A 115343-nucleotide genomic window follows, 5' to 3' on the forward strand; every position below is an offset into this window, starting at 1 on the left:
AATCTTCCAGGTTTCCTTCCCTTGTAGAGAAGAACATCTTTCAAATGGACTGATAAGAGAAGTTGAGCTCTATATGCATGTTAGTAAGTTTGCAGATGTTAAGGATGTAAATGTAACAATTGGTGGTGGTTGTAGATTCCATGGAATCGTTTCAATCAACAAGAAGCAAGAAGGCGATGGAAAAGGTGTTATCTTAGGAGCACTTGGAAGTAATAAGGATATGAAGCATGTAATTGTTGTAGACGACGATATTGACATATTTGACGGTGATGATATAGAAGGAGCTCTTGCCACTAGAGTTCAAGCCTCCAGCGATATAGTAATAGTGAATGGTGCCCATGGATCAGGATTAGATCCTTCCCATAACACCAGAGGGATTACAGATAAGATAGGCATCGATGCTACTAAGCCGCTAGGAGAAGCAGGAATAAAGTTTAACAAAGCTATAATTCCTGGTTATGAAAAGATTGATATAGAAAAGTATTTCCCCAATCTAAAAGGGGGTATGTAGATGAGGCAAGCAATTGGATTTTTTGAGATTAGGAGCAAGGTAGCAGCAATACAGGCTGCAGATACTATGCTTAAAACTGCTGATGTAAGGATAAAGGATTTCAACCTAGTGGGTTCCGGAGTAATTTCGGTTATTGTTGAAGGTGATGTAGCAGCAGTAAAAGCTGCAATTGAGAATGCAAAGGCTACTGCTGGCAATATGGCTGAAGTAATATCAGTAAATGTAATACCTAGACCAAATGAAGAGCTTGACAAATTATTTGGCGATTAATGGGGTGTTAGAATGACAAATCAGTTAACCAGAACAATTATGCAAAATATAGTAGAGAAATGTACCTCTAGCAAAGGTAATGGTCCCGGAGGCAATAAGATGCATATTGGAAATAAAGAAGAGAATATGATAAGGAATATCATACACAAAGGAACTAGTCAGAATAGAAAACCGGAAGCCAATAGAAGAATTGAAGTTAGTAGAAACGCTGAGAGTAAAACTTCAACGAAGCATGTTACGCTAGATGAGCTTATTAGTAAAAGTGTAGGCGACAATAAAGTAGAAGATAATTCAGTAACTGAGAAAATCAAGGAGCCGTATAGAAAGGGAATTAATAAAGTCAGTTTAGAAGATATAGTTCCAAAGGTTTCTTTAACTTCCATTGGGAAGAAAAGATAGAGATTTGGAGGTGTAAGCCTTTATGGGTGCAGCACTTGGACTTATAGAAACAGTAGGACTATCTGCAGCGGCTGCCGCATTGGATGCAGCTACAGATACTGCTGATGTACAACTTGTTGGTTGTGAAAAGGTTATTGGTGCAGGTAAATCTGTAAGTGTAACAATACATTTAGTTGGTCAAGTAGCAGCTGTACAGGCGGCAGTCGAGTACGGAGTTATTGCCGCTGAAAAAGTGGGAACGGTTTTAGCATCAAGAGTACTACCAAGACCCCACGAAGATGTGAATAGACTAATTGAGATGTTTAAGGAAAACAATAAAAAAGATAGCAAGAAAAAGAGTGAGCCTAAAAAGAAACAGACAGTATCCGGAAAGAAGCAAAGTGCAGCTACAAAAAAAGATGAAATTAAGCAAGAAAAAGTAGCAGAATCAGCTACAAACGAATCTTCAGAAGAATAGTAACAATGAGCTTTAAGATTCAATAAACTTCAAACAAAAAAAATGAGGAGGTCATTTATATGAGTCAAGCATTAGGATTAGTTGAAACTAAAGGATTAGTAGGAGCAATAGAGGCAGCAGATGCTATGGTTAAGGCAGCAAACGTTACAATAGTAAGCTACGAGAAGATAGGTTTTGGACTTGTAACAGTTATGGTAAGAGGAGATGTAGGAGCAGTTAAGGCAGCTACAGATGCAGGAGCAGAAGCTGCAAGATCAGTAGGAGAACTTCATTCTGTACATGTAATCCCACGCCCGCACTCTGAAGTTGAAAGAGTTATATTAAATAAAGAATAAGGATGTTTAAACGTCTAACGTTTAACTCGTAAAAGGGAGATATTTTCATGTCTAATAAAGATTTAATAATGCAGGTTCTTGGAGATATCACCACAAGAATAAATAATCAAAGCATTGAGCTTAAGAAATATTCTAATGTAGAAAAGGAAAACATTTTAGTACTGTTTACAGGGAGCAATTTAGAAACTGACAAAGCCCTTGATAATCTAAAAAAACTTGTAGAGAAGGGTTATCTACTGACAGTATGTTTTTCAAAAAGTGCTGAAGAAGTCCTTGATATTGATAGAATAACAAATTTACTAAGACCACATAAACTCTATTTTGAAGGTGATAAGGAGAAGTGCTTAGGAATAGTACAATCCTCAGATATAGCTTTAGTCCCTGCCTTAACCCAGAATACTCTGGCTAAGGTGGCTGTAGGAATACAGGACAGCTTTATATCTACACTATTATGGCAGCTATTGTGGGCTGATAAAAAGGTGTTTATCAATGAAAATTCAGGAGCGGGCAGAAATCATATACCATGTGGAAACAAGAAGATGCTCAGCTTAATGAATAGTCATATACAGACACTAAAAGACTTTGGAGCAAAAATAATTAAAGAACATGACTATAGGGCATGTATTAGTAAAGAAGTAGGTATATCTAGAGATAGAAAAAATGAATTTGCTAAGAAAGAAAAAGTAGATTCAAAGAAGGTTGTAACTGAAAGAGATATCTTGGACTTAGTAGGAAAAGCAGAAGAATTTGTTGTAAGTAGAGGAACCATTATAACTCCTCTAGCCAAAGATGTAGCGAGGGAAAATAAGATAAAAGTAGTATTTCGCTAACTTATTACTTTGTGGTTGATGGTTAACAGGTAGCTATTGATATGTTAACACCGAATATATTACCTTAGCTGTGATAAAAGTGGAGGTTAAGTAATTTGAAACTTTTCTCACAGCTTATCACCTGTTATCTTTGACCTGAATAAAGGAGTGTTCCTATGCACACTGGGATGGTAATTGGAACGGTTGTAGCTACAAGAAAAGATGAAAAGCTGGTTGGGTGTAAGTTATTATTCACGCAGCCCCTTAATATAAAAAAAGAACCTATTGGTGAGCCAATAATTACTGTAGATACAGTTGGAGCTGGTATCGGTGAATATGTAATATACACCAAGGGAACTGCAGCTAGATATGCAGCTAGAAAGCTTGATTCACCTATTGATGCAGCGATTATTGGAATCATAGATAACGTTGATATATATTTAGATGTATTTGATAAGAAATAGAAGGGTGGTGATGGGAGTGAAGCCAGATATTATAAAAAAAGCAATGGAATATAGAGAGCTAATAGATGTACTAATGTCTGATATGAAGCATGCAGATATAGTTTTACATGGTGGGAATGTGATCAATGTAATAACTAGAGAAGTATATAGAGCCGATCTAGCAATTAAGGGTAAGCACATATTAGTTGTTGGAGACTCTGAAAAGCTTATAGGTAATGAAACTCTAGTTATAGATGTAAATGGAAAATATATATCACCAGGTTTCATAGACTCTCACATGCATTTTGAAAGTAGCATGTTAACTGTTTCTGAATTTTCAAGATTGTCTATACCTTCAGGAACTACAACACTAGTGGCTGATCCCCATGAGATAGGAAATGCTTTAGGTTCTGTAGGAATGTTAGCAATGGCTGATGAAGCTAGTGTAACACCAAATCATGTTCACTTAGTAGTGCCGGCGTTAACTCCTGATTGTCCGCAGCTTGAAACTGCAGGAGTAGATATTACTTCTAAGGATATGGAGGAACTTTTAAACTATAAAAATATAATTGGAATCGGAGAGCTTCAAGGCTTTAGTAATGCCAAGCACGTATATAGAAATACTCCTGAAATAATAACTGACTTAGTTGCATCAACTGCCTATGCAAGAAGTATAGGAAAAGTTGTTGATGGAAATGCACCGGAGTTATTTGGAAGTGAGCTTGCAGCTCATATTATCTCAACCGGTGGAAGATGTTCTTGTCATGAAACTACCACTAAGGAAGAATGCGTTGAAAAGCTTAGACAAGGCGTATATGTTTTCATGAGAGAAGGTTCTACTCAGAGAAATATGGCGGAGTGTATTAGAGCCATAACTGAAGAAGGTTTAGATTCAAGAAGAGCAATACTTGCAACTGATGATATGGTTGCAGAGGATCTAGAAAAATTAGGACATATGAATGAAATCGTGAAAAGAACCATAGCCGAGGGAGTAGATCCAGTAGAGGCAATACAAATGGTTACTATAAATCCAGCAACATACTTTGGGCTTGAAGATAGAGGAGTTTTAGCTCCAGGTAAACTTGCTGATATAGCAATAATAAGTGATTTGAAGAATATGACTGTTGACGCAGTATTCATAGAAGGTAATTTAGTCGCAGCTAGGGGACAAATGGTTGTAGATATACCTAAATATGTATACCCTGATACAGTTAAAAACTCAGTTAAAAGAGGACCAATCTCAAAGAGCGATCTTGAGATAAAGGCTTCAGGAAGTACGGCTACTGTTAGATGTATAGAGCTTATACCTGATCAAAACCTATCTGGAAGTCTTGAATTTGACTTAAGAGTACAAAATGGTGTAGTTTTACCGGATACATCAGGAGATGTTCTTGAAATCGCATGTATTGAAAGATATGGAAGAAACGGTAACATAGGAAAGGCTTTCGTAAAGGGCTTCGGACTGACTAGCGGTGCTTTTGCAGAAAGTGTTGCCCATGATACCCATAACATAATGGTAGTTGGTACGAATTTAGAAGACATGACCCTCGCAGTAAATAGAGTTATAGAAATGGGTGGCGGATTAGCTATCGCAGATAGAGGTAGAATATTAGATGAACTCAGATTACCTGTAGGTGGACTAATAACCGATGAACTAACAGGTAGTGAAGTAAGTAGAAAGATAAATGAATTAGAAAACACAGCTAAGAACCAATTAGGATGCAAGGTTCATGCTCCATTCATGCACTTATCATTCCTTGCTCTGTCAACTAGTCCTAAGTGGAAGATCACTGACAGAGGTCTAATAGATGTAGATAATTTTGAGATTTTAGATCCAGTAAAGTAAGAAAGCAGATCAATTAAATATATAGAGTTCCTGGGAAAACTCAATTTATACATATACTCAGCGTTTCTGAGAGTCTTGGATGTGTATAAATTGATAGTTGCACTGGAATCTCTATAGATAGACACCACTTATAAATTTACATTTTGATTTCTTGAATAGCCAAAGGTTTAGGGGTATTCAAGGAAACAAAATGTGGAGGAATAATTGCGATATCTATAGTTAGTACCCGACTAAAAAGTAATGACCTATATGAGTATATTTGGTAGGAGCTACCTACTGCAATTTGTCTAAAAGGAGGGAGAAATTGTGTACTTATGCGGTAGGTCTTAAAAATAAAGGAGGGGAAACAATTGACGAGTCTTACAAAGAATGATGGATTTTTTGAAAAAAGGTTTAAGCTTTCCGAGAATGGTACTGATGTCAAAACAGAAGTAACCGCAGGTATAACCACTTTTATGACTATGGCTTATATTCTCATAGTTAATCCAATTATCTTATCCTCAACTGGAATGGATTCAGGAGCAGTATTTACTGCAACGGCTTTGTCAGCAGTACTTGCAACATTGATAATGGCATTCTATGCTAATCTGCCATTTGCACTGGCTCCAGGTATGGGGTTAAATGCCTTCTTTGCATATACCGTTGTTTTAGGTATGGGTTATTCTTGGCAATTCGCATTAACAGCAGTATTTTTAGAGGGGATTATCTTTATTATTCTTACCTTCTTTAATATTCGTGAAGCAATAATAAATTGTATACCATTAAATTTAAAAAGAGCTGTTTCAGTTGGTATCGGGTTGTTTATTGCACTAATAGGATTAGTAAATTCAGGCATTATAACAACAGGTAAATTCCATATAGGAGATGGAAAACTTGACGGTCTTATAGTAAAACTAGGTAACGTAACTTCAGGAGCACCATTATTAGCCATAATAGGTATAGTACTTACAGGTGTATTACTTGCTAAAGGCGTTAAAGGAGCTTTACTAATAGGTATACTAGTAAGTACTGTTATCGGTATCCCTATGGGAGTTACAAACGTTGAAGGCTTTAAGCTTATGAGTGCGCCTCCATCGCTTAGTCCTATTCTATTCCAACTTGATTTCTCAAATATTTTTTCAGTGGATATGTTAATTGTATTATTTACATTCTTGTTTGTAGACATGTTTGACACCATAGGAACATTAGTTGGTGTAGCAACTAAGGCAGATATGTTAGACGAAAAAGGAAATTTACCTAAAGCTAAGCAAGCTCTTTTCGCAGATGCTGTTGGAACAACGGCGGGAGCTCTTTTAGGAACAAGTACAGTTACAACATACGTTGAAAGTGCTTCAGGTGTTGCAGAAGGTGGAAGAACAGGTTTAACTGCTTTATCAAGTGCTGGTATGTTTGCTCTAGCATTACTATTCTCTCCAGTATTTATCATGATACCAGGTGCTGCAACTGCACCGGCTTTGGTTCTTGTAGGTCTTTTCATGATGAGTCCTATAAAAGAAATAGATCTTAATGATTTTACTGAGGCGATTCCATCTTTCTTAGCAATAATAATGATGCCACTTGCATATAGTATTGCTGAAGGTATTGTATTTGGTATGATAAGCTACGTATTACTAAAGACTTTAACAGGAAAGGCTAGAGATGTATCACCTCTAATGTATATAATCTCCATAATCTTCGTATTTAAATTCTTCATTTAAAACCATTATCCCCTATCTTTTATGATAAGTGATAGGGGATTTCTCTCAATTAACAGTCAAGAGTTGACAGCTAAGGAATAACTGTCATTAAACCTACTGGAAAACGACATGATTTTGAAGGGGTAACCATAGGATAAGAAACCTTGTTCTTAGCTGTGAACTCTTTACTGCTAATTAACAGCAAAGGATAGACCTGATAATTTAAAGGAGGATTTATATGTCAACACTGAAAATTACAAAGGGAACAATAGTAACAATGAACAAAGAAAGACAAATCTTTAAGGGCGATATCTTTATAAAAGATGATAAGATAGAGGAAATTGCTCCATCTATTGAGAGAAGTGCAGAAGTAGAGATAGATGCAGAGGGTAAGGTTATAATTCCAGGATTGATACAAACCCATGTCCACTTAACTCAAACCCTATTTAAAGGTAAGGCCGATGACTTAGAATTACTCGACTGGTTAAGAAAGAGAATCTGGCCACTTGAAGGTGGTCATACTGCAGAAACAAACTATGCTTCTGCAAAGCTTGGAATAGCAGAGCTTATAAAGAGTGGTACTACTTCAATTATAGATATGGAGACTGTAAATCATACGGAGTCTGCTTTAAATGCCATTGAAGAAAGTGGATTTAGAGCTATAGTAGGTAAATGTATGATGGATTATGGTGCAGAAGTTCCGAAATCACTTATGGAAGATACAAATGAATCTATTAAGGAAAGTGTTAGACTTCTTAAAAAATGGCATAAGACAGCAAATGGAAGAATCCACTATGCTTTCGCACCGAGATTTGTTGTTTCATGTACAGAGGAGCTTCTTACAAGAGTTAGAGATCTATCAAAGGAATATGGTGTTATGGTTCATACCCATGCATCGGAGAATAGAGGAGAGATAGAGCTAGTTGAAAAGGATAGGGGTATGAGGAACATTAAGTATCTTCATAAGCTTGGTATGACAGGTGAAGACCTTATATTAGCCCATTGTATATGGTTAGATGATGAGGAAATGAAAATATTAGCAGATACAGGAACTAAAATATCCCACTGTCCAAATTCTAACTTGAAATTAGCTTCTGGTATTGCAAAGATTCCAGAACTGCTTGAATTAGGAGCAAACGTATCCATTGCACTTGATGGAGCACCTTGCAATAACAACATGGATATATTTAGAGAAATGAGAAGTGCGGCACTAATTCAAAAGGCAAGACTCCTTAGCCCTACTGTAATGCCGGCAGAGAAGGTGTTTGAGCTAGCTACGATAAATGGAGCAAAAGCAATGGGTATGGAGAACGAGCTTGGAAGCTTAGAAGCTGGAAAAAAAGCGGATATTGCAATAGTTGATCTTAACGATATAAGCAATGCGCCACATGAAGGCTCCAATATCATATCTCAATTAGTATATTCTGCTTCTGGTCATAATGTTGAAACTACAATTATAGATGGAAAAATTGTTATGAAGGATAGGGTGCTTCTAACCTTAAATGAAAAATCAATCATGAGTGATGCCAATAGACTTATTAAGCAGCAAATGGAGAAATTCACTATTTAAGTGTAGTTCTATAAATTTAACTTTCAAGGAAGGTTTAAAAGTTTTGAACCCTATAGAGATTCAAGGAAAACTATTAATTTATACACATACACAGCCACAAAGACCCCTAAGTATTTGTATATGTGTAAATTGAGTTTTCCTGTATGAACTCTATACCATAGAACATAGAAAAGGGGGAAGTTATTCTATGGGAATCGAAAAGGTTCACAAGGTATTCGATGTAAACAATGCTCTACAATTACTGGAAAAGCATCGTGACAAAGCAGAAGTTTTAGCAGGTGGCACCGACTTATTAGTTCATATTCGAGAAGATAAAAATAAGGGAAACATAATAATTGATATTTCAGATATTAGAGAAATGAAGAAAATAGAGATTCTTGAGAATGAAATAATACTGGGAGCGCTAACTACATTTTCAGAAATAGTCCAGAATGAATATATTAAAGAGAAAATGCCTGGATTATGGAAGGCTGCAAAGTCAGTTGGATCACCACAAATAAGAAACATGGGCACTATTGGAGGGAATATATGCAATGCTTCTCCTGCAGCAGATGGTGTGCCCCCGCTATTGGCTTTAGATGCAATACTAAGCATTAAATGCAATCAAGAGGCAAGGACTCTAAAGCTCAGTGAGTTTTATCAAGGTAGAGGTAAAACTGCATTAAGAGCCAATGAAATGTTAGTTAGTGTTAGAATTCCTATCTTAAAGGATAAGAAAATCAATATAGGTTTTGAAAAGCTTGGGCCAAGAAATGCACTGGCTATATCAAAAATTAGTTCTTCGGTTTATATGGAAATTGAAGGTAAGTTAATAAAGGATATTAGGATTGCCTCGGGAGCATTGGGCGGTTATCCCCTTAGAGAACGTAGTGTTGAGGAATTTATGAAGGGGAAAGAACTATGTGACAAGATTATTGAAGAAGCGGCGATGAAGTACTCAGAGACTTTGTCTCAGAGGCTTGCGGGTAGAAGTTCCTTGGAATATAAGAGGGAAGCTGTAAAGGGAGTGTTTAAGAAGGCTGTTTATAATGCAGTTAATGGCTAGGGATTAAACCCTAATAGGCGGAGCTTTGATATTTCCTTTTCGTTCATGTGCATAGAGTTCTTAGTATAACTTAATTTATACATATACAAATACTCAATGCCTCTGGGAGTTTTGGATGGGTATAAATTAATAGTTTTACTTGAATCTCTATATTGAGCCCGTTTTGTATATGATTTTAAAGGATAAAACAAGGCTCATTGAAATCACGGGGATGAAATATCAAAACTCCTTGGGCTATACCATTATGGATGTGTGAGTATGAAGTTTAAATTATATTAGAATGGTATGTGATCCTTCCTAAAACTTAGACTTCACACTCGCATGTCTATATAATCAAAGATTATCATTTGTTATGTAAAGTAAAAGAATAAAGGAGATGTGAATTCCATGATTAATATTGAGGTCAATATTAATGGTAAAGATTATAAGCTTGAAGTTGAAGAGGACTTGAGGCTTATAGATTTATTAAGGGAAAAAATGAACTTATTAGGTACGAAGGAAGGCTGCGGCGAAGGGGAGTGTGGAGCCTGTACAGTAATCTTGAACGGTAAAACGGTTACATCATGTCTACTTTTAGCGACTCAAGCCCATGGTAAGAACATTGTAACCATAGAGGGACTGGGTGATGAAAATAATTTACATCCTATACAAAAGGCTTTCTTAGATAATGGTGCAGTGCAGTGCGGATATTGTACACCGGGAATGGTCCTATCGGCAAAGGCGTTGCTTGATAGAAATATTAATCCAACAAGAGAAGAAATAAGAGAGGCTATTTCAGGCAATCTATGTAGATGTACGGGATATGAAAAAATTATTGATTCCATTGAAAAGGCTTCGGAACTATTACGAGAACAAGGAAGTGAAGCCAATGAGTGATTATAAAAGTGTAGGAAAGAATCTAATTAGGGTAGATGGTAAACAGAAAATACTAGGCAAGGCAAAGTATCCTGGAGATCTGTATATGGAAGGTATGCTTTATGGAGTGACTGTAAGGTCAACGGAGCCCCATGCAAACTTTTCTATGGATATAAGTAACGCAGAGAGATTACCTGGTGTGGTGAAGATATTGACCCATGAGGATATCACTGGAGAAAATCATCATGGTGTGTACTTTAAAGATCATGAGGTTTTCTGTAAAAATAAAGTAAGAAGAATTGGAGATCCATTAGCCTTTGTAGTTGCCGAAAGCGAAAAGGCGGCATTAGAGGCTAGTAAATATATAGAAGTAAAGTATGATAAGCTTCCTGCAGTTTTTGATCCGAGGGAAGCAATGAAGGATGATGCTCCTAAAGTCCATGGAGATAGCAATATAGTTTATCATTATAAATGTAGAAAAGGTAATATAGATGAGGGATTTGAAGCATGTGATGTTGTAGTAGAAAATGAATATAAGACTTCAATGGTAGATCATGCATTTTTGCAGCTAGAAAGCGGTTTAGCCTACTTAGAAGAGAACGAAACTGTAGTTATATGTGCAGCTACTCAGTATCCTCACTTTGACCAGATAGAAGTAGCCGATGCTTTAGGATGTGCTAAAGAAAAGGTAAGAATAGTAAATCCTGCTGTTGGTGGAGCCTTTGGTGGACGTGAGGATATAACAATGCAGATACATATTGCATTAGGAGCGTTACTTACAAAAAGACCCGTTAAGGTATGTTATTCCAGAGAAGAATCCTTTTATGCCCATTCAAAGAGACATCCCTTTTATATGAAATTTAAGACAGGAGCCAATAAAGAAGGAAAGTTGATAGCCTTCGAGGCAGAAATAGTGGGGGACACAGGAGCCTATGCATCGTGGGCTGTAAATGTTCTAAGAAAAGCTGGAGTACATGCCACTGGCCCCTATGAAATTCCTAATGTTAAGATTGATAGTTATGCAGTTTATACGAATAACCCATTCTGTGGAGCTATGAGAGGCTTTGGAGCAACACAAACTCCGGTAGCCAATGAACAGCAAATGGACATTTTGGCAGAAAAGCTGGGAATGAGTCCTATAGAAATTAGACTAAAAAATTGCTTTGGAAAGGGAAGCATAACTGCAACTGGTCAGGTACTTACAGAGAGTGCCCCTCTTAAGGAATGCATAGAAGCAGTATCCAAAAGAATGTTTTCTGAAGAAAGTGAGATGATATAATATGAAGAGAAGGGGTAAAGGTATTGCTGCCTCCTTTTATGGTACTGGATATGGAAATGGATTTCCAGATGTCTCTGTGGCTACTGCAAGACTAGAGGACGATGGTAAAGTTTCTATTTCTGTTGGAGCTTCAGAGGTCGGACAGGGTGCTAAAACTATTCTATGTCAGATAGGAGCTGAAGTTTTAGGAATTAGTATTGATGATATTAAGATAGTACATGAGGATAGTAACGAAACACCTGATTCAGGGACAGCAGCGGCCAGTAGACAGACTTATAATACTGGAAATGCAGTAAAACTAGCTGTGGAGGCATTTAAGAAAAGATTATTTGAAGCAGCAAAGGAATATTTAAAATTAAATACTTCTATAGGATTAGAGGCTAAGGATAAAGAGGTTTATCTTAAAATGTTTCCACAAAAGAGAATAAGCTTTGAAAAAATTGCTCAAAATTTTAAAGATAAAGGTGAGAAATTAACAGTAACCGAGAGTTTTATTGCTCAGACCACTGAAATGGACGCAGAGACTGGACAGGGTGCTCCATATTGGCCCTATACCTTCAATTGTTATGGGGTTGAGGTAGAGGTAGACACTGAAACGGGAAAGGTCGATATCATTAGGGCTGTTTGTGCCCAAGATGTTGGAAGAGCAATAAATCCTTCCATGGTTGAGGGGCAGATAGATGGAGGATTTGCCATGGGAGCTGGATATGCGCTATTTGAAGATATCGTACTAAATGATGGAAGGATAAAAAATAACAAGTTTTCAAAATATATCATCCCAACAAGTCTTGATATACCAGAGATAGAAAAAATTATTATTGAGGACCCTGAATCAACGGGACCTTTTGGAGCAAAGGGAATTGGTGAGCCAGTTATGATACCTGTAGCTCCTGCTATATTAAATGCAATATATAATGCAGTTGGTGTGAGGATAACTGAACTACCGGCATTACCGGAGAAAATATTAAATGGGATTAAACAAGGCGACTAATAGAGTCGCCTTGGAGAGTTGGATTTTAAATACAGAGTACGTAAAGTGGTCTGTATTTTATTATAATACATAGGAAATTATAAACCTCTAAAAATTGTGGACAAATATAATTTCCGTTATGTATTTCAAGAAAGTTAACCTTGAGAATCTTTATTAAAGACTTTTTTATAATACATTAAAGATGCTATGCAATACTTGTAACTAGTAAATGAGAGGGAGTGATGCTTTGACCATCGACATGAAAAAAAGAATCGACATAGCAGCCGGGAGAGTGGATGCTGATTTAGTACTAAAAAATGCAAAGATTGTCGACGTGTTTTCTGAGGAAATAATAGAGGGAGACGTAGCAATAAGTGATGGAAGAATAGCGGGTATAGGAGAATATAATGGAAAAGAAGAAATTGATCTAAATGGTAAATATGTAGCACCGGGACTTATAGATGGTCACGTACATATCGAGTCATCAATGGTAACTCCAGGACAGTTTGCCAAGGCCATAGTACCACATGGAACTACAACTATAATAGCTGATCCCCATGAAATAGCTAATGTATGTGGTTTAGATGGTATTGAATATATCCTAGAGGGGAGTAAAGGTATTCCACTTGACGTATTTGTAATGCTTCCATCCTGTGTGCCTGCAACGGCATTTGAAAATTCAGGAGCAAAGCTCTGTGCTGATGAGCTTGAAAAAATGATTAATAGTGATAGAGTCTTAGGGCTAGGAGAATTGATGGATTACCCAGCTGTAATTGGAGGCAATAAAGAGGTACTTGATAAAATAAAGATAGCAGGAGATAAGATAAAGGATGGTCATGGACCGGATATTGCAGGAAAGGAATTAAATGCATATGTTAGTGCGGGTATAAGGACAGAACATGAATGTACTACTGTGGAAGAGATGCAGGATAGAATTAGATTAGGAATGTATATACTGATCAGAGAAGGTTCTGCTGCAAGAAACCTAGAGGAATTAATAAAGGGCATAACCAGAGCTAATCTTAGGAGAACTTTGTTCTGTACTGACGACAGGCACCCAGAGGATATATTAAATGACGGACATATTGATAATAATATAAGACTGGCAATAAAGAACGGAATCGACCCTATATCTGCAATTAAAATCGCATCGTTGAACGCAGCTGAGTGCTATAGACTATATGATAGAGGGGCTATTGTACCTGGATATTTGGCAGATTTAATAGTTATAGATGACATAGAAAGCTTTAATGTTGAAAAGGTATTTAAAGAGGGTAAGCTGGTTGCAAAGAACAGTAAAGCTCTATTTGAGGTTAAAGCTAAAAAGAACTCAAAGGTCATGGATACCGTAAGATTAAGTGAAGTAAATAAGGATATGCTTAAGATCAAGCTAGAAAGTGACATTGTAAATGTTATGAGATTGTCAGCCCACAGCCTTGTTACTAAGAAGGTTATTAGAAAGGTAGACACAGAAGAGGGTTACTTTAAGTATAATGACATGCTTGATATCCTAAAGCTCGTTGTAATTGAGAGACATAATAAAACTGGAAACATTGGTCTAGGGCTTGTTGAAAACTTCAATCTAAAGGGTGGTGCCATAGCATCGACAGTTGCCCATGACTCCCATAACCTTATCGTTGCTGGAGATAACGATGAAGATATTCTTTTAGCTATCAAAGAAATCGGAGAAATAGGCGGTGGAATTACTATATGCTCTAAGGGTAAGGTTTTAAAATCATTACCTCTACCTATAGCTGGTTTGATTTCTGATAAGTCTTTAGATGAAGTAAGTACGGAGCTTAAGGAAATGTTAAAAATAGCCTATGATATGGGTGTAAATAAGGATATAGATCCATTTATGACCCTAGCTTTCCTTGCACTTCCTGTAATACCAGAGCTTAAGCTTACAGATGTAGGCTTGTTCGATGTTACGAAATTTGACTTTATAGATTTAAGTGTAAAGAGTTAATAAAATATAAAGCCCATGATTAAAAATCATGGGCTTTATATTTTAATGATAACTACGGGTTCATTTACGTGAGGTGAAACTTCTTAAAGAAAAGTTATTATATTTACAAATTACGACATACTTTTGTTGTCGTTATTTATATAATATAACTACTTATAAATATAGGCACAAATTATTCGGTATAGTCTATAATTTTGAAAGGAGAGGTAAATATGAGCTTTTTTGATAAGCTAAAAAAAGGAGCCTCTGAAGCAGGCGAAAAGGCAAAAGTTATAATTGAAATTAATAGGGTCAAAATGCAAATATCTCAGGCTCAAAAGGAGCTACAAGACGAATTTAAAAAAATAGGAGAAACTACCTTTGAACTATATAAAAAAGGTAACTTTGATGGATTATCAGAGTTGATTGAGGGAAACTGTAATAATTGTTTAAAAAAGCTAGAAGAAATTGAGGCGTTGGAATTAGAAGCCAAGGAAATTACTGATGGAAAGAAATGTCCTGATTGTAATAAAGTCGTTGATTATGATACTAGATTTTGCTCCTTCTGTGGTTACAAATTTGAAACACAAGATGAAAAAGAAGAATCACTGAAGGATACTTTGATATGTAGGAATTGTAATGAAAGTTTGGATGAAGATTGTAAATTCTGTGCTAATTGTGGAGACGCAGTTAATTAAAAGGGTGAATTTTATGCAAAGATACATTTTAGTAGCAGTTTTATTTACAATGTTGTTATCAACGGGGTGTAGTGAAAATAACAAAGAGAGTCGGGAAATAACTTTAAGCAACTTAGAAAAGACTATTGCTGAGAAGCACGGACTGGAAGAAAAGTTAAATAACACAAATTTGAAAATTCAAGAATTAGAAAAACAGATCAGCAATTTAAAAGAAAAGTTGGAAGAGCAAGATGAACAAAAAATAGAGAAAGATGATTCAACTAGTTATAATGTATTAAGGATAATAGACGTTAATGAAAAGGAATTAAGATATGTTCTAGAAAAGACAAGTATTCCATCACAAACTGTATCTATTGTAGGTTCTAATATTGAAGATTTAGTTGAAGAATATGAAGAAATACGGATTAAAGGACAAGGTAGTGGTGAGTATTTTAGAACCGAGGTTATTGGTAGTATATATGATTTTCAATTAATAAAGCTTGAGTGGAATGATGAGGCTAATAAATTTTTAGAAGTTAAAGTTATGCATGAACTAGATGAAGTAAGAAATCAAACAATCTATATTGAAACATTTTTACCTTGCGGAATGCCTAGTGAAAAAATTAAGTGGAAAGATTCAAAGGGAGACAGACACGAGGTTATACTGGCAAATGATGGCTATGGATTTGACGGTTCAATAATTTGGTCAAAATAAATTGTAGCTCATTAATATTATACTTTGATAACAGGGCATTGTAGGAGAATGCTATAATAATATATTGTTTTCCTTAAAGATAAAGAGAATAACTAATAGATAGACCCGAGATACAAACAAAGAGTGTACCTGGGGTCTGTTTATATATTACATTTTAATCAGTAATATTAATGTACACTTTTTCAGAAGTTCTACCAAGATCATTAATACTTACCTTTAGTCCAGCCCTCTTCTCTAAGGTATTATATATACGACTTACACCCTTCCACCAATTCTTATCCTCGGCATACTTTCTGTTGATCCATTTAAAAGGATCCTCATTTTCAGGTCTGCCCTTTAAAAGATTTATAACTGTTCTACATGCTATTTTTGAGGAATCTTCGATATCGGTATTATAGTCTTTCCAGCTCCTAAAAACGTTATAGGGATTATTGGCAATTTCTTTAGCCATTTCATGGTTACGTGGTACGAAGGATTGCTCATGGCCTGCTATTGTAAATAACAGAATAGGATTTATGTTAAACTCTCTGGCAGAATCGATTATTGTCGTAAAATACGGTTCGCTGGACAAAAGTGAATTTCTTTCAACTAAATAATTTTTCAAGCCCTCTTGGTTTATCTTTTTATACTGTAAATCCAGCGGTAGATGACTTGTAATAGCTAGAATTTCTTCATCTATAATAGCATTATCTTTTTTTCCAAACTCCAATGAATTTTCATCATATTCTACGCTGCTAACAACCTCTATAAGGCCGTCATCTCCTTTATTTTTAATAATATGTGTAAAGGGAACGATTAAAAGACATATTAAGAGGGAATATATAAGTATATATTTTCTATATTTTTCATTTACTAGATTTGTATGTATAGTGTGTATAATTTTATAGATTTTATTTTTAATTTCAATGATATATTGTTTAAGCGTTTGGGGTTCGATGGCTTCCTCTTCTGATGGGGCTTCAAATTCAACTTCAGCTTCGATTTCTAAGGGTTCTTCTGAATCTAGGGCTTGTTCACTATCAGAGTATTCATTATCATCTACGGGCTCAGTGATATCTTTAGGAGTTTCTTGGGTAATAGGTTCATATGTATCTTCCGCTTCGTTGCTTTCTTCTAATACTTTACTTAGGGAGATTTCGTCCACTATATCACTGGAATCAATATCTATTTCTTCAATGATATTTTTTATGGTATTTAGAGCTATTTCTTCATTGGCCTGCTTGCTTGCCCATTTAGTGACTTGATAAATAAATTCAAGTGATGTATCTTCAGATGAAGCGCAGGCTTTGAATACATCATATTGATAGATGGACCTTTTATTGTTTAAGATAGTGTTTTTTATTAGATAGGTTTTTATATCACTTTTATAGTCCTTAGTAAAGCCCCTTAGATTTTCGTTTAGGATATCGTGGATTGATCTAGCTAGAATGTTTGCTTTAGAGGAATTATCTAAATGAGGATGTTCCTCATTGATATTGTTCTTAATTAAGAGTATATCTTCCATTGACAATATTTTATTTTTTTTGAGTTTGTCCAAAAAATTATCCATAGTAATCCACCCCTAAAGGTTATTAATTCTATATTTTTATTTATAAACCCTTTAAATAATATATTATTTTGATTGTTAGTAAAATATGACTAGATTTTAAAAGGAGTGTTATATATATGAAAATTCATGAAATACAAAACGGAGTAATGTTAGAAGATGTAAAGGATTTTGAACTTCCCCATATATTTGAATGTGGACAGTGTTTTAGATGGAATAAACAAGAGGACGGGAGTTATACGGGGGTAGCATTAGGAAGAGTTATCAATCTTAAAAAGGAAGATAACAATGTTTATATTGATAATACAACCCGTGATGAATTTATGAATATATGGCATAACTATTTTGATTTAGCTAGGAATTATGGAGAAATAAAAGAACGTTTAGGAAAGCTAGATGAGACCATGAAGACCTCGGTGGAGTTTGGGTATGGTATTCGAATTCTTAAGCAGGATGAATGGGAAACACTAGTGTCCTTTATAGTCTCAGCAAATAATAGGATACCTATGATAAAGAGGGCTATAGAAGCTCTGAGTGAAAATTATGGAGAATTTATTGGCGAATATAAAGGGAAGAAATATTTTAGTTTTCCAAAACCAGAGGTACTAAATAATTTAAATATAGAAGATATCCAGTTCAGCGGAATAGGTTTTAGAGCTAAATATATATTAAGTGCAGCCAAGCTTGTAGCTACAAAGGAGATAGATATTTATAACTTAAAAGGTGTGGATACAGATGAAGCAAGGGAGCAGCTCATACTTTTTCCTGGAATAGGACCAAAGGTTTCCGATTGTATTATGTTCTTTTCCATGGATAAGGACGATGCCTTTCCTATAGATGTATGGGTAAAGAGAGTTATGGAGTATTTCTATGTTCCAGAGGGTACAAGCCTTAAAAAAATTCAAAGCTTTGCCCAGGAGAAGTTTGGAAGTATAGCGGGCTTTGCACAGCAGTACTTGTTCTATTATGCAAGAGAACTGAAAATAGGAAGAAAAAAGTGATTTACATAGTTCATCAATATTTTTATGATATGTTCCTGTTAGAACTATAATGGGAACATTGTATTTTTTTGTAGATGTGTGAATAAAAATTTTGACTAACTCAAGTTTTTGAATCACACATCTATACTTAAGAAAATTTATCCTTATAACCCTTATTATAGAAATTAAACTCTACATATTATATAATTAAGATTAATAGTATAGGGTTTACATAGGAAAACTGAGTTTATAAATGTACAAATACTCATAGCTTTTGGGAGTTTTGGAGATTTATAAATTAAAGTCTTTACTTAAATCCCTATAAAAAGAAAGGGAGTGGCAACTTGAAATACGAAATCAAAGGTGAAACCTTACCCGTAGTTATAATGAAACTAGACAGGGGCGAAAGTGTGTTTACAGAATCAGGCGGTATGGGATGGATGTCTGAGGAGGTTGAAATGAGTACCAACATGGAAGGCGGTTTATTTGGTGGTATAGCAAGAAAGCTTGCGGGAGAATCCCTATTCATGACTACATACAAATCTAAAAAAGATAATGCAACTATTGCTTTCCCTTCTTCACTTCCGGGGAAAATTCTTCCTATGGAGCTTAGAGCAGGCCAATCGGTGATATGTCAGAAAAAGACGTTTTTATGTGCTGAGAGAGATGTGAAACTTGAGATGCATTTTAGAAAGAAAATTGGAGCAGGAATTTTCGGTGGTGAAGGATTTATACTCCAGAGAATAACTGGGCCTGGATTAGCATTTATGGAGATTGATGGAGAAGTCGTTGAATACAATCTAGCGCCAGGAGAAGTTATGAAAGTGGATACGGGTCACGTTGCCATGTTTGAACCAACTGTGGAGTTTGATATTGAAATGGTAAAGGGCTTTAAAAATATGTTTTTTGGCGGAGAAGGACTTTTCTTGGCGAAACTAAGGGGACCAGGGAAGATATGGCTTCAAACTATGCCTATTATGAATCTAGCTAGAGAAATAATACCCTTTATACCAACAAGCAGTAGTTAAAGAATATAAATTAGTAGTTTAGGTGTAACAATTATTTTTGAAGTATTCAGGGGCTGAACTCAAAAGATGCTTTTATGAGACGGTCCCTGTTTTCGTAAAAGAGGTTCAAAGATAAAAAAAAATCATCGTAAATTAGATAATAATAGTGATTAAACAAGCAGTAAAACTGTTTTTTAGGGGAAAAATTGTTATAAAAAATGTGAATTTTAAGTAAAATATGAATAGTTAAAGCTAAAATATTAATAAAATAGAATAATAATGAGAAAAATGAAGAAAATAGAAGTGGTGTTGCAAAATAAACTACTAATCAATAAAAATAGCAAAATATCAAATGAAATTGCCTAAAATCGGAGTTGCCTTATAATTACTAATATTGTAAATTAGTATTGTGATTAGCACTCGATAAAGGTGAGTGCTAATAATTTGGCTAGTAAATAAATTTAAATAAAAGAAAGAAACGAGGAGGTTTTACAATGAATATCAAACCACTAGGTGACAGAGTTGTTATCAAGAAGGTAGAAGCTGAAGAAAAAACTAAAAGCGGAATCGTTTTACCAAGCCAAGCTAAGGAACAACCACAAATGGCTGAAATAGTTGCAGTAGGACCAGGTGGAATGGTTGATGGTAAAGAAGTTAAGATGGAAGTTAAAGTAGGAGATAAGGTTATATTCTCAAAATATGCTGGTACAGAAATTAAGTATGATGGTCAAGAATACACAATTTTAAGACAAAATGATCTATTAGCGGTAGTAGAATAATTAAAAATCTTTGAAGGAGGTTTACATAATGGCAAAGGAAATTAAATTCTGTGAAGACGCTCGTCGTAAATTAGAAGAAGGTGTTAATAAGTTAGCTAACACTGTTAAGGTTACATTAGGACCTAAGGGTAGAAACGTTATATTAGATAAGAAGTTTGGTTCACCAACTATTACTAACGATGGTGTTACTATTGCTCGTGAAATCGAATTAAAAGACGTATATGAGAACATGGGAGCTCAATTAGTTAAGGAAGTTGCTACTAAGACTAATGATGTTGCTGGTGACGGTACTACTACAGCTACATTATTAGCTCAAGCTATAATTAGAGAAGGATTAAAAAACGTAGCTGCTGGTGCTAACCCAATGATCCTTAAAAAAGGTATTGAAGAGGCTGTTGTAGCATCAGTTGAAGAAATCAAGAAAAACTCAAAGCAAATAGAAGGAAAAGAGGCTATAGCTAACGTTGCTTCTGTTTCAGCTGCTGATGAGAAGATAGGTTCTCTTATAGCTGAAGCTATGGAAAAAGTAGGAAAAGACGGAGTTATAACTGTTGAAGAGTCAAGAACTATGGGAACTACTTTAGAGGTAGTTGAAGGTATGCAGTTTGATAGAGGATACGTATCTCCTTACATGGTAACTGATACTGAAAAGATGGAAGCAGTACTAGAAAGCCCATACATCTTAATTACAGATAAGAAGATAACTAATATTCAAGAGATTCTTCCAATCCTTGAGCAAATAGTTCAACAAGGAAAGAAATTATTAATAATCGCTGAAGATATTGAAGGCGAAGCTCTTGCTACTCTTGTTGTTAATAAGCTTAGAGGAACATTCGAGTGTGTTGCTGTTAAAGCTCCTGGATTCGGTGATAGAAGAAAGGCAATGCTTCAAGATATAGCTATAGTAACTGGTGGTCAAGTGATATCTGAAGAATTAGGATTAGACCTTAAGACAGTTGAATTAAATATGTTAGGAACAGCTAAGTCTGTTAAGATAGATAAAGAAAACACTACTGTTATCGATGGTGCTGGAGCAACTTCAGCTATTGAAGATAGAATTAGACAAATAAGAAGTCAAATCGAAGAAACTTCTTCTGATTTCGATAGAGAAAAGTTACAAGAGAGACTTGCTAAGCTTTCAGGTGGAGTTGCAGTTATCGAAGTAGGTGCTGCTACTGAAACTGAAATGAAGGAAAGAAAGTTAAGAATAGAAGATGCATTAAATGCAACTAGAGCGGCTGTTGAAGAAGGTATAGTTGCTGGTGGTGGTACTGTACTTATTAATGCTATTCCAGCTGTTGAAGCTGTAATAGAAGCTTTAGAAGGAGATGCCAAGACTGGTGCATTAATAATCAGAAGAGCTCTAGAAGAGCCAGTGAGACAAATAGCTATCAATGCAGGTCTTGAAGGTTCTGTAGTAGTTGAGAAGGTTAGAAACAGTGAGCCAGGTGTTGGTTTCGATGCACTTAACGAAAAATATGTTGCAATGCTTGAAGCTGGTATAGTTGACCCAACTAAGGTAACTCGTTCAGCTCTTCAAAACGCAGCATCAATCTCAGCATTATTCTTAACAACTGAAGCAGCAGTAGCTGATCTTCCAGAAGAAAAGAATGATATGCCTCCAATGGGCATGGGCGGCGGAATGCCTCCAATGATGTAGTAAGTAGCTGATAGCTTTTAACTACTAGCTTATAGGAAAAGATAAAGAAGGAGTGGGGAAATATAATCCCACTCCTTTTTAGCGTCTTAAGGCGCTTCTGTTTTAAAAAGACCTAGTAAAATGACTTAAGTTAAAGCTAGAAGCTAGCGACTAGTAGGCAGTGGCAAAATCACTAATACACACTGAATTTCTCTGGGGTATACTCCTTTATAGCATCAACAACAACATCCTTAACCTCATCATCCACTTCTTTGATGATTAATGTCATTTCTCCGTCAAAGCCCTTTGTATAGTACTTACTTATGAGATTAGTTATTAGTAAGCCAATTATACTACCTACTGCAGCTCCATAGAATATTATTGCCAATATACCTAACAAAGCAATGGTTGATAGGCCTAAAAGGCTTACATTAAATAGTATGGCGGAAACTGAAGATATAGCTCCGATAATTGCGCCGAATATTATTCCTTTAAAAGTGTCATCTAATCCTAAGCTAGATACCTCTCTAGAACGTTTAATTAGAACACTTGATATATACCTTTCATCTTCTCTAATAACATCATTTTCATTGATTACTAGGATATGCCCTTTAACCTTGGGATTCTTTCTGAGCTTTTTTACAAGCTTTTTAAGGCTTATAACGTTGTCAAAAGTTGCTATGATATTAAACATAATATCACCTCCCTATATAATTATTATATACTGAAAGAAGCAGAAATAAACAAATAATTTCAGAATATTCAGAATAAAAATAACTTTATTTTAAATTCCTTTGAATTTGTATATAATGATTGTAATAGTAATGCTTATGTAAGGAGGAAACTCTTGTGTTTACGGATCTGGAATATATAAATCAATTTACTGACATGATGTCAGAAGGATTTATATTTATTGATAACCATGGAATAATTCAAATATATAATAAGAAGGCCAAGGAAGTTTTTGGTGTCGTTAATGATGAGGGAAGGGGTCACGAATCGGGGCAAATAATAGAGGGAGACATAGTTATAATAGCTGATAATAATCTAGGGAGAGATGATGGAGGACTTAAACCAGAGAATTTAAGGGTAATTGGTATAGACAATGAAGATATTGAGATTGGGGATTCAATAGTAGCTGTAGGTGTATATAAGGATGAAAAGACTGATCCAATATTCAAATATACGAAGAATTATAGTGATGAAATACTTAGACTGAACACTACTTTTCTAGATGTTCATATAGAAGTACAAGTAGATTTTGCCGGAAAAACCATGAATATATCTGTAGATGAGGAAGAATTTGAAACTGAATACATTAATGCCCTTGGTTATATAGTTGTACTTGACGGTAAGAATGGAAATGTAAAGTTCTATCAAAGTAAGGGGTATACCATAAGAAGGGAAAGTATTTATGATTTACTTATGGGCAGAGAATACATGGCTAAGGGGCAAGATCATGAAGTTGATGTCATCGGAAGGGATATTTTTGATATTCATGGATATGTTTCTGCCATAGAGGATTTCTATGAAGCTGCTAAAGGAAAGAATATACGTTTTAGAGATAAATTTATAGAGATAAATGGCAGACCAACTCTATGCTCTCTTGAGCCTGTGAATCGAAGAAATAGAAGAGTAGGTGCACTTTTAAAGGTTAAGGATATATCAGAGCTTAAAAATCTTATAGAAGAAAGAAATGAAGCATATCTTAGATTAGAAGAGATTGAGAAGAAATTTAAGCAAAGAGAGGAAAAGATTGATTTTTTTAAAAGGGTAATAGGAGAAAGTGATGAGATAAAGGAGATTAAAACCCTTCTTTATAAGGCGTCAAAACTAAACTCTACAATTCTTCTATTAGGGGAAAGTGGAACTGGAAAGGGTTTAATGGCAAAGGAAATCCATGATTCGAGCAAGAATAGGAATAAGCCCTTTATCCAAGTGAATTGTGGTTCTATTCCTGAGTCTCTTATGGAAAGTGAGTTTTTTGGCTATGAAGCAGGGGCCTTCACAGGAGCTAGGAAAAATGGGAAAGTTGGATTCTTTGAAATGGCAAATGGCGGGACAATATTTTTGGATGAGATATCTGAAATCCCTCTTTCTATGCAGGTAAAGCTTCTACAAGCACTACAAAGCAAGACTTTCTTTAGAGTTGGAGGAGAACAGGAGATCAACGTGGAGCTTAGAATAATAGCCGCTACAAATAGAAATCTAGAGGAAGAGGTTCTAAATGGGAGATTTAGAGAGGACCTATTTTATAGAATAAATGTATTTCCTATTTGGGTTCCTCCACTGCGGGAAAGAAAGGGAGATATTCACAGCATCGTGTATTCCAAATTACCTGGGATTTGCAAAATAGCCGGATGTGAAGAAAAGCATTTATCAGGAGAGGCTTTAAAAAAGCTAAAGAAATACGACTGGCCGGGAAACATTAGAGAGCTTGAAAATATATTGGAAAGAGCAGTTATTTTATGTGAAGGTAATACTATACTTTCGAAGGATTTAAAAATTGAAGTCAAAACCAATGAAGTAGTGGATAAACAAGATGTTAAGCCTTTAAAAAAGGTAGTGATAGACGCTGAAAAGGATGCGATTATGAATGCATTAAAGATTTATAGTGGTGACAAAAAAAAGGTCATGGATATACTAGATATAGGAAAAACGAGCTTTTATGATAAAGTAAAAAAATATGGTATAGACGTTAATAAAATATAAATAATCCCTAATTGTTCATGAAAAGTTTGAAAGGGTGCAAGTAATTTTGAATTCTAAGGCTTTCATCAAGTTCGAAGGCATACCCAAACGGTACGTCGAGAATTTGATGAAGGTCTTAGAATCAAAAGGACGCAGCAGAGTTTTGAATTTTTCATGAATAATTCGGGATAATATTATGGGAGGACTCTAGAAACTTGTTTTAGAGTCCTCTTTAAATGATTAGACATCTATTAACCGTATATTATACTCCCTGAGTAAGCTGCGTTTTAAGTTGATGCCTATCCTGTGGTGTTGCAGGTTGAGATGTAGGATAATATCCTTTTTGGGTTGCTATCTGAGCCAATTGATCTTGGAACTGTTCAGATTCTGCTCTTAGCTGTGTTAAAGCATTTCTAAGACTTTGATTGCTACACTCCCCAATAGATGTTGTATAATCAGACATACTAGCCTTTGTCATAGATAAAACGTCACATACCATATGCTTTTCTTGCATAGCCATAGTACATACCTCCAAATTTATAATTTATTTGTTAACTGCTCAACAGTAGTTTGGGCTGATGTTGCAGCTTGAGTGAACATTTGCTTGATTTGGCTATCTTGACACCTTGAAGCATAATCATTCAACTTTGCAACCATTGTCTTATGGTTTTCTATAATATGCCTTAAATTCTGCAATTCCTGCTGACTAAGATTGGTTAAATCTACTTGAGTTAATTGAGCCAATGAAAACTCTCCTTTCAAAAGAAATAGTATTTGGGTTTTACCCAAGTTTATTGTGTGATTTTTATAGACTCCATATGTGATGTATAAATTGGATGGTAGTCAATTTATGGAACAAAGTCATGTATAAAGAGTCTCGAGATTGACTTTGACTATATGGAGATTCAAGTAGAACTATCAATTTATATATATTATAGAAATTATAAAAAACCTATGTTATTTGATATATCATAGGTTTTCATAAGACATAGGAAACTATAGACTTATTAAAATACTTCTTTGATTGATCTTAAGTAGATATTATAATCTTTTTCAGAGAATAATATGAACCTTACTTCTTCAAAGCTAAATTCATCTAAAATATTTTTAACGGTTTGGAGTGCGATAATTGATGCTTCTTTAATTGGATAATTATAGACTCCCGTGCTTATTGAAGGGAAGGCAATGGTTTTAATCTTATTTTTATATGCTAGCTCTAGGCTATTTTTATAGGCATTTGCTAAGAGCCCTGGCTCATTATTGTTACCGCCTTGCCATATAGGACCTACCGTATGGATTACATAGTTTGATGGAAGATTGCCGGCTGTAGTAATAACAGATTCTCCAGTAGGACAGCCTCCTTGCTTGCTTCTTATAACCTTGCATTCCTCAAGTATCTTAGGACCTCCAGCCCTATGTATAGCTCCATCAACTCCACCACCACCAAGTAATGTAGAGTTAGCTGCATTGACGATGGCTTCCGTGGCCTCTAAAGTAATGTCACCTTGAACCAATTTTATTTTTGTTTCTTTGTGAGTAAGCTCCATGTATCATATACCTCCATTTCAATATATGCTGATAGTTATATGATACTATACTAAACCCGTATTATTCATTAAAAATTCAAAACTCTGCTACGTCTTTTTGATCCTAAGATTTCCATCAAATTCTCGACGTACCGTTTTTGGTATGCCTTCGAATTTGATGAAAGCCTTAGAATTCAAAATTACTTGCACCCTTTTAAACTTTTAATGAATAATACGGGTTTAGAGATATTCAAAAAATAATCTTTATATTTCATACTCTAGATGTGTGACGTGAAAATTCTATAAACAAAAGTAGACTAAACTTATCATCACACATCTCGATTTAGTAATAATTAAGACAACTCATTAAATAATTTAGAGAATTTTCTTTTAGCACTCTCTACATCACTTGGAGGCGCTTCCTTTATTGGATTCCAACCTCGCTGACTCATGGCATCCAACAATTCAAATTGACAACTCTGAACATTATTAAGACATGCATTTAATGAATCTCTAAACCCCGTGGAAGTTGATTCGCTAATACCTGTATTATAATAAGAAGTAACTTGTTTTTCACACATTAACAGGTCTTTTATCAATTCCTTTTCGCTGAATTCGGAACTATATGACATTTTAGAGCGCCTCCTTAGTATAAGGTAATATAAATTATTCGAGTAATCTAGGATATTTTTGAATCAATTTCAAAAAATATGAAATACTATTGATGTGAATTTAAAAACTTAAGTAAATTAGTGTAATTATTTTTATGTTTCCTTGCAGAGTTTTGACAGAGGTTTTTAAGCTGAGCATCATTAAAGTATGAGGCATATAGATTATATTTCTTATTCATCATAGCCTCATAAGATAGTTGAACCTCTAATATTCTAAGACTTGATTCATCTAAAATAGGATTAGCTTCCATATTAATCCTCCTTTGCGATATGAACTTATATATATTATTTGAAATAAAGAGTTTTATATGGCATGTAAATTATGAAGGAGGTAAACATTATTAACAAGATTGGATATTATGAACAAAGTCTTTTATAAAGATTCTCAAAGTAAACTTTGTTGAAATACATAACGAAAATTATAAAGTTATCCATAAATTCAAAAGGTTTATAATTTCCTATGTATTATAAAAAAGTAGAAACACTAAGGAGGTGTAACATGGAATTTTTGAATAATTTTTTTAATATCTTTAGAGGAAAAAAAGATAAAAGAAATAATACAGCAAGTAATAATGACTTAAGCAATATGCAGGATACCCATGTATCCTTTGGAGAAGATCCTGGTTCATTGGAGAATCAAGAAAATGAAAAGAATGATTAATAGTTCTAAATAAACTCCTATAAAAAATATAGGAGTTTATTTAATATTCCAACTATTATTTACTGTATTGACAATCGCACATAAATTTGATACCTTATATAGAAATAATAAACAGATTAAAAACAAAATATTAAACGTGTAAACACACGAAGGACACTCATATAAATCCAGTAATATGGTCTGGAAGTCTCTACCGGTCAACCGTAAATTGTCCGACTATGGGTGAAATTATTGCTTACGAATTTTTGTTTAAGTATATTTACTATGTATTTAAATGGTCTGCATAATAATTTCACTCTCATGAGGTTATTATTGCAGGCTTTTTTTGTTTTAAATTTGGGGAATTAGCAAATAATATGAAAAAAAGTGGAGGGTGAGAATTATGGAGGGAAAATTAATTAAAGAAGGCTTAACCTTTGACGATGTACTACTTATACCACAGAAATCAGAAGTGCTTCCTAAAGAAGTTAGCGTTAAAACAAGACTTACTAAGAAGATAAAGTTAAATACACCAATTATGAGTGCGGGAATGGACACAGTTACTACATCAAGACTGGCAATAGCAATTGCTAGAGAAGGTGGAATAGGAATAATCCACAAAAATATGTCTATTGAAAGTCAAGCGATGGAAGTAGACAAGGTAAAAAGAAGTGAGCATGGAGTAATAGTTGATCCATTTCACTTATCTCCAGACCATGTAATATCCGATGCATTAGAATTAATGGAGAGATACCATATATCAGGTGTTCCTATAACAAATGAAAACGGAAAATTAGTAGGGATATTAACTAATAGAGATATAAGATTCCAAAATGATTTTACAAAGAGAATCGATGAAATAATGACTAAAGAAAATTTAGTAACGGCTAAAGAAGGTACTACATTAGATGAAGCTGAAAAGATATTAAGAACCTGGAAGATTGAAAAGCTTCCTATAGTTGATGACGAAGGAATGTTAAAGGGACTTATAACTATTAAGGATATAGAGAAATCTATAAAATATCCAAATAGAGCAACCGATGAAAGAAATAGACTTTTAGTAGGTGCAGCTATAGGTATAACTGGTGACATGATGGAAAGGGTTGTGGCATTAGAAAAAGCAGGAGTAGATGTTATAGTACTAGATACTGCTCACGGTCATTCACAGGGTGTTTTAAATGCTGTAGCAAAGGTTAAAGCAGAGTACCCAGAGCTTCAAGTTGTAGCTGGAAACGTAGCAACAGCACAGGCAACTGAGGATTTGATTAAGGCTGGAGCCGATGCAGTTAAAGTAGGTATTGGACCAGGATCCATCTGTACAACTAGAGTTGTAGCGGGAATAGGAGTTCCTCAAGTAACTGCTATTTATGATTGTGCTGAGGCGGCCAAAAAATATGATATTCCGATAATTGGCGATGGAGGTATAAAGTATTCTGGAGATATACCTAAGGCAATAGCAGCAGGGGCAGATGTAGTAATGATCGGTTCATTATTTGCAGGAACAGAAGAGAGTCCTGGCGAAACAGTTATATACAAAGGGAGAAGCTTTAAGGTGTATAGAGGAATGGGTTCACTTGGAGCTATGGCTGCTGGAAGTAAGGATAGATACTTCCAAGAAGATGCTAAGAAGTTTGTGCCAGAGGGTGTTGAAGGAAGAGTTCCTTACAAGGGACCACTTAGAGAAACTATATATCAATTAGTAGGTGGGCTTAAAGCAGGTATGGGATACTGCGGAACTTCTACAATACAAGATCTAAAGGATAATGGAAGATTTATTAAAATAACTGGTGCAGGATTGAAAGAAAGTCATCCACATGATATTCATATTACTAAAGAATCACCAAATTATAGTGTAAGGGATTAATAAGACTTACGAGTAAAGCTAAAGGGTCGAGGTTAAGGCTAGAAGATATGATTTTTCTAAGGCCTTATCTCGACCATAAATCATATTCAAAAGAAGAAGGGGAGGAGTTTACCATGGAAACTAAAGAGTTGATATTAATTGTCGATTTTGGTGGACAGTATAACCAATTGATTGCTAGAAGAGTTAGAGAAGCAGACGTATATTGTGAAATAGTACCCTACAAAAAAGCCTTAGAGAGAATTAAGGAAAAAAATCCTATAGGAATAATATTTACTGGCGGACCAGCAAGCGTATATGCTGAAAATGCTCCAACAATTGAGAAAGAAGTATTTGAGCTTGGTATACCTGTACTTGGAATATGCTATGGTGGGCAGCTTATGGCGAAGCTATTTGATGGTAAAGTAAATAAAGCACCTGCTAGAGAGTACGGAAAGGTTGAGCTAAACTTAGCTGAGAATAAGAAGATATTTAAAGACATTAAAAACAATTCTATATGCTGGATGAGCCATACTGATTTTATAGAGGTAGCTCCAGAAGGTTTCAAAATAACTGCGACAACAGATAGCTGCCCAGTAGCTGCCATGGAAAATGATGAAAAGAAATTATATGCAGTTCAATTCCATCCTGAAGTTGAACATACTCCGTTCGGAAGACAATTTATCAAGAATTTCTTATATGAAATTTGTGGATGTACAGGAAGCTGGACTATGCATAACTTCGCCCAAAAAACCATAAATGAAATCAAGGAACAAGTTGGAGATAAGAAGGTTTTATGTGCACTATCTGGAGGGGTAGATTCCTCTGTAGCCGCTGTAATGGTACACAAAGCTATAGGTGATAACCTAACATGTATATTTGTAGATCATGGCCTTTTAAGAAAAAATGAAGGTGATGAGGTAGAGGCAGTATTCGGTGAAAAGTTCAATATGAACCTTATTAGAGTAAATGCTGGAGAAAGATTCCTAGGTAGATTAAAGGGCGTAACTGATCCAGAGACAAAAAGAAAGATAATTGGAGAAGAATTTATAAGAGTATTTGAAGAAGAATCTAATAAATTAGGAGATATAGATTATCTGTTACAGGGTACAATATATCCAGATGTTATAGAAAGTGGAACTGAAGAAGCTGCTGTAATCAAGAGTCATCATAATGTTGGAGGACTTCCGGAGGACATGAAATTTGAATTAATAGAGCCTCTAAGACAGCTATTTAAGGATGAAGTAAGAAGGGCTGGAGAAGAACTAGGAATGCCAAAGGAAGTGGTATGGAGACAACCATTCCCAGGACCAGGTCTTGCAATTAGAGTACTTGGAGAAATCACAGAAGATAAACTTGAAATCGTAAGAGAATCAGATGCTATTTTAAGAGAAGAAATTAAAAATGCTGGTTTAGAACGTGAAATATGGCAGTATTTCACAGCATTGCCAAATATGAAATCCGTTGGAGTAATGGGTGATGAGAGAACGTATTCTCATACAGTAGGAATTAGAGCAGTTACATCTACCGATGGAATGACTTCTGACTGGGCTAGAATACCATACGATGTCCTTGAGAAGATATCAAATAGAATAGTAAATGAAGTAGATAACGTAAATAGAATAGTTTATGATGTAACGAGTAAACCTCCTTCAACTATTGAGTGGGAGTAGAGTTTAAGTATTGAGAAAATAGTAATAAAGAGGATTTAGTGATATAAGTAAGTGGTTATGATATTTGCCTTATCCCTAGGCTATCACAACCACTTATTTTTTCTAATTATTAATTAAGGAATTTCATTTTTTATCTAAGATATTTAGAGGCATTTTCTTCATTATACCATCCATAATGAATCACATCGCTTTTAGTATATATAGCTACTATATAATTATTATAATTATTGTTGCTAAAGGTAGAGGTATCAGTAGTTCTTAATATTTCTTCAATTATTTGCTTATCTTTAATCTCAACTCTCTCAGAGTTGCCTATTATTAAATCCTGTTCAATATCGTCGCTGCTGTAGGAGTCGCTGTAATCCTTGTTAGCTTTTTGGATTACTATATATTCAATTTCTTCAGGCAGTATCCTAATATCCTTTAAATAGCCTTTTTGTATAAACCATTTTTCTAGATTGGAATATGCTCTTTTAAAGGCAACATGGACATCTTGTTGCATATTATCTGCCAAGTAAAGACTAAACCCATAATCATAGGCATCGCTATTTGTATCAAATTCAATAGTGGCCCATTCATTTCTGTCTATCATACTTTCGTAGGGTTCTTCAAGTACTTCTTTCCTCAATACTTCAAAAAGCTCCTTTATTTCATCTTTATCAGAAATAATCTTTCTTTTTTCAGATCGACGACCGCTTATATTAACAGTATTAACCTTCTCTAAATCAAGATCTAATAGTAGTTTATTAGATATTTCCTTATATTCCTTGGATTCATATAACTGTTTAGTGGGTGCATTATTAGCCAATAATGACTTTGGGACCCTATAACGTCTTGAAACCTTTTTGCCGTTATCATATAGATACCCTATAGTTATATAGGTTATTTCTGAATAGTTCCTCTGATTTTGAGCCTTAAATTCAGCCTTAATTATATCCTTTTTATTGTCAATTATCATTCTATGTATAGCTATAACCGACTCTATACTTTCCCTTTCAACAATGCCTTTACCAGAGCGTTGTAAGTTATCAAAATATATCTTCTTGATTTGATCCTGATCAGGAATTCTTCTTTCATATCCAAGTAAATCAACCTTTATACCAATTATAACGATTCCTATCACAATCAGATATACTATATATCCCTTTAATGATCTAAATACTCGTAGTGACTTTTTTATAGTCATTTGAGAAACAAAATAGCCTAAAAAGGAACCTATAAATCCTCCTATCCAAAGCCACAGAGTGTTCTGTTTTAATGAATAGAAATAGCCACCGGCTAGAAGCATTGTACAAAATGTTACTCCATATGTAAAAATAGGCTTTAAAATATCAAATACAATCGTATCCTGGCTTTTTTCTAAATCCCTTCTTTTATACAGCCATAAACTAACGCCATAGAGTAAAATGCAGAGACATATATACCACACAACATAATTTAAATCCTGACTAATATTATTCCTTAATACAGGAATTGGAATTATTTTAGTCGTAAATGAATCACTAGCTATTGACCTAAAACCAAATACAAAGTTGCCCAGAGCTTCGTCAACTACTTCTATGATAAAGAATGGAACAAAGGGCAAGATAGATGACAAAGCTCCCTGTATGATAGTCACTCCGCTAATAGTTGCTGCAAAAACAGATATTAAAAAGAAAACTATACTTATTATTTCAATCTTCAAAAACCAGTATATTGCTTGCTTTGCCGAATAAAGACTTGCGATTTCTTCTATATTTACATTATTCCCAAACAACACTCTAAGGTCTATATTTAAAGTTATGTTTGAAAGCACCACTGCAAAAACAATTGAATTAAGGACTATAGGAATACTTAGTAGGATGATTCCTGAGATAACATGACTGTTTAAAAGTTCACTTCTTCTAAATGGATATCCATGGATTACAGCCACAGAGTTTTTATTGTGAAGATATCTAAATAATAGTACTCCAAGAAGTATTCCTGCTGCACCGGCAATAAGGCCATGGGCTTCAAGTCCACTAATGGCATCTACTACTGATCTTAACTGATGTTTGCTTTTAACATTGCTAAAGCTATATGCATATAGGGGACCACTTACAAATAATGCTATAAAATATAATATACTTAGTCCAAAGAACCGTTTTAAATCTTCCAGTATAATTGCTTTATTACAGAACTGATTCAATTTCATATCCCGCACCTCCAAGCTCATATATAAATATTTCCTCAAGGGTAAGGGGAAGAACATCTAAGAGAATAGGTGTAGGATTATGATTATAGAATGTATTTACTACTCTATCCTTATCACCCCTTACAATCAAGTTATAGACACTTCCCATCTTTTCTTCGTATAATATATCAATCTTATTCCTTATGTCATCTGGAAATGCGTCTTTAAAAGCTATCTGAATCTTATTAACATCTGACTTTAAGTGGTCTAAATCCTTTTCTATTATCATTCTACCTCTATGTAAAATCCCAACATGATCACATACATTTTCAAGCTCCTTTAAATTATGAGAGGAAATTAATACAGTAGCTTCTCTTTCTGCCACATCTTCTATTATCAAATTCCAAACCTTTTTCCTCATGTAGGGATCAATGCCATCTATGGGTTCATCAAGCACTATCACCTTAGGCATACTAGCCAAAGCAAGGCAAAAAGCAACCTGTTTTTGCATTCCCTTAGAGAGTCTCCCTATTCTTCTTTTTTCATCTATTTTGAAAAGCTTTAGAATATCTATGTATCTCTTATCATCCCAATTTGGATATATTTTTTTATAGAAATTTGCCATTTTCTGTACTGTATATTGAGGAAAATAATAGAGTTCATCGGAAATATAGGCTATTTTCTGTTTGCAGTCATTATTTTCGTAGATACCTTCACTATCTATTATTATTTCTCCACTATCCTGTTTATAAATTCCCATAATATGCTTTATCAAAGTAGTCTTTCCAGCTCCATTTTCTCCTACAAGTCCATAGATAGAGCCTTTTTTAACATGCATATTTACATTATCAAGTGCTTTAACATCATTAAAGGTCTTACTTAAAGCCTCAACCCTAATCATCCTCATTTCCCTCCTTCGTATTTTCATAAATTCTTTCTATAAGGCTTATTAATTCATTCTTCTCGATACCTATAAACATAAGCTCAGATACACTTTTTTCAATCTGCTTTTTTAAATATTCCACCTTAGCATCATCCACCTTTTTTATACCAGAGGATACAAAATTTCCTCTGCCCTTTACTGAATAGATATATCCTTGTCTCTCAAGTTCTCTATAGGCCTTCTGTATTGTATTTGGATTTATAGTTAACTTTTTTGCAAGTTCTCTTACCGAGGGAATTTTTTCATCTTGCCTTAGAATATCTCTTATGATCAGCTGTTTAAACTTATCAATAATCTGTTCGTAAATAGGCCTCCTATCCTTAAGATCAATTTCAAACATAATATACCTCCTATACTCGATAAGTGTACTAATACAAGTAGTACACTTGATACAAAAAATACTAACACTGTTTTAGGAATTTGTCAACAGTAATTCCATATATATCCATAGAAATTATGTGGATAGAGAGAAGCTTTAAAATCCAGTCTTTCCGATTATAGAAGGGAGATAAATGTGTGTTAAAATAATGAATAATATCTCGAAAAATTTCTTGTGTAGAAGAATTAGAATATCAAAGATTATTCGGATAAAGGGAGGAAAAGATAAAATGTTTAAAAAAATGTTTACTGATTTTTCTAAAATTTTAAAAAATAATATCAAAAAAACCCTTTTTAAAACAAAGTATAATACATCCCCACACTATAATGTTATTTAAAAGGAGGTTGATTTAATATGATTAAGGAAAAGAAACCCAGTTTTATAGGAGCATTGTCAGTTATACTGTTTCTATGTATAGCCATGGTTGTTCAAATCTTTGTGTTGAAGCAAGATTGGATAACTCACATAACTTTAATGCTTGCGGCAGTATTTGCTGCTGTTGTTGCGATTATTTCAGGATTTACATACGATGAAGTTCAAGAGGGAATTTTATATGGCTGTAAGATTGCGATGTTACCAATGCTTATTTTGATGATGGTTGGGGTTCTCATAGGTTCATTAATATCTGCAGGGACTATACCAACACTGATTTACTATGGACTTCAGATTCTTTCACCTTCCATATTCCTTGTAACCGTATGTCTTATCTGTACAGTTGCTTCCTTATCTACTGGAAGTTCGTGGACAACTGGAGCAACATTTGGTGTTGCCTTCATGGGGATTGGATATGGACTTGGAATTCCAGCTCCAATGGTGGCAGGAGCTATAATTTCAGGAGCAATATTTGGTGATAAAATGTCGCCATTATCGGATTCAACAAATCTAGCCGCAGGAGTTGCAGAAGCAGATCTTTTTGATCATATTAGGAGCATGATTTATACAACAGGACCAGCAATAATAATTTCTTTTATTTTATATGGAATAATCGGTGCTAAATTTAGTGGGGGTTCTATAGATACACAGCAGATTGATATGATTTTAAAGGGACTAAAGGATAATTATTATATTAGTCCTATAACCCTCATACCAGTAATAGCAGTAATTATATTAGCCATTAAAAGAGTAAATGGCCTAGCTGTAATGATTATAGCATCCTTAATAGGAGGACTATTTGCCATAGTATTCCAAGGCTACAGTGTTGGAGAAGTAGCTAACTTTATGAATTATGGATTTACATCGGAAACAGGAATTGAAATGGTAGATAAGCTTTTAAGTCGCGGTGGACTTCAAAGTATGATGTGGACTATTTCACTAGGCTTTATTGCACTGAGCTTTGGAGGGATTCTTGAGAAGACAAGAATGTTAGAAGTAATACTCGAGAAGATATCTAATATAGTTAGCAACGTTAAAGGACTTATTATTACCCATGTTCTTACAAGTATAGCAGTAAACCTATTTTCAGCAACTCAATATATAGCAATAATTATTCCATCTAGAATGCTTACTCCTATGTACAAAAAGTTAAAAATATTACCGCAGGTAAATTCGAGAACCTCAGAAGATGCCGCAACAGTTACATCGCCATTAGTTCCCTGGGGATTATGTGGTGTATATTTCACCGGTGTTTTAGGGGTAAATACTGTAGATTATCTTCCGTATGTATTTTTAGCATATCTAGCTCCTTTGATTGCAATATTATATGCTGTATTTGGAATATTCATTTTTAAAGAAGGAGACATAAAAAGTGCAAGAACCTATAACGACGAAGCGGAAGACGCATTATAAACATACTAGAATTAGAACTAATTTGGTGGTGAGATAATGGATAGATTTATGGTATATAAAAATGGATATATAATTACATGTGATGATATGGATAGTACTGCAGAGGCTATGATAATTGAAAATGGTAGAGTCGAAGCTGTTGGAACGAATAATGAAATAATGGAGATTGCAGACTCAAAGCATACTATATATGACTTAGAGGGAAAAACAGTTATACCAGGCTTTATAGATAGTCATGTCCACATGACACAGACAGGGCTCAATAAGCTAGGAGTAAAGCTAGATACAGCAAAAAATATCCAGGATATATTGCTTTCAATTAAAAGGGCAAATGATACTCGGTTATTCGAAGAATTGATTTTTGGGATAGGGTACGACGATGCGAAGATGACGGAAAAAAGACCTCCTACCATAGATGAACTAGATGATGTGGTTTCAGATAAATATGTATGGTTAGCAAGGATAGATTGTCATTCATGTACTGTAAATAGCAAGATGTTCAGATATCTTGATTTACCGAAAGGTATAATTGGTATTGATACGGATACAAATGGTAGACCAACTGGGGTACTGAGAGCAAAGGCAAACTCTATAGCAAGAAAAAAGGTCCTTGAGTTGATTGATGATAAGACAAGAGAAAAGGCTCTAAAGATTGCAGCTGAGGAGGCTCTCAGAAATGGGGTTACAACTCTAGGAGCTCTTGAGGGTGGACCGCTTTTTAACGATAGAGATTTTGAATTTGCATATAAATATAAGGATCAGCTTCCAGTTGACATTGAACTCTACTATCAAACCACCGATGTAGATAAGGTTCTAGAAAAGGGTTTAACAAGAATGGGTGGATGTATAATCCTAGATGGGTCCTTTGGCTCAAGAACAGCAGCTTTAATGGAATCCTATGAGGATGACCCTTCAACAAATGGAGTTTTATACTACACTCAGGAGGAAGTGGATGAAATAGTATTAAAGGCACATAAAAATAATATACAGCTTGCCTTCCATGCCTTAGGGGAGAGATCTATAGAACAGATCTTAAATGCCTATGAAAAGGCACTAAATCTTTATCCAAGAAAAGATCACCGCCATAGAATAGAACACTTTGAGCTACCTACAGACGAGCAAATCGAAAGGGCAGCAAAGCTTGGAGTGGTAATATCTCTACAGCCAGCCTTTGAACATTTCTGGGGTGGACCAGATGGAATGTATGCTGAAAGGTTAGGTGTAGAAAGGGCAGAGAGAACTCAACCTTATAGAGCTGTAATTGAAGCAGGCAGCCTTATAATTGGAGGCTCAGATAGTGATGTTACGCCAATTAGCCCCATAATTGGAATACATGGTGCTGTAAATCGTTCAAGAGACGATGTGAGAATCGGAGTTAAAGACTCTCTAAAGATGTTTACTATTAATGGTGCAAAGGCAGTATTTAAGGAGACAGAAAAGGGAAGTATTGAAAAGGGAAAGATTGCAGATTTTGTTGTATTATCGGAAAATATTTATGAGGTGAGACCAGAAGAAATCAAAGATATAGAGGTTGAGAAAACTATTAAGAACGGTAAAATAGCGTATTCTAAATAGATATGTAGATATAGACACAAAGTATATATAAATATAATTTCCTTCATACTTAGAAAAAAGTATGGAGGAAATTTTTTTCAAAGGTAGAAAATATATTTAAGAAGAATTAATATTAAATATATTACGGTAATATAGTGGGGGATATATTATGAAAGTTGACTTACTTATGTTTAATGGATCAATTATAACAATAGATGAGAAAAATACAAGGGCTGATTGGGTTGCTGTAAATAATGGCAAAATTGTTGATATTGGAAAAAAGGATGGGTTTAAGAAATATCTAGAAGATGCTGATGAAGCCGTTGATTTAATGGGCAAATGTGTATTGCCTGGATTTTATGATAGCCATGTTCACTTGGTCCAGACGGGATTAAATGAGCTTTGTTTGGATTTGAAGGATGTAACATCCCTAGATCAGTTATTTGAGAGACTTAGTGATGAGGCTAAGAAGACCCCAGAGGGGGAATTGATTAGAGCGTGGGGCCTCGATGAATTGAAACTAAAGGAAAGAAGGATGCCAACAAGACATGAACTGGATGCTTGTGTTCCAAACAACCCACTATGGATAAATAGAATAGAATTTCATGTGAGTATCTTAAACTCTATGGCACTAAATATGTTGAATTTTCCCTTCAATTTAGAAGGAATAATCAAAGATAAGGAAGGCCTTCCCACGGGAATGCTTATGAATAAGGCAAACTTTTTGGTTAGGAGTAGACTGAGGGGGATTATATCTGATAGCACAAGGGAGAAAGGGGTACATAAGGCTCTAGATATTGCCATTGAAAAGGGAATAACTTCTTTAAATGCTATGGAAGGAGGATTCCTATTTAATGACAAAGGGGCCGAATTTGTATATAAAAACAAAGTTAACTTTCCCATCGATATAACCTTGTTCTACCAAATAGTTGATGTAGAGAAAGTAATAGAAAAGGGGTTAAAGAGGATTGGCGGATGTATTTTCTTAGATGGTTCCTTTGGTTCACGGACTGCTGCTTTAGACGCTCCTTATATAGATAAGAATGATACATGCGGCGAATTATATTTTAGCCAGGAGGAGCTTAACGATTTTGTACTAAAGGCCCATAAAAACAATCTTCAAGTAGCTGTTCACGCCATAGGAGCTAGAGCCATTGAACAGATTCTGACGGCATATGAATATGCTCAAAAAATATATCCAAGGAAGAATCATAGACACAGAATAGAACATTTTGAACTACCAAGGAAAGATCACCTTGAAAGGGCGGCGAAATTAAATCTCATTATATCAATGCAACCTGCTTACGAGCACTATTGGGGTGGAGAGGGTAAAATGTATGACATGAGATTAGGCCCTGACCGAAGGAAACTAACAAATCCATTTAACAAAATACTCGATAAGGGATTAGTAATAGCAGGAGGCTCCGATAGCGATGTTACTGGTATGGATCCTATATTGGGAATACATACAGCAGTAAATCATCCTAACGAGGAGTATGCTATTGATGTTTTTGATGCTGTAAAAATGTTTACGATCAATGGAGCTAAAGCCGTTTTTCAAGAAGAGGAAAAGGGGAGTATTGAAATCAGGAAATTTGGAGACTTTGTTGTTGTCGACAAAAACCCTTTAGATATTGAAAAGGAAATAATTAAGGATATAAAGGTTATGATGACTATTAAAGAAGGAAATATCTTATTTGAAAGAGAGAGGCTGTAACAGTATTTAAAGGGGCTTCACCCTTGATGTAGAGGTGTGTGATATATTGTCAAAGCTAGAGATATATACACTAGGTAACTTAAAAGTGTTTTTAGATGATGAACTAATAAATGAAAAATTGAGCCATAAAGGTATTGCCTTGCTCACTTACATATCCCTAAATAGAGGTAAGACCTTTAGCCGGGATAAATTAGCATACCTTTTTTGGAATTCAAGTAATTCTGAAGCAGCTAGATATAATTTAAGATATACCTTATGGTCATTAAGAAAAGCTTTAGATGACAATGAGAACGAAGAAAAGTTTATTACTTCATATAAGCAAAATTGTCAAATAAATCCCAAAAGCGATATTTATGTAGATGCTGTAAAAGTAGATGATTTAATAGGTGATAATAATGGTGGAAATACACAAGTTGATACACAGAATCTTGAAGAAGTAAAAAAGCTTTATAGGGGAGATTTTTTAGAAGGGTTCTATGTTAAGGATAGCATAGAGTTTAATGATTGGGTATTTTATGAACGAGAAAGATTTCAAAGAAGCTATTTTCAAAGCTTAAGTAGGTTGGCATCAATATATAAATTAGAAGAAAAGCACTATAAATGTATTGAAACACTTGAAGAAATGCTAAAAATAAATCCATTACATGAGGAGATTTATGGAGAACTAATCAAGATACATTTAAAGCTAGGACATAGGAAATTAGCTTTAAATCAATATGAAAGATGTTGCAGAGTTTTAAGGGAAGAGTTGAATACAAGTCCAAGTGATAAAACTAAGGAAATTTATAAAGAAATAGCAAACATCAGTAACTTATCAAATTCAATGATTAATACCGAAAATGATAGTGTACATTTAAACAGAATTTCTAATAGGATCAAAATCTATAACGGAGAAACTAATCATAAATTGAATGAAGAGATTTCACCCATAGACAGTATGTATATAGAAGCAGATTGTTATCCAATAGAAGGGGTCGAGTATTATTGGATTTCTAATATGATTGAAAAAATAATTGAAGCCTATGACCGAAGTGTTTTACAAAAAATACCTAGATATTACTGGAAAGATATATTTCGTATCCAATCTAGTGTATTAGAGATCACAGGCGAAATTGAAGTTAAAGACGCATTAACAAGTGTAGCTGAAAAAAATAGAATTTTTTCAGCTACAGCATACCTATTGAATGAACTAGCTAAAGAGGATAAAATAACTATGCGTATTAATAATTTTCAATGGATTGACGGATCATCCTTTGAATTCATAAAATACTTTTTATTTAAATATGAGAAAAGCAAAGTTAGATTTACCTTAATATCAAATAAAAGCTCAGATAGGATTGAAGAGCTTAAGAGACTCTAAATTATTAATTGACTGTTTTCAGTTGGCCAGAACCTTAAGCAGCTCTTGACTTGGAATAGTATGGTCTATATTAATACGTTTTAATTTCAGTATGCTGTTTCTGTCCCTCGTAATTTGATTTATTCCATTATCTACTGTAATAGTAACCTTGTAGCCAAGGTCTGTAAGCAATTTCTCAGATAGCGGATTATAGCAACCATATGGATAAGAAAAAGCGATTACTTGATTACCTATATTTGACTCAATAAGTTCTTTTTGTTTTATACAATCTACTGTGAAGTATTTAATATACTCATTTGTATCTTCTCCTTTTTTAGGGAGAATTCCCTTCCTAAAGGGATATTTTTTTTGGCTAGGATTATGCATATCAAAGCTGTGGCTCTGTATATCTATATAGCCAGAGTCATACATTTCCCTTGCCTGTTTCCAAGTAAAATGGGGAAAAATCTTTTTATCCTTACCTTCATATCCTGGATGGCCTACTGATTTACCTATAACTGAGATAGTTGCTTTCATATTGAGATCCTTTAAAATAGGATATGCATATTTATAATTACTCAAATAACCATCGTCAAAGGTAATAACTATGGGCTTATCCGGTAATGTTTGCAAACCTTCATTATAATTAACCAAATCTTTAAAAAAAATAGTGTTAAATCCAGCTTGTTTCAAGCTAAGCATATCCTCTTTGAACTTTTGTGGTGAAACTATTGCAGCATTAGAATTATCGGCCTTAGGATCAATATGATGATAGGTGATAATAGGTACTTTTCTAGGTGAAATTTTTTCATTAATAGCATCTACAACATGGGAATAATCTGGATATATCGTTTTTAAATACTCATCTACATTTTCCTTTGTTGTATAGTGTCCAAAGCCCTTGGGGATATCTATACTATCATTATCAAATACCCGTCCTAACATCATTTTTCCAACATGGGTGCGATAATGCATGATATCATAGAAGTTTCTTGCATCATAACTCACATAAGTATATCCAGTAAAATCCCAAAAGTCAGTGACATCAGCTAACTTTTTCCAATAGTCCATGATATCTTCTATCTTATATTTTTCCATTTCTTTATAATAAGTGGCACCGGTTATAAATAAAAAGGATACATCTCTGTCGTCACAATATTTCTTCATTCTTTTAAGAGCCGCTACATTTTCATCAATGGCAGTTCCTGAAACCTTAGGTAAATCTACATTGAAGTTAGGATATTTAGCTAAGAAGTCCTCTAGACTGCCTATGACTTCAGCGTCACTCCTAGCCTTATCATATGCTCCATCCTCTGCCTTAATTTGAGAATATTGAAATGGATCTATCTTTCTTCTAAAAAGGCCTTCAATTTTTTTGAAGCTATACTTTAGATTAAGTGTTAAGAATCTAAGATAAAATTTGGATAGTGAATCACCAGTAACCTTTGCGCTCAACTCAGAATTTATTGCTGCATCCGGTTGATTATAGTGGCCAATCTCATGCATGCTCATATGTATAACTATATTTTTAACCTCATAATTATCAATGAGATAGTACATGGTTTTTTCATAATCGTAAAAGTCTCCTCCATACATAAGCATGCTATAAAAGTTTGCATCTTTATAGTACTTATTTAAAAGGGTTGGGGATATTGGACTGGATTTCGAACCGCCAATCACATAGGAATTATAGTTTTCATGATATTGATCTAAATAAGCTATTTTAGCAATCCTTGGATTGTTGGCCATATTATATGAGTGCCATTTTAAAAACCTATCACCAAAAACACCAAAGGGATCAATTATGTAGTTAAAACCAGATATTACGATCCCACATATTAATAATGTAATCACAAGAGTTATAAACCATTTAGAATTTTTCATAACACACCTACCAAATTAAAATTGAAAGTAAAGAAAATTAGCTACACTTGACATCTGGAAAAAAGAAATAATTAAAAGCATTCCTGCAGCAACTGCATACTTATATCTTGGCGAGAAATTATCGGTAATTTCTTCTGTATTTTTTCCCAAAAAGGCAATACACATTCCAAGTGCTAGGACCGAGAGCGTATATGAATTAAATACGATAAATTTTCTAGAAGCTAAAAAGATTTCTGTTAAGCCCATGCCGCTAAACTCACTAAAGTTGAACATTGACCTATACACATATAGGGCATCCCTTATAGAATGTGCAACAAATATTATTCTTGCAGCTACGACACCGGCAAATGTAAGTAACCATGCTAAAGGAAAGGGTAAGCCCCACTTTCTTCTAGCCATAAAATGTGCTGCACAAACAAAAATTCCATTTACAATACCCCATAATACAAAACGCCAACCTGCTCCATGCCAAAATCCTGAGACGAAAAAAGTAATCATGACTGCTAAGTAGAACCTAATGCTGCTATCACCTTTTTTATATACACTTCTAAAGACATATGCCGAAAGAAACTTAGATAGTGACATATGCCAGCGTCTCCAATAATCTCTAAAGTTTCTTGCTTTGTATGGGGAGTTAAAGTTTTGTGGAAGCTTGATATTGAAGAATAATGCTAAGCCTATTGCCATGTCTGCATATCCTGATAAATCAAAGTAATATGAGATAGTATATGCCAATACAGAAGTCCATCTCCTAAATATCCCACCAGCATAGACATTCTTAAAAAACTCCTGGGCATAGTTAGTTAGTGGATCAGCTAACAATAATTTCTTTGAACATCCGATTGAAAAGATCAATATGCCTAACATTATGTTTCTTTCATTTAGACGAAACTGTTTTCCAGATTCAAATTGAGGAACTATATCTTTATGATGAACAATAGGCCCAACTATCAATTGTGGAAAAAATGTTATGAAAAGCAAGTAATTTATAACAGTATATTCTTTAGTTTCTCCCCTATAACAATCAACTAAATAGGCTATTAATTGAAATGTAAAAAAAGAAATACCTATAGGAAGTATAATATTCCTTAGTGGGACAGCCTGTTTTGTAATTAAGTTATAGTTAGAAATAAAAAAATCTGTGTATTTGAAGTAACCAAGTAAAAGAATATTTTCTGCCAATCCTATTGCCAATAGAACCTTTCTGTTTCTTATTGCATACTCACCATCCTGCTGTATAATCATAGATCCAACAATATAATTAAAGAAGACGGTGAATATAAAAAATGGTAAAAAAGACATGCTTCCTTGTGCATAAAAATAGAACGATGATAAGACAAGCCATAGTTCTGATACTAAATATAGTTTGAACTTATTTAATGCAACGAACCCCGTTATTACGATAAGAAAAAAAACTATAAATTTGTAAGATGCAAATATCATGTAAAATAACCTCCGCAATTTCAATGATTTCTACCATCTCATGACTCACTTAATATAATTACTATGCCATAGACAAATACAATATGAAAAAATATTGTCAAGTATTGTTAAACCTGTATTATTCGACGTATCTAGACAAGCCTTTAATTAAAAATTAGGTAAGAAGTTTACAAAAAAAATATGTAGTATACAAGCAGTTTATGTAATAAGTAATCATACAAAGGATAAATCTGGTATATATTGGTTATAGTCATTTGTATTGTAATCCTCTGTAGAAGTCTAACAAAAGACATTAGTAAAGTTTATGAGAGCGTATTTATTAGAGAGTTAGATTTTTTTAGTAAGAGGGGAGAGGGATTATGAGGATGAAGGAGTTGTTTATTATTAGTAGTATAATATTGTTAGCTGTTACCATAATTTATATAGGAATTTATGTTATCCAAGAAAAATCAAAAATTCCTATACTCTTATATCACCACATTTTAAAGGATGAAGAAAATATAAACTTTAGAGGAAATGGAGCTGTAATATCCCTTGAGCAATTTGAAGAACAAATGAAGTTTCTATATAACAATGGATATCAGTCAATAAATTTAAATGAATTATATGATTACATATATTTGAAAAAAGAACTACCCGATAAGAGTTTTATGATTACGTTTGATGATGGATATTTGAGTAATTATGTTTATGCCTATCCTATATTGAAAAAATATGGGTTTAATGCAACGATATTTCTAATAACAAGCAATGTACCTGAGAATGAGGGGGTATTTAATCCTAATGCATTAAATATATTAGACTGGCAGACTATAAACGAGATGAAGGATGTCTTTGAATTTTGCAGTCATACACATGACATGCATAAAAAAGTTGAAAATACTCCTGTGCTGTTAAGTGAAAAAAGGGATAGTATATTAAAGGATCTGAAAGTAAGCCTAGAATATCCCGTTGAAAATATAGGTTTTTCATATCCCTTTGGAGCACATGATGAAAAAGTAATGGATACTTTTAAAGAACTAGATGTAAAGTTAGCTTTTACTATAGAAGAAGGATATGTTACACAATGGACCAATCCATATACAATTAATCGTTTTATTATTGATCCCCAAACTTCTTATGATAGGTTTCAAGAGATTATGATAGCTAAATAAATTAAGAGAGTATAGTACCATAGCTAATAATGACAGTTTTATAGATTTTGCAAAGAAAATGGCAGTATATTGTTTGGATAGGAAATGTATTGGGCTAATCGCTGATAGCTGATAGCTAACTGCACAACTTTTTAAGCTAAGTTTTGGAGCTATATATTTATATGGCTTAATAACGATTACTATAATTATAGGGGCTGTCTCATGAAGTTATCTCATGAGTTCAGCCCCAGGGTGTTTCAGAATGGATGAAGTTCGAGGTTTTTAAATTTCAACGGCTTGGCTAGTACTTGTGTACGTGCCAAGTCGGTGGAATTTGAAATAACGAAGAAATTCGCCATTCTGAGACACCCTAACTATAAGTTCTCAACAACTAGTCTGCCCATTTCCCTTGTGCCAACCAACTTAGTACCATCACTGTAAATATCCCCAGTACGATACCCATCATTAAGAACCTTTTCCACAGCCTTCTCTATAGCATCTGCTTCTTTTTCTAAATCAAAGGAGTATCTAAGCATCATTGCAGTAGATAAAATCGTAGCAAGGGGATTTGACTTATCCTGACCAGCAATATCAGGAGCAGAACCGTGAATAGGCTCATATAAACCAAACTTGCCTTCCCCAAGGCTTGCCGATGGAAGCATTCCAATAGAACCCGTAAGCATACTTGCCTCGTCGGATAAAATATCACCAAACATATTAGTAGTTACCACAACATCAAACTGCTTTGGATCACGAATAAGCTGCATAGCTGCATTATCAACAAGCATATGATTTAAAGTAACATCGGGATACTCCCCAGCGATACCATTAACAGTCTCCCTCCAAAGCCTTGAACTCTCAAGAACATTCATCTTATCGATATTAGTAACTAGTTTTCCTCTTTTTCTAGCAATCTCAAAGGCCTTTCTAGTTATCCTATCAACCTCACCTACACTATAAAGCTCAGTATCATAGGCAGCCTCGCCCATATCACTCTCTGTTCGGCCTCTTTCACCAAAGTAAATACCACCAGTCAGCTCACGAACCACACAAATATCAAAGCCACCCTCAATAAGCGCAGGCTTTAGAGGACAAGCCTCCTTTAGAGGATCATAAAGAACAGCAGGACGAATATTGGCATAAAGACCAAGCTCCTTCCTAATCTGCAGAAGACCCTTCTCGGGTCTTAAATGACCAGGAAGATCATCCCACTTAGGACCACCAACAGCGCCTAGTAAAACAGCATCGCTGCCCTTACAAATCTCAACGGTTTCCGTAGGAAGAGGAGTACCCTTTACATCATAGGCACAGCCACCTGCCAAAACCTCAGTAAAAATAAAACTATGACCATAAACCTCACCAATTTTCTCAAGAACAAGAAGGGCCTGATCGATTATCTCAGGACCGATCCCATCACCACGAATAACAGCTATCTTATACTTCATTATCATATCCTCCCACCGAAATAAATACTATGAATCCCTTTCAGAAATATAATTAATCAGTCCATCCTTACTAATAATCTCCTGCATAAACTCAGGAAGGGGCTCAGCCCTGTAGGTCTTATCCTTAGTCAAATTAAAAATCTCTCCAGTACTGAAATTAACCTCAACCTCATCACCGGATTCAATATCATAGGCAGCTTCCTCGCACTCAAGAATAGGAAGCCCAATATTAAAAGAATTTCTATAAAAAATCCTAGCAAAAGTAGCAGCAATAACACATGACACCCCAGAAGCCTTAATAGCAATAGGAGCATGCTCCCTAGAAGAACCGCACCCAAAATTCTTATGGGCAACAATAATATCATCCTTTTTTACCTTAGACGCAAAGCTATCATCAATATCCTCCATACAATACTTTGCCAGCTCCTTAGGATCAGAAGTATTCAAATACCTTGCAGGAATAATAACATCAGTATCTACATTATCACCATACTTAAAAACCATACCCTTTTTCTTCATGTCAATAACCTCCTACACTATTTCCTCTGGATTAGTAATCTCACCTGTCAAAGCAGATGCTGCCGCAACCTCTGGACTTGCCAAATATACCTCCGACTCAGGGTGTCCCATCCTACCAACGAAATTACGATTAGTAGTAGCAACAGCCCTTTCGCCTTCGGCGAGGATTCCCATATGGCCTCCAAGACATGGACCACAAGTAGGAGTACTCACAACGGCGCCAGCCTTAACAAAAATTTCAATCAACCCTTCCTTAAGAGCCTGTAGATATATCTTCTGCGTAGCAGGGAATACAATAGTCCTAATACCCTTAGCAACCTTCTTACCATCTAAAATCTTAGCAGCCACCCTAAGATCGCTGATTCTACCATTAGTACAGGAGCCAATAACAACCTGATCTATTTTCACACCCTTAGCCTCATCAATAGTGCGGGTATTATCAGGTAGGTGAGGGAAGGAAACAGTAGGTCTAATAGAAGACAAATCAATCTCATAAACCTCATCGTACACAGCATCCTCATCGGGAGCATAAACAGTATATTCCTTAGTTGAATGTTCCCTTACATAATCTAAAGTAACATCATCAACTAAGAATATCCCATTCTTCGCACCGGCCTCAATAGCCATATTAGCAATAGTAAACCTATCATCAATAGATAAATTCTTAAGGCCCTCTCCAACAAACTCCATAGACTTATAAAGAGCACCATCAACGCCTATCATACCGATGATATGCAGAATAACATCCTTACCGCTTACCCACTTGCTTAGCTTACCAGACAAAACAAACTTTAAAGCACTAGGAACCTTAAACCAGCACTGACCCGTAGCCATACCAGCAGCCATATCAGTACTACCGATTCCAGTAGAAAAAGCACCAAGAGCACCGTAGGTGCAGGTATGGGAATCAGCACCGATAACCACATCACCGGGAACAACTAAACCCTTCTCAGGAATAAGAGCATGCTCAATACCCATTTCTCCGATTTCAAAATAGTTCTTAATCTCCTTATCATAGGCAAACTCCCTAATGCACTTACACTGCTGAGCCGACTTAATATCCTTACTAGGAGTAAAGTGATCGGGAACAATAGCAATCTTGTTCTTATCAAAAACCTCACTTCTATTCATCTTATTAAACTCATTAACAGCTACAGGAGTAGTAATATCATTACCTAAAACCAAATCAAGATTTGCCTGAATAAACTGCCCAGCATTTACTTTTTCAAGTCCTGCGTGGGCCGCTAGTATTTTCTGTGTCATAGTCATACCCATTTTGATGACCTCCTTTATTATTTTTGTCCTCCAATAATACACCATAAATGATACTTTACAAATAAATCAACAGATTTGAATCCCGCTTGCTTTAGCCATCCTAGTTGATCTATAAAACTGTCGTGTAAATCATCCCCTTTTTGCTTTGGAACGTTGATATTTTCAATGTTTCTCTTTCTCCAATTATCAAAATGACTGTTCCAATTCTCATAATGCTTTATCTGATCAGCAGGGACATTCTTTCTACTTTGACTTATATAATTAGACCAAAATAGCATGCTATTTTTATAGCCTTCAAAGTACAATGTCTTCATTTCATCAATGTTAAAGAACCATCCATTTGGCCTAAGGAATGAATAGACTCTTTTATATAAATCAGATTTTTCCTTAGATTCTAGATGGTGTATAGCCGACATAGATACAACCAAGTGTACATTATCATTTATTTTATTTTCCCAATCGTCTTCAAAGGAAGATAAAATAAAATCAACTCTATTGCCATATTTATTTAATCTATTTTTAGCAACTTCTAAAAACTGTGTGGAATAATCAACCCAATAACATTTAGAGTGTGGGTACTGTTGTAGTATTTTTTCTAAAAGGATACCGCTACCGGCTCCAAGGTCGACTACATTTATAGGCTCATCTTTGCTAAAATTGATAATGTTAAATAATTCATACTGTAAAAAATCATACTTAGGAACCATCTTTTGAGCCATCTTATCAAATGTATTGGCCATAGAAAAAAATCTATTTTTTCCTACTTCAGTCATCGTCAATCCCACCTCCATCTGTGGTTTTACAGAATATTCCTTTATCTTGTTGATATTATACTATCTTACGTAGTATAATTGAAATATATATTAATTATAGATATCATAACTAGGAGTTATATTATGAATATAGACATGGAATTATATAGAACCTTTTATACTGTTGCAAAACATAAAAACATATCAAAAGCTGCAGATGCACTATTTATAAGTCAACCAGCCATAAGTAAATCCATAAAAAAACTAGAGGAATTGATAGGGTGCAAATTGTTCATAAGGAATTCAAGGGGAGTTGTACTATCAAAGGAAGGTGAGATTCTCTACAAATATGTTGAAAATGCAATGGGTGAAATAACAAAGGGTCAAAATATTATCGATAAGATAATACATAAAGATAGGGGTCTAATAAGGATTGGGGTAAGTAATACACTATGTAAATATTTTGTTATTCCATTTCTAAAGTTTTTCCACGAAAAGTATCCAAATATTAAAATAGTAATTATAAATAAAACCACCAATGACACTTTAAAGATGTTAAATAGCGGTAAGATTGACTTCGGAATAGTTAGCTTTCCATTTATGCATAAGGAATATAATTTTATAGAATTAATGAAAATACATGATATATTTGTAGCTAAAAAGGATTATTATAAGGAATTGAGCAAGTCAGTATCAATAAATACATTATCAAATTATCCAATCATGTTGTTGGATACTGATAATATAACTAGGCAATATATTGACAAATACTTCTCATTAAATGGAGTAGCGATAGAAGCGGAAATAGAGATTGGAAATATGGAATTTCTAATAGAATTTGCTAAAATTGGTCTTGGAATATCTGCGGTTATAAAGGAATTTGTTATGAAGGAACTGGAGGAGGGGGAACTAGAAGAAATATCTGTGATGCCAGAACCAGCCAGTAGATCAATTGGAATAGTTACCCATAGAAATATCCCTGTATCCATTGCGTCTCAAACTTTTATTAATCATCTTGTAGATCAATACAAAAGAGAGGGTGTCTCATAATGGCGAATTTCTGCGTTATTTGAAATGTTCACCGACTTGGCACGTATGTTAGTACTAGCCAAACCGTTGAAATTTCAAAACCTTAACCCCGGATTATTTATAGAAAATTTAAAAGGGTGCAAGTAGTTTTAATTCTAAGACTTTCATCAAGTTCGAAGGCATACCTACGCTGTATGTCGAGAATTTGATGGATGTCTTAAAATTAAAAGGACGTAGCAGAGTTTTAAATTTTCTATGAATAACCCGGGGTTGACTTCACTCATTCTGAAACACACTAGGGCTGTACTCATAATAAAGTTTTACGAGACAGCCCTTTTTTGGGTTATAACTTTAGCTTTCTCAAATCATCCTTCATTCTTTCGATATCAGTAATCCAATCCTCGATATCTTGCTCATGTTCTAACTCTTCATTTAGTATCGTTACTGCTATTTGGTGTGTTACATGGTCGACGCCATTGGTAAAGTCAGCAATTTCTTTATATCTTTGGATAGCACATCTTTCGCCATTAAGATTCTGATTTAGAATTGCTTCTACATAAGGATCATCAGGAACCTCATATTGACATCGAGCAAATTTTGTCCACTCAGAAGGATCTAAGATTGGTGTACCGCCAAGTTGTATAATTCGGCCTATAACCATTACTGCGTGGTTTAACTCCTGATCAGCATGTAAAAGTAATTCAGGTTCAATTTCACTTCTCATTGGACCCTCCATAACCCTTGCGCCGACCCAGTATTGATAATATGCCAACCATTCTTCTGCCAATGCTGCGTTTAGCATTCCAATTAGCTTTTTAACATCAAGATTAAGAATTTCTACGCCTCTCTTACCCAAAAGATATCACCTCGCTCTTATTATTTGGTAATTTTTACTATTGATACCCGTTTTTTAATAGCCACAAACAGATATAGAAAATGTATTTAAACCGGATTTACTATTGATTTATATGAGACAATCTAATACTTTATTCTAAATGTAAGGTTAATTTAGAAGCTAATTTAAAATATGTTGACTTAGCCCAAGGGGCAGGGTTTATTATTAATAGGGGGGGTTATATATGAAAACTAATGATGTATGTAAAAAACTGAATACTACACCAAAGGCATTAAGAATATATGAAGATTACAATATCGTAGTTCCTAAAAGAGATCGCAACAATTATAGAGAATATAGTAATGACGATTTGTTAAAGCTAAGGGAGGTTCTACTCCTGAAGGAGCTTGGTTTTACGTTAAAGGAGATAAAAAGTTTAATGGATAAGAATGTCTATGCAGATAATCATTTTGCCCGAAGTCTTTATTTACAATTAAAGGCTATAGAGGGAAAGATAAACGAACTAGACAATATAAAAAATACTCTAAGGGACAGTATAGACAAAATGTTGGAGTCCGATGATAAATTGGATTATGATCATTTTCTAAATAATATTGCCGTTATTCAAAAGGAAAACAAGATTAATCGGAGCCACTGGATAGACAGATGGGGATTTAACAATAAGGCCGTAAAATTTGATGAGCTAGTAAGGGATAGATCCAGGGATGAGTTAGGACTATTTGAGAAGTATGATGAAATATTTGATGACGTTAGAAGACGGATTATGGAGCATGGAGCTAAGTCGCTGCTTGATATAGGATGTGGAACAGGAAATTTATGTGGTGAACTAAGCAGTAAACTAGATACAATTGGGATCGATCAAAGTATTGAAATGCTTCTACAGGCTAAAAGGAAGTACAAGTCGATGAAATTAAAACTAGGGAATTTTCTAGATTCGCCATTCTCTAGGGAAAGATTCGATATTGTTGTTACTACCTATGCCTTCCATGCTTTAGATGAGAGTGAAAAGAAGAGAGCAATGAGTAATATGTTGGAGTATTTAAAGGATAACGGCAGAATTATTATGGTAGATTTTATGTTTTCTAATGATAATGAAAGAGAAAAATGTAAAAGTAAACTTTGTGATCAGGGAAAAGAAGACCTATGGAAGGTTATAGACAATAGATATTATACGAATGTAGAACAACTGAAGGAATACGTCAGTTCATTAGGTTGTAAAATCCATTGTGAGCATATTGTGAACTTTACATGGATAGTAGAGATTGAGAAAGAAGGGTATAATCAGTAGGAGGTGCTATGGGTGAAGGGGGAAATTAGATTAGCAAATATTGATGACAAAGATGAAGTTGTTGAGTTACTGAATAAAGTAGCATTACATCTAGAGCGTAAAGGTATTAAACAATGGTCATATCCATGGGATTCAGAGGAAATAGCTGAAGAGATATCAAAGGGATTTATCTACATATTAATAGTAAATAGCTTCATAGTAGGAACATTTTCCATAAAAGATACTAATTATGTCAATGTCCCATTGATCGAAGCAGAAAACAATTATCTATATCGAGTGGCAGTTTTGCCAGAATATTTTAGACGAAATTTGGGCATCAAAATGGTAAACTATGCTATGGAATTATCAAGAGAAAAGAGCAAATACCTATACTTAGACTGTTGGGCTGGAAATAATAAGTTGAGAGAATTTTATGCTAGTGCAGGACTTGAGCTTGTAGGAGATGTACCGGAAGAAGACTATATGGTTAGTGTATTTAAATATTTATTTTTTTGAGATGAAGAAGACTTTATGTTATTACATAGGGTCTTTTTATTGTTTTAATGATTAATATAAATGCGTAGTAATTAATATATTTAATTAAACTTGTATTATTTATGAAAAATTCAAAGCTACTTGTACCATTTCAGACTTTTTATGAATAATACGGTTTAAGACAAAGTATAGAAACTGAAGGGAGATCTTTATGCCTAGAAAAAGTAAAATAGGCCCAGGCTTAATAACGGCGGCGGTAGTTGTTGGGCCGGGGAGTATTACGGTATGTACTAAATTAGGAGCAACTATGGGATATTCTATTCTTTGGACCATTGTTATTTCAAGTATTATGATGATAATATTTACTAGAATCGGTACGATGATAGGGATTATGTCAAGGGAATCCTTTTTATCCACTATATCTAGGAAATATGGATTTGTAGTTTCGCTAGTCATAGGGGGAAGTGTATTTTTCATTACGACTGGGTTTCAGATCGGTAATAATATTGGGGTAGGGCTAGCACTTGAGACCATATTTGGCGGTACTACTTGGCTTTGGGCATTACTGTTCACAGTGATTTCTCTTGTGTTTTTATGGTCTTCCAATAGTTTTTACAGCCTACTAGAAAAGCTCATGACGGCATTGGTACTTATAATGGTCATATCATTTTTCGGAAATCTACTTATAATCAGGCCCAGCATGGGAGAGATATTAAAGGGATTAATACCTAGTAAACCCCAATCCTTTGGATTAGTAATAGCAGTTTCAGCTACTACATTCAGTGTAGCAGCTGCTTCCTTTCAAACGTATCTTGTAAGGTCAAAGGGATGGACGAAAAAGGATATATCAAAGGGGTTAAAGGACTCTGCAATAGGGATTATTATCTTAAGTATTATTTGTATGGTTATTATAATAACCTCAGCTGCAGTCTTGAAACCAGTAGGAATCACTGTAAATAGTGCAGTCGAAATGGCTATGCAGCTAGAACCCTTACTTGGGTCCTTTGCAAAGTGGATGTTTTTATTTGGATTATGGGCGGGGTCTTTTTCTTCTTTTATTGTTAATGCTATGATAGGAGGAACCTTTTTAGCCGATGGACTTAGCCTCGGAAGTTCTTTAGATAGCTTATGGGCAAAGATATTTGCATCAATAATAATGATACTAGGAACAGCAGCGACGATGCTACTTGGAGAAAATCCAATACAACTACTTGTTATAACCCAAGCAACCACAATATTTGGAGTACCGCTAATTGCATTATTTATGATGATACTTGCTAATGATTATGAAGTTATGGGGGAATATAAAAGTGGTTTTATTACTAATATAATAGGAAGCTTGGCAGTGCTCTGGCTTTTATATCTTTCATTCCGACAATTTCTAGCTATTTTAGCTTAGTCTTGTTACTTTTTATAACATATAAAAGGCTATAAACCTATAATACTTAAATAGTATGATATCCAGATTATATGTAAAACATAGGGTATAATCTGAATTCCTAATAAAATTAAAAGAATAGTTCGAAACCTTTTTGGACTTTCAAATTTACTTTCGACACATTTCAATAGAAATAAAAAGAAGAAGAGTTGAATTGTTCTAAAAAGTAAACCCTTTACAAGTGGTAAATCCATAAATTTTACCATAAGGGGATTGGCTTCAGAGATCACATTTAAAACATTGACTCCCCAGAATGTAAAAACATAATCGCCAATAGCAAGAAGATAAATAAGAAACAGTATTAAATTTGTTGAAATCTTAAGTTTTGAATCTGTAGATTTTGTTATCATCAAAGGCTCCTTAAAAAATAACTTTAGTATTAACTCAAGATTATTTATGAAAATTCAGAATGAATTGCACCCTTTCAAACTTTTGAGGAATAATCCAGGTTAAATCAAATTATTTACTATTTAATTTATTTTATTCAAGAGATGCCTAACTATAACAATAATCTAAACCCTTAATTTACCTTGAATTAAAAATTACTTGTATCAAAAAATAAGAATATATATATTCAAGTAAAACTATCAATTTATATAAATCAAATATATTTGGGTTTATATAGTAAAAAAAGAGGTGAATTATCTTGGCAAAGATACCAGTTGATCCTAATGCAAGGGAAGCATTAAAAAGAATGAAGTTAGAAATAGCCAATGAGCTGGGAATGAAGAGTAATAATTTAGAGGATAAAGGAAACCTCACATCTAGATCCAATGGAAACTATGGAGGAAATCTTGGTGGAACAATGACAAGAAGGCTAATTGAAATGGCTGAACAAGAATTGATAAATAAAAATAAATAAAATATTGCAAAGTGGTGATTATCTATGGAAGAGAATATAAAGGCGCCAGACTTTAAAGACCTTTTAGAACGGACTGGTCAAAACAAACTTGGAAAAGAAATTGGTTTAAATAATAATGAGATAGGGGAAAAGGTGACAGGTAAAGGGGACTTAGCAACGCGAATTGCTGGAGGATATTTAGGTGGACAGATGACAAAGAATATTATAGAGAACAGAAAAAAAATGTAAAGGGGTGTCTCAGAATGGCGAATTTCTGCGTTATTTAAAATTCAGTCGACTTGGCACGTACGTTAGTACTAGCCAAACCGCCTGAATTTTAAAACCTTGAACTTCACTCATTCTGAAACACCCTAGGGCTGAACTCATAAGATAGTTTTATGAGACAGCTTCTAGTTAGAAGTGAAAATTTATAAGATGCTATTAAGTCTTAGACAAAACAAAAGACGACTCAATTAAAATGAGTCGTCTTAATTAGTTTGAAATTATTCTTCTATTAATTTTTCAAGCTCAGTAATAAGTTCATCAAATTTCTTTAATGCCTTTTCAACAGGCTCAGGAGTTGACATGTCTGCTCCTGCTGCCTTTAAAAGGTTAACTGGCTTATCAGAACCACCAGCTGCAAGGAAATTCAGATATGCATCTCTAGCTTCTACGCCATCATTTACAACCTTATCAGATAATGTTATACCAGCTGATAACCCTGAAGCATAGGTGTATACATAGAAGTTCCAGTAGAAGTGAGGTATTCTTGCCCACCATACCTTAACTAGCTCATCAACTTCAAAGTCTTCACCATAGTACTTTTGCATTAAATTACCCCAAGTTTCGTTTAAGTAGGAGGCAGTTAAGGTTTTTCCAGATTCAGCTGCTTCATGTATAGTTTTTTCAAACTCTGCATACATTAGCTGTGTATAGATTGATCCTCTTATCTGCTCAAGGTATGAACCAATTAGATATATCTTCTCTTCTTTAGTTTTTGCATTTTTAATAAGATAATCATACATTATAGCCTCATTAGTAGTAGATGCTACCTCGGCTGTGAATGTTTCGTAATCTGCTTTTCTATATGGTTGCTTTTTATTTGAATAGTAACTGTTTATTGCATGACCTAACTCATGAGCTAATGTAGAAACCTCTGATAATGTACCATTATAATTTAACAATATATAAGGATGTGTATCATATGTTCCCCAACAATATCCACCTGCATATTTATTTTGAGTTTCAAATACATCTATCCAACGATTATCAAATGCTACCTTTAAATCGTCAATGTATTTTTCTCCTAAAGGACTTAGAGCTTCTAAAACCATTTTTTTAGCATCTTCATAAGGAATCTCTGAATCTACTGATTCAAGCATCGGTACATACATATCATAATAATGAACCTTGTCTTCTATACCTAAAAGTTTCTTTCTTAAGGATACATATCTATGTAGTGGTTCTAAATTATCATTTGCAGCTTTTATGAAGCTATCATACACCTTAGGATCAATATCACTAGAGAGTAAAGCAGCTTCAAGAGCTGAATTATACTTTCTCGCTTTAGCATTAAATATATTTGTCTTAACTTCTCCATAGAGAGTGGCAGCTAATGTTTCTATATTGGCGCTATAACTGCTAAATTCTCCTTCGAAGGCCTTTCTTCTCATATCACGATCTGGATTACCAAGCATTACACTATATGTTGCAGGAGATAAGGTTATTTCATTACCTTCTGAATCTGTAATCTTACCAATTTTTCTATCCCTATATTTATAGGCCTTATAAATACTTTCAGGAGTACCAGCAAGATTTCCAGCAAGAGCCATCAAGCGTTCTCCCTCTTCAGAAAGAGCATGTTCCTTCTGATCCCTTATAGCCATAAGGAATAAATTGTAGTCTTCTAAATCGCTATTTTCAATGTATTTGTTAAGTTCACCTTCAGGAAGTGATGATAACTCAGGCTCAATAAATGATGTTGCATTTTGTATTTCTGTGCCAAGAGTTTCTGCTCTATCCACCATTTGTGTATATTTTTCTATAGAAGTATCTGAATCATTGTTCAGACCGGCATACACAAATAGTTTATCATGTAAACGCTGTATTTTATCTACAAGCTTTAGACATTCAAGAAGGTTAGATGCAGAATCTTTAAGTTTTCCCTTATGTTCTGCTATAGTAGGTATCATTTCTTCTATCTTTTTAAAATCTTCTTCCCAGGCTTCATCGGTCTTGTAAATATCATCTAGTTTCCATTTGTACTTTTCCTCAATCTTATCTCTTGTAGGGACAGTGCTGCCTTCGGCATATACCCCTAAGCTAGAAAAAAGCATAGTAAATAATACAAGAAATACTAGTGCTTTTCTCCTAAATGAGTTTTTTAGCATAAAAAATCCTCCCCTTACATATAAAATTTTTTGAATATATAAAATATTTATTAATTTATCCTATAGTTTATACTTTAAGAATATTAAAGTCAAGAAATTTTGGTAAATTAAAAATATTTTGTATATTAACCAAAAAATTGTATATTGAGCAATAAATAGACTAATTCGAATGAAATTTTCATAGGGATAATTAATATTCGGGAATATATGGTAATATGATTCAAATATTATGTTAAAAATTCGGAAAAACTATTGACTACTAAAAGCTACTTTGTTATGATTTAGATGTCGAAAAAACAAATAAATATCCCCTCATATAATTCTCGAGATATGGTCGAGGAGTCTCTACCAGACAACCGTAAATTGTCTGACTATGAGTGAAATTTATCTAGGTGTTTTTAGGCACCTAGAGGCGAGATTGATATAGACGCAGAATTTTCACTACATAGTGATAAATTGTGCGTTATTTTTATCTCTAATTAATTTCATAATATTTCCTTTAAAGTTGCTTATGCAAAAATTAGGTTTGAAAAAACTTTTTTTAAGCAATATTAAATATAGAAGTACATAAATATTTACCTTCTATATTAAGTTAAGGGAGATATCGATGTAAAAAGACGAGGAGGATAAACATGACAGAAGGATTTTTTAAGCTATCTAAAAACAACACAAATGTAAAAACTGAAATTATTGCAGGTATTACCACTTTTATGACTATGGCTTATATTTTAATAGTCAATCCACTTACCTTAGCTGAGGCGGGAATGGATTTTGGTGCAGTATTTACAGCAACTGCATTATCAGCAGTAGTTGCAACCTTGGTTATGGCATTAGTAGCAAATTTACCATTTGCACTGGCACCGGGGATGGGGCTTAACGCTTTCTTTGCCTATACAGTAGTATTAAGTATGGGAGCTTCTTGGGAATTTGCTTTGACTGCAGTATTTTTAGAAGGAATTATATTTATTATTCTTACGTTCTTGAATGTTAGAGAAGCTATAATTAATGCTATACCATTAAATCTTAAAAAAGCGGTTTCCGTTGGTATAGGATTGTTCATTGCATTTATTGGACTTTATAACGCTGGGATTGTAGTGTTAGGACAGGGGATTCCATTAACATTAGGAAAGGTTACTGGAGGTACAGCTCTACTTGCGATTATAGGACTATTACTTACAGGCTTTTTGTTAGCTAAGAAAGTAAAAGGAGCATTATTATTCGGAATACTAGCTACCACAATTATTGGTATTCCTATGGGAATTACACAATTACCTGAAGGGTTGAAATTTGTAAGTGCGCCTCCATCACTATCACCAATATTTTTTAAGTTTGATTTTTCTGAAGTTTTCTCTATGAAGATGGTAATCGTATTATTCTCATTCCTATTCGTAGATATGTTTGACACCGTTGGAACATTAATAGGTGTTGCGACAAAGGCAGACATGCTAGATGAGAATGGAAGGGTACCTAGAGTAAAACAAGCTTTATTCGCCGATGCAGTTGGAACAACTGTTGGTGCTATGCTTGGAACTAGTACTGTAACTACCTATGTAGAAAGTGCTTCTGGAGTAGCTGAAGGCGGTAGAACAGGACTTACAGCTTTATCTACAGCAGGGATGTTTGCTATATCATTATTCCTATCGCCATTATTTATAATGATACCATCGGCTGCAACGGCACCAGCTCTTATATTAGTTGGTCTTTTCATGATGTCGCCGATACAAAGTATAGATTTTGCCGATTTTACAGAGGCTATACCAGCCTTTTTGACAATAGTTATGATGCCTCTTTCATACAGTATCGCAGAAGGTATTGTATTCGGAATGATAAGCTATGTTGTACTTAAGAGTGTAACTGGTAAATTTAAGGATGTTTCACCACTTATGTACGTTTTAGCACTGGCATTTGTAGCGAAATTCTTTATACATTAGCAATATCAATTTAATAACGTAAATACAACCCATGAGATTTTTTCTCTTGTTCGATGGTTCTGTTTCCTCCCTTAAAAACAGATTTATTCATAGAACTAGAGATTCTCATGGGCATTTGTATATACTACTCAGAAGCCATATTTCTTGGCTTCTATTTTTTTATGCTATAAATGTATCATTATAAACCCTATGACACGAAAGTAGGCTCTGAGGTTTCCTTTTGAGCGATTTTTATCAATCTGTTTCTTCCTTTAAATTTATAAAGAAAAACAGGTTGATAGCATGAGTCAAAAGGATTCTCAGATCCTACTTGAGGAAGTATAGCTCCGCAAGAGCAGATATAGAACTTAAATAATTTGAAAGATATAAGGAAAAAATAAATGGAAATCAAAAAATCCTATATTTGAAGAAAGGAGTTTTTAAAGATGAGTAAAAAAGATAAGACAGTAGATGTTCTTAATAATTTACTTCAAGGAGAGAATATGGCAGTCGATGCCTTTAATATTTTCATTAATAAGGCTCAAGACGAAAATATGAAGAATACATTTCAGGAAGTTCAAAATCAACATAGAGAAAACATGTCAATTCTATCAAATCATATTCAGGATTTAGGTTACAAACCAAATGAAAAATTGGGATTAAAGGGCGCTATGGCGGATTTTATGATTAACTTAGATTTAACAGGAAAAGATGATTCTTATACTTTAAGTAAGGCCATAGAGGGTGAAGATAAGGGTATAAACATGGCAGAAGATATATCAGAGGGAAATATAGATAATGAAAGCAGAAGATTGGTAAATCAAATTTTAGAAGAAGATAGAAGTATGCTAGCGAAACTAAGAAGAATTAGGGGTGTATCAGAATGATGAATTTCTGCGTTATTTGAAATTTCACCGACTTGGCACGTACATCAGTACTAGCCAAACCGGTGAAATTTCAAAACCTTGAACTTCATTCATTCTGAAACACCCCGGGGCTGATTTAATCAGATTTCTTTATGTGACAGCCCCTTTTCAAACATCTGTACAAATTTCTTACCGGCAGGAGCAAGGGGCAGTCGATTGTTAGTAACGACACCTATACTTCTGCTCTTTATTTTTTCCTTTATATTAAGTTTGAAAATAGTTCCATTACTTAAATCATCCTTTATAGCATCTTCTATTACAAAGGAAACTCCAAGACCGATTTTCGTCATTTCCACAAGCAAATCTATACTATCTAACTCGAATTCTGGCGAAATACTTATGTCATTATTTTTAATCAGTTCGTCAAAATAGGTACGAGTTGTCGAATTTTTTTCTAGACTTAATATTGGATAATTTTCAAGTTCTTTAAGTTTAACGACTCTATTTTGCAAATTTCTAAACTTTGCTCCCGCGATAAAGACATCCTGTATATTTTTGACGGATTTTATATTTAAATTGTTATAGCCTGATTTATCACTCAGGTTAACTACTGCAATATCGATATTACCACTCTTTAGTAAATCTATACATATGGGTGAAGGTCTATTGGTTATGTGAATTTTTATATTAGGATACTCTTCGTGGAATTTTTTAAAGTAAGGTAGGAGAAAATATTTACAGATTGTATCGCTAGCACCAATATGTATCTCTCCCTGCATTAGATTATCTATTTCAAACAAAGCTCGTTCTCCAGATTTTATAAAGTTAAAGGCCTGCTCAATATGCTTATAGAGGGTTTCCCCTTCAGATGTAAGCTTCATATTTTTTGCATGTCGAAAAAAGAGCTTAGTATTTAGGTTTTTTTCTAGTAGTTTTATCGATTGACTCACCGCAGATTGAGAAACATATAGATTTTCTGCTGCTTTGGAAAAGTTGAGATGCTTTGCAGCAAAATAGAAGACTTTATATAGTTCAAAGTTAATATCCATGCATTAGCACTCCTTATATTAAGCATTAGTATTATTAATTTTAATTATATATTTTACTATGTTAGAATTTAATTGTAAAGGGAGAACTAGCATTGAATTAAATACCTTATTAGGAGGTCTATATATATGAAAAATGTTGTCAGACGACTTTTGGTAGAAAAGAAGAAGGGTTTTGATGTTGAGGCACAGCACCTATGTAAAAATATTAGAGAAAACTTAGGGATAAACAGTCTTGAAGGTATAAGAGTTATCAATCGATATGATGTAGCTGGAATCTCAGATGAAGAGTTTCAAAGATCAAAGAGAACGATCTTTTCAGAGCCAAATGTCGACAAAGTATATGACGAAGAGATAGAAATAAGCGAAAATGAAAGAGTTTTGGCAATAGAGTTTTTACCGGGACAATATGATCAAAGAGCTGATTCGGCAGCAGAGTGTGTTCAGATACTTACTCAAAAAGAGAAACCCCTTGTGAATGTTGCGAAATTAATGATTTTAAAGGGGAAAATAGATGATGAAGACTTTGAAAGAATTAAAAGATATTGTATAAATCCAGTGGATTCAAGGGAAGCACTTCTTGAAAAGCCTGAGAGTCTTGAGATGAAAAGTGAAGTTCCTAAAGATGTTAAGATTTTAGATGGTTTCATAGACAGAGATAGAGATGAAATCGCAAGCTTTAGAGAAGATTTTGGATTTGCAATGAATATAGATGATTTAGTTTGTTGTAGAGACTACTTTAGGGATACGGAAAAGAGAAATCCAACAATTACTGAACTTAAAGCAATTGACACATATTGGTCGGATCACTGTAGACATACAACCTTCTTGACGGAAATAGAAGAAGCTGAGATCGAAAAGGGACTATATGGAGATGTTATTGAAGAGGCTTTCAACGAGTATTTAAAATCTAGAGAATATGTTTATGGTGATAAGGATAGAGATATTTGTCTGATGGACATAGCAGTTATGGGAATGAAGGAGCTTAGAAAAAGAGGAGAACTTGAAGACCTTGAAATTTCTGATGAAGTAAATGCATGCAGTATTGAAGTAGATGTAGATGTGGATGGAGAAAATGAAAAATGGCTTGTAATGTTTAAAAATGAGACCCATAACCATCCTACTGAAATAGAGCCCTTCGGTGGGGCAGCTACTTGTCTTGGTGGAGCAATAAGGGATCCATTATCGGGTAGAGCATATGTTTATCAAGCAATGAGAGTTACAGGAAGTGGAGATCCTAGAGCGAAGATAGAAGATACACTGCCGGGGAAACTCCCACAAAGAAAAATAACTACAGAGGCTGCCCATGGATACAGCTCATACGGAAATCAAATTGGACTAGCTACTGGACAGGTTGCTGAGGTTTATGATGAAGGATTTTTAGCCAAAAGGATGGAAATCGGAGCAGTTATTGCGGCTGCACCAAAGGAAAATGTAAAGAGAGAAAAGCCCGTAGAAGGGGATTTAATATTACTAGTCGGAGGAAGAACCGGTAGAGATGGATGTGGTGGTGCCACAGGGTCCTCTAAGGAGCATACTGAAGAATCTATCTTTACATGTGGTGCAGAGGTGCAAAAGGGTAATCCTCCAACTGAAAGAAAGATTCAGAGGCTTTTTAGAAATGGAGAGCTTGCAAAATTAATCAAGAAATGTAATGACTTTGGAGCGGGAGGAGTATCGGTAGCTATTGGAGAGCTTGCCGATAGCTTAGAGATAGACCTAGACAAGGTTCCAAAGAAATATGAAGGACTAGATGGAACTGAGCTTGCTATATCAGAATCCCAGGAACGTATGGCAGTAGTTATAGACAAAAAAGATTTAAATAGATTCAAAGAGCTTTCTGCAGAGGAAAACCTTGAATCCACACTAGTGGCTACGGTAACTGATAACGGTAGGCTTACAATGAAGTGGAGAGGTGAAAATATATTTGATATAAGTAGAGACTTTTTAAATACAAATGGAGTTAAACAGAAAACTAATGCAAAGGTAGTTCAGCCATTAAAGGAAGATAACTATTTTAATAAAACGGCCGATATGTACAAAGAAAAAGAACTTAAGGATGCATGGATAGAAAATCTTATGGATTTAAATGTATCAGGTCAAAAAGGATTAGTGGAAAGATTTGATAGCACTATTGGTGCTGGAAGTGTTTTAATGCCCTTCGGAGGTAAATATTCATTAACTCCTACTGAGGGTATGGTAGCTAAAGTACCTGTAGGAAATAGAGAAACTAATACATGCACAATTATGACATATGGATATAATCCAAGGCTTGCCAAATGGAGTCCATTCCATGGAGCTATGTATGCGGTAATAGAATCTATATCAAAGGTTGCTGCCCTTGGAGGAGATTATAGAAATATCAGATTGACCCTTCAAGAATACTTTGAAAAGCTAGGAGATAATAAGGAAAGATGGGGAAAACCATTTAGTGCATTATTAGGAGCCTTCTATGTACAGAAGAAGCTTAAGATCCCTGCAATTGGTGGTAAAGACAGTATGTCAGGAACCTTTAAGGACTTAAAAGTTCCTCCTACATTAGTATCCTTTGCTGTAGATACAGCCGATGCTAGAAAAATTATATCTCCCGAATTTAAGAAGGTAAACAGTCATATAGTTTGTGTTCCTCTTAGAAAGGACTCAAGGGATGTACCAGATTTCGATGAACTTGATAAAAACTATTCAAAGATACATGAGCTTATTCAAAATGACAAGATCCTAGCAGCGTCGGCTGTAAGGATAGGTGGATTAGCTGCAGCTATTTCAAAAATGTCCTTTGGGAATAAAATTGGTGTTAATTTCCCTGAAGAGATTAAGGCAGAGCAGTTGTTTGGTGCGGATTATGGAACAATGATTCTAGAAATAGATGAAAAAGAAGATTTAGAGTACTTACTTGATGGCATAGAGTATAGTGTTCTAGGAAGAACTCAAAATAAAGAATCGATTGATATAGGAGAAACAAGTATAGCGTTAGAAGAAGCTATAAAGGCTTGGATGCAGCCACTTAAAGAAATCTTCCCAGTTAAAGAAGATATAGCTGGAACTCCTGAAAAGATACTATACAAAGAGGGGAATAAGATTAAAGCCTCTATAAAAATAGCAAAGCCAAGAGTATTTATACCTGTATTCCCAGGAACGAATTGTGAGTATGATACAGCAAGGGCCTTTGAAAAGGCAGGGGGAATTGTAGATACCTTTGTGCTTAAGAATCTTACTCCTTCCGACATTGAGGAGTCCATTGCGGAAATGGCAAGGAAGATAGGAAATTCTCAAATTATAGCCCTTCCAGGAGGTTTTAGTGCCGGAGATGAACCAGATGGTTCTGGTAAGTTCATTGCAACAGCATTTAGAAACCCACTTGTTAAAGAAGCGGTTATGAATCTTATTAGAAATAGAGATGGATTAGTATTAGGTATATGTAATGGCTTCCAGGCCCTTATAAAACTTGGTTTACTTCCATACGGAGAAATAAGGGATATAGATGAAAGCTGTCCTACTCTAACATACAATAAGATTGGTCGACATGCATCATGTATGCCAATGACTAAGGTTGTATCAAATCTTTCTCCTTGGTTTAATAATGTAAAGGTTGGAGATGTTCATAGAATAGCAATGTCCCATGGAGAAGGAAGATTCGTAGCAAATGAAGATGTAATGAAGAAACTTGTGGATAATGGTCAAGTGGCAACCCAGTATGTAGATTATGATGGAAATCCAAGCTATGATGGTGAATTTAACCCTAATGGTTCATTTAACGCAGTTGAAGGAATAACGAGTCCAGATGGAAGAATATTTGGAAAAATGGGACACTCAGAAAGAATGGGTAGAGATATATGCAAGAACATACCTGGTCATAAAGATCAAAAGCTATTTGAAGCAGGTATAAGATACTTTGAATAGAAATGAGCTGAAAACGGCTATAGATAAGATAATGTATGAACAAAGATATAATTGATAACGATAAAGTTCGATAAAATACGAACTATAAAATAAAAATAATTAAAAAATATACGCATTTGGCATTGACGAAGAAATTTCTCTTTGTTAAGATTTAATTGAGGAGTGATAAATTTGAGAAAATTTATTGATTTAAAGATTGGAATTATTGGTGGCGGTCAGTTAGGTAAAATGATAGTACAAGAGGCTAAAAAGATGGGACTTCATGTTACCATATTGGATCCTACACCTAATTCGCCAGCTAGTCAAATGGCTGATGAGCAAATTATTGCTGACCTCAATAATGAAGAGAAAATTAAAGAATTAGTTAATAAATGTGATATAACAACTTTTGAGATTGAACATATAAATACCGAGGTTCTCAAAAGCCTTGAAGAGAATGGAGACAATATTTTCCCAACCTCAAGGGTCTTAGAAATTATTAAGGATAAGTCAAAGCAAAAAGAATTTCTTAATAAGTTTAATATTCCCACTAGTAACTGGAAAATGATTAATGAAGATGAGCCTGTGGATGAAAATTTTGGTTTTCCCGTTGTTCAGAAGGCATGTAGAGGAGGATATGACGGCAGAGGTGTTTATGTTATAAAAAACAAAGAAGACATAGAAAATAGATTGAAAACAGAGTCATTTCTTGAAGAATACATCGATTTTGACAAAGAACTAGCAGTAATGGTTGCAAGAAATAGACAAGGTGAGATCAAATGTTATCCATTGGTTGAGATGACATTTGATGAGGAAGAAAATATCTGTGACATGATCATAGCCCCTGCAAGGGTAGATGAAAGTATTTGCAAGAAAGCATCAGAAATTGCCGTAGAGTGTGTAAAATCTCTGGATGGTATAGGGGTTTTTGGAATTGAGATGTTTCTTACAAAAGATAACAGGATTTTAGTTAACGAAATTGCTCCAAGGGTTCATAATTCAGGACATTATTCAATTGAAGGGTGTGTAACATCTCAATTTGAGCAGCATATAAGATGCATAATGGGCTTACCCCTTGGTTCAACAGAGTTGCTAGTTCCTACAGTAGTAATGAATGTTTTAGGAGAAAAAGGTCATTATGGAACACCTGATTATGTAGGAATCAATGAATCCTTAGAAATTCCAGGAGTTAACATTCATATTTATGGAAAGAAAGAAGTAAGACCATATAGAAAAATGGGTCATGTTACCATTGTTGATAAAGACGTCGAAAAAGCCATGGAAAAGGCTTATAGAGTAAAGAAAACCTTAAAGGCTATATCTAAGGAGGTTGACTATGAAGAATAAAAAACCATTAATTGGAATTATTATGGGTAGTGATTCAGACTTGTCTGTTATGAGTGAAGCAGCCAAGATATTAGACGACTTTGACATAGGCTATGAATTGACTGTAGTTTCAGCTCATAGAACTCCTAAAAAGCTGTTTGAATACGGAAACACTGCTAGAGACAGGGGATTGGATGTAATCATAGCTGGAGCAGGAGGGGCTGCCCATCTTCCTGGGATGATTGCTTCTATTACAGAGCTACCAGTTATAGGTGTCCCGATAAAAACATCAACACTAAATGGAATTGATTCTCTTCTATCAATTGTCCAGATGCCCGGTGGGGTGCCGGTTGCTACTGTAGCAATAAACGGAGCTAAGAATGCTGGAATCCTAGCAGCGCAAATATTAGGAGTAAAGAGCCCGGAAGCTAGAGATAAAGTAAAAAAATACAAAGAAAATTTGGAAAAAGAAGTAGAATCTAAAGCAGATAAATTAGAAAAGATTGGCTACAAGGAGTACTTAAGCAAAATGACAAAGTAGTTCAGGAAAGTTTATATTCTGATATTTACCTAGGAGGATAAAATTATGAAAAAAGAAATGTTATATGAAGGTAAGGCTAAGAAGGTTTTTAAAACCGATGATAGTAAAAGGTATATAATAGAGTATAAAGATGATGCAACGGCATTTAATGGAGTTAAAAAAGGAACCATTCTTGGTAAAGGTGTAGTTAATAATAAGATGTCTGCTTTACTTTTTAAGCTTTTAGAAGAAAAGGGAGTACCTACTCATTTCGTAGAACTTTTAAGTGACAGGGAAATGATGGTGAAAGATGTAAAAATACTTCCACTAGAAGTTATCATGAGAAACGTTGCAGCTGGTTCTCTAGCTAAAAGATTAGGACTTGAAGAAGGGACAACAATGAAGTGTCCAGTACTAGAATTTTGCTATAAAAACGATGATTTAGGTGATCCGATGATTAATGAATATCATATTAAAGCTATAGAGCTTGCAACCGATGAGCAGCTTGACGAAATCAAGAAATATGCTTTTAAAATCAATGAGATTCTAGTGGAATTCTTTAGAGAGAGAAACATTAAGCTTATAGATTTCAAAATAGAGTTCGGTATCCATAATGGACAAGTAATACTTGCAGATGAGATATCTCCAGATACTTGTAGATTATGGGATGTGGAAACTAATAAAAAGTTAGATAAGGATAGATTTAGAAGAGATTTAGGAGATGTAGAACAGGCCTATGAAGAGGTGTTAGGAAGACTAGAGTAGTTGGAGATAGGAGAAAGAAAAAAGCATGAAGAAGACTGATAAAATCGTCTCTACAACTTTTTTCTATCTCCTATGTCCTTTTTCATATCAATAGACGGAGGGATAAAACAATATGTACTGTAATAATTTTGATTTCGACAAGCTTAACGAAGAATGCGGAGTATTTGGAATATATTCAAGGGAAAATAAGGACCTAGCTAGAATGATATATTTTGGACTAGTTACTCTACAACATAGGGGCCAGGAAAGTGCTGGAATAGCTGCATATAATGATGGGAAAATCCATTATTATAAGGAAATGGGGCTAGTTAGAGAGGTATTTAACGATACTGTGCTTAGCAGACTAAAGGGAAATGTAGCAATTGGACATGTTAGATATTCTACTACGGGAGAAAGCTATGTAACCAATGCACAACCACTAGTTGTTCAATACAAGGGTGGATCAATAGCCCTTGCACACAACGGCAACCTTGTTAATGCCGATAAGATTAGGGATGAACTTGAGGATAATGGTTCTATATTTCAGACATCAATAGATAGTGAAGTGATAGCTAATCTAATAGCAAAAAACTATAATCTTGGCTTTAAAGAAGCAATAGTTCGTTCAGCCCAAGAAATAAAGGGATCCTTTGCCCTTAACATAATTTGCGAAGGTAGACTGATTGGTGTTAGAGATCCCCATGGACTTAGACCACTTTGTATTGGGAAGCTTGATGACGGATATGTTCTATCATCGGAAAGCTGTGCACTCAGTGTTGTAGGTGCCGAGTTTGTAAGGGATGTAAAACCAGGAGAGATAGTTATCATAGACGATGAGGGAATAGAATCGATAATGTATGACGAAGGAAAGGAAAAAGCACTATGTTCCTTTGAGTTTGTATATTTTGCGAGACCAGATAGTGTTTTAGATGGACAAAGTGTATATAAAAGTAGAATAGAAGCAGGGAAGATACTGGCTAGGGAGAATCCAGTTGATGCAGATATAGTAATGGCAGTACCGGATTCCGGCACTGTTGCAGCGATAGGTTATGCTGAGGAATCAGGAATTCCATATAGACAAGGACTTTTGAAAAATAAGTATTTAGGTAGAACCTTCATTCAACCGGATCAAAAAATGAGGGAGTTAATGGTTAAGCTAAAGCTCAGCGTACTCAAAGAGAATGTAGAGGGTAAAAGACTTGTTTTAATTGATGATTCTATCGTTAGAGGAACTACAAGCAGCAGAATAGTAGAGATGCTTAGAAGAGCAGGAGCTAAAGAGGTACATCTAAGGGTAAGTTCACCACCGGTTACCCACTCATGCTACTTCGGTATAGATACACCAACTAGAAAACAACTTATAGGAGCTATTCATTCGATAGAAGAAATTAGAGAAGTCATTGGAGTTGATAGTTTAGGCTATCTAAGTGTAGAAGGACTTGTTAAATCTATCGATATGAAGGATGAAAAGCTTTGTACAGCATGCTTCTGTGGAAATTATCCTATGGAAGTTCCAAGTTCAGGAAATAAGTATCTATTTGAGAAGAAATAAATTATTCGAGGTGACTATTCCATGAGTGAAAAATTAACCTATAGTGATTCAGGTGTAAACATAGAAGAAGGCGCTAAAGCCGTAGACTTAATGAAGGGTTATGTTAAAAAGACATTTACTAAAAATGTTCTATGTGATTTAGGTGGTTTCGGAGGTCTTTTCCAGCTCGATGCTAAGGAATATGAAGCACCGGTTTTAGTTTCAGGAACCGATGGAGTTGGAACTAAGCTTAAGCTTGCCTTTATGATGGATAAGCATGATACAGTAGGAATTGACCTAGTTGCAATGTGTGTTAATGATATACTATGCCAAGGAGCTAAGCCACTATTCTTTTTAGACTATGTTGCAACAGGGAAATTAAAGGCTGAAAAAGTTGCAGACATAGTGAAGGGCGTTTCCGAGGGATGTATGCAGGCAGGTTGTGCACTAATCGGTGGAGAAACTGCTGAAATGCCTGGATTTTATGATGCCGGTGAGTACGATATGGCTGGATTTAGCGTAGGAATTGTAGACAAAAACAAGATAATAGACGGAAGTAAGATTGAAGATGGCAATGTAATTATAGGAGTTGCTTCAAGTGGCATTCATTCCAACGGATATTCATTGGTGAGAAAGCTTTTCTTTGACAAGCTAGGATACGGTGTAGATAAATACTTTGCCGAATTAGGTCAGACACTAGGGGCGGCGCTTTTAAGCCCTACTAAAATATATGTCGATACTGTTATGAAGGTCCTTAAGGAATATGAAGTTAAAGGTATGTGCCATATAACAGGTGGAGGATTCCATGAAAATATTCCTAGAGTTATACCGGAAAACTTAGGAGTAGAGATCGACCGTGAAAGTTGGTATGTCTTACCTATATTTGAATTGATACAGAAATATGGAAATGTAGATATAGATGAAATGTTCAAGACCTTTAATATGGGTATAGGATACGTATTTGTTGTATCTAAAGAAGATGCAGACGGAGTAGTGAAACTTATAGAGGATACAGGGGAAAAAGCCTATAAAATAGGTAGAGTTGTTAAAGGCGAGCATGGGGTGAAGCTATGCAAATAAAAAAGATTGCTGTCTTAGTATCGGGCAGGGGAAGTAATCTTCAGACAATAATAGATAATATTGAAAGTGGAAGTATTAAGGGAAAAATAGAGGTTGTTATATCCAGTAAAAAGGATGCCTATGCCTTGGAGAGAGCTAAAAAACATAATATAGATGGAGTTTATATCGGAAAAAGTAATTTTCCTGATATAGACGAAAGAAATGATAAAATCATTCAGATATTAAATGAAAAAGAAATAAACCTTATAATCCTTGCTGGATATATGAATATATTAAACGAGAAAATAGTTCAGCTCTATAGGAATAAAATTATAAATATCCATCCATCTCTTATTCCTAGCTTTTGCGGAAGAGGCTTCTATGGACAGCGGGTTCATAAAGCAGTTATAGATTATGGAGTGAAGTTGACTGGGGCAACGGTGCATTTTGTGGACGAGGGAGCGGACACAGGACCAGTTATACTTCAAAAAGTTGTGGAAGTGGATTTTGATGATACGGTTGAAACCTTAGCAAAGAAGGTATTAAAGATAGAGCACGAGCTATTACCCCTTGGGGTGAAATTTTTCTGTGAAGATAGATTGAAGGTATATGGGAGACGGGTTAAAATAGAGGATAAGTAATAATTAAAAAGGAGGTATTTCAATGATAAAAAGAGCGCTAATTAGTGTTTCGGATAAAACTGGAATTGTAGAATTTGCTAAGAAGCTAAAGGAACTAGGAGTTGAAATTATTTCTACAGGGGGAACAGCGAGAAAGCTTACGGAAAATGATATCGAAGTGACTAAGGTATCAGACATTACGGGATTTCCAGAGTGCTTAGATGGTAGAGTAAAGACTCTTCATCCAGTTATTCATGGAGGAATACTTGCAGTAAGAGATAGTGAGGACCATATGTCTCAACTAAAGGAACTGAACATTGAACCTATAGATTTATTAGTTATTAATTTATATCCATTTAAACAAACTATAGCTAAGGAGAACGTAGAATTTGATGAAGCTATAGAAAATATTGACATTGGTGGGCCAACGATGTTAAGATCTGCGGCTAAAAATTTCAAATATGTTACTGTAGTGACTGACCCATTAGACTATACCAAGGTAATAAGTGAACTATGTGAAAATAGTGAAGTATCCTATGAAACTAAATATGAACTGGCATTAAAGGTGTTTGAACATACATCACATTATGATACATTAATTTCGGGATATCTGAGAAGTCAATTAGAAGGTAAGGAGCTGCCAGAATTGCTTACTCTTACCTACGAGAAAGTAGGGGATTTAAGATACGGTGAAAATCCTCATCAAAAGGCAGCCTTCTACAGAGAAGTGGAAAAAAATGAGGGAACCTTGGTAAATGCCGATCAATTACATGGTAAGGAATTATCATTCAATAATATAAACGATACAAATGGTGCTTTAGAGCTTCTAAAGGAATATGAGGAGCCTACTGTTGTAGCTGTAAAACATGCAAATGCCTGTGGAGTTGGTAGCGGATATGACATTTATGATGCTTATATGAAGGCCTATGAATGTGATCCTAAGTCAATATTTGGAGGCATAGTAGCTGCAAATAGAAGTATAGATTATCGCGCTGCTGAGGAAATAAATAAAATATTTGTAGAGATAGTTATAGCGCCGGATTTCGATGAAGACGCCCTTGAGATTCTAAAATCAAAGAAAAACATTAGACTATTAAAATTAGAAAACATAGGTAAAAAACAACGAGAAAATGCTATGGATATTAAGAAGGTAAATGGCGGACTTCTTCTTCAAAATATAGATTCTAAGATGTATAAGGATGAGCCTCAGGTTGTAACTGAAAGAATACCTACAGAAAAGGAAATGGAGGATTTGGTGTTTGCTTGGAAGGTATGTAAGCATATCAAATCCAATGGTATTGCACTGGCTAAGGACAAACAAACTGTAGGAATCGGACCGGGACAGGTTAATAGAATATGGGCAGTTGAAAATTCTATAAAGCAAGCCCTTGTAGAGGTTAAAGGAAGCGTTATGGCATCCGATGCATTTTTCCCATTTGCCGACTGCGTTGAAGCAGCGGCTAAGGCAGGGATAACAGCAATAATCCAGCCAGGAGGCTCTATGAGAGATCAAGAGTCAATAGATGCTGCAAATAAATTTGGCATAGCAATGGTATTTACGGGAATGAGACATTTTAAACACTAGGAGCAAATAAAATTTGCTCCTCAGATTGTTGACAAAGTCAACAAAATGACAGGCTGTTGAGAAAGCCGAAGTTCGAGACGTGATGAAAGCAAGAGACCGCAGCGTATACAGACATACGTAAGGGTTCTTGCTTGAAGTAACAACGAAGAAATTCGGGTTTGTCAACAGCCTGAGGTGCAAATAAAATTTGCTCCTAGCACGATTCTTTTGGAGGTGAAAATAACTATGAAGGTCCTTGTTGTTGGTAGTGGTGGACGTGAGCATACTTTAGTTTGGAAGATTTCTCAAAGTCCAAGAGTTGAAAAGATATTTTGCGCTCCGGGGAATGCAGGAATAGGAGCTATGGCGGAATTGGTTAATATAAAGGCAGAGGATATTGAGCTTCTACTGGCCTTTGCTCTAGAAAAGGATATAGACCTTACAGTAGTTGGTCCTGAAGTTCCTTTAGTAGATGGAATTGTTGATAGATTTACTGAAGAGGGTCTCAAGATATTTGGGCCTAATAAAGCTTGTGCTAAGCTTGAGGGAAGCAAAGCCTTTGCTAAAGACTTTATGATAAGACACGACATTCCTACGGCAATGTACAAAGAATATACCAGTGCAGATGAAGCAATAAATGACATAGGGATTTATGGATTTCCAATGGTAATAAAGGCCGATGGTCTTGCGGCAGGAAAGGGAGTAATTATTGCTCAGAATGAAAGTGAAGCCCATGAAGCTTTAAGCATGATAATGAAGGATAAGAAATTTGGAAATGCCGGTACAAAGGTAGTCATAGAAGAGTTTTTAGATGGAATAGAAGCTTCAGTTCTTTGCTTTGTAGATGGAGACACTATAGTACCTATGGTCAGTGCTCAAGATTATAAAAAAGTATTTGATGGAGATATGGGACCCAATACAGGAGGGATGGGAACCTATTCACCAAGCGTTATATACAACGAAGACATCAAAGAAAAGTCACATAATGAAATATTGATGCCATTTATTGAAGGCTTAAAAGCCGATGGATTAAACTTTAAGGGTATAATCTTTATAGGTCTGATGATTAAGAATGGTGAGCTGAAGGTACTTGAGTTTAATACAAGATTTGGAGACCCTGAAACGCAGGTAGTTCTCTCAAGATTAGAAACGGATTTAATAGAGATCATCGAAAGCATATTAGAAGGAAACCTAAAGAACCAGGAGATTAAATGGTCCGATAAAAAGGCAGTTTGTGTAGTGCTAGCCTCAGAAGGCTACCCTGAAAAGTATGAAAAGGGCATGGTTATTGAGGGGCTTAGTAAAGTAGAAAACTCAGTTGTATTTCATGCAGGAACAAAGCTCCAAGATGAAAAAGTAGTCACAAATGGTGGGCGAGTTCTTGGGGTAGTAGCTACTGCCGATACAATAGATATAGCTAGAGATATAGTTTATAAAGATATAGAAAAGATTAATTTCAAAGGAAAACAATATAGAAAAGACATTGGAAAAATAGCACTTGGTTAAACCAAGTGCTATCAGATTGTTAACGAAGTTAACAAAATGATAGGCTGTTAAGAAACTTTAAGTTCAAGGCGTGCTGAGACTAAGAGACCGCAGCGTATATAGACATACGTAAGGGTTCTTAGTTAAAGCAACAACGAAGAAATTAGGGTTTCTTAGCAGCCTAAATAGCACTTGGGTAAACCAAGTGCTATTTTTCCAATAAATAACATTTAGAATTTAACATATCAATATGTAGATGTTATAATGAAGTTGAATTTGGATTATATGTTTTGGAAAGGGGATTATGGATGAATAATAAAATAATTGATATACTGAAACTAGGAAAAAATAGTGATCGATGTATATCAAGATATAAAACGATTCGTGGTGGTTTAATGAGTGATAGAAAAGAAATAAGTAGATTTATTCCTGCTAAATTGGTTGAAAACAAAATTGTATTTCAAATAGGAGAGCCAGGCTTTTTTGTAAATAAAGATGACTTTCAAAGTGGATTTGATGATATTCTCAGCAAACTTGAGTATTCTGTATGGTTTCTGCCTATAGAGATACAAGCCGATGATGACTATATAAATAAGAATTATAACTTTGGAAATTATGATAAATGTATAAAGAATAATGATAAACTTGATGAAGAACAAAGAGAAAACCTAGTGTCAATGTTTAAAAAAGTGAATGATAGGATACATGAGTTAAAAAAAGATAATTTTCTTAGACTGGATTATTTACTAGTAGAAAAGGAATTTGAGCCAAAAGTACTAATTGATTTTAAAGACTTTGATTTAAAAATCAAGTCTAAAGGAGAGGCAAATACAGTATTACAAGAATATATAATTGAAGAAGTGTAGCAGAGTTTGGTAACAAAAAAAGTGCTTCAGCTTATATTGAATCTATCTTGATGAGACAGTCTTTCTATATTTGTAACAATATTGAAATAATAAAATATGGAAAAAATAGTGTAAAATGGATGTAGAGGAGGTGTGTTGAATGTTAAAAAAGTTTGGTATAGTTATCTGCATTGTTTCAGTGATAGCATCATGTGGTGGAGTGGCCTATGGGGACTTTGAAGAAGTGCTTAAGGAACATTGGGCGAAGGATATTGTGGATGAAAAGTTTGTAGAAAGAAATTTTCCACACCTGATTGATATGGGTTCTAAAGATTTTAACCCAGATAGTAATATGACTACGAAAGATTTTACAGAAGCCTTAGAAAGGTTTATAAGCTCCTATGATAGTGTAGGCCATAAAGTAGGACTAGATAAAAAGCTGGAAGAAAAAACAATAGACAATAATGGTTCAGAAGGAGATCAGGAATCTAAAGTAATACTTCGTAAAGATGCAGTAGAAATTATAGCTAATTTATTAGATTCAAAGCCGCAAGGCCAAAGTACGGAAATACCATTTAAAGATATTGAAGGTTTAGAAAAAAGATACATAGAGGCAATAACAAAGGTACATGATTATGGGGTAATAAAGGGGAGTTTTGAAAAGGGATTTGAACCAGAAAAGCCTGTAACTCAGGTTCAAGCTATAATCATGCTTCAACGATTTGAAGAAATTATTAAAGACAACATAAAGGTTATGACATTTAAGGTAACAAATAAGGAGAGCACCAATAGTGGACAAGAAGGGATTGGAGTAAAGAAAACCGATGATAAAGTACTAGTAACTATAACTCAAGCTCTTCCTAATCCTGGATATGATATAGAAGTAGAAAATGTTAAAAGAATTTTAAAAGGGAGATATAAGATATACCTGAAAACTAAAACTCCTGATCCAGATAAGATTTATCCACAGGTTATAACATATAAAACTATAACATTCGAAATTGATAAAAATCTATTAGATAATGAGTACAAGTTTGATTTAAACACATTTGGAGATTCACAAATAAATACTAATAAGTTTTAGCATTAATAAAACGCCTAAAATTGATTAGGCGTTTAAGACTGTTGACAAACCCGAATTTCTTCGTTGTTGCTTCAAGCAAGAACCCTTACGTATGTCTGTATACGCTACGGTCTCTTGCTTTCAATACGCCTCGAACTTCAGATTTCTCAACAGTCTGTCATCTTGTAGACTTTATCTACAATCTGAAAACGCCTAAATTTGATTAGGCGTTTTTTATTTTGGAAAATTTCTCTAAGAGAAATCTGACCAAAACAGAGAGGTTCGATACCTCGGAGTCTTCATTTTAATAAATATAGAAATTGTCGTCGATAAATAGCATACTATACAGAATTATGAAAAATATTATAAAAACATGACTGAAAATAATGAATGAAAATTTGGAAAATTCTATTGAAAATTTTTTTATATATAGTAATATTTATATAAGCATAATATTTTATACCATAATTTCTATAGAAAGGAGTAAATGTAAAAAAATATTCAAAAATGAACTTTATGACAAATAGTTAGAAAGGATGATGAAACTTGAAAATTAGAAGGTTATTATCACTATTTATTATTACTATTTTTGTAGTTACATCTTTATCGGCTTCCTTTGCGGCTCCTGATTTGGAGGATTATGCAAGAAAAGGTAGTAGCTTAGATTTAGATAAAAAAGAAAGAGGTTTAAAGGATAGCGATGAGGTAAGATTAATTATAGAACTTGAAGACGAACCAATTATTCAACATGCAATAGAAGAAGAAATGAAGTTTTTTGAGCTTGATGACGATTTTGTTGACTCTACAGCTAGAGAGTTAATGGAAGTTCAAAGATCGCTACAAGAAAATATTGACGAAGAAGATATAGATATAGAATATCACAATAGTTTTGTAAACGTATTTAATGGTTTCAGTTGTACTGCAACCCTTGGAGATGCTAAGAAAATTGAAGAATTACCTGATGTTAAGAAGGTATACATAGCTAATGAATACAGTAGACCTGAACCGACTATGAGAGATAGCTTAGATAAAGTAAAGGCTAGAGCCGTATGGAAAGACTTAGGCTATGATGGTGAGGGTATGGTTGTAGCAGTTCTTGACACAGGAATTGATCCTAGCCACCAAGATATGATACTTACAGATGATGATAATGTAAAGCTATCTAAAAAAGACGTAGCTTCAAAGGAACTTCCAGGAATATGGCATACAGATAAAGTTCCTTATGGATATAATTACATGGACAACAATCAAGAAATATTAGATTTGGGTCCAGAGGCAAGTAGACATGGGATGCACGTAGCTGGTACAGTGGGAGCAAACGGTGACGAAGAAGACGATGGAATAAAAGGTGTTGCACCGGAAACACAATTACTTGCTATGAAGGTTTTCGGCAACAATCCATCTATGCCTTCAACCTATGGAGATGTAATTATTAGAGCTATGGATGATTCTGTTAAATTAGGCGCAGATGTTATAAATATGAGTTTGGGTTCAACAGCAGGCTTTGTTCAACCGGATGATCCAGAGCAAAGAGCCGTAGCTAGAGCCGTAGAAAATGGTGTGTTTGTTTCTATTTCAGCGGGGAATTCGGACAAGTTAGCTTCTCCACTGGATCCCGATGCAGAGAATCCAGATGTAGGAGTAGTAGGTTCTCCAGGTATTGCAATAGATTCAGTACAGGTTGCATCTGTAAATAATAAGATATACCTGTATGAGCATAATGTAGAGGTTTCAGGAATAGATGGAACTATAGTAGGTTATGGTAAGGATAAATGGAATAAACTTTCATCAGAATTAGACTTAATTGCAATTGGAGGCGAAAAGCTTGGTACTCCAGATGATTATAAAGGCATAGACGTTGAGGATAAGGTTGTACTTGTAAGTAGAGGCGCATATAGTTTTAGAGATAAAACTGCGTGGGCAGCTGAAGAAGGAGCAATTGGAATAATCGTATATGATCACGGACAAGCCAAATTCTATAAGGATCAAGGTGGCTGGGAAATACCATTCATGAAGATAAGTAAGGAAGATGGAGAAGCATTAGAAGAAAAATTAGCTAATGGATCTATTTCTATCGAGGTTGAATTAAAGTCCGAAGGATTAGATCCTACATCTGGATACATGTCTGACTTTACTTCATGGGGACTTGCTCCAGACCTTGAGTTTAAACCAGAAATAACAGCCCCAGGTGGAAGCATTCTTTCTACTGATCAAGACGACGAATATCAATACATGAGTGGAACGTCAATGGCGGCTCCTCATGTGTCAGGTGGCGCGGCTCTTGTACTTCAAGCAGTAGAGGAGAGATTCCCGGACTTAGAGGGTAAAGAAAAAGTTGAAATGGCTAAAAATCTTATGATGAGCACAGCTGTACCTGTTAAAGAAGAGGTTGATGATGATGTTTATGAGTATACTTCACCGAGAAGACAGGGTGCAGGAGTAATGGATTTATTAAAGGCCACTACAACACCTGCTATAGTCGTAGATGAAGACACAGAAATTAGTAAGGTTGCCCTTAAGGAAATAGACGATAATGAAAAGTTTACTATTACAATTAAGAATCTAGAGGATAAAGATCTTGAGTATGAAATTTATGGAAGTGTTGCAACAGACCTTGTTGAAGATGGAAAAATTATGGGAGCTCCTCAGCCTATAGTGAATAAGAAGGATAAAACACCTATAGAGTTTATGCTAGATGGAGATGAAATTGATGATGATGATACTATTAAAGTAAAGGGCGGCAAAAGTGTTGATATCGACGTAGAGATTGATTTAGATGACGCAAAAGCTCTAGTATCTGACGAGGAGTTAGAGGACTTATTCCCTAATGGAGCATTTGTAGAGGGCTTCATACAGCTTAAGGAGAAAAACTCAGATGATGACGGTATGGATCTAGTTATACCATACGTTGGATTTTATGGTGAATGGGATGAAGCTGAAAATATAGATGGAAGCATATATGATAAGAACAGTTTATATGGAATCACGGGTATGATTGAACCAGAAGATGAATATGAAGATTTTAAATATTTAGGACAAATAGATGATGATGAATGGGATGAAGACAAAATTGCTATTTCACCAAACTCTGATGAGATCAAGGACGCTACCGAACCTGTACTTTCATTCTTAAGAAATGTTAAAGAACTAGATATAGATATTTTAGATAGTGATAAAGAGAAAGTAAGGAATTTAGCTAGTAAGGAGTACGTTAGAAAGAGTTATTTTGATGGAGAAATCGCTGATGCATATACGAAGAACGATGCTTGGGTATGGGACGGTAAGATCAAAAATAAGATAGCTCCTGATGGACAATACTATTACAGTGTTAGAACTATCATTGACTATCCAGATGCGGATTGGCAGACAAAACTATTCCCAATATATGTAGATACAGAAGCTCCTGATATTGAGGAAATTACATATGATGGATCTGACAATGAGATAGTTGTTGAGGCTGATGATGAAGGCGTTTCAATAGAAAAGTATGTATTAATAGAAGATGATGAGATAATAGGTGAAAGTGAGAAAGGAAAATTTGATGCAGAAGATCTTTCAAAGGGTATACACAAGTTAACTGTTGAAGTCACTGATTATGCTGGAAATGTAGCTGAGTATACTCAAGATGTTGAAATAAACGATGGTGATGGTAAAATCCCATATATTACAATTATTAGCCCAGAATTTAGAGGAGTATATAATACGGAAGAGATTGAATTAGAGGGTGAAATATCTGAGGCATCGGATCTAGAATACTTAAGAGTAAACGGAGATGATGTTGAGTTTGAGGAAAACGAAGAGTCAGGAAAATTTGAATTTGAAGTAACTCTTACCTACGATGATGGGTTCCACAGCATAGATATAGAGGCGGAAGATGAGACCGGTAATGATATAAACTTCGAGCATGAGGTAATTGTCGATCTTACTGCTCCAACAATTGAAATGGAAGAATGGCCAGAGGAAAGAATAGTTGATCATGATGTGAAAACAGTAGAAGTTGCCGCAGAAATTGAAGAAAACTTTGGAGAGTTAAGGGTAAAGATTAGTGGCGATGAAGTCTTCTACAAAGAAGGAGAATGGGAGTATAAGGATGAGCTTGGTCCAGTATCCTATTCTATGGAAAGTCAAGAAGTTGAATTAGACTATGGAGAAAATATAATAACGATAGAAGCCTATGATAAAGCTGGAAATGAGACTATTAAAGAATACAAGGTATATAGAAAGAAAAAAGGAGAAGAAGATCCAGAATTAGATGAAAGTAGCGATGAAGAATAGGAGTTTGATTTTGGAGTCAGTGTAAAGAGTAAAATTTAGTTAATAATCAAATTTAAAGTACCTTCTAATACAATAAGAAGGTGCTTTAAATTCGTATAAATTAACGAGATTGGTTAATTTCTAATACGAGGCGTTTCGATGTTTCCTTTGCGTTCATGCAATAAATCTGTTTCTCTATATAGTTTTGAAGGTGAAAACAGGTTTATAAAAATCACTCAAATGGAGCATCAAAACATCTTGGCCTATGGGGATGGATATTGAGAACCATTCTTATATAGATAATGAATTTTGAAATAAATACTTGATTTTGGGTAATTAGTCCTATATCATTGTAAGTGAGGAAGAATTACAAATGGCGCCAAAATGTGCCATTTTTTTTATACACTATTACATAAATTACTACTGAGGAGGAACTAGTATGGCAGATAAGTATAGACTGATTACAAGAAGTGACTTTGACGGATTGGTTTGTGCCGTTCTTTTGAAGAAACTGAATATGATTGATGATATTAAGTTTGTTCATCCTAAGGATATGCAAGATGGACTAATTGAAGTTACTGATAGGGATATTACAACTAATTTACCTTACGCAGAAGGAGTATATCTAGCTTTTGATCATCATTTAAGTGAAACTATTAGAAATAAGGGGCAGCGTGAAAACCACATTATTGAAGCTGAAGCACCATCAGCAGCAAGGGTTGTGTATAATTACTACGGTGGAAAGGATACATTCCCAAATGAGTGGGATGATATGCTAATGGCTGTAGATAAAGCCGATTCAGCACAGTTTGTTAAAGAGGACGTATTATCACCTAAAGGATGGGAGCTACTTAGCTTCTTAATGGATGCAAGAACAGGCCTTGGAAGATTTAGAAACTTTAGAATTTCTAATTATAATTTGATGATGGAACTTATTGACTATTGTAAAGATCATAAGATAGAACAAATATTAGAACTACCGGATGTTAAGGAAAGGGTAGAATTATATTTCAAATACGAAGAGGATTTTAAGAAACAGCTGCAGAAACTTGCCCAGGTTCATGACAATGTATTAGTGATCCCTTTAAAGGACGAAGAGACAATTTATCCAGGTAACCGATTTATGAAATATGCTCTATACCCTGAAACGAATATCTCAATCCAAGTTATTTGGGGTCTTAAGAAGCAAAACACTGTGTTTACTGTCGGAAAATCGATTTTTAATAAGACATCTGATGTTAATATCGGAGAATTAATGCTTGAATATGGCGGTGGTGGACATCGTAATGCCGGTACTTGTCAAGTAGATAATGATAGAGCCGATGAGGTATTGAAAGAGATCATTGAGAAATTGAAGGATTAGTTAATTATAAAGAAACAGCACTTTTGAGTGCTGTTTTTTGTATTACTTGTATTACTTAAGATATTCTATTTTGAAATTTGGAAGAATAAAACTTCACAAAATCTTCTTGGGTCATTGGCTTACCATATAGATATCCTTGCATTTCATCACATTCATTTTCTTTGAAGAAGTCAGCTTGAACTTTGTTTTCTACTCCTTCAGCAACTATTTCTAATTCAAGGCTTTTTCCTAAAGCTAGAACAGTTGAAGCGATTATAGAATCATCATTTTCATCATTTATTTTACTTACAAAAGATTTATCGATTTTTAACTTGTTTACGGAAAAACTATTTAATTGACTGAGGGAAGAATACCCTGTGCCAAAATCATCTATAGCAAACTTAACTCCGATTTCTCTTAGTTCTTTTATTATTTTAAAGGTATGTTCAACATTTTGCATAGCTATACTCTCTGTGATTTCTAACTCTAAGTACTCAGGTTCTAATCCGGTTTCTGTTAATATATTGGAGACCATTGCCGTTAAATCCTGTAGTTCGAATTGACGTGGAGAAAGATTAACCGCTACTGTCAAAGGCGGATATCCAGCATTTTGGAGAAATTTATTATGGGCACATGCAGTACGTAATACCCACTCTCCAATAGGGATGATCAACCCTGTTTCTTCTGCTAATGGAATGAATTTTAGAGGAGAAACTAGTCCCCAATTAGGATGTTGCCAGCGTACTAGAGCTTCCATTCCAGTTACTGTCTCTGTTTTAGTATCAACCTTAGGTTGATAATGTACAACAAACTCATTATATTCGATTGCACGCCTAAGACTATTTTCCATCTCCAACCGTTCTAATGCTTTGGCGTTTAGAGCTTGAGTGAATATTTGGAAGTTATTTTTGCCCTTTTCCTTAGCTCGATACATGGCAATATCAGCATTTGTAAGTAGAGTCTCATCATCTTCCCCATCATTGGGATAAATAGATACTCCAATACTGGCAGTTAGATAAAGCTCGTGACTATCGATTATTATAGGCTCTCTTATAGCCTCAAGGATTTTATTAGCGATGTTACCTATATCCTTTTCTGGAGCTAATCCAGGTAGTAAGACTACAAATTCATCGCCTCCTATTCGAGCAACCGTATCGTCTTCACGTACGCTGTTCTTAAATCTTTTGGCAACTTCATTAAGTAGCTTGTCACCTACATCATGGCCTAGGGTATCATTAATAAGCTTAAATCTATCTAAATCAATGTACATTACAACAAATTTTTGATTAACGTATTTTGAATGAGTGATTTCGTGGGTGATACGTTCCTTCAACAGAAGTCTGTTCGGTAAATCGGTTAATGAGTCATACAAAGCTTGATACCTAATCATTTCTTCATAATGTTTTCGCTCTGTAATATCACGCAACATAATAGTAAATAAATTCTTCTCGCCAACGTTGAATGGGCTTATAGTAAAATCAATAGGTAAAGTGGACTTATTCTTTCTATGTCCTATGATTTCACGAGTGTTAGATATAAGTTTTTCATCAACATCGTTTTTGTTGCAATCTGTATAGCAAAGTTGAGGAATGATTATATCGATGTTTTTGCCAATTAATTCACTAGAAGTATATCCAAAAATCTGCTCCGCAGCAGGATTTATATATCGTATTATTCTATTTGTATCAATGGTAAGTATTCCTTCGATTGCATGATTAATTATAGAGCTGGCAAAGGCCTCACTTTGATAAAGATTTATCTCGGTACGCCTTGCTTTTATTAAACGGTTTAAACGTTGACGTAAAACTGCCCAATTAATAGGCTTACTAATGTAATCGGTAGCTCCGGCGTCAAAAGCGACATTTACAGAATCTTCGTCTTCTAGAGATGTGATCATAATTACAGGCGTATTTTTCCCATCAGGTAATCCCTGTAATTGGGCGCAGGCAGTAACGCCATCTATTTTTGGCATTACAAAATCCATGAGAATAATGTCGGGTTTTAATTGTAAAAAAAGTGAGAGGGCTTCTTTACCGTCCTTGGCTTCGGCAACTTCATAGTTTTGGGTTTCTAAAAAGCGTCGAAAGGCAGATCTCATAAATTTAGAGTCATCTGCTACTAAGACCAAAGGTTTCTTTTTATCAAATATTTTTTTTATCATGATAAATAATATAGAAGTTTGCTTTTACTGCAAATTAAAATATACTAGCAAAGATCTATATCTCCCTTCTATTTTTTTGTGATTATAATATTGTTATAAAAGATAATTCCTACGATATAGCAATTGCTTATACAATACAAAATTATATAATAAAACCCTTGAAAGACATGTCGAAACTTGTCGAATGAATAACGGTTTTTTTATGAGTACTGAAAAAATAAAAGTGTAGACAATTCGTCTACACTCTTATTTTCTATAAATTTCTTGCAATTAAATCTTCATAGGTCTCTCTTCTAACGGTTAATCTATCCTCACCATCCTTAATCATGACAACGGCCGGTCTTGGAATCTTGTTATAATTACTAGCCATAGAATAGTTATAAGCACCGGTGCTTTTAACCGCCAAAATGTCTCCGGGAGCAAGTCTTGGAACCTTAAGATCCCATATCAATATATCTCCTGATTCGCAACATTTGCCCGCAATTGTAACAGTATCATTTTTTTCTTCATTTATTTTATTAGCTATTACTGCTTCATATTTAGCCTGATATAGAGCAGTTCGAGGATTGTCTGGCATACCTCCATCTACTCCAACATAGGTTCTTACATTTGGGATTTCCTTTATTGATCCTATTGAATATAGGGTTATTCCAGCTTCTCCAATTATCCATCTACCGGGTTCAATAATCACCTCAGGTATTAATAAATTGCTTTTCTCACAAGCCAGGATTAGGGCTTCCATTATTGCATCTGTAAAATATCTAAGAGGCTTTGGATCATCTCCATTAGAATAATATATACCAAATCCACCACCTACATTAAGCTCTCTAGTTTCTAATCCTAATTCTTCTTCTGTTCTCTTCATTATTGTAACTAATGTTTCTAATGCCATTAGATGAGAGGTGTTTTCTAGCAGCTGAGAACCTACATGAAAGTGAAAACCTTTAAATTCTACATATTTCATATCGGTAGTTCGTGAGACTGCATCATAAATCATATCATCCGATATAGGAATACCGAATTTAGAATCTATTTGTCCCGTAGAAATATATTCATGGGTATGGCTGTCTACTCCAGGAGTAACTCTAAATAGTATCTGGATCTTTTTTTCCTTTTCCGTTGTAATGGAATTCAATAAATCAAGCTCATAAAAGTTGTCTACTACTATTCTACCTACATTATTATCTATAGCCATTTCCAATTCATTTATAGTTTTATTATTTCCATGAAAAATGATTTTCTCCATTGGGAAGCCAGCTTGCATGGCAACATAAAGCTCACCACCGGATACTACATCGATACCAAGACCTTCCTTGTCAATAATCCTACACATTTCCTTATTTAGAAAGGCCTTACTAGCATATACGGCTCTTACATTCTTATATTTTTTAATAAAATCTTCTTGTATTTCTTTACATTTATTTACTATATGGTCTTCAGAGACAACATAAAGTGGAGTTCCATATTTTTCTGCAAGCTTCACAGTATCTACATTATAAAATTCAAAATTTGCCAAAGCTCATACCTCCAATTAATCGTGGCATACCATAATATTTTAAATTTTGCCCACAATTTTCGTAAATTTATATCAATATACAGAGCAATTTACATGCCAAGTTTAAGTATGTTGGTTTTAGCTGATTCTTGTCACTAGATTAATAATAGAATTCCGCAAAAGTGGACAAATATATTGACAAGATGTGTATGCAACTGAGAAATACGGCATCATCATCGTATCCGTAAAAGCGAACATGATTCCGTAAAAGCGGACTGAAGGTATTGTAAGTAATACAAGATGAATTTGCAAATTTGCTGAGTATGTAAAAATTTAATAAGTAAACAAAATTGTTCTCATAAAATGGCATATGCCATATAATAATAGTAACAGGGGGGAGAACCTTTACAGGAGGTATATAAGAATGGGGAATAAGTCAGATACAACCACTAAAGACAATAACAAGGTAATAAAAGAAAAACTGGAGTCAGTGAATATTGAAGAAATGGCCATATTTTCAAGCTATAAAATACTTGCAGATGGAACAAGAATTTTTTCGGCAGAGGACTAAAATGGGGTTGTACTCATAAAGGAGTTTTATGAGTACAGCCCTGGGATGTCTCAGAAATTCATCATTCTGAGACATCCCTCAGCTAAAGTGAATCTCTTAACCTGCTTGTGAAATTGAAGACATCATCTATAATAGTACTATTCTTAATGCCATTTTCGATCTTTTCAATAATAGCGCTTCCAACAATAAGACCGTCAGCAAAATCTTTAAGCTTTTCTACAGTCTTGGTATTAGAAATACCAAATCCTATAGCCAGAGGAGTATTGGTGTACATCCTTACCTTACTAATAAAGCCTGTGAGATCTGAATCAAAATTTTCTCTCTTACCTGTTATTCCAATAGAGGAAATACAGTAGACAAATCCTTCTGTGTTCCTAACAATTTCTTTAATTCTATCCTCAGAAGTAGGGGCAACAAGAGGAATCAAGTCCATAGGATAGTCTTTCATAATCTCCACTAACTCTTGTCGTTCTTCAAGAGGCAGATCAGGAATAATTAATCCATCTATTAGGCCATCACATTTATCTAGAAAGGTTTTGATTCCATACTTAAATATTGAATTATAATAAAGCAATAATGCTATAGGAATATCCGTTTTAGATCTTAACTTAGGAATCATTTCGAAAAATGAGTCAATGGTAGCCCCAGCCTTTAAAGCTCTTGCAGATGCTCTCTGAATTATAGGGCCATCGGCAAGGGGATCGGAATAGGGGATTCCAAGTTCAACTATATCGGCACCAGCCCTTTCCATTGCTAGAACCAAGTTTATTGTAGTTTCTACGTTAGGATCACCATAGGTAACGTATGTTATTAAAGCTTTTCTATTACTTGATCGCAATTCCTTGAACTTCTTGGTAATTCTACTTTTCATTATAGTGCACCTCCGTATTCAGATATGGTATGAATATCCTTGTCCCCTCTACCGGATAAATTGACAACTATGATATCATCCTTCTTGGTTTTTGGCGTCAACTTAAGCAAATAGGCTATAGCATGGGAGCTTTCGAGGGCAGGGATTATACCCTCTACTTGAGTTAAGATTTTAAAGGCGTTTACAGCTTCTTCATCAGTAATGGCTACGTATTTTGCCTTACCCGTAGAATGGAGATATGCATGTTCTGGTCCTATACCAGGATAATCTAAGCCTGCAGAAATTGAATGTACAGGATCAATCTGCCCATACTTATCCTGCAATAAATAGGTCATCATTCCGTGTATGACACCTATAGAGCCTTTAGTAATAGTTGCAGCGTGTTTATCTGTATCAACTCCTAAACCTGCGGCTTCAACACCATATAAATTTATATTCTCTTCATTACAAAAAGGATAAAATAATCCCATGGCGTTACTGCCACCACCCACGCAGGCTATCAAGTAATCTGGTAATCTATTTTCTTTTTCAATAACTTGTTTTTTTACTTCATCCCCAATAATTCTCTGAAAATCCCTCACCATAGTTGGATAGGGGTGGGGACCAACAACGGAGCCTATTACATAAAAGGTATTATTAACATTTGTAACCCAATCCCTAATAGCTTCATTTGTAGCATCCTTTAAGGTAGCTGTTCCAGAGGTAACTGGATTTACCTTAGCACCTAGCATTTTCATTTTATATACATTTAGGGATTGTCTTTCGATATCTTCTTTGCCCATATATACCTCACAGTCAATATCAAACATTGCACAAACTGTTGCAGTTGCTACACCATGCTGTCCAGCTCCAGTCTCAGCAATAATACGCTTTTTATTCATTCTCTTTGCCAGAAGAACCTGACCTATAACATTATTGATCTTATGGGCTCCTGTGTGGTTCAAATCTTCTCTTTTTAGATAGATTTTTCCACCGCCTAGTTTTTTAGTGAGGTTTTCAGCATAATACAAGGGAGTTGGTCTTCCTGAGTACTCCACTACATAGTATCTATATGACCTAAGGAATTCTGGATCTTCTTTAGCTTCTAGGTATTCTCTTTCAAGTTCGATTAAAGCATTCATCAAGGTTTCTGGAACAAATTGACCTCCGAACCTTCCGAATCTTTTAGGTAGACATCCTATACTCATATTATTTTCTCACCCTTTCAATAAATCTCTTCATCTTATCAAAATCTTTGAATCCATCTATCTCAACTCCGCTACTGACATCAACGATGCTTGGCCTCACAATATTAATAGCCATATCTATGTTGTCTTCTGAAAGACCACCTGCCAAAATAATAAATTTCTCCTTACCGATCTTAGAAGCTAAATTCCAGTTAAAGGTATCACCGGTACCGCCATAGGCTCCCTTGACATAGGTGTCTAATAGGTAGCCATCAGAACTATAATGCTGTATTTCTTTTAGGCTATCCTCATTTTTTATTCTAAATGCCTTCCAGACTTCTCTATCAAATAAGCTACAGTATTTTGGAGTTTCATCACCGTGAAGTTGAATAACATCGAGTTTACAAAAGCCAGATATATCTCTAACCCTATCTACTGAAGTGTTTAAAAAGACACCCACGGTTTTTATAGATTTATCAAGATCATTAATCAATTCTTTAGCCTTATACTTATCTATTTGGCGTTTACTTTTTGCAAAGACGAATCCTACATAATCAGGTTTAAGCTGGTTAACATAAGCTATATCTTCCCTACGTCTTAAGCCACATATCTTAACTTTAGTCATTTACTCACCCCTAAGCTCTTTAAACTTATCTTCTATAGATTCTGCCCTCATAAGACTTTCACCGATAAGAACACCTTTTACACCAAGGGATTGAAGAAACGCTATATCGGATCTGGTGTTAATTCCACTTTCGCTAATAACTATTTTAGATTTTGGTACATACTCTATAAGCCTTTCAGTTACGGTTAAGCTTGTTTTAAAGGTTTTTAAATCTCTATTGTTAATACCTATAATTTCTGAATCAACCTCCAATGCAATCTCAAGCTCCGATCTATTATGAACCTCTACTAAACACTGGAGTCCTATGCTTTTAGCTAGCCCTTTGAACTCCAATAATTGATTTTTCGATAAAATAGATACAATAAGAAGTATGGCATCGGCTCCTAAAAGCTTTGATTGGTATATCTGGTAGGGATCAATAATAAAATCCTTTCTAAGCAGTGGAGCATAGGTAACGTTTCTGACCTTACCTAAATAATCATTGCTTCCCAGAAAGAAGTTATCTTCAGTTAGTACCGATATCGCTTCAGCTTTATTAGATTTATAAGCCTCAGCTATGGCTACAGGGTTGAAATCCTTTCTAATCAACCCCTTAGAAGGGGAGGCTTTCTTCACTTCAGCAATGATGCTAATATTATCTCTATCTTCAAAGGCTCCCTTAAAGTTTCTTCCAGTATCATGTGAATCTATTAGTGAAAGAATCCTATCGAGTGAAAGGATATTTTTCTCTTCTTCAATTCTTTTCCTTTTATAAGAAACTATTTTTTCTAGAATCATGTTGCCAGCTCCTGACTAATATCAATAAATTGATTTAATTTTTTTAATGCAAGACCTTTATCTAGTGTTATTCTAGCCTGATTTATGCCACTAGCTAAAGAATCTACCTTGCCTCCAACATATATAGCTGCTCCAGCATTAAGAAGAGCTATATCTCTTTTTGCTCCCTTTTCGCCCTTCAATATATTTAATATAATCTCAGCATTTTCTTTAGGATAGCCTCCAATTAGATCCTCTGATTTACCTAGTTTAAATCCATATTCTTTAGGGTCGAGGTAGTAGGTAGATATTTTATTATCCCTGATTTCAGAGACTTTAGTTTTGGTGGTAATAGTAATTTCATCAAGACCATCCAAGCCGTGTACTACCATGGATCTTCGTGATCCTAAGTTCTTCAAAACACCGGCCATTAATTCATTGAGTTCTTCATCAAACACCCCTAAAAGCTGATTTTTTGCCATAGCCGGGTTGGTAAGTGGGCCGAGGATGTTAAAAATAGTTCTAATACCAAGTTCGCGCCGAGGAATTACTACATTTTTCATGGCACTATGAAATCTAGGAGCAAACATAAATCCTATGTTAACTACATCAACGCATTTTTTTACCTTATCAGGATCAAGCTCAATATTAACCCCTAAACTTTCCAATACATCTGCACTTCCACACTTGCTTGAAACCGAACGATTACCATGCTTTAAAACCTTAACTCCGGCTGCTGCCGATATTATTGCAACCAAGGTAGAGATATTAAAGGTATTAGCTCCATCACCACCGGTACCAACAGGATCTACAGCGTATTCATCTTCTATATCTACCTTAAGAGCCTTTGACCTCATCACCTTGGCTCCACCGGTGATCTCATCGATAGTTTCACCCTTCATACGTAGGGCGGTTAAGAAGCTGCCTATCTGAGAATTTGCAGCATTACCATCCATAATAATGTTCATAGCCTGTATCATTTCTTTTTCTGTCAGGTTTTCTTTATTTATCAACTTTGTTATTGCAAATCTAAGCATTTAAAGACCTCCTATATCTATAGATCAATTTAGCTTCATGTGTTAATAAATTATACGTTATCATTTTAAAATACTTAGGGAGTTATGATATTTCATTTGAGTGATTTTTATGAACCTGTTTTTACCTACAAAATTATATTAGAAAACAGGTTCATTGCATGAACGAAAAGGAAATATCATCACTCCCCGCTTTGGAAATTAGCACAATAAGTTAGTTTAAGTTTTTTTCATTGCATAAATGAAAAAGAAATATCAAAGCCCCACGGATCAGCAACTAACTGTTGTTGTTAACTCAAGAAAGTTTTTTATTATTTCCTTTCCACCACGTGTAGCAATGGCCTCAGGATGAAACTGTACTCCAAATATAGGGTGCCTTTTATGCATAAGAGCCATTATCTCACCATCGCTGGTCTTAGCAGTAAAGGATAAGTCATCGGTTAATGAGTTCTTATCAACTATCAAGGAATGATACCTTGTAACCTTCAAAGGATTTTCAATTCCCTTGAATAGACCCATCCCATCGTGGTAAATCATAGAGGTCTTACCATGAAAGGGCTCTTTAGCCCTTACAACTTCGCATCCATAGGTTTCTCCAATTGTTTGATGTCCAAGACAAACCCCTAGAATGGGAATTTTGCCTCCAAATTCCCTTATAATACTTTTTGATATACCAGAGTCCTTAGGCGTACCGGGACCTGGAGAAATAATAATATGAGATATATCCATCTCTCTTAGCTGAGCTATTGTAACCCCATCGTTTCTAAAGACCTTAATATTAGGATTAATCTCACCAATATATTGATAAAGGTTGTAAGTAAAGGAATCGTAATTATCTATTATTACTACCATGTAAATCCTCCTCGGTTATTTTTATTGCTTCCATAAGGGCCTTGGCCTTTCTAAGGGTTTCTAAATATTCACTTTCAGGATCAGAATCTGCAACGATTCCTGCACCGGCTTGAATATAAGCGTTATTCTCCGTAAATACAATTGTTCTAATAGTAATACAGGTATCCATATTCCCATCAAAACCTATACAACCAACTGCTCCTGCATATGCTCCTCTTTTACTACTTTCAAGTTCATCTATAATCTCCATTGCTCGTATTTTGGGGGCTCCTGAAACTGTCCCGGCGGGTAAACATGACACTAAAGAATCGAACATATCAAGATCTTTCCTAAGGCTCCCCGTTACATTAGATACTATATGCATGACATGGGAGTACCTTTGTATTTCCATATAATTAGTAAGCTCTACACTACCAAATTTAGATATTTTACCAATATCATTTCTAGCTAGATCCACCAGCATCAGATGCTCTGCAAGCTCCTTTTCATCCCTTAAAAGCTCGTCTGCTAGAGCTATATCCTCCTCAGGAGTTTTACCTCTAGGTCTTGTTCCTGCAATAGGACAGGTTTCAACTCTGCCTTCCTTAACCTTACAAAGCATTTCTGGTGAAGAACCAACCAGGCTATACTCATTGAATTCTAAATAAAACATATAAGGAGACGGATTGATATCTCTTAGGGTTTGGTAAACATCAAAGGGTCTGGTATTTGTTTCAATCTGTAACCTTTGGGATACAACCACTTGAAATATATCCCCAGATTTTATATACTCTTTGGCATTTAGGACCTTATCCATAAAGGTTTCTTTAGTTTCGTTACTCCTATAGCGAAATTCTTTAGTCTGCATTTCTTGATTATCTTTTAAGATATAATCATCAACTGAGATTTCCTCCCTAATACTTTGAAGTCTATCTAATATCACTTCATCAATATCCTTAGTACAAGGGGAGAGGGGCAGATTAAAAACAATTAAAACCTTCTCTAATAAATGATCATATATAAATATTTCTTCCATGAATAAAAGGTGAATATCTGGAAGTTCTATATCATCATGATTTACATTGCTGAGATTTTCATAGTTTCGTATGATATCGTAGCCAATATAGCCAACTGCACCTCCAATAAAATCAGGCATATTGTCTATAAAAGGCATTTTATATTCCTTCATTAGATCCTTTACAATACCTAAGGGATTACCGGTCTTTTCTATAAGCTGATTTTTTCCATATATATAGACTTCATTTCCGTAGCCTCTGACCTCAATAAATGGTTTCCTACCGATATATGAATAACGTCCCCACTTATCAACAGTTTCGGCACTTTCTAAGAGGTAGCATTTCCCCTTGTTACACAACTTTCTAAACAATGAGACTGGTGTTTCAGATATTTCCTCGATTTCCGTAGAAAGAACCGCAAGCTTTGAGGATTTAAATATTTCTTTGATCTTTGTATTATTACAATGCAATTTAATGCCTCCTTTTCGTATTTATTCAAAAACAAAAAAGACATTTCACTCCCTGAAAAGGGACGAAATGTCTATGGTTTCGCGGTACCACCCTAATTAGATAGGTTATAATTCTACTATAGGTTTTAGGCTTCAAGTATTCAGGCTGCTCCAAGTTAAAAAAATATATAACCTAGGAAGTAGCAGAACAACTTGAAAGAGATAAAGGGTAATAAAAAAAACATCACATCCCAATATACAGGACGAAATGTTTATATTCCGTGTTGCCACCTATTTTAGACAGAATCATCTATCTCACTCTTTCAGATACGGAAATAGTAACTTGCTATTTCGATATCCTGTCTTTGTAACGTAAGACTAACGGCTAATGCTACTCTCAGGAGATTTCACACTGCTTCTCATGGAACCATTCAACAAGCAATCCACGTCGGGCTTCCACCATTTCCGACTCGCTATAGTTTTTTGTCTTATCTACTATTTCCACTCATAGAATTTAATGATATTATTTTCATAGAATTATAATATCAATTGAATACTTTGTCAACAATATAAAAGTATTTTTATGGAAATAATTTTTAATATATAGGAAGAGTGTTTAATTTAAACGGAGGTAATCTAATGAAAAATTACGATGTTATCGTTGTAGGTGCAGGACCGGCAGGACTGTTTGCTGCCATAAACTCTGGGGGAGAAAATAGAAGGGTCTTAGTACTTGAGAGAAATGCTTCGGCGGGGAAAAAACTTTTGATTTCTGGAGCAGGTCAGTGCAATTTAACCCATGAGGGGAATATTAAAGATTTTCTAAATTTTTATGGAGACAATGGAAGATTTGTGAAGCACTCTCTTTTTAAGTTTACCAATGAGGATTTAATGAACTTCTTTAGACAAAGGGGATTAAACTTCATAAGTAATGAAAATGGTAAGATCTTTCCGGAAACCTTAAAGGCGTCAGATGTTTTAAATGTATTATTAGATGAGTGTAAGAAGAGAAATGTTGATAAAAAATACAATCAGAGAGTTACAGATGTTGACTATGATAAAGAAAAATCTACCTTTGATATTAAGACAGAGAAACAGCAATACTCAGCAAGGTATTTAGTAGTGTCTACAGGAGGAAAATCCTATGTTAATACGGGTTCAACAGGGGACGGATATAACTTTGCTAGAAAATTAGGACATGTTATTGAGAAACCAAGACCATGCCTTACACCTCTATACATAAAGGATTATGGGTTTACAGATTTATCTGGAACATCCTTTGAAAATATACCCATTTCCCTATGGAGAAATAATAAGAAAATAAAAAATTGTCTAGGGGATGTTCTTTTGACCCATAGAAACATTTCTGGCCCAGGAATCCTTAATTTTTCAAGATATGTATTGCCAGGAGACATAATAAAAATTAATTTTATAGGGGCAGAGAGTGAGGAAGGATTTCGGTCTGACTTTATAGAAAGAATTAGTTCAAATGGAAAACTGTTAGTAAAGACTATACTTAGAGAATATCCATTATCAAAAAGGTTTATAGATAAGCTCATTGCGATTGCCGATATACCTGAGGAACTTAAGTGCGCAGAGTTAAATAAAAAAATGAGAAATAGATTGATAGAAATGCTTATAGGTTTTCCAATGGAGGTTGAAAGATTAGGGGATTATCATATAGCAATGGCAACAAAGGGAGGAGTATCCCTAAAGGACGTTAGTCCTAAAACCATGGAGTCTCGGATTGTAAAGGGCCTATACTTTGTCGGTGAGGTCCTTGATATCGATGGTGATACAGGAGGATATAATATTCAAGCAGCTTTTTCAATGGGGAAGTTGGCTGCGGAGTCTATAACTAATAAGATGAAGGGAGAGTAGTCTAATGGAAAAAAGATGCGGTTGGGCTGGGAATGATTCCCTATATATTGAATATCATGATAAAGAGTGGGGAGTACCAGTTCATGATGATAGAAGACACTTTGAATTTATGATACTCGAAAGCGCACAGGCTGGACTTAGCTGGATAACTATACTAAGAAGAAGAGAGAACTATAGGGAAGCCTTTGATAATTTTGATCCTATAAAAGTAGCTAAATATGATGAAAAGAAAATTGAAGAACTAATGACTAATGAGGGGATAATTAGAAATAGAAGAAAGATTGAAGCTGCTGTGGCCAATGCCAAGGCTTTTTTGAAAGTACAAGAAGAGTTTGGAAGCTTTAATAAGTACATATGGCAATTTGTTGGAGGAGAGACTATAAAAAATTCATGGAATAGCCTTGATGAGGTTCCGGCAAAAACGCCGGAGTCAGAGGACTTTAGTAAGGACCTAAAAAAGAGGGGATTTAAATTTGTCGGTCCAACCATTTGCTATTCCCATATGCAAGCGGCAGGTCTAGTGAATGATCATTTGGTAGATTGCTTTAGGTATGATGAAGTATAGAAAGGGGAATTAACATGGAGAATAGGGATTTAAAAAAGCTTGTTGTATTTTATTCATTTGAGGGTAATACAAAATTTATAGCTGAGGGTATCAGTGACATCGTAGGAGCAGACTTATTGGAGTTAAAGCCCAAGAAGGATGTAGCATCAAAGGGTTTCATGAAGTACGTCTGGGGTGGTAGACAAGTTATTACGGGTAAAAAGCCAGAACTTTTACCTATGGATAAAAATCTAGATGACTATGATCTTATATTTATTGGTACACCTATATGGGCTAGCAGATATGCCCCTGCTATAAATACGTTCTTAGATACGACACAGATAAATGGAAAGAAAATTGCCTTTTTCTGCTGTCATGCTGGAGGCGGTAATGGAAAGGCCTTTAAGATGTTAAGGGAAGATCTTAATGAAAATGAGATTCTAGGAGAGATGGAATTTAAAGATCCGCTCAAGAAGGGAAGAGAAGAGGCTAAGGAACAATTAAAGGAATGGATAGAAGGAATTATATAGAGAGACTTAGCTGGTAACTATTAGATTTTTGCATACTAGTAGCTATCAGCTAAAATATTTCATCAGACCTTTTTCTTTTCCCTTCTTTTTGAATAGACTCTCAAATAAACATGATGCATAACATAGGCTATAAATCTGTTTATTGGTATTGCACCACCAATTTTTTTAGATTCAATATAAACTATACAGGACTTTTCTAAAACCTGCCATGTAACAATGGTCTCCTCAAGTGACCTACCTAAGCAAATAGCTCCACCATCAGCAAGCAAGGCTGCATATCGTCCTCTTAGGGCTCTAATAACGTTTTTTATGGATTTCTTGCAATGGGCATTCTCGTAGTTGGCAACCCTTATTGTAGGGCCAATTATTTGTGCCATATCATCCAATATAGGTGGAATCTCATTAGTAACCTTGGCAGCTGCACAAGTATTTTTTGACTGTCCAAGAAGTATAGAGGATATATTAGGTCTGGACATATATATATCAGCATGTAACTGATAATCCTTTGTTGGTTTTAAAGTATCATTGCAAGCTAGATTTTTGATATTAACAAATACAATATCTTCCATAGTCAAAGCCCTTAGATCTATTTCGGCAGGTGTAATTGCAATAAAATCATTATCAATTCTTCGACTAATACTTCCTACAGCTTTGTTACCTAGGCCCATTGAATTTAATTTTTTTATCGTGTTAATTATGGGCATACATATATTAGCTTTATCCACGAAGTATCTCCTTTCCTTAAAAACTAATTACTTTTCTATAAAATCCATACAAGCTTTTTCCATGAGTTCACAAGTAATAAAGGCATTTTCAATGGTTTTACCAACGCATATAGCTCCGTGATTTGCAAGTAAAACAGCATTTCCGTACTTCATGAGCTTGATAGTATTCTTTAATAGCTTCCTTGTACCAGAAATTGCATATTCAGTTACTGGGATCGAAGGCCCAATCCTGTCTGCCATATGATCAGAAACAGATGTAACTTCTTTACGTGCTGAAGCAACTATACATGCATTAATGGAGTGGGTGTGTATAACAGCACCGATATCTTTCCTAATCTTATAGAGCTCTGCATGTAATTTACATTCAGAAGATGGCTTCAATTGACCTTCGTAACTGAGATCATTTATATTTACTACAACCATGTCATATACCGTTAACTTATCATAATTCTTGCCGCTTGGAGTGATTACCATAAGATTATCGTTGACCTTTTGGCTAATATTGCCCCAGGTGCCGGCAACAAGACCACTTGATAGTAGGCGTTTTCCTGCTTCTAGAACAAGGTGTCTAGCTTGTTGTACATCCATAAAAAATCCTCCTATTTTAATTTAAAAACGAGAAGCATTTATATCTGAATAGGTTTTATCTAAGGAATAGTAAATAGATTTATAGGTTTTAAATAACTCATCATAGATTTCTGCGTTATCTTTATTAGGTGTATATTTTTTATCTAGATTAATCAATTTTTTTGAGCAATCGAAATCATCGTAAATACCGAGGCCGATTGCTGCACATATGGCTCCGCCTATAGCTCCAGCTATTTTAGGATTCCGGACAGTTTCGATAGGTCTTTGGGTAACATCGGATATTATTTGCATCCATTCCTTATCCAAAGCACCTCCACCTATTAGCTTGAGACTTTGTATGTCAAAACCAAAATCTCTTTTAAAGTTTTCAAGAATCCATCGTATATTATATGCTACACCCTCATAAACAGCACGCATCATATGTTTTCGAGTATGTTCTAAAGAAACATTGAAAAGAGTAGCTCTTGTTGTAGTACTGCTTACGGGACATCGTTCACCAAGCATCCAAGGGGTACATATCAAATAATCAGAACCCGGAGGTATATCTTTAACATGTTCATCCATTAAGGCAAATAAGTCATCTATATTTGGGTCCTCCTGCTCATGCTTATAAAATTGATCGGCAATCCATTGAATGCATATTCCCGCGGCTTCTGTAACACCAACAGCAATATTCATCTTGGGATTTGCACTTTGAATCACTGCTGCTCCATTTTTGTGTTTAAGATTTTTAGCTGTAGATACGCATACCCAAGCGGCAGATCCCAAATAAATATGGGCTTCGTTTTCTCTTACAGCACTTGAGCCAATGGCTGCACTTTGGACATCATCACAGCCTCCGAAAATAGGGGTGCCCTCCAATAGACCAAAGGACTGGGCTGATTTTTTAGATAGACCTCCAACCTTGTCGATTGAGCGTACAAGGGGAGGAAGCTTCTTCATGTCAATTCCACAGGCTTTAAAGATAATTTTAAGCCAATCCTTTTTCTTTAAATCAAAGCCATATGATGAAGCTCCAGACCATTCCATTACTTTCTTTCCAGTGGATTTAAACTTTAGATAACCATTTACATCTAAGAAATATTCTGTTTCTTTATAGATATTATTCTCTTCTTCTTTAATCCAAAGAAGCTTTGGAATTACATCCTTGCCCATTAATTTAATACCAACAATTTTTTCGAATATTTTTTCTCCACCGAGTTTTTTCATTATCTTTTTAGCTTGCTTTTCAGCACGGCCATCTACCCAAGAAATGTTTTTCCTGAGGGGATTTCCTTCTTTGTCGATTGGAATTATTCCCAGTGCTTGGGTTGTATATATTATTCCAGCTATATTCTCGGGACAGACATTAGATTTTTTCATTATATCGTTAGTTGTCTTTATGATTGCATTCCAATAATCATCTGGATCTTGCTCTACCCAGTTTGGATGGGGAAAATGTAGAGGATATGAGACAGATGCAGTGGCATGAACCTCACCATTTATATCTACTAAAACTGCCTTGTTGCTACTTGTACCTACATCATGGGCAATTATGTACTTCATACCCATGGCCAATCCCCCCTTTTATGATATAAATGATTATCGCTAATATATAGTTATTAAGGTATGATTTGTGCAAGAAGTGTGATAGATAGTAAATACTATAATAGAATTGTAATTATTGTTATAATTTGGAACAATATTACTTTGATATTAGTATACTACAGTGTACTAATATATTCAAGTTTGTATATGAACTTGACAATAAAAATACACTAATATACAATTATTGTAAATGGAGTAATTAGAGGAGGATAAGGTTGAATAAGTCTAACATTTCTAGAAGAGAACGTAAAAAGATGAAAACAAATGCAAGTCTCCTTAGATCAGCTAGACGACTATTTGAGAAAAATGGTTATGATAATACATCGATTGAAGAAATTACCGAGTTGGCAGATGTATCAAAGAGTACTTTTTTCAAACATTTTACTAATAAGGAGAGTCTGTTAAAAGGGATTGCAGAGGATGAGATAGCGGATATATTTGAAATGATAGAGGAAGAAGGCTTTGCCTCAAATAAACCTGTTGAAAAAATAAAGAGGATATTAATTAGATTATTAGAGGATGCAATTCCATATTTGCATTTAACGGGAAGAGTTGTTTTTACAACCATAATAAACAGTAAGGAATCTGGGTCTCCCTTTCTTAAAATTAGAAAGGTTTTAGAAGAGTTAGTAAATGAAGGTCAAGAGAAGGGTGATATAAGCAGTGACTTTTCAAAGGAATATGTTGTAACAACCTTTCTTGGTTGTTACTATGGAGTAATTTTTAAATGGTTTGAGGAGGGATGCGAGGCTGGGTCAACTTCTGAATTAGAAGGCATCTTAGATATGATATTTAAGGGTATTGCAAAGGGCAATTAAAAAGGGGAGTAGATTATGGGAAAAGAAGGTTATGCAGTTTCAAGATGGCATGATACAGATGAAATCTACAGAAGACTTGAAGAATTAATTAAGCAACCCATAAGGCCAATTAAAAGAGACGCAATGCAGAGGTATCTTGACTACTTTGAAAACAAATGTGGAAACTCTAAAAAAATGATTACAGAAGCCAAGGAATATATACCTGGGGGGGTTCAGCATAACCTTGCATTCAACTATCCATTTCCTATAGTTATTGATAGAGCAGAGGGAGCTTATCTATGGGACGCCGATGGAAATAAATATATAGACTTCCTTCAAGCTGGGGGCCCTACAATACTAGGAAGTAATTATGAACCCGTTAGGAAAGAGGTTATTAAGCTACTTAATCACTGCGGTCCAGTTACAGGACTTTTTCATGAATATGAGCTTAAAATAGCTAAACTGATAAACAAGCATATGCCAGCAGTAGAAAAATTTCGTATGCTTGGAAGTGGTACAGAGTCTGTTATGGCTGCCATTCGAATAGCAAGGCTTGCTACGGGGAAGAAAAAGGTAGTGAAAATCGGTGGAGCATATCATGGATGGAGCGATCAGATGGTCTATGGACTAAAGATTCCAGGGACAGGTAGATTTGAAGCCCATGGTATACCAAGAGAATGTAGTAAGCATACCCAAGAAGTAAAACCAAATGATATAGAAGCCCTTAGAAAACAGCTTAAGAAGAATAAGTTAAGGGGTGGAACCGCCTGTGTAATAGTGGAACCAGTAGGTCCAGAAAGTGGTACGAGGCCAATATATGAGGAGTATAACAAAGAAGTAAGAAGGCTTTGTGATGACTTTGATACCATCTTAATATTTGATGAGGTTGTCACAGGATTTAGGATAGGTCTTGGCAGCGCCCAAGGATATTTTGATGTTAAGCCTGATCTGACTATCTTTGGCAAGGTAATAGCAGGGGGATATCCAGCAGCAGGTGGTATCGGAGGTAGAAAGGATTTAATTGATCATCTTGCGGCAGGTCTTGAGAGTGGTAAAAAAAGAGCCTATGTTGGTGGAACCCTAGCGGCAAATCCATTAAGCTGTATAGCGGGGTACTACACAATTTTAGAGATTGAAAAGACTAATGCATGTGAAAAAGCAGGTGAAGCCGGAGACAGATTAACAAATGGATTAAATTATCTTATCGATAAGTATAACCTTCCATTTGTAGCCTATAATCAGGGCTCAATATGTCATTTAGAGACAGGAGCAGCTATGTTTGTTAAATTGGGAATTAATATATTAAGCGCCCTAGGAGAGGTAAAGAAGCGTAAGCATATGATGGAGGAAATGGGAGCAGCTTATTTGGCTGAGGGAATAGTAACCTTAGCTGGGAGCAGGTTGTATACTAGCCTATCCGATACCGATGAAGTTATTGATGATGCATTAAACAAATTTGAGAATGTGTTTAGAAATATTGATGGTGTAAAGACTTCATAAATAAAATATGAAAATGGAAAAGGGATTGCCTCAGAATTAATCATTCTAAGACATCCCTATTTTTTCTATTAAAAAGTTTTGGTCTATTTGTATAAGCCTATTCATAATAATTATTATGAATAGGAGGGACAAACATGGGAAGAAGGATTGTATTATTAATTTTAATTTTCCTATTTCTAGGAAGCGGTGCCTATGCTGAAGAGAATAATGGAGATATATTAAAGGCTGAAGTATTAAAGATAGAAGAATACTCAAGGTCAGGGGTAACAACAAAATCTGTAAAGGTTAAGATACTTGAGGGTGAATACAAAGGAAAGGGTATAAATATAGAATATATACCGGTGGAATATTCATCAAATAGCTATGAACTCAGAAAGGGAAGCCGGGTTCTTATAAAGTTAAGTACGGGTCAGAATGGAAGAATAAAAGGAAATATTATTAATGTATCTAGAGAAGACCACCTTAAGTTACTAGGAATTATATTTCTAGTAGTGATAATTATCTTCGGTGGAATAAAGGGAATACTTTCTGTAACCTCATTAGGTATATCGGGCTTAGTAATTGTAAAAATCATGATACCTTTGATTGTTGATGGACACAATCCAATGATGGTTGCAATAATAAGTACAATAATAATTATATTAATTAGTTTTATTCTTATATCTGGATTTACTAGAAAGAGCCTTGTAGCGATAATCGGAACCGTAGGAGGAACAATTATTGCTGGGATTTTGGCGAAGGTATTTACGGATCTATGTTCAATAACTGGACTGGCTAGTGAAGAGGTAAACTTTTTAATAACATATATGAATACAGTTATAGACTACAGAGGGCTCTATCTGAGTGGGGTACTAATAGGAGCCATAGGGGTAGTAATGGATGTAAGTATGTCGATAACCTCTGTAATTTTTGAACTCAAAGATCAGAATCCAAATATGACCTTTGCAGGGCTAATTGCTTCAGGATTAAAGGTAGGTAGAGATATAATGGCAACCATGGTAAATACCCTTATCTTAGCCTATGTTGGAGGAGCTATGCCTATACTATTAGTATTTCACTTCATGAAAATGCCATTGGGTAGACTAGTAAGCATGGAGATTTTATCAACTGAGATAATTAGATCATTATGTGGAAGTATTGGACTAGTTTCAACAATCCCCCTTACTTCACTAGTAGCAAGCATGATGGCTCCTAATATAAGATCTAGAAAAAGAATGTATAATTATAGGAGATAATGTGAAGGGGATATCTTACAAGATGAATACTTTATAAGATATCCCTCCTATAGATAAAAACATTAGTATTTGAGATTTATTGAACCTCAAAGTTGCTTATAGATATACTGATTATTCTAAATGCCCCTTTAATATATAAGGGGTTTTTTGATATACATAATAATTAATCCAATTAGAAAAGAGTAGACTAGCATGACTCCTCCATTTTGAAACTGGCTCAGCTGTTGGATCGTCATTTTTAAAATAATTATTAGGAACTTCTATATCAATTCCTTTAGAAATGTCTCTCAAATACTCATTTTTTAGGGTATTAACATCGTATTCGGGATGCCCACTTATAAATATTTGTTTCCTATCCCTTGAAGCGACAATATATACTCCTGAATCGCTAGACTCAGATAAAATTTCAAGCTCAGGAACCTTTTCTATATCCTCTCTTCGTACTTCAGTATATCGTGAATGAGGTACATAGAAAACATCATCAAAGCCTCTTAGGAGATTCAATTTATTGTTATTGATAGTATGAGGAAATACTCCCGAAATCTTTTTATCAACTACATACTTAGGAACTCCGTAATGGTGATATAGACCTGCCTGAGATCCCCAGCAAATATGTAGGGTAGATGTAACGTTGGATATCGAAAAGTCCATGATTTCCTTTAGTTCACTCCAATATGCAACTTCTTCAAAGGGGAGGAGCTCAACTGGAGCTCCAGTTATTATCATGCCATCAAATTCTTGATCCTTAATATCACTGAAATGCTTATAAAAGGTACTTAAATGATCCTTGGATACATTCTTCGATTCATAGGACTCGGTATGGATGAATACTACCTCTATTTGCAGAGGAACATTTCCTAGTAGACGGAGAAGTTGAGTCTCGGTTTCTATTTTAGTAGGCATTAAGTTTAATACAACAATCTTTAATGCTCTGATATCTTGATGAATGGCACGGTTTTCGTTCATAACAAAGATATTTTCATTTGACAATACATCAAAGGCTGGAAGGTTTTGAGGTATAACTATTGGCATAGTAATTCTCCTTTCTCGTTTAGCTAGTTCCTCGGGCGGGGATATGGATATTTCCTTTTCGTTCATGCAATGAACCTGTTTCTTTATATGCTTCAAAGGAGAAAACTGATTCATTGAAATTACTAAAAGGAAATATCCATATCCCTTAGTCAGTTGAAATACCAGACTTCTATTCACAACATGTTAGATTAATAGTTTTACTTGAATCTCCAAACTAAGGACTTTATTTTATATTCTTTCAAGTGCGTTTGATAGATCATTTATTAAATCATCAGCATTTTCAATGCCTATTGAAACCCTAATCAATTCGGGGGAAACTCCACTTTGCCTCTGCTGCTCTTCGCTAAGCTGTTGATGAGTAGTGGAAGCAGGATGAATAATCAAGGATTTAGCATCACCAACATTGGCCAAATGAGAGAATATTTCTAGAGCGCTTATTAATTTCTTTCCTCCTTCGTATCCTCCCTTTACTCCAAAGGTAAAAATGGCACCTGTTCCATTTGGAAGGTATTTTTTAGAGATTTCATGATATTTGTTATCTTCTAGGCCTGGATAGTTAACCCAGTCAATTTTTTCATGCCCATTTAGAAACTCAGCAATTTTTTTTGCATTTTCAATATGTCTTTCTACCCTTAGGGATAGAGTTTCAAGACCAAGAGTAAGAAGGAATGAGTTAAATGGAGAAATACAAGCTCCTAAATCCCTTAGAAGAACAACTCTTAATCTAGCGATATATGCAGCTTCTTTAAATGCTTCAGTATAGGAAACTCCATTGTAACTTTTATCTGGCTCTACAAGCTTTGGAAATTTGCCATTATCCCAATTGAAATTACCGGAGTCTATAACCAAGCCACCTATAGAGGTTCCGTTACCGCCTATATATTTTGTTGCTGAGTATACTACGATATCTGCTCCAAACTCAAAGGGTTTGCATAAATAAGGAGTTGCGAAGGTATTATCGACTATTAAAGGAACATCATTTGCATGGGCTATCTCAGAGATTTTTTCAATATCACATATATTTATTCCAGGGTTCCCGATGGTTTCAATATATACTGCTTTAGTTTTATCGTTAATAGCTTTTTCGATATTTGAAGGATCATCTGGGTTTATAAAGTTTACTTTTATACCAAAATCCTTAAAGGTATTTGCAAATAATTGATATGTTCCTCCATACAAGGTAGAAGCAGCAACTATTTCATCACCAGATGATGCAATATTCAATATTGCATAACTTATTGCAGCCATTCCAGAAGAGGTTGCAACTGCTCCTATTCCACCCTCAAGTAAAGCTATTCTTTTTTCAAGAACATCTGTAGTTGGATTTGTAATACGGGTATAGATATTTCCAGCCTTTTTCAATGCAAATAAATCTGCTGCCTCCTCAGGTGTATCAAATACGTAGGATGTTGTTTGGTAAATTGGTACGGCCCTTGACTTTGTATTTGAATCAGGCTCATACCCTCCGTGTAGTTGAATAGTTTCAAAGTTTAGTTTTTTTGACATTTGAATTCCTCCTATTTTGATTTCTATTTTGAATACCTAGGGGCATCGAACCCCTTCGCTTTGGTCAGGTTTCTCTTCGAGAAATGACCTAAAAAAACTTCCTGCAGATAATCTGCAAGAAGTTTAAATTCTAAGCATCTTATCTTTCAGGTAAAAAACCTGCTGGATTTAGCACCTTGAATAAAAATTCAGGTTGCCGGACGTCATAGGGCCAGTCCCTCGGTCTCTCTTGATAAGTGTAAATATTGAGTTTTGTAAAACTTAGAAAAGATGTTTTAACTAAAAAAACTTCCTGCAGATAATCTGCAAGAAGTCTAAATTCTAAGCATCTTATCTTTCAGGCAAATACCTGCTGGATTTAGCACCTTGAATAAAAATTCAGGTTGCCGGACGTCGTAGGGCCAGTCCCTCGGTCTCTCTTGATAAGTATTGATATTGAATTGTATATTATAATATCAGTTTTGTAGCAAGATGTCAATAATAAATATTCAAATTATTTAATAAATATTTGGAAGGTGGGTCAGAAAAAGTTATAAGTATATTAGATTAGCATATCTAGTTGGCTTTGTGCTTTGAACTTTTGGCGATTCTATTTTCCTTATGTAATTAGATTTTTAGATATAGCTCTCAAAAAATAGAGTGAAAAAAAATTAACAATATTTGTTTACAGGAGAAAAAAGATGTGGTAATATATAACTGTGATAATGATAATCGTTATCAATTGATTTGGAAAAGGAGGTAGTCTTATGGCAAAGTGTTCTGATTCTTGTATATTGGCCTATAAAAGAAATAATGACTTCATTGGGTGGCTTGTTGAAATACTAGGACCTGTACTTATGGGTTCTAAGCCGGCAGAACTATTAAGTTTTCCAAAACATGAAAAACAGTTGTTAAGAAAAATAGATAGCATAGAAAAACATATGGGAAAATGTAAAAGAGTTACATATAGATTGTTTAAAAATAAAAGTGGGAGTATTAAGGTATTGTTTTATAATCCTAAAAGTTTAGATACAAGTTTACAAGAATACAGAAATATGAGGTTTCTAAAGAATTTGGGATATCCCTCAAAATATGGCTTAGATGAGTACTTGCAAATCATTATAGATAAGATGATTACTGGAGATATTCCCCATGAGATAGGGGTATTTCTAGGATATCCACTAAAGGACATTATAGGATTTATTGGTCATCCATCACTAAAGCTTACTAAGGTTAATGGCTGGAGAGTTTATGGAGATCCACGATTATCAGATAAAAGGCTTAATGAGTTTATAGAAGCTAAAAACAAAGTAAGGAAGTTGCTTGAGTTTAATGAACCAGAGAAAGTTCTAGTGTCAATTTGATTTATTGTAAGTAATAAAGCTATAAATAATATAGCAAAAAAATATATATGTAGGAGGCAATATCAATGAAAAAAGTAACTATAATCTACTGGAGTGGTACTGGTAATACTGAAATGATGGCTAATGCAATTTCTGAGGGAGTAAAAGATGTAGGAAATCCTGTTGATGTAGTTAAAGTTGAAGATGCAAACAAAGACATGGTAGTAAACTCTGAACTTTTAGCATTTGGTTGCCCTTCTATGGGAGCAGAGGTTTTAGAAGAAGGCCTTATGGAGCCATTCATTGAGTCATTGAAGGATATAGATTTTACCGGAAAAAAAGTAGCTCTTTTCGGTTCATATGACTGGGGTGATGGTGAATGGATGAGAGACTGGGAAGAGAGAATGAAGGGCTATGGTGCAAACATTGTTGATGAAGGTTTAATTATCCACTTGACTCCTGACGATGATGGCGTAGAAAAATGCAAGGACCTAGGAGATAGCTTAGCAAAAGCTTAAGTCTTATAGATAAAAAATAATATAGAGACTCAAGTAGAACTATTAATTTATGAACGTCATAAACTCTCAGAAACATAGAGCATTTTGATATGTATAAGTTAAGTTCTGTTATATGAACTCTATATAGTTGGGTTTATAGAAATCGCAATAAATCTTTTGCATTTTGCTTCCTTAAAAAGCCTTGAAACGTTGGCTATTCAAGAAATCAAAATGTAGATTTATAAGTGCGTTCTATATAGATATCAATTTTCTAGCAAAACTTAGAATATGATATTTATGCATAGGGTACAATGTACGAATATAGACCTTTCTAGAATACGTACTTTGTACCTCGTATTGCTTTTTTAATGGAGGCTAATATGATTCATTGTCTTGGAGATATATCGGATGATTTTGGACTATATCACGATATAATTGAATGTCTAGTAGGGGCATTAGAAGCAAAGGATTTATATACTAGGGGACACTCTATGAGAGTTGGTGATATGTCATACCAGCTTGCTAAAGAGATTGGACTTAAGGGAGAAGAACTTGAGATTATACATATAGCTGCCCATCTTCATGATATTGGGAAAATTGGTATTCCTGATAAGATATTAAATAAAAAAGGTAAACTAACTAGTAGTGAATGGAAGGCTATTAAAAGACATCCCGAAATTGGTAGTAATATCCTTAAGCGTTCAGACAAGCTTAGAAAAATTTCGAAGCTCGTTCTTCATCATCATGAAAGGTGGGATGGCAAAGGATATCCCTCTGGATTGAAGGAAGAAGACATCCCCTTAGGATCTAGAATTATCGCAATATGTGATTCCATTGATGCAATGACCTCCGAAAGATCCTATAGGAAGGGGATCCCTTGGAATATATGTAGAGAAGAGATTGAGTCCAATAAAGGAAGTCAATTTGATCCCCGGCTAGTAGAAGCAGCAAATGAATTATGGAAGTGTTGGAAAAATGAGTTTTATAGTAGATAGAAATCGCAATAAATCTTTTATATGCGTTCTATAATATACGTTTTCTTTCCCTAAAGAGTACTAGATAGGCTATTAATCCGTCTAGTACTCTTTTTATAATATAATGCGATAGGAAATGATTGATCTATTAAATTTATGGACAAATATAATTTCTTGACTTAAGAATCCTCATAAAAGACTTTTTACAGAATAGATATATAGAAAATTAGAACTATATGTTAAAATAGTGTAGTTAAACCTAGACTATCCATAGAAAGTTTAAAATTCTGCTACGTCCTTTTGATTCTAAGACATCCATTAAATTCTTGACGTACCGTTTTGGTATGCCTTCAAATTTAATGAAAGCCTTAGAAATCAAAACTACTTGCACCATTTCAAAATTTCCACGAATAATCTAGGTTAAACCTAGTTAAAGGAGAGGATAAGAATGAAGAGAGTAATGGCATTAATTTTAGCCTTAACATTATTCACAGTAATGTTTACAGGCTGTACTCAAAAACCAGCTCAGGAAGAATCAAAACCTGAAGTAAATATTGAATCTGATAAAAATGAGGAAGAGCAGAAAGAGGAGCCTAAGGCAGTAGAACCGGTATCTTTAAAGGTATCTTCACCGGGAGGACCCCTAGCAATAAGCTTAGTAAAAATGTTTAAGGAAAAGCCTTCTTTAGGAGAAAAAGTAGAAGTCTCCTATGAGGCAGTAAAATCACCGGATGTGATGGCTGCACAGATTATAAAAGGAGAAGTAGACTTTGCGGTTGTACCTACTAATTTAGCAGCAAAATTACATAATAAAGGTGTACCATACAAGCTTGCGGCATCTACTGTATGGGGAGTTTTATATATTGCTAGTAGTGAAGAAGTAAAAGGATGGGAAGAACTTAAGGGTAAGGAAATATATACTATTGGTAGAGGATTAACTCCAGATATATTACTTAGATATTTATTAACTAAGAATGGATTAGATCCAGAAAAGGATGTTACTATTAAGTACTTAGCTGGACCACAGGAATTAGCTGGATTTATGGTTACTGGAAAAGCTAATATAGCAGTAGTGCCTGAGCCTATGCTTTCAGCGGTGCTTATGAAGAACAAAGATGTTAAAGTTGTCTTGGACATGCAAAAAGAGTGGGAGAAGATAACAGGAAATAGTAGTTATCCGCAATCTTCATTGATAGTTAAAAATGAAGTTATAGAGAAGTATCCAGAAGTAGTTGAGAACTTCTTAGCTAAGTATGAAGAAAGTATATCGTGGGTAAATGAAAATCCTGCGGAGGCAGGAAAGTATGTGGAAGAGTTAGAGATAGGATTAAAGGCAGCCCTTGCACAGAAGGCGATCCCGGGAAGTAACTTAAAATACGTAGAGGCATCTGAAGCTAGATCTGCCATAGAAGAATTCTTAAAGGTACTTGTGGATTTTTCAGCTGAATCTATAGGAGGAGAGCTTCCGAAAGATGAATTATATTTCCAAAGATAGGCTATATACGTTATTATCAGTCCTGGTTTTAATAATAATTTGGAAAGTATCATCCTACTTTATTGGATACGAGCTTATTCTTCCCACACCAAAGGAAACGATAAATAGCTTAATTATTATTATAAAGGGAGAGACCTTTGGGCAAATAGTATTTAATACCGTGAGAAGATGCCTGTTAAGCTTCTCCATAGCATTCTTATTAGGAACAACTATGGGAATCATGGCAGGAATGTTTAGGCCTATATATTATTTGCTTAAGCCATTGATCATTATAAAAAAGGCAACACCAACAACGGCTATAGTCCTATTGGTGTTGCTATGGTTAGGATCAGAAGCACCGATTTTAATAAGCTTTCTTGTAACATTTCCAATTATATATGCAAACGTAGTAGAAGGGGTTCGAAATGTAGATTTAAAGCTAATTGAAATGGCTAAAGCATATAAAGTTAATAGAGTGAGAATTTTATATGAGCTATATCTGCCATCTATATTGCCCTACATAATGGCAGGAGCTTCTTCGGCTCTTGGCTTGAATCTAAAGGTAATTATAGCTGCAGAAGCCTGGAGTCAAGCACCAAAATCGATCGGAGACAGTTTTTTGATAGAAAAGATTGCGTTAAATACATCTGGAATATTTGCTTGGACGATTATAGTAATATCAATATCCGCACTGTTTGATTATTTACTAAGGTCTGTAGAAAAAAGAATAGTAAAATGGAAGTGAAATCTATGGGATACATTATAAGAAATCTTCATAAAAGCTTTGGAGACCTTATTGTTCTAAAGGATTTTAATATGGATATAAAGGATAGCAAGGTTATATCTATATTAGGGCCATCGGGTTGTGGTAAAACAACCCTGCTTAATATTCTATCGGGAATGATTGAACCGGAAGAAGGCGAAGTATTGGGATTGGAAGGTAAGACTATCAGCTACCTATTTCAAGAACCAAGACTGCTAAGATGGAAAACCGTAGAAGGGAATATTGACTTTATATTAAAGGATAAAATGACCTATGAAGAAAGACAGGAAAAGATTAGAAAATATCTCGAAATGGTTGGATTATGGGAATACAAAAACTATTATCCAGATAATTTAAGTGGAGGAATGAAGCAAAGGGTAGCGATTGCTAGGGCCTTTGCATATACTTCAGATATATTACTTATGGACGAGCCATTTAAGTCTCTTGACTTTGAGCTGAAAATGAATTTGATTCATGATTTTATAGGTCTATGGAAGCTTGATAATAGAACAGTTTTTTTCGTAACACATGATATTCAAGCAGCATTGATGCTTGGAGATGAAATACATCTTTTGAGTCAAAAACCAACTAAGATAATGGAGACAATTGTTAACAGCATTCCTCATGATGAAAGAAGTCTTCATAATAAGTACATACTTGGTTTGGCTGAAAAATTGTATAATCACTATTCTGAGGCTTACAGGAAAAAATAAAAGTATGACTAAGGAGGTGTATCGTAATAACGCAGAAATTTGTTATTACGACGTACCTCCTTTTAAAAACTTTTATAAATATTCTAAGATACATGAATAAGTCAGAGGAAGTTTGAACATAATAACAAACAAATGATAATGATAATCAATATGAATTGTAAAGAATATTATATTTTGATTTGGATAAAAAAAGAGTGTATCAAAATGATGAATTCCAAAACCTTGAACTTCAATCATTTTGATACACCCTGTGTCAAGCTGAAAATATGCTTTTGCGTGAAATTACTAAATTTAAATACTACTTAGTACTGTTGACCCTAATACAGCTCCCCAGCTTAAGAGGCCTAATGGTACTGTACCAAACAGTGAGTTGAAAAATGGAATGTAAATTATCCCGAGAAGAAGAGCTACCGATGATAGAACCATTTTAGTCATGTATTTATTTGCAAATGCTTTTTTATTACTCCTACAGTTATAAACATTTGCAACCTGACTACAAATAAAATTGGTAAAAGCTAATGTTCTGGCTTTACTTACTCCTAAGCCGAAAAGCATAGAGCCGGCATATATACCAAATGTACTAATACCTATACCTGCGCCTCTTCTTATGATACCTCTTTTTAAGGATTTATCTATGAATGGAGCATCCTTATCAGAAGGAGGATAGTTCATGACATCTTCCGAAGGCGGCTCCACAGCCAGTGAAGAGCCTAGCAAGGTTTCAGAAACCAAGTTAATCCAGATCATCTGTATTGCAATTAGTGGAGCCGGTAAACCAAAGGCAAAGGATAGGAATATAGAAGACATCTCTCCTATTGCTCCTGAAAAGAGATACTTCATGGTATTTCTTACATTGCTTGTTACGCTCCTACCTTCCTCGATTGCAGCTACTATTGTTGAAAAATTGTCATCCACAAGGGTTATACAAGCTACATCTCTTGCAATATCACTGCCATTTTTACCCATGGCGATACCGATATCAGCTTCCTTGATTGCAGGAGCGTCGTTAACACCATCTCCAGTCATTGCAACTACATGGCCGCATCTTTTAAGGGCTTTTACAATTCTATATTTCTGTTTAGGTGTAGTCCTAGCAAATATTTGTATTTTATTTATTTTTGAGTCAAGCTCATCATCACTCATGCTGTCTAGCTCGCTACCCGATAAAATCAATCCATTGGTTAACAATCCCAATTGCTTTCCTACGGCTCCGGCAGTTTTCATATAATCGCCCGTTATCATAACGACTTTGATCCCTGCTTTAAAGCATTTCTGTATAGATTCCTTAACGCCTTCTCTTGGTGGATCGTCCATGCCCATAAGACCTAAGAAAACAAAATTACTTTCAATCTCTGAATTTTCATTATCAATTTTTTTATAGGCAAAGGCCAATATTCTGAGAGCCTTATCTGCCATTTTATCACATACGGATTTTAGTTTCTTTCTATCGGTGGAAGTAAATAATCTTTCCTTACCACCATCATATATAGTTGTACACTTATCTAAAACTGTATCTAAAGCGCCTTTACAATAGGCGTAGCTTCCGTCTTCAGAAGATACTACCGATGTCATATAACGTTTACAACTATCAAAGGGAACCTCCTTAACACATGAATGAGTTTCTTTTATGTAATCTACATTGAGATTCATTTTATGTGCCATGGTTATTAAAGCACCTTCTGTTGGATCACCTTGAACCTCCCATTTATCACCTGTATTTGTTAGAGTCGAATTATTACATAGAACTCCTGTCTTCACAAGTTTTTCAAGTGAAGCATTTTCTAAGGAATATCCTTTGATAGGAGTTATATCACCAACAGGATTATAGCCAACTCCAGAGGCCTTATAATGACATGAATCTACAAATACTTCCCTAACTGTCATCTCGTTCATGGTCAATGTACCTGTTTTATCGCAGCAAATAACGTCTGCTGCTCCTAAGCTTTCAACTGAAGTAAGGTTTCTAACAATGGCATTTTTCTTCGACATTCGCTGAACACTAAGAGCCATACAGGAAGTAACTACTAGGGGGAGTCCTTCTGGAATAGAACCTAGAAAGAAGGTTACTCCCATCATTAATACCTGTGCAAGACCTCTACCAAATAAAAGTGCTATGCCTCCAAAGGCAGCAAAACAACCTATGTATATCTTTATTAACTTATTTATAAAGCTTTCAGCTTTATTTTGTAATGGAGGACATGTATTCTCTATACTATCCAATAAAGAAGCAATTTTACCGATTTCTGTATCTTTTCCAGTGGCAACAACTATAGCCTTTGCCTTTCCCGATAGTATATTGGTCCCCATGAAAAGCATATTAAATCTATTACCGAGTTCAGTATCCTCTTCACATATATAAGGAGATTTCATAACATATGAAGATTCGCCAGTCAAAGATGCCTCTGTTGTCATTAAATTCTCGCTTTCAACAATTCGAGCGTCGGCAGGAATTTTGTCTCCGGCTTCTAACAAGATAATATCACCTGGAACAATATATTTTGATTCGATTTCTTTCTTATGACCATTCCTGATTACCGTTGCTTTATGGACTAACATGTCCTTTAAAGAGTGTAGTGAGTTTTCAGATTTATGCTGTTCTGCTGCTCCGAGGGCTGTTTGAAATAGTATCACCCCTCCTAGGGCAATAGCTTCAGGCATCAAACCTAGAAAGAAAGAAACAGCACCGGCTCCCAGTAATACTTTTACAGTAAAATCATCTAGATTTTCTATAAAACTAGAAAGAAAGGATTTTTTCTTTTTTTCAGATAATACGTTCAAACCATATTCCTTAATTTTAGATTGGACAGAATGGTTACTAAGACCCCGTAACGAATCTGTATTAAGGATATTTTCAATTTCATTTCTACTTAAGGCATGATAGGGAACCTCTACATCTTTGCAAACTGTATATTCAGTATAGTTCTCGGGAGATATTGCCTCAGAGGAAGTGGCTACCTCTTCTTCAGACTTATCTTTACAAATCGGCAATAAACTATAGTTTGGAGCTCTAGCAGTTTTAGCGATATACTTATCAATATGTTTTGAAATTATTAATTCATTAATTATATATTCATCAAATATAACAAGTATTTTACCCGTTATGGGATTAGCTTTTGAATGCTTTACTCCATGGATTGATGAAACGTAATTGCTTAAGTTTATTGACATCTTTTCATTTCGATAGATAGCGTTTACAGGAATTCTCATTCTTTTATACTGCAACAATTCTTTGTCAACGCTAATAAATCCCTTAAAAGCTTGAAGCATGCTTATATCACCACCACCTATCCTTATGCGAAGTTTTTCCAATGCTTTGCATTTTATGTACAATTCGGGACACATTCAAAAAATAAACTAGTCATCTTGCTCGTATTTTTGATTTTTTTCGTAGCTACTCAATAACTTACATATAATGAATATGAGCTTGATTGAGCACCTGGAAAATAATCAAAAATACTTTGCAACCTGATTTGTTTATTTTTTTCACGTACCTAAAGTTATTCCCTAAAAAGTGATTTTTATGCAGAATTCGGCATTTTGGAATAAATTTCAACATTGATTTAGAATTTTGTTATTTATTTGGCAAGAGAAATATGGTAAGATAATAATAGAAATGATAATCATTATTGATTAAAGGGGACGTTTTTCATGGAGAATACATATCTTAGGTCGCATAACTACTACAATCAAGTAGCAAAGCTTTGTATTTCAATTATAGAAACGGAATTAGAATTATTTTTTGCCTCATGTAAAAAATCCGCATATGCATACTCACTAATGATTGCTAAAGATATAAATGACTATAACAGTGAAAGCTTCGAAAGAGTTGTATTATCTACTGAAGAGATTGAAGCCTTTATAAAAAGATTGGTTTGTAAAATAAACATTGAAATGAGTAGACAAGTAGGTTATCTTAGTATAAATGAACAATCGATAAATATGACTGAGAATACAAAATGTAATATGATTTTAGAAGAAACTATTGAGAGCTTTAGAACGACTCAAAAAGTAACTAGGACCTGTGAAAAAATCATTAATACTACACTTAACAAAACATTTAAAAGTTTATGCTCAAATTCTGCAGCTAATTATATGTTTAAGAAGATTAATTTTGGAGCAAAAATATTTGGCGGGAATAATTATAAAAGCTTGATAAATCAGCATCAGGAAAAGATTCAAAAGCAGATTGAAGGCATATTGATTAATATGAAAATAAATATTAGGAATCAATTAATCGAAGTAGTAATAGAGAGTTTAAATAATACAGAAATGCAAAAAAATTATGCGATAGCATAATTTTTTTGCATTTAGATCACTTTTAAAGAAAAATCTGACTAAAACGAAGGAGTTCGATACACCATAGTTTTTATTTGTAGAAATTGACAAGTAGATACTAGTATATTTTCTTTATTTCAGCTTAACATATTATTAATAAGGTTAGATAAAGTAAGTAATAAAATATCATCAATGATATGGGGTGGCTGATTTTGCTGTAAGAAATGTGAGAATAATTTCTTCTATACCAGGAAGAATCAGAGTAAATGTAAATGGGTTGTTGAGAAATGAAAGGCTAGGATATGGAATTTTGAAGTCATTAAAGGAATTAGAGAAGGTTAATTCCGTTTCTTTTAATGTGAGCACAGGAAATGTCCTAATATATTATAAATATCAATATAAAGATATAAGTGATATCTTATATAGGATACAAACTTTTACTTACAAGGATACTTCTAATTATATTCCTAGATATATAACCAATGATTCACCTACCAAAATCCTTATAAGAACATTAAATCCCTTTAATCTATTAACAAAAAAATTCCCCGTAAACATCTTTGAACAGGAATATTCGTTATCTAGAAGAATAATAAAAATGGGAATCTTTATGGGGGGAATAGTATTAGCAATTAATCCTCATATTAGAACATTAGCTTCTATAATGATACTAACTTATCCAGGAATTCTATTTACTATATCGTCCATGTCACATTTTTATTCTGCTAGAAAGGCTTTTTTAAATGAAGTATATGTGAAGAACAGTAACTCCATAGGCCAAGTTGCAAAAACTAATGCTTTTTTTATAGAAGATAAGGTTCTAATTGGGAAGGAAAATGCTGCAAGAAAAATTTTAGATAAGAATCAAGAGAAAATGACAATAGAAAAATTATCTGCAATAGGGAAAGTTACTAACCTTACAAATCCTGAAATAAGAA

General features: G+C 34.7%; 101 protein-coding genes, 4 riboswitches and 1 other annotated feature (2 of these 106 running past the window's edge). Of the genes, 66 read left to right on the forward strand and 35 right to left on the reverse strand.

The features are described from left to right. The 17 genes from R9X47_RS19735 to R9X47_RS19815 all read left to right on the forward strand — a co-directional run. Positions 1-511 carry the end of a UbiD family decarboxylase gene (locus tag R9X47_RS19735; RefSeq protein WP_432662786.1) on the forward strand. The gene continues 851 nt to the left of window position 1, outside the view, so 511 of the gene's 1362 nt are visible here — the last part of the coding sequence; the start codon falls outside the window, past its left edge; it ends in the stop codon at positions 509-511. Then, positions 512-781: a BMC domain-containing protein gene (locus R9X47_RS19740; protein WP_432662788.1), complete on the forward strand. Its 270-nt coding sequence runs from the start codon at positions 512-514 to the stop codon at positions 779-781. A 12-nt stretch (positions 782-793) separates the two neighbouring features. Then, on the forward strand, positions 794-1180 hold the full coding sequence (locus tag R9X47_RS19745) for a hypothetical protein (RefSeq protein WP_432662790.1): 387 nt from the start codon (positions 794-796) through the stop codon (positions 1178-1180). Between the two features lie 22 nt (positions 1181-1202). After that, complete coding sequence (locus R9X47_RS19750; RefSeq protein WP_432662791.1) at positions 1203-1637, forward strand: BMC domain-containing protein; 435 nt, start codon at positions 1203-1205, stop codon at positions 1635-1637. A 59-nt stretch (positions 1638-1696) separates the two neighbouring features. Continuing rightward, a complete protein-coding gene (locus tag R9X47_RS19755; RefSeq protein WP_432407265.1) occupies positions 1697-1972 on the forward strand; it encodes a BMC domain-containing protein in 276 nt (91 codons plus the stop codon). 47 nt (positions 1973-2019) lie between these two features. Further along, on the forward strand, positions 2020-2802 hold the full coding sequence (locus R9X47_RS19760; RefSeq protein WP_432662792.1) for a flavoprotein: 783 nt from the start codon (positions 2020-2022) through the stop codon (positions 2800-2802). A gap of 155 nt (positions 2803-2957) precedes the next feature. Then, positions 2958-3245: a EutN/CcmL family microcompartment protein gene (locus R9X47_RS19765; protein WP_432662794.1), complete on the forward strand. Its 288-nt coding sequence runs from the start codon at positions 2958-2960 to the stop codon at positions 3243-3245. Between the two features lie 16 nt (positions 3246-3261). Further along, positions 3262-5070, forward strand: a complete 1809-nt coding sequence (gene ade, locus R9X47_RS19770; RefSeq protein WP_432662796.1) for an adenine deaminase — start codon at positions 3262-3264, stop codon at positions 5068-5070. A gap of 350 nt (positions 5071-5420) precedes the next feature. Further along, positions 5421-6767, forward strand: coding sequence for an NCS2 family permease (locus R9X47_RS19775; RefSeq protein ID WP_432662798.1), 1347 nt, complete (start codon positions 5421-5423; stop codon positions 6765-6767). A 217-nt stretch (positions 6768-6984) separates the two neighbouring features. Then, positions 6985-8316, forward strand: coding sequence for a 5'-deoxyadenosine deaminase (locus tag R9X47_RS19780; protein WP_432662800.1), 1332 nt, complete (start codon positions 6985-6987; stop codon positions 8314-8316). Positions 8317-8503: 187 nt separating this feature from the next. Next, positions 8504-9361 (forward strand): FAD binding domain-containing protein, encoded by an 858-nt coding sequence (locus tag R9X47_RS19785; protein ID WP_432662804.1) that lies wholly within the window; start codon positions 8504-8506, stop codon positions 9359-9361. A 387-nt stretch (positions 9362-9748) separates the two neighbouring features. Continuing rightward, positions 9749-10237 (forward strand): (2Fe-2S)-binding protein, encoded by a 489-nt coding sequence (locus R9X47_RS19790; protein ID WP_432662806.1) that lies wholly within the window; start codon positions 9749-9751, stop codon positions 10235-10237. Further along, positions 10230-11495, forward strand: coding sequence for a xanthine dehydrogenase family protein molybdopterin-binding subunit (locus tag R9X47_RS19795; RefSeq protein ID WP_432662808.1), 1266 nt, complete (start codon positions 10230-10232; stop codon positions 11493-11495). The genes R9X47_RS19790 and R9X47_RS19795 overlap by 8 nt, the downstream gene beginning before the upstream one ends. Position 11496: 1 nt before the next feature. Beyond that, positions 11497-12486, forward strand: coding sequence for a xanthine dehydrogenase family protein molybdopterin-binding subunit (locus tag R9X47_RS19800; RefSeq protein ID WP_432662810.1), 990 nt, complete (start codon positions 11497-11499; stop codon positions 12484-12486). Between the two features lie 238 nt (positions 12487-12724). Beyond that, positions 12725-14434, forward strand: coding sequence for an adenine deaminase (gene ade / locus R9X47_RS19805; RefSeq protein ID WP_432667670.1), 1710 nt, complete (start codon positions 12725-12727; stop codon positions 14432-14434). Positions 14435-14646: 212 nt separating this feature from the next. Beyond that, complete coding sequence (locus R9X47_RS19810) at positions 14647-15111, forward strand: zinc ribbon domain-containing protein (RefSeq protein WP_432662811.1); 465 nt, start codon at positions 14647-14649, stop codon at positions 15109-15111. A gap of 13 nt (positions 15112-15124) precedes the next feature. Next, a complete protein-coding gene (locus R9X47_RS19815) occupies positions 15125-15805 on the forward strand; it encodes a hypothetical protein (protein WP_432662812.1) in 681 nt (226 codons plus the stop codon). 154 nt (positions 15806-15959) lie between these two features. Here R9X47_RS19815 and R9X47_RS19820 read toward each other — a convergent pair whose 3' ends face one another. Then, complete coding sequence (locus tag R9X47_RS19820) at positions 15960-17354, reverse strand: hypothetical protein (RefSeq protein ID WP_432662813.1); 1395 nt, start codon at positions 17352-17354, stop codon at positions 15960-15962. A gap of 116 nt (positions 17355-17470) precedes the next feature. Here R9X47_RS19820 and R9X47_RS19825 point away from each other — a divergent pair, with 116 nt between their 5' ends. The 4 genes from R9X47_RS19825 to groL all read left to right on the forward strand — a co-directional run bounded on the left by R9X47_RS19825 (position 17471) and on the right by groL (position 21777). Beyond that, a complete protein-coding gene (locus R9X47_RS19825) occupies positions 17471-18352 on the forward strand; it encodes a DNA-3-methyladenine glycosylase family protein (protein WP_432662814.1) in 882 nt (293 codons plus the stop codon). Between the two features lie 323 nt (positions 18353-18675). Beyond that, complete coding sequence (locus R9X47_RS19830; protein ID WP_432662815.1) at positions 18676-19359, forward strand: TIGR00266 family protein; 684 nt, start codon at positions 18676-18678, stop codon at positions 19357-19359. Between the two features lie 473 nt (positions 19360-19832). Then, positions 19833-20117, forward strand: coding sequence for a co-chaperone GroES (gene groES, locus R9X47_RS19835; RefSeq protein ID WP_432662816.1), 285 nt, complete (start codon positions 19833-19835; stop codon positions 20115-20117). A 28-nt stretch (positions 20118-20145) separates the two neighbouring features. Beyond that, positions 20146-21777: a chaperonin GroEL gene (gene groL / locus R9X47_RS19840; RefSeq protein ID WP_432662817.1), complete on the forward strand. Its 1632-nt coding sequence runs from the start codon at positions 20146-20148 to the stop codon at positions 21775-21777. 172 nt (positions 21778-21949) lie between these two features. Here groL and R9X47_RS19845 read toward each other — a convergent pair whose 3' ends face one another. Beyond that, positions 21950-22450 carry a hypothetical protein gene (locus R9X47_RS19845; protein WP_432662818.1) on the reverse strand — a complete coding sequence of 167 codons (501 nt, stop codon included), beginning with the start codon at positions 22448-22450 and terminating at the stop codon, positions 21950-21952. 155 nt (positions 22451-22605) lie between these two features. On the opposite strand from R9X47_RS19845, the gene R9X47_RS19850 reads away from it, so the two are divergent. Next, entirely contained in the window at positions 22606-24468 is a 1863-nt protein-coding gene (locus R9X47_RS19850; protein WP_432662819.1) for a sigma-54 interaction domain-containing protein, read from the forward strand. Between the two features lie 241 nt (positions 24469-24709). Here R9X47_RS19850 and R9X47_RS19855 read toward each other — a convergent pair whose 3' ends face one another. From R9X47_RS19855 to R9X47_RS19875, 5 genes are all read right to left on the reverse strand, one after another. Next, positions 24710-24967 carry a spore coat protein gene (locus tag R9X47_RS19855; protein WP_432662820.1) on the reverse strand — a complete coding sequence of 86 codons (258 nt, stop codon included), beginning with the start codon at positions 24965-24967 and terminating at the stop codon, positions 24710-24712. A gap of 17 nt (positions 24968-24984) precedes the next feature. Continuing rightward, positions 24985-25191, reverse strand: a complete 207-nt coding sequence (locus tag R9X47_RS19860; protein ID WP_432662821.1) for a hypothetical protein — start codon at positions 25189-25191, stop codon at positions 24985-24987. A 263-nt stretch (positions 25192-25454) separates the two neighbouring features. Continuing rightward, the gene (locus R9X47_RS19865) at positions 25455-25994 is read right to left on the reverse strand and encodes an O-acetyl-ADP-ribose deacetylase (RefSeq protein WP_432662822.1); all 540 of its coding nucleotides are present in this window, start codon (positions 25992-25994) and stop codon (positions 25455-25457) included. A gap of 332 nt (positions 25995-26326) precedes the next feature. After that, positions 26327-26605: a spore coat protein gene (locus tag R9X47_RS19870; RefSeq protein ID WP_432662823.1), complete on the reverse strand. Its 279-nt coding sequence runs from the start codon at positions 26603-26605 to the stop codon at positions 26327-26329. An 86-nt stretch (positions 26606-26691) separates the two neighbouring features. Beyond that, positions 26692-26895 carry a hypothetical protein gene (locus tag R9X47_RS19875; RefSeq protein ID WP_432662824.1) on the reverse strand — a complete coding sequence of 68 codons (204 nt, stop codon included), beginning with the start codon at positions 26893-26895 and terminating at the stop codon, positions 26692-26694. Between the two features lie 248 nt (positions 26896-27143). Between R9X47_RS19875 and R9X47_RS19880 the strand changes: the two genes are divergently transcribed. The 3 genes from R9X47_RS19880 (at position 27144) to guaA (ending at position 30797) form a co-directional block, all read left to right on the forward strand. Beyond that, positions 27144-27305, forward strand: a complete 162-nt coding sequence (locus tag R9X47_RS19880) for a hypothetical protein (protein ID WP_432662825.1) — start codon at positions 27144-27146, stop codon at positions 27303-27305. Between the two features lie 137 nt (positions 27306-27442). After that, a riboswitch (purine riboswitch) is annotated at positions 27443-27544 on the forward strand. Between the two features lie 143 nt (positions 27545-27687). Continuing rightward, complete coding sequence (guaB, locus tag R9X47_RS19885) at positions 27688-29148, forward strand: IMP dehydrogenase (RefSeq protein WP_432662826.1); 1461 nt, start codon at positions 27688-27690, stop codon at positions 29146-29148. A gap of 113 nt (positions 29149-29261) precedes the next feature. After that, complete coding sequence (guaA, locus tag R9X47_RS19890; RefSeq protein ID WP_432662827.1) at positions 29262-30797, forward strand: glutamine-hydrolyzing GMP synthase; 1536 nt, start codon at positions 29262-29264, stop codon at positions 30795-30797. 130 nt (positions 30798-30927) lie between these two features. Here the strand turns inward: guaA and R9X47_RS19895 are convergent, their stop codons facing one another. From R9X47_RS19895 to R9X47_RS19905, 3 genes are read right to left on the reverse strand one after another with little or no spacing between them, the layout of a single operon-like run. Next, complete coding sequence (locus tag R9X47_RS19895; RefSeq protein ID WP_432662828.1) at positions 30928-32970, reverse strand: DUF6449 domain-containing protein; 2043 nt, start codon at positions 32968-32970, stop codon at positions 30928-30930. Further along, the gene (locus R9X47_RS19900; protein ID WP_432662829.1) at positions 32948-33850 is read right to left on the reverse strand and encodes an ABC transporter ATP-binding protein; all 903 of its coding nucleotides are present in this window, start codon (positions 33848-33850) and stop codon (positions 32948-32950) included. The genes R9X47_RS19895 and R9X47_RS19900 overlap by 23 nt, the downstream gene beginning before the upstream one ends. Next, complete coding sequence (locus R9X47_RS19905) at positions 33843-34232, reverse strand: GntR family transcriptional regulator (RefSeq protein WP_432662830.1); 390 nt, start codon at positions 34230-34232, stop codon at positions 33843-33845. Before R9X47_RS19905 ends, R9X47_RS19900 begins: the two co-directional genes overlap by 8 nt. Before the next feature lie 393 nt (positions 34233-34625). Here R9X47_RS19905 and nhaC point away from each other — a divergent pair, with 393 nt between their 5' ends. The 4 genes from nhaC to R9X47_RS19925 all read left to right on the forward strand — a co-directional run bounded on the left by nhaC (position 34626) and on the right by R9X47_RS19925 (position 40687). Continuing rightward, complete coding sequence (nhaC, locus tag R9X47_RS19910) at positions 34626-36056, forward strand: Na+/H+ antiporter NhaC (protein WP_432662831.1); 1431 nt, start codon at positions 34626-34628, stop codon at positions 36054-36056. Positions 36057-36092: 36 nt separating this feature from the next. Further along, complete coding sequence (locus R9X47_RS19915) at positions 36093-37631, forward strand: amidohydrolase (RefSeq protein WP_432662832.1); 1539 nt, start codon at positions 36093-36095, stop codon at positions 37629-37631. Positions 37632-37779: 148 nt separating this feature from the next. Then, complete coding sequence (locus tag R9X47_RS19920; RefSeq protein ID WP_432662833.1) at positions 37780-39327, forward strand: amidohydrolase; 1548 nt, start codon at positions 37780-37782, stop codon at positions 39325-39327. Between the two features lie 46 nt (positions 39328-39373). Next, positions 39374-40687, forward strand: coding sequence for an AfsR/SARP family transcriptional regulator (locus tag R9X47_RS19925; RefSeq protein ID WP_432662834.1), 1314 nt, complete (start codon positions 39374-39376; stop codon positions 40685-40687). 18 nt (positions 40688-40705) lie between these two features. On the opposite strand, the gene R9X47_RS19930 is transcribed toward R9X47_RS19925, so the two are convergent. Together R9X47_RS19930 and R9X47_RS19935 are read right to left on the reverse strand one after the other, a co-directional pair. After that, on the reverse strand, positions 40706-42550 hold the full coding sequence (locus R9X47_RS19930) for a polysaccharide deacetylase family protein (protein ID WP_432662835.1): 1845 nt from the start codon (positions 42548-42550) through the stop codon (positions 40706-40708). 15 nt (positions 42551-42565) lie between these two features. Next, a complete protein-coding gene (locus tag R9X47_RS19935) occupies positions 42566-43993 on the reverse strand; it encodes an MBOAT family O-acyltransferase (RefSeq protein ID WP_432662836.1) in 1428 nt (475 codons plus the stop codon). Positions 43994-44352: 359 nt separating this feature from the next. Between R9X47_RS19935 and R9X47_RS19940 the strand changes: the two genes are divergently transcribed. Then, the gene (locus R9X47_RS19940) at positions 44353-45147 is read left to right on the forward strand and encodes a polysaccharide deacetylase family protein (RefSeq protein ID WP_432662837.1); all 795 of its coding nucleotides are present in this window, start codon (positions 44353-44355) and stop codon (positions 45145-45147) included. A gap of 353 nt (positions 45148-45500) precedes the next feature. Here the strand turns inward: R9X47_RS19940 and leuB are convergent, their stop codons facing one another. From leuB to R9X47_RS19960, 4 genes are read right to left on the reverse strand one after another with little or no spacing between them, the layout of a single operon-like run. Continuing rightward, on the reverse strand, positions 45501-46571 hold the full coding sequence (leuB, locus tag R9X47_RS19945; protein ID WP_432662395.1) for a 3-isopropylmalate dehydrogenase: 1071 nt from the start codon (positions 46569-46571) through the stop codon (positions 45501-45503). A 27-nt stretch (positions 46572-46598) separates the two neighbouring features. After that, the gene (leuD, locus tag R9X47_RS19950; RefSeq protein WP_432662396.1) at positions 46599-47090 is read right to left on the reverse strand and encodes a 3-isopropylmalate dehydratase small subunit; all 492 of its coding nucleotides are present in this window, start codon (positions 47088-47090) and stop codon (positions 46599-46601) included. A gap of 12 nt (positions 47091-47102) precedes the next feature. Further along, positions 47103-48365 (reverse strand): 3-isopropylmalate dehydratase large subunit, encoded by a 1263-nt coding sequence (gene leuC / locus R9X47_RS19955; protein ID WP_432662838.1) that lies wholly within the window; start codon positions 48363-48365, stop codon positions 47103-47105. 17 nt (positions 48366-48382) lie between these two features. Next, the gene (locus tag R9X47_RS19960; RefSeq protein WP_432662839.1) at positions 48383-49138 is read right to left on the reverse strand and encodes a class I SAM-dependent methyltransferase; all 756 of its coding nucleotides are present in this window, start codon (positions 49136-49138) and stop codon (positions 48383-48385) included. A gap of 123 nt (positions 49139-49261) precedes the next feature. On the opposite strand from R9X47_RS19960, the gene R9X47_RS19965 reads away from it, so the two are divergent. Then, positions 49262-50167, forward strand: coding sequence for a LysR family transcriptional regulator (locus R9X47_RS19965; protein WP_432662840.1), 906 nt, complete (start codon positions 49262-49264; stop codon positions 50165-50167). A gap of 322 nt (positions 50168-50489) precedes the next feature. Here R9X47_RS19965 and R9X47_RS19970 read toward each other — a convergent pair whose 3' ends face one another. Further along, positions 50490-51002 carry a ferritin-like domain-containing protein gene (locus tag R9X47_RS19970; protein ID WP_432662841.1) on the reverse strand — a complete coding sequence of 171 codons (513 nt, stop codon included), beginning with the start codon at positions 51000-51002 and terminating at the stop codon, positions 50490-50492. Between the two features lie 223 nt (positions 51003-51225). Between R9X47_RS19970 and R9X47_RS19975 the strand changes: the two genes are divergently transcribed. From R9X47_RS19975 to R9X47_RS19985, 3 genes are all read left to right on the forward strand, one after another. Then, positions 51226-52290 carry a MerR family transcriptional regulator gene (locus R9X47_RS19975; protein ID WP_432662842.1) on the forward strand — a complete coding sequence of 355 codons (1065 nt, stop codon included), beginning with the start codon at positions 51226-51228 and terminating at the stop codon, positions 52288-52290. Positions 52291-52302: 12 nt separating this feature from the next. Further along, positions 52303-52785 (forward strand): GNAT family N-acetyltransferase, encoded by a 483-nt coding sequence (locus R9X47_RS19980; protein WP_432662843.1) that lies wholly within the window; start codon positions 52303-52305, stop codon positions 52783-52785. 190 nt (positions 52786-52975) lie between these two features. Next, positions 52976-54163, forward strand: coding sequence for an NRAMP family divalent metal transporter (locus R9X47_RS19985; protein WP_432662844.1), 1188 nt, complete (start codon positions 52976-52978; stop codon positions 54161-54163). A 29-nt stretch (positions 54164-54192) separates the two neighbouring features. Here the strand turns inward: R9X47_RS19985 and R9X47_RS19990 are convergent, their stop codons facing one another. Further along, positions 54193-54552 carry a DUF5658 family protein gene (locus R9X47_RS19990; protein WP_432662845.1) on the reverse strand — a complete coding sequence of 120 codons (360 nt, stop codon included), beginning with the start codon at positions 54550-54552 and terminating at the stop codon, positions 54193-54195. A 296-nt stretch (positions 54553-54848) separates the two neighbouring features. Between R9X47_RS19990 and R9X47_RS19995 the strand changes: the two genes are divergently transcribed. Beyond that, complete coding sequence (locus tag R9X47_RS19995) at positions 54849-55064, forward strand: alpha/beta-type small acid-soluble spore protein (RefSeq protein ID WP_432662846.1); 216 nt, start codon at positions 54849-54851, stop codon at positions 55062-55064. Positions 55065-55088: 24 nt separating this feature from the next. Then, complete coding sequence (locus R9X47_RS20000) at positions 55089-55292, forward strand: hypothetical protein (RefSeq protein ID WP_432662847.1); 204 nt, start codon at positions 55089-55091, stop codon at positions 55290-55292. Between the two features lie 254 nt (positions 55293-55546). Here the strand turns inward: R9X47_RS20000 and pepF are convergent, their stop codons facing one another. Continuing rightward, the gene (pepF, locus tag R9X47_RS20005) at positions 55547-57433 is read right to left on the reverse strand and encodes an oligoendopeptidase F (protein WP_432662848.1); all 1887 of its coding nucleotides are present in this window, start codon (positions 57431-57433) and stop codon (positions 55547-55549) included. A 292-nt stretch (positions 57434-57725) separates the two neighbouring features. Then, positions 57726-57827: riboswitch (purine riboswitch) on the forward strand. A gap of 238 nt (positions 57828-58065) precedes the next feature. On the opposite strand from pepF, the gene R9X47_RS20010 reads away from it, so the two are divergent. Beyond that, positions 58066-59364: an NCS2 family permease gene (locus R9X47_RS20010; RefSeq protein ID WP_432662849.1), complete on the forward strand. Its 1299-nt coding sequence runs from the start codon at positions 58066-58068 to the stop codon at positions 59362-59364. 425 nt (positions 59365-59789) lie between these two features. Continuing rightward, a complete protein-coding gene (locus tag R9X47_RS20015) occupies positions 59790-60230 on the forward strand; it encodes a DUF2383 domain-containing protein (protein WP_432662850.1) in 441 nt (146 codons plus the stop codon). Between the two features lie 119 nt (positions 60231-60349). Here R9X47_RS20015 and R9X47_RS20020 read toward each other — a convergent pair whose 3' ends face one another. Continuing rightward, the gene (locus R9X47_RS20020; protein WP_432662851.1) at positions 60350-61258 is read right to left on the reverse strand and encodes a LysR family transcriptional regulator; all 909 of its coding nucleotides are present in this window, start codon (positions 61256-61258) and stop codon (positions 60350-60352) included. 126 nt (positions 61259-61384) lie between these two features. On the opposite strand from R9X47_RS20020, the gene R9X47_RS20025 reads away from it, so the two are divergent. From R9X47_RS20025 to R9X47_RS20085, 13 genes are all read left to right on the forward strand, one after another. Continuing rightward, the gene (locus tag R9X47_RS20025) at positions 61385-65155 is read left to right on the forward strand and encodes a phosphoribosylformylglycinamidine synthase (protein ID WP_432662852.1); all 3771 of its coding nucleotides are present in this window, start codon (positions 61385-61387) and stop codon (positions 65153-65155) included. 171 nt (positions 65156-65326) lie between these two features. Next, complete coding sequence (locus tag R9X47_RS20030; protein ID WP_432662853.1) at positions 65327-66481, forward strand: 5-(carboxyamino)imidazole ribonucleotide synthase; 1155 nt, start codon at positions 65327-65329, stop codon at positions 66479-66481. Continuing rightward, entirely contained in the window at positions 66471-67001 is a 531-nt protein-coding gene (gene purE / locus R9X47_RS20035) for a 5-(carboxyamino)imidazole ribonucleotide mutase (RefSeq protein WP_432662854.1), read from the forward strand. The genes R9X47_RS20030 and purE overlap by 11 nt, the downstream gene beginning before the upstream one ends. A gap of 42 nt (positions 67002-67043) precedes the next feature. Beyond that, entirely contained in the window at positions 67044-67745 is a 702-nt protein-coding gene (purC, locus tag R9X47_RS20040; RefSeq protein ID WP_432667671.1) for a phosphoribosylaminoimidazolesuccinocarboxamide synthase, read from the forward strand. A gap of 112 nt (positions 67746-67857) precedes the next feature. Further along, positions 67858-69276: an amidophosphoribosyltransferase gene (gene purF / locus R9X47_RS20045; RefSeq protein WP_432662855.1), complete on the forward strand. Its 1419-nt coding sequence runs from the start codon at positions 67858-67860 to the stop codon at positions 69274-69276. Positions 69277-69297: 21 nt separating this feature from the next. Beyond that, positions 69298-70335, forward strand: a complete 1038-nt coding sequence (gene purM, locus R9X47_RS20050) for a phosphoribosylformylglycinamidine cyclo-ligase (RefSeq protein WP_432662856.1) — start codon at positions 69298-69300, stop codon at positions 70333-70335. After that, positions 70332-70955, forward strand: coding sequence for a phosphoribosylglycinamide formyltransferase (gene purN / locus R9X47_RS20055; protein WP_432667672.1), 624 nt, complete (start codon positions 70332-70334; stop codon positions 70953-70955). Before purM ends, purN begins: the two co-directional genes overlap by 4 nt. Before the next feature lie 22 nt (positions 70956-70977). Next, complete coding sequence (gene purH / locus R9X47_RS20060) at positions 70978-72519, forward strand: bifunctional phosphoribosylaminoimidazolecarboxamide formyltransferase/IMP cyclohydrolase (RefSeq protein ID WP_432662857.1); 1542 nt, start codon at positions 70978-70980, stop codon at positions 72517-72519. Between the two features lie 225 nt (positions 72520-72744). Then, on the forward strand, positions 72745-74004 hold the full coding sequence (gene purD / locus R9X47_RS20065) for a phosphoribosylamine--glycine ligase (protein WP_432662858.1): 1260 nt from the start codon (positions 72745-72747) through the stop codon (positions 74002-74004). A gap of 287 nt (positions 74005-74291) precedes the next feature. After that, positions 74292-74849: a hypothetical protein gene (locus R9X47_RS20070; RefSeq protein WP_432662859.1), complete on the forward strand. Its 558-nt coding sequence runs from the start codon at positions 74292-74294 to the stop codon at positions 74847-74849. Between the two features lie 139 nt (positions 74850-74988). Next, entirely contained in the window at positions 74989-75912 is a 924-nt protein-coding gene (locus tag R9X47_RS20075) for a protease complex subunit PrcB family protein (protein WP_432662860.1), read from the forward strand. 525 nt (positions 75913-76437) lie between these two features. After that, positions 76438-80166, forward strand: a complete 3729-nt coding sequence (locus R9X47_RS20080) for a S8 family serine peptidase (RefSeq protein ID WP_432662861.1) — start codon at positions 76438-76440, stop codon at positions 80164-80166. A 418-nt stretch (positions 80167-80584) separates the two neighbouring features. Then, complete coding sequence (locus R9X47_RS20085) at positions 80585-81508, forward strand: exopolyphosphatase (RefSeq protein WP_432662862.1); 924 nt, start codon at positions 80585-80587, stop codon at positions 81506-81508. Between the two features lie 55 nt (positions 81509-81563). On the opposite strand, the gene R9X47_RS20090 is transcribed toward R9X47_RS20085, so the two are convergent. Continuing rightward, positions 81564-83585, reverse strand: a complete 2022-nt coding sequence (locus R9X47_RS20090; protein WP_432662863.1) for an EAL domain-containing protein — start codon at positions 83583-83585, stop codon at positions 81564-81566. A gap of 316 nt (positions 83586-83901) precedes the next feature. Continuing rightward, positions 83902-85164, reverse strand: coding sequence for a diaminopimelate decarboxylase (gene lysA / locus R9X47_RS20095; RefSeq protein WP_432662864.1), 1263 nt, complete (start codon positions 85162-85164; stop codon positions 83902-83904). Between the two features lie 403 nt (positions 85165-85567). Here lysA and R9X47_RS20100 point away from each other — a divergent pair, with 403 nt between their 5' ends. Continuing rightward, positions 85568-85714, forward strand: coding sequence for a hypothetical protein (locus R9X47_RS20100; RefSeq protein WP_432662865.1), 147 nt, complete (start codon positions 85568-85570; stop codon positions 85712-85714). 82 nt (positions 85715-85796) lie between these two features. Here the strand turns inward: R9X47_RS20100 and trpA are convergent, their stop codons facing one another. From trpA to trpE, 7 genes are all read right to left on the reverse strand, one after another. Further along, positions 85797-86585: a tryptophan synthase subunit alpha gene (trpA, locus tag R9X47_RS20105; RefSeq protein ID WP_432662866.1), complete on the reverse strand. Its 789-nt coding sequence runs from the start codon at positions 86583-86585 to the stop codon at positions 85797-85799. Then, a complete protein-coding gene (gene trpB, locus R9X47_RS20110; RefSeq protein ID WP_432662867.1) occupies positions 86585-87772 on the reverse strand; it encodes a tryptophan synthase subunit beta in 1188 nt (395 codons plus the stop codon). Before trpB ends, trpA begins: the two co-directional genes overlap by 1 nt. Before the next feature lies 1 nt (position 87773). Continuing rightward, positions 87774-88376 carry a phosphoribosylanthranilate isomerase gene (locus tag R9X47_RS20115; protein WP_432662868.1) on the reverse strand — a complete coding sequence of 201 codons (603 nt, stop codon included), beginning with the start codon at positions 88374-88376 and terminating at the stop codon, positions 87774-87776. Then, a complete protein-coding gene (gene trpC / locus R9X47_RS20120) occupies positions 88377-89153 on the reverse strand; it encodes an indole-3-glycerol phosphate synthase TrpC (protein WP_432662869.1) in 777 nt (258 codons plus the stop codon). It abuts the gene before it with no gap. Beyond that, a complete protein-coding gene (gene trpD, locus R9X47_RS20125) occupies positions 89150-90169 on the reverse strand; it encodes an anthranilate phosphoribosyltransferase (protein WP_432662870.1) in 1020 nt (339 codons plus the stop codon). The genes trpC and trpD overlap by 4 nt, the downstream gene beginning before the upstream one ends. Before the next feature lie 267 nt (positions 90170-90436). Continuing rightward, positions 90437-91018 (reverse strand): anthranilate synthase component II, encoded by a 582-nt coding sequence (locus tag R9X47_RS20130; protein WP_432662871.1) that lies wholly within the window; start codon positions 91016-91018, stop codon positions 90437-90439. Beyond that, complete coding sequence (gene trpE, locus R9X47_RS20135) at positions 90999-92483, reverse strand: anthranilate synthase component I (protein ID WP_432662872.1); 1485 nt, start codon at positions 92481-92483, stop codon at positions 90999-91001. Before trpE ends, R9X47_RS20130 begins: the two co-directional genes overlap by 20 nt. Positions 92484-92718: 235 nt before the next feature. Continuing rightward, positions 92719-92980 (reverse strand) — a binding site (T-box leader). A 121-nt stretch (positions 92981-93101) separates the two neighbouring features. Between trpE and R9X47_RS20140 the strand changes: the two genes are divergently transcribed. From R9X47_RS20140 to R9X47_RS20150, 3 genes are read left to right on the forward strand one after another with little or no spacing between them, the layout of a single operon-like run. Beyond that, on the forward strand, positions 93102-94343 hold the full coding sequence (locus tag R9X47_RS20140) for an NAD(P)/FAD-dependent oxidoreductase (protein ID WP_432662873.1): 1242 nt from the start codon (positions 93102-93104) through the stop codon (positions 94341-94343). Between the two features lie 4 nt (positions 94344-94347). Further along, positions 94348-94908, forward strand: a complete 561-nt coding sequence (locus tag R9X47_RS20145) for a DNA-3-methyladenine glycosylase I (protein WP_432662874.1) — start codon at positions 94348-94350, stop codon at positions 94906-94908. A 14-nt stretch (positions 94909-94922) separates the two neighbouring features. Next, positions 94923-95417 (forward strand): flavodoxin family protein, encoded by a 495-nt coding sequence (locus R9X47_RS20150; RefSeq protein ID WP_432662875.1) that lies wholly within the window; start codon positions 94923-94925, stop codon positions 95415-95417. A 62-nt stretch (positions 95418-95479) separates the two neighbouring features. Here the strand turns inward: R9X47_RS20150 and R9X47_RS20155 are convergent, their stop codons facing one another. Genes R9X47_RS20155 through R9X47_RS20165 form a run of 3 tightly spaced genes read right to left on the reverse strand, consistent with a single transcriptional unit; the run spans position 95480 to position 98281 of the window. Then, a complete protein-coding gene (locus R9X47_RS20155; protein ID WP_432662876.1) occupies positions 95480-96142 on the reverse strand; it encodes a class II aldolase/adducin family protein in 663 nt (220 codons plus the stop codon). Between the two features lie 27 nt (positions 96143-96169). Further along, a complete protein-coding gene (locus tag R9X47_RS20160; RefSeq protein WP_432662877.1) occupies positions 96170-96730 on the reverse strand; it encodes a class II aldolase/adducin family protein in 561 nt (186 codons plus the stop codon). A gap of 21 nt (positions 96731-96751) precedes the next feature. Further along, positions 96752-98281, reverse strand: coding sequence for a xylulokinase (locus tag R9X47_RS20165; RefSeq protein WP_432662878.1), 1530 nt, complete (start codon positions 98279-98281; stop codon positions 96752-96754). Positions 98282-98532: 251 nt separating this feature from the next. Here R9X47_RS20165 and R9X47_RS20170 point away from each other — a divergent pair, with 251 nt between their 5' ends. The 3 genes from R9X47_RS20170 to R9X47_RS20180 all read left to right on the forward strand — a co-directional run bounded on the left by R9X47_RS20170 (position 98533) and on the right by R9X47_RS20180 (position 101849). Next, complete coding sequence (locus tag R9X47_RS20170) at positions 98533-99135, forward strand: TetR/AcrR family transcriptional regulator (protein ID WP_432662879.1); 603 nt, start codon at positions 98533-98535, stop codon at positions 99133-99135. Between the two features lie 15 nt (positions 99136-99150). Then, on the forward strand, positions 99151-100614 hold the full coding sequence (locus tag R9X47_RS20175; RefSeq protein WP_432662880.1) for an aspartate aminotransferase family protein: 1464 nt from the start codon (positions 99151-99153) through the stop codon (positions 100612-100614). Between the two features lie 134 nt (positions 100615-100748). Further along, positions 100749-101849 (forward strand): YibE/F family protein, encoded by a 1101-nt coding sequence (locus R9X47_RS20180; protein ID WP_432662881.1) that lies wholly within the window; start codon positions 100749-100751, stop codon positions 101847-101849. A gap of 111 nt (positions 101850-101960) precedes the next feature. Here R9X47_RS20180 and metA read toward each other — a convergent pair whose 3' ends face one another. Continuing rightward, positions 101961-102881 carry a homoserine O-acetyltransferase MetA gene (gene metA, locus R9X47_RS20185; RefSeq protein ID WP_432662882.1) on the reverse strand — a complete coding sequence of 307 codons (921 nt, stop codon included), beginning with the start codon at positions 102879-102881 and terminating at the stop codon, positions 101961-101963. Between the two features lie 228 nt (positions 102882-103109). Beyond that, on the reverse strand, positions 103110-104387 hold the full coding sequence (locus R9X47_RS20190; RefSeq protein WP_432662883.1) for an O-acetylhomoserine aminocarboxypropyltransferase/cysteine synthase family protein: 1278 nt from the start codon (positions 104385-104387) through the stop codon (positions 103110-103112). Positions 104388-104523: 136 nt separating this feature from the next. Continuing rightward, positions 104524-104626: riboswitch (SAM riboswitch) on the reverse strand. 88 nt (positions 104627-104714) lie between these two features. Further along, positions 104715-104816: riboswitch (SAM riboswitch) on the reverse strand. A gap of 317 nt (positions 104817-105133) precedes the next feature. On the opposite strand from R9X47_RS20190, the gene R9X47_RS20195 reads away from it, so the two are divergent. The 6 genes from R9X47_RS20195 to R9X47_RS20220 all read left to right on the forward strand — a co-directional run bounded on the left by R9X47_RS20195 (position 105134) and on the right by R9X47_RS20220 (position 110130). Then, a complete protein-coding gene (locus R9X47_RS20195; RefSeq protein ID WP_432662884.1) occupies positions 105134-105730 on the forward strand; it encodes a DUF3793 family protein in 597 nt (198 codons plus the stop codon). Between the two features lie 65 nt (positions 105731-105795). Next, positions 105796-106227, forward strand: coding sequence for a flavodoxin (locus R9X47_RS20200; RefSeq protein WP_432662885.1), 432 nt, complete (start codon positions 105796-105798; stop codon positions 106225-106227). 359 nt (positions 106228-106586) lie between these two features. After that, a complete protein-coding gene (locus tag R9X47_RS20205; protein ID WP_432662886.1) occupies positions 106587-107201 on the forward strand; it encodes an HD-GYP domain-containing protein in 615 nt (204 codons plus the stop codon). Positions 107202-107628: 427 nt separating this feature from the next. Continuing rightward, positions 107629-108675: an ABC transporter substrate-binding protein gene (locus R9X47_RS20210; protein ID WP_432662887.1), complete on the forward strand. Its 1047-nt coding sequence runs from the start codon at positions 107629-107631 to the stop codon at positions 108673-108675. Beyond that, positions 108653-109399 (forward strand): ABC transporter permease, encoded by a 747-nt coding sequence (locus tag R9X47_RS20215; protein WP_432662888.1) that lies wholly within the window; start codon positions 108653-108655, stop codon positions 109397-109399. The genes R9X47_RS20210 and R9X47_RS20215 overlap by 23 nt, the downstream gene beginning before the upstream one ends. 5 nt (positions 109400-109404) lie before the next feature. Beyond that, positions 109405-110130 (forward strand): ABC transporter ATP-binding protein, encoded by a 726-nt coding sequence (locus tag R9X47_RS20220; RefSeq protein WP_432662889.1) that lies wholly within the window; start codon positions 109405-109407, stop codon positions 110128-110130. A 291-nt stretch (positions 110131-110421) separates the two neighbouring features. On the opposite strand, the gene R9X47_RS20225 is transcribed toward R9X47_RS20220, so the two are convergent. Further along, entirely contained in the window at positions 110422-113397 is a 2976-nt protein-coding gene (locus R9X47_RS20225; protein WP_432662890.1) for an HAD-IC family P-type ATPase, read from the reverse strand. A gap of 381 nt (positions 113398-113778) precedes the next feature. Between R9X47_RS20225 and R9X47_RS20230 the strand changes: the two genes are divergently transcribed. Continuing rightward, positions 113779-114426 (forward strand): hypothetical protein, encoded by a 648-nt coding sequence (locus R9X47_RS20230; RefSeq protein ID WP_432662891.1) that lies wholly within the window; start codon positions 113779-113781, stop codon positions 114424-114426. A gap of 181 nt (positions 114427-114607) precedes the next feature. Then, a protein-coding gene (locus tag R9X47_RS20235) for an HMA2 domain-containing protein (RefSeq protein WP_432662892.1) crosses the window boundary here: on the forward strand, positions 114608-115343 show its 5' portion. It continues 554 nt past the right edge of the window; the window shows 736 of its 1290 coding nt (coding positions 1-736); the start codon lies at positions 114608-114610; its stop codon lies off the right edge, out of view.

The sequence above is a fragment of the Wukongibacter baidiensis genome (assembly GCF_050888315.1).
Lineage (GTDB): Bacteria > Bacillota > Clostridia > Peptostreptococcales > Caminicellaceae > Wukongibacter > Wukongibacter baidiensis.

Coding starts and splice junctions, on each gene's coding strand:
- trpC (WP_432662869.1), bottom strand. CDS start 89,153: ATGATTCTAGAAAAAATAGTTTCTTATAAAAGGAAAAGAATTGAAGAA.
- R9X47_RS20085 (WP_432662862.1), top strand. CDS start 80,585: ATGGCAGATAAGTATAGACTGATTACAAGAAGTGACTTTGACGGATTG.
- R9X47_RS19915 (WP_432662832.1), top strand. CDS start 36,093: ATGGATAGATTTATGGTATATAAAAATGGATATATAATTACATGTGAT.
- purD (WP_432662858.1), top strand. CDS start 72,745: ATGAAGGTCCTTGTTGTTGGTAGTGGTGGACGTGAGCATACTTTAGTT.
- leuD (WP_432662396.1), bottom strand. CDS start 47,090: ATGAAGAAAAAGGGTATGGTTTTTAAGTATGGTGATAATGTAGATACT.
- R9X47_RS19785 (WP_432662804.1), top strand. CDS start 8,504: ATGGGAATCGAAAAGGTTCACAAGGTATTCGATGTAAACAATGCTCTA.
- R9X47_RS19740 (WP_432662788.1), top strand. CDS start 512: ATGAGGCAAGCAATTGGATTTTTTGAGATTAGGAGCAAGGTAGCAGCA.
- R9X47_RS20230 (WP_432662891.1), top strand. CDS start 113,779: ATGGAGAATACATATCTTAGGTCGCATAACTACTACAATCAAGTAGCA.
- purM (WP_432662856.1), top strand. CDS start 69,298: ATGAGTGAAAAATTAACCTATAGTGATTCAGGTGTAAACATAGAAGAA.
- trpA (WP_432662866.1), bottom strand. CDS start 86,585: ATGAAAAGTAGAATTACCAAGAAGTTCAAGGAATTGCGATCAAGTAAT.
- R9X47_RS20175 (WP_432662880.1), top strand. CDS start 99,151: ATGGGAAAAGAAGGTTATGCAGTTTCAAGATGGCATGATACAGATGAA.
- R9X47_RS20205 (WP_432662886.1), top strand. CDS start 106,587: ATGATTCATTGTCTTGGAGATATATCGGATGATTTTGGACTATATCAC.
- R9X47_RS19790 (WP_432662806.1), top strand. CDS start 9,749: ATGATTAATATTGAGGTCAATATTAATGGTAAAGATTATAAGCTTGAA.
- R9X47_RS19820 (WP_432662813.1), bottom strand. CDS start 17,354: ATGGATAATTTTTTGGACAAACTCAAAAAAAATAAAATATTGTCAATG.
- R9X47_RS20100 (WP_432662865.1), top strand. CDS start 85,568: ATGGGGAATAAGTCAGATACAACCACTAAAGACAATAACAAGGTAATA.
- R9X47_RS19880 (WP_432662825.1), top strand. CDS start 27,144: ATGGAATTTTTGAATAATTTTTTTAATATCTTTAGAGGAAAAAAAGAT.
- R9X47_RS19975 (WP_432662842.1), top strand. CDS start 51,226: ATGAAAACTAATGATGTATGTAAAAAACTGAATACTACACCAAAGGCA.
- R9X47_RS19800 (WP_432662810.1), top strand. CDS start 11,497: ATGAAGAGAAGGGGTAAAGGTATTGCTGCCTCCTTTTATGGTACTGGA.
- R9X47_RS19940 (WP_432662837.1), top strand. CDS start 44,353: ATGAGGATGAAGGAGTTGTTTATTATTAGTAGTATAATATTGTTAGCT.
- groES (WP_432662816.1), top strand. CDS start 19,833: ATGAATATCAAACCACTAGGTGACAGAGTTGTTATCAAGAAGGTAGAA.
- purH (WP_432662857.1), top strand. CDS start 70,978: ATGATAAAAAGAGCGCTAATTAGTGTTTCGGATAAAACTGGAATTGTA.
- R9X47_RS19920 (WP_432662833.1), top strand. CDS start 37,780: ATGAAAGTTGACTTACTTATGTTTAATGGATCAATTATAACAATAGAT.
- R9X47_RS19815 (WP_432662812.1), top strand. CDS start 15,125: ATGCAAAGATACATTTTAGTAGCAGTTTTATTTACAATGTTGTTATCA.
- R9X47_RS19825 (WP_432662814.1), top strand. CDS start 17,471: ATGAAAATTCATGAAATACAAAACGGAGTAATGTTAGAAGATGTAAAG.
- R9X47_RS20210 (WP_432662887.1), top strand. CDS start 107,629: ATGAAGAGAGTAATGGCATTAATTTTAGCCTTAACATTATTCACAGTA.
- R9X47_RS19930 (WP_432662835.1), bottom strand. CDS start 42,550: ATGAAAAATTCTAAATGGTTTATAACTCTTGTGATTACATTATTAATA.
- R9X47_RS20165 (WP_432662878.1), bottom strand. CDS start 98,281: ATGGGTATGAAGTACATAATTGCCCATGATGTAGGTACAAGTAGCAAC.
- R9X47_RS19935 (WP_432662836.1), bottom strand. CDS start 43,993: ATGATATTTGCATCTTACAAATTTATAGTTTTTTTTCTTATCGTAATA.
- R9X47_RS19895 (WP_432662828.1), bottom strand. CDS start 32,970: ATGAAATTGAATCAGTTCTGTAATAAAGCAATTATACTGGAAGATTTA.
- R9X47_RS19795 (WP_432662808.1), top strand. CDS start 10,230: ATGAGTGATTATAAAAGTGTAGGAAAGAATCTAATTAGGGTAGATGGT.
- guaB (WP_432662826.1), top strand. CDS start 27,688: ATGGAGGGAAAATTAATTAAAGAAGGCTTAACCTTTGACGATGTACTA.
- R9X47_RS20145 (WP_432662874.1), top strand. CDS start 94,348: ATGGAAAAAAGATGCGGTTGGGCTGGGAATGATTCCCTATATATTGAA.
- R9X47_RS20215 (WP_432662888.1), top strand. CDS start 108,653: ATGAATTATATTTCCAAAGATAGGCTATATACGTTATTATCAGTCCTG.
- R9X47_RS19900 (WP_432662829.1), bottom strand. CDS start 33,850: ATGATTAGGGTTGAGGCTTTAAGTAAGACCTTTAATGATGTTAAAGCA.
- R9X47_RS19780 (WP_432662800.1), top strand. CDS start 6,985: ATGTCAACACTGAAAATTACAAAGGGAACAATAGTAACAATGAACAAA.
- R9X47_RS19990 (WP_432662845.1), bottom strand. CDS start 54,552: ATGATAACAAAATCTACAGATTCAAAACTTAAGATTTCAACAAATTTA.
- R9X47_RS19765 (WP_432662794.1), top strand. CDS start 2,958: ATGCACACTGGGATGGTAATTGGAACGGTTGTAGCTACAAGAAAAGAT.
- leuB (WP_432662395.1), bottom strand. CDS start 46,571: ATGAAGTATAAGATAGCTGTTATTCGTGGTGATGGGATCGGTCCTGAG.
- R9X47_RS20075 (WP_432662860.1), top strand. CDS start 74,989: ATGTTAAAAAAGTTTGGTATAGTTATCTGCATTGTTTCAGTGATAGCA.
- R9X47_RS20225 (WP_432662890.1), bottom strand. CDS start 113,397: ATGCTTCAAGCTTTTAAGGGATTTATTAGCGTTGACAAAGAATTGTTG.
- R9X47_RS19810 (WP_432662811.1), top strand. CDS start 14,647: ATGAGCTTTTTTGATAAGCTAAAAAAAGGAGCCTCTGAAGCAGGCGAA.
- R9X47_RS20025 (WP_432662852.1), top strand. CDS start 61,385: ATGAAAAATGTTGTCAGACGACTTTTGGTAGAAAAGAAGAAGGGTTTT.
- R9X47_RS20130 (WP_432662871.1), bottom strand. CDS start 91,018: ATGGTAGTAATAATAGATAATTACGATTCCTTTACTTACAACCTTTAT.
- trpD (WP_432662870.1), bottom strand. CDS start 90,169: ATGCTTAGATTTGCAATAACAAAGTTGATAAATAAAGAAAACCTGACA.
- R9X47_RS19965 (WP_432662840.1), top strand. CDS start 49,262: ATGAATATAGACATGGAATTATATAGAACCTTTTATACTGTTGCAAAA.
- R9X47_RS19875 (WP_432662824.1), bottom strand. CDS start 26,895: ATGGAAGCTAATCCTATTTTAGATGAATCAAGTCTTAGAATATTAGAG.
- R9X47_RS19865 (WP_432662822.1), bottom strand. CDS start 25,994: ATGGAGCTTACTCACAAAGAAACAAAAATAAAATTGGTTCAAGGTGAC.
- R9X47_RS20090 (WP_432662863.1), bottom strand. CDS start 83,585: ATGAGATCTGCCTTTCGACGCTTTTTAGAAACCCAAAACTATGAAGTT.
- R9X47_RS20200 (WP_432662885.1), top strand. CDS start 105,796: ATGAAAAAAGTAACTATAATCTACTGGAGTGGTACTGGTAATACTGAA.
- R9X47_RS19750 (WP_432662791.1), top strand. CDS start 1,203: ATGGGTGCAGCACTTGGACTTATAGAAACAGTAGGACTATCTGCAGCG.
- R9X47_RS19960 (WP_432662839.1), bottom strand. CDS start 49,138: ATGACTGAAGTAGGAAAAAATAGATTTTTTTCTATGGCCAATACATTT.
- R9X47_RS19870 (WP_432662823.1), bottom strand. CDS start 26,605: ATGTCATATAGTTCCGAATTCAGCGAAAAGGAATTGATAAAAGACCTG.
- guaA (WP_432662827.1), top strand. CDS start 29,262: ATGGAAACTAAAGAGTTGATATTAATTGTCGATTTTGGTGGACAGTAT.
- R9X47_RS20020 (WP_432662851.1), bottom strand. CDS start 61,258: ATGGATATTAACTTTGAACTATATAAAGTCTTCTATTTTGCTGCAAAG.
- R9X47_RS20115 (WP_432662868.1), bottom strand. CDS start 88,376: ATGACTAAAGTTAAGATATGTGGCTTAAGACGTAGGGAAGATATAGCT.
- metA (WP_432662882.1), bottom strand. CDS start 102,881: ATGCCAATAGTTATACCTCAAAACCTTCCAGCCTTTGATGTATTGTCA.
- R9X47_RS20000 (WP_432662847.1), top strand. CDS start 55,089: ATGGAAGAGAATATAAAGGCGCCAGACTTTAAAGACCTTTTAGAACGG.
- R9X47_RS19985 (WP_432662844.1), top strand. CDS start 52,976: ATGCCTAGAAAAAGTAAAATAGGCCCAGGCTTAATAACGGCGGCGGTA.
- trpB (WP_432662867.1), bottom strand. CDS start 87,772: ATGAGTATAGGATGTCTACCTAAAAGATTCGGAAGGTTCGGAGGTCAA.
- R9X47_RS20150 (WP_432662875.1), top strand. CDS start 94,923: ATGGAGAATAGGGATTTAAAAAAGCTTGTTGTATTTTATTCATTTGAG.
- R9X47_RS20180 (WP_432662881.1), top strand. CDS start 100,749: ATGGGAAGAAGGATTGTATTATTAATTTTAATTTTCCTATTTCTAGGA.
- R9X47_RS19845 (WP_432662818.1), bottom strand. CDS start 22,450: ATGTTTAATATCATAGCAACTTTTGACAACGTTATAAGCCTTAAAAAG.
- R9X47_RS19755 (WP_432407265.1), top strand. CDS start 1,697: ATGAGTCAAGCATTAGGATTAGTTGAAACTAAAGGATTAGTAGGAGCA.
- R9X47_RS20220 (WP_432662889.1), top strand. CDS start 109,405: ATGGGATACATTATAAGAAATCTTCATAAAAGCTTTGGAGACCTTATT.
- ade (WP_432667670.1), top strand. CDS start 12,725: ATGAAAAAAAGAATCGACATAGCAGCCGGGAGAGTGGATGCTGATTTA.
- R9X47_RS19760 (WP_432662792.1), top strand. CDS start 2,020: ATGTCTAATAAAGATTTAATAATGCAGGTTCTTGGAGATATCACCACA.
- purE (WP_432662854.1), top strand. CDS start 66,471: ATGAAGAATAAAAAACCATTAATTGGAATTATTATGGGTAGTGATTCA.
- R9X47_RS20140 (WP_432662873.1), top strand. CDS start 93,102: ATGAAAAATTACGATGTTATCGTTGTAGGTGCAGGACCGGCAGGACTG.
- R9X47_RS20190 (WP_432662883.1), bottom strand. CDS start 104,387: ATGTCAAAAAAACTAAACTTTGAAACTATTCAACTACACGGAGGGTAT.
- R9X47_RS20195 (WP_432662884.1), top strand. CDS start 105,134: ATGGCAAAGTGTTCTGATTCTTGTATATTGGCCTATAAAAGAAATAAT.
- R9X47_RS19905 (WP_432662830.1), bottom strand. CDS start 34,232: ATGTTTGAAATTGATCTTAAGGATAGGAGGCCTATTTACGAACAGATT.
- R9X47_RS20010 (WP_432662849.1), top strand. CDS start 58,066: ATGACAGAAGGATTTTTTAAGCTATCTAAAAACAACACAAATGTAAAA.
- R9X47_RS20015 (WP_432662850.1), top strand. CDS start 59,790: ATGAGTAAAAAAGATAAGACAGTAGATGTTCTTAATAATTTACTTCAA.
- R9X47_RS20070 (WP_432662859.1), top strand. CDS start 74,292: ATGAATAATAAAATAATTGATATACTGAAACTAGGAAAAAATAGTGAT.
- R9X47_RS19855 (WP_432662820.1), bottom strand. CDS start 24,967: ATGGCTATGCAAGAAAAGCATATGGTATGTGACGTTTTATCTATGACA.
- R9X47_RS20160 (WP_432662877.1), bottom strand. CDS start 96,730: ATGGATGTACAACAAGCTAGACACCTTGTTCTAGAAGCAGGAAAACGC.
- R9X47_RS19745 (WP_432662790.1), top strand. CDS start 794: ATGACAAATCAGTTAACCAGAACAATTATGCAAAATATAGTAGAGAAA.
- leuC (WP_432662838.1), bottom strand. CDS start 48,365: ATGGGTATGACTATGACACAGAAAATACTAGCGGCCCACGCAGGACTT.
- nhaC (WP_432662831.1), top strand. CDS start 34,626: ATGATTAAGGAAAAGAAACCCAGTTTTATAGGAGCATTGTCAGTTATA.
- groL (WP_432662817.1), top strand. CDS start 20,146: ATGGCAAAGGAAATTAAATTCTGTGAAGACGCTCGTCGTAAATTAGAA.
- pepF (WP_432662848.1), bottom strand. CDS start 57,433: ATGCTAAAAAACTCATTTAGGAGAAAAGCACTAGTATTTCTTGTATTA.
- purF (WP_432662855.1), top strand. CDS start 67,858: ATGTACTGTAATAATTTTGATTTCGACAAGCTTAACGAAGAATGCGGA.